The following is a 114,558-nucleotide window of genomic DNA, read 5'->3' as shown; positions in this document are numbered from 1 at the left end:
GATGCCGGTATTCCGGTTGTTCTGGTTGACCGTGGGGTTGATGCCAGTGACGATCTTTATCTGACCAAAGTGGCCTCTGACTTCGTGGTTGAAGGCGCACTTGCCGCAGCTTGGCTGGCATCGGAAACCAATGCGGTTTGTGATGTTGTTGAATTGCAGGGTACCGTTGGCTCGTCCGCGGCCAATGACCGTAAAGCCGGTTTTGAATCGGTTGTGGGGAATTTCCCGGCGATCAACATCATCCGTTCGCAGTCTGGTGACTTCACCCGTTCAGGCGGTAAAGAAGTTATGGAAAGCTTCCTGAAAGCGGAAAACGGCGGCAAAGACATCTGTGCGGTCTATGCCCATAATGATGACATGGCACTGGGTGCTGTTCAGGCGATCAAAGAAGCCGGTCTTAACCCGGGCGAAGATATCCTGATCGTCTCGATTGATGCGGTTCCAGATATCTTCAAAGCCATGGCAGATGGCGATACCAACGCCACGATCGAGCTGAACCCGCATTTGGGTGCGCCATCCTTTGATGCGATCAAAGCATCGATGGCAGGCGAAGAAGTGCCGAAATGGATCAAGGCAAATGGTCCGCTCTTCCTGCCAGATACAGCCGCAGACGAATATAAAATGCGCAGCAAATAACACACGAAAACGTGGCGTGATCTTTGGGTCATGACGCGAAATGTGTGGCTGATCATTGCAACGGACGTGCCCCCGCGATTTGCTGGGGTGCGTCCGGCTGTATCAGGGTCAAAAACGTCAAAAAGACAGTTTTACAAAGACGACAGGGAGAGGGCAGGCAGATGTCAGATACCGGACTTTCTGCACGGGGCGATAAGGGCAATAGGGACGAAAATGCCGTGCTTTCGGTGCGCGGTGCGGGAAAGTTCTTTCCCGGCGTCAAGGCCTTGCAGGATGTTGATTTCGACCTTAGACGCGGCGAAATTCATGCCCTGCTTGGCGAAAACGGGGCGGGAAAATCGACCCTGATCAAAGTTATTACCGGGGTCCATCCACGCGACGCCGGGGCGGTGCTCCTTGATGGGCGGGAAATCGATCCGCGTCATCCGGGTGATGCGCAAGAACTTGGTATTTCAACGGTTTATCAGGAGGTCAATCTGGTGCCGACATTGTCGGTGGCCGAAAACCTGATGCTGGAACGCCAAACCCGCAAATTTGGCCTGATATCGTGGAAAAAAACCGAAAAGGATGCCAAGGCAGCCCTTGAGACACTCGGTCTTGATATTGATATCAATCGACCGCTTGGGTCTTATTCCATCGCCATTCAGCAACTTGTCGCCATTGCGCGTGCAGTTGCCCTTGATGCCAAGGTTCTGATTTTGGATGAGCCAACCGCATCATTGGATGGGGATGAAATCAAAACGCTTTTCCGCATCATGAACGAGTTGCGTGCACAGGGATTGGGCATTGTTTTTGTCACCCATTTCCTGGATCAGGTTTATGCCGTCAGTGATCGCATCACTGTTTTGCGCAACGGGCGGCTTGTCGGCACCTTTGTCACCAAGGACCTGCCACAGATTGATCTGATCAATCATATGCTGGGCCGTGAGTTGGCCGAAGTCAGTGCGCACCGTCATCTTGATGAAGGAAGCTATAGCGGGCCAAAACGCCAAATTCAGGTCAAAAATCTTGGCAAGAAACGCGTGCTGGAACCGGTGTCACTTGATCTTCAGGCGGGCGAGATTGTGGGTCTTGCCGGGTTGCTGGGGTCCGGTCGGACCGAACTTTCCGAACTGATATTTGGCACGCAAAAGGCTGATAGCGGCCTTGTGTTCCTTGACGGCGAACCGGTTATGTTGCGGTCGCCGCGCCATGCGATCCGGTCGGGTTTTGGGTTATGTCCCGAAGACCGCAAACAGGACGGCATTGTTGCCGAACTCAGTGTGCGGGAAAACATCGTGCTGGCCCTGCAAGGCCGTCGCGGGTGGTTGCGGCCCATCCCACGGGCCGAGCAACAGCAATTTGCCGATGACATGATCAAGGCGCTTGGGATTGCGACCCCTGATGGTGAAAAGCCGGTTGGGCAGCTTAGCGGCGGGAACCAGCAAAAAGTCATTTTGGCCCGTTGGTTGGTGTCCAAACCGATCCTTTTGATTTTGGATGAACCAACACGGGGGATCGATGTTGGCGCACATGCCGACATCATCAAATTGATCAAGGAGCTGTGTGACGAAGGGCTGGCCTTGTTGGTGGCATCGTCCGAGCTTGAAGAAATCGTCGCCTTTGCTGATCGGGTCGCGGTGATGCGCGATCGCGAAAAGGTATCTGAACTGGTGGGTGCGGAAATCACCCAAGACAAAATCATCGAGGCAATTGCACGATGACCAGTTTGCAAGACAAAAAGAAATCACGGGAAAGCAGCACCATGTCTGCATCTTCTTTGTTAAGTCGGCCTTGGTTTGGCCCTGTTGCAGCACTGGTTTTGATCGTGCTGGGTATCGGGATCATCTCGCCGGACTTCTTTAGTATCCGTATCGTTGACGGGCATCTTTATGGATCGCTTGTTGATGTTGTGCATCGCGGGGCATCGACCGCCCTTGTTGCGGTGGGGATGGCGATTGTCATTGGCACGCGCGGCATTGATTTGTCGGTGGGCTCGATCATTGCCATATCCGGTGCGGTGATGGCGGTTCTGATCCGCGATACCGATCTTCATCCGGCTGTGATTATTCTCGCTGCCCTTGGGGCCGGGATTTTGTGCGGATTGTGGAACGGCATTTTGGTGGCGTTCCTTGATATTCAGCCAATTATCGCAACCCTGATCCTGATGGTTGCCGGGCGCGGCATTGCCCAGATGATCACCGGCGGGCAAATCGTCACCTTCCACGGCGAGTTTTTCGAAGCAATTGGCAGTGGCTATTTGCTGGGCATTCCGTGGCGGGTGATTTTGGCCGCTGTGGTGATTGGTGCGATCTATCTTTTGATGCGCAAAACCGCCCTTGGCCTGTTTGTTGAATCGGTTGGCGGCAATGCCCGCGCCAGCCGGGTTGCCGGGATTGATGCCCGCGGGATCAAGCTTATGGCATACGCGGCTTCGGGGCTTTGTTCGGCCTTTGCCGGGATCATTATTGCCGCTGATATTCGCGGGGCAGATGCCAATAATGCCGGCTTGTGGCTTGAACTTGATGCGATTTTGGCGGTGGTAATCGGCGGGGCGTCTTTGATGGGCGGTCGGTTCTTTATCGGCATGACCGTGGTCGGGGTTTTGATCATTCAGGCACTGAGTACGGGCATTTTGCTATCAGGCTTGCCATCGCAATACACCTTGATCGTCAAAGCCGCGGTGGTGATGGTTGTGTTGCTGGTTCAGGCACCAAAATCACGCCAATTGGTGACCCAGGCGGTGGACCGGATGAAGCGGGGGAAATCCGATGAAAATTAATGAACGTTTCTATCCGATCCTTGCGACATTGGCCGTTTTGGTTTTGCTGTATGGCTATGGGATTTTTGAACATCGCGCCTTTTCCGATACCTATGTTTTGGGCGCACTTCTGACCGATAATGCGTTTTTGATCATCACAGCGGTTGGCATGACTTTTGTCATTCTCTCAGGCGGGATTGATCTTTCGGTTGGCTCCATGATTGCCTTTATCGGGGTTCTGATGGCCGAACTTGTGACCGGCTTTGGCATGCATCCGATAACGGCTGCGGTAATATCGCTGGTTGTCGGATCGGGTTTTGGCGCCTTTATGGGCGTCATCATTGCCAAGTTCGATATTCAGCCGTTTATCATCACCCTGGCGGGCATGTTTTTCCTGCGGGGTGTGTGCTTCCTGATCAATCTGGATTCCGTTCCGATTGACCATCAGTTTGTATCGGATTTTGGCGGGTTTAAAGTCGCCTTGCCCGGTCGTGGATGGCTGAGTGCTTCGGCCTTGCTGATGCTGGCAACCGTGATCGGTGGGGTGATTATTGCCCATTACACGCGGTTTGGCCGCAATGTTTATGCCATTGGCGGGGACCGTCATTCCGCAGAATTACTGGGCATTCCAGTCCATAGCACCATCATTCGTGTTTACACCCTGTCGGGCTTTTTCAGCGCGCTTTCCGGGGTGGTTTTCGCATTCTACACCGCATCGGCCTATCCGTTGGCAGCCGTGGGTGTGGAGCTTGATGCGATTGCGGCGGTGGTGATTGGCGGGACGCTTTTGACCGGTGGTATGGGCTTTGTTCTGGGCACGTTTTTTGGCGGGATCATCATGGGGGTTATTCAAACCCTGATCGCCTTTGACGGGTCGCTGAACAGCTGGTGGACCAAGATCATGATCGGGGCATTGCTGTTTGGCTTTATCGTTCTGCAACGCCTGATCACCCGATCCTTCTCGGGCATGCGGGCCGGGGCAAGTTGAGCACCCAAAACCGGGTTTGAAAATCGCCTAAACGGGCCGGAACAGGGATGCTGTTTCGGCCCGTTTTTTATTTAGTCAAATTGTTCAATTAAACGCATTCTTCAATTTTGGTGAATAATCAACGCGGATTTCGCCCGAACGCCCGCGCCGGGAAGCACGATGCCGCCAAGGGCCGGAATTTATATTGTATGAGGAATAGGCGGTGTTCCGCGCGCAGTTGGTTCGAAACGGGGGCGACGGGGTTGGAATTGTGGGGTCGGGGCGGCGTCAGCCGTGCGGGGAAATTCAGTTAGAATTTGGTATAAGCAGGCACAAGCGGCGCAAGCTGGCGCAACCAGACGCAACCGGGCACCCAAGTCCGAGCCATAAGCAGCATAAGCCGAAACAAGCAGGCGCGAGAAGTGTTCCGTAGGCAGTCGGTTCGAAACGGGGGTGACGGGGTTGGATGTGTGGGGACGGGGTGACATCATCCGTCGGGCATCATAAGGCTACAAGTAGGCGCGAGCCGCCCATAAGAAGCCGCAAGCGGCGCAAGCTGGCACGACCCGCCATGAGGCAGATATGAAAAACGGGCAGCCAACTGGTGCCCGTTTTGTGTGGTGTCTGGTGCGGAGTTCTTAGCGCCGGAGAAGGCGAAGCGCCTTACAGCCCGATCTGGTCCCAGTCATGTTCGACCGACATGCCCAGTTCGTGGCGCAATTGGCGCATGGTGCCGCGCAGAAGGCGGCGCATGGCTTCGCGGGCATCGCCCGGTTCGCGGTGCGCGATGGCCTTGTAAACCGCCAAATGGTCCGGCAGGGATTTGACATGCGCCTTTGGTCCGCCTGACGACAGACGGAACGACCCGATCAGGGCGGTTTCAATCAGCATGCCAAACGATTTCATGAAATCATTGCCTGAGGCATCGAGAATTGCCTGATGAAAGGCAAGGTCGGTCATATAGACCGCGTCCGTGCCCAATTCGGCATTTTCCATGCTGGTATAGGCTGCTTCAATGGTTGCAAGCTGTTCTTCGGTTGCACGTTCGGCCGCCATGGCAGCGGTGTTTGGTTCGATGATCATGCGGGTTTCAAACAGGCCATACAAAAAGGCCGGGTCCGGGTCCGGGAAATGCCAAGATAAAACATCCGGGTCGAGAAGGTTCCAGCTTGTCCGGGGTTTGACCCGCGTTCCGGTTTTTGGCCGGGATTCAATCAGCCCCTTGGCCGAAAGGATTTTGATGGCTTCGCGAAGGGCGGTGCGCGATACGTCAAGCGATTCACTTAACGCCGCCTCGGTCGGCAGGACATCGCCCGGTGCCAGTCGCCCCGAAACAATTCGTGCGCCCAAGTCATGCGCAACAATGCTGTGGAGGTTGCGTTTGGTATAGGTTCTTGACATCGACGACATTAAATTCCCTCCGGCGTGGCCTTCATTGAAAACAAAAAGGCAAAAGGCCCGCTTTGATATTATTCATATAATATGAATTTTAATATGAATTTATTTTCAGGGCAACTTATCAAGGGTCCACACCCATTCCCTTTACCGCACCGGTCGCCCGGATTTGTGCGGATACGCGGAGCAAAATCGCCGGAAGATACACATCTTTCAAGGTTTGGCGACACAGTCGCCCGTGCAAATCCGAATGATCCGAAGGACAACAGTTATGATATCGACCTCCATCGTCAAAGCCCTTGGCCGAGGGACGTCCCGCCCTGCGGGTTTTTTCCTTGTATTTCAATATCATAACTGTTGCCGGTGTGGCAAAGGGGATGGGTGTGGACCCTGACCCTCAATGCCCTGTGTTGCAAAGCATATATTTAATTTAGTGGTGTGCCGGTTGCGCCAAGGCGAGGGATTGCAAAGGTCGTAATGTTATAAACTACTGCGCGATATATCGAAAGAATTCACTTCACCGTTTGTTGCTTGACAGGTCCGGACATCCTGATCATTAATGTTATTGTATGAAGAATTAGGGTCAAGGCCAAAAAACATAATTGGTCGGAGGAAGCATCATGCACGCACAAGGGGCGTATCATACGGGCTGCTAAACAGGGTCTGTTACCGATGGCTGCGTCAGGCAAAATTTTCTTTTGAAAGTTTTTTGCTATTGCACTGCACATATCGGATGTGATGCCAAATCCGTCAATTATGACTAGGATCGCGGATCGGTTTTCGGGCGGAGCCCCATAAACCAGACCGCCAAACAGAAACCAGAATACGGGAGACGGAACGATCATGTCTGATCGCGCACCAACACATTATACAAGCCTTAAAGACAAATCGGTCTTCATCACGGGGGGGGGCTTCGGGCATTGGCGAAGCGATTGTCACCGCCTTTGTCGAGCAGGGCGCAAAAGTTGCCTTTGTCGATATTATGGAAGAATGCGGTGACGCGCTTGTTGCGAAATTGTCAAAGGATGCGCGCAATGCGCCGGTCTTTATCAAATGTGATCTGACCGATATTGATGCCCTGCGCGCCGCAATTGCCAAGGCGGCCGAGATCAATGGCCCGATCACGGGATTGATGAACAATGCGGCCAACGATACCCGCCATAAATGGCAGGACGTCACCCCGGAATATTGGGATGACCGGCAGGCGATTAATATTCGCCCGTCGTTTTTTGCCATTCAGGCGGTTGCGCCGATGATGCAAAAGGCCGGTGGCGGTGCGATCATTAATTTCGGGTCGGTTAGCTGGATGATGGGGCAGGGCGGCATGCCGGGCTATACCACGGCAAAGGCGGCAACCCATGGCCTGACACGCGGCATGGCGCGCGATCTTGGCAAGGATCATATCCGGGTCAATACGCTTGTGCCGGGGTGGGTCATGACCCAGCGGCAGCTTGATCTTTGGGTCGATGAAGCGGCCGAGCGCGAAATTGACGAACGCCAGTGCCTTAAAAACAAGGTGATGCCGGGCGATATTGCCCGCATGGCGCTGTTTTTGATTTCTGATGAAAGCCGGATGGTCACCGCCCAGAACTTTATCGTTGATGGCGGTTGGGTCTGATCGGGCAAAGCCCACTCACTGCACTCGCGCAAATTGACACATACCTATCAGGATAGATTTCATGAGACTGGTTCAATACAAGGACACCGCAGGCGCCCAGCATGTGGCCGTGGTTGAAGACCAAAATACGCTTGTTGTGCTTGGCGGTGTTTCCTCCACCCGCGAGCTTGCCGGGATTGCCATAGCCCAAGGCACCACCATGATCGAGGCCGCAAAGGCCCGCATCGGCGAAAACCGCCTTGATTATAATGCAGTGGCCGCCGAAGGAAGACTTTTGGCGCCGATTACCCATGCGGACCCGGCGCATTTTCTTGTAACCGGCACCGGCCTTACCCATTTGGGATCGGCATCGGCACGGGCGAACATGCATACATCCAATGCCAAGGCCGCCGATGAAACTGATTCCATGAAGATGTTTCGCATGGGGGTCGAAGGCGGCAAGCCAAAAGCCGGCGAAACCGGTGTTCAGCCGGAATGGTTTTATAAGGGTGATGGATCAATCGTTGCCAATCCGGGCGGCGATATGCCAAGCCCGTCCTTTGCCCTTGATGGCAGCGAAGAACCCGAAATTGCCGCGATTTATGTCATTGACCCGGATGGCAACCCGGTGCGCATCGGCTTTGCGATTGGTAACGAGTTTTCCGACCATGTGACGGAACGCCAGAACTATCTTTATCTTGCCCATTCCAAATTGCGTGCGTGCGCGATGGGGCCGGAATTGTTGCTTGGTGATTTGCCAAGCCATGTTGAAGGCACATCGCGCGTTTATCGCGATGGCAAGGTGATCTGGGAAAAGCCGTTCTTAAGTGGCGAAGACAATATGTCGCACACGCTTGCGAACCTTGAATACCATCATTTCAAATATGATCTGTTCTGCCGTCCGGGCGATGTGCATGCGCATTTCTTTGGCACGGCGACGCTGAGTTTCGCCGATGGCATCAAAACCCAGGATGGCGACGAGTTCGAGATTGAATCACCGCTGTTTGGCCGCGCATTGCGCAACCGCCTGAAAACGCAAGCCGAACGCAAGGTGGTTGTTAAAACCATCTAACGGCTGTTTCGGGAATGACTTCATTTCAAGGGGTGTGAAAACTCCGTCTCCCTCCGAACGACACGACCTTCCCCGGCTCAAGTGATTGGGCCGGGTTTTTCTTTTTTAACTTTAGGTTGTGGTTTGGTGGTGGTTCGTGTTCTGCTAAAGTACGTTTTGGAGGTTCGTGATTTCAAGGGAGTAACTCAATCTGTTCCTCTCCTTTCTTGGACGTTTGAAACCAATTCCAAATAAGGGGATCCTTTGGAAAGGAAACTACGTGACAAAAATGGGCAATGGACAATTCATTTTAGCAAGTCTGTTGGCAGTTCTTGCGCTGAGCGGATGTGGAGAAGATACGCAGAAGTCATCTAACTCGGAGGAGGAGGTGGGATCAGTCGTTCAAGAGGCCTCTGCAACGGTTCAGGAAGACTATTATTTGAGCGTATCTGTTGAATTGCAGGACGCGCAAAGCCTAGCCATAGTGCTTGCTTCAAATCTTCCGGGCGATGTTGAGGTGATGATATCAGTCGGGCTTCTCGGACAGGGCCCGGATGACCTTGCTGTGGGTACCAATCAACGCGCATCGCTAAGGAAAGGTCATGGTAAAGAGGTTCTTCACATCTCTGAAATTCCTCAGGGTGACTATGAAGTATATGCAACATTTTATCCCCGCTGGGGTTTCGGGGATAATGAGAAGGTCGCGAGCATTAAGGATTCCATTCGTTCAGATATTCACGTAGTTGCGATCACTGGGTCTGGGGAACCCGCCTCACAATATCTCAAACGTGAAGAAGGACGGATGTGGGTGATTGATAACATCTTTCCAGGAACTCTATGGGAACCCGAAAAAATTCGTTCGCGATTTGGTGATTGGGTGAGCTTTCCCGCAACTAAGAGAAACCCTGAGATCATCAAAAACTATTACTTCCCAAGTATCGATATGACCATTGTGGTGAACCAACTTAAGGGCGAAGTTGCTACTTGGGCGAAGGGAAGGCAAGGGCTATGAAGAATAGAAGAAAGGGAAGTGGTCACATTTTCTGTGTTTTTTTGTTTTATGTGAGCTGAGATACGGCATCCAAATAAGGGAAAGAAGAGAATGACAAAAAGGTATCTGCTTTTCTTCGGGTTATGCGGATTTTTTGCGGTTATTGCGCTTCTTCCCAGTCGACAAGAAACAGCAACAGAGAAATCTCTCTCCGCCGAAGAAGGGGCTCCACTTCAGGCTGTCATCTCTGTACCGTCCGACAGCGCAAAGTATGAGCTTTTGGAGTTGTCTCGCCGAGCAGGTGGAATGGTGGAAATCACCACAGTGCGGCGGGGAAAATCAGGTGAGGGTTATTCTAAGCGTCTCGTGGACTGCAAAAATTGGACAGCAAAGTACCTTGGGGATGGTGACAGTCTGGAGAAAATGAAGGCCAGTAAACCGGACGGTGACATGTGGCCGTTAGTGAAAGACTCCATATCAAGTCACATTGCCACCTATGCATGCAGACATTCCAAATAAGGGATAGACAAGATGGTAAGCGCGAAAAAAGGGGGCCGAAAAAAGGGGACACGAAAAAAGGGGACCACGAAAAAAGGGGACAGATTTATTTTTCTCAAAAGGCGCGTTTCAAGTTCATATGGCATGTAGATACAAACGAAGAAAGGGGACACACGAAGAAAGGGGGCCGGTCCCCTTTTTGGGGTCCGCATTTCCCACATGTTCGTCATTTTGGGGCAATTTCAACATATCGGAATTTTGACCTCAACCAATCGGCCACTTTTCGAGCCTCAGCTTTCGCGCCTTCACAATTTCCCTTTATGATCTTCGGCGAAGCTTCGTATAGGACAATACCCTCAGCTAGAAGCTCCACCTCAAAGTCTAACGTAACGTTATCGTCTTCAAATCGGATCGTATGACGGTGTGGCATCGTTATTTTTGGCATGAATCCTTCAATCAGAAAGAGAAAAGCGGACAGACCCATTTATTCGTTAAGTCATAGACCTATCATTTGAAGAGCAAAGGGGACAGACCCCGTTTTCAAGAAAAAGGGGACAGACCCCTTTTATTTTTTCCGGGCTCAATCCTGTGCCCAAGGTGTCAAATCGTCGTTGTCAACATCGAGGATGACTGCAATCTTTGCCCGGAGTTTTGGCGACATATTGCGTTCGCCGCGTTCAAGTTGCCCGATATAGACCTTTGTCACTCCGGCTTTTTCGGCAAGCTGTTGCTGTGTCAGTTCGTGAAAATCACGATAGACCCGGATGGGGGATTCTCCATCCATCAGGCGGGTAATCACTTCTTGCGGATAGCGTGTGCCATCATCGGCGGCGAGTGCCTGTTGCAAAGCCAGTTCGTCGGCCTGATCTTCATCGATGGTCGCCAGCCATTCGGCATAGGGCACAACAACAAAGGCCGGTTCATCACCCTGATAGATAATCTGTGGTTTGGTCATGGGGTTAGTTCCTGTAAATGCTGCCGCGCGGGCCAATGTCGCGAATATCGAGAATGACGCCATCCTCTGTAAAAAGGATGCGATAGGTGCCAACCCGTAAGCGAAAATAGCCCTTCTCGCCTTGCATCTTTTTAATGTCCAGTTCAGGGCGTTGCGGATTTTCCGCCAGAAGGCCGATTTTCGACTGTATCGCTCTTTGCGCCTTGGGCGGGATACGCGAAAGTCCTTTTTGCGCCTGCTTGGTGTATCGGATGATCAGCACGGGCTACCTTCCTGCTGGGGAAGCTAAAGATAACAAGCAGGAATTCAAAAGGCAACAAAAAGCAACAACAAAAGAAAACAAACGGGTGGGGGTGCGGGGATGTTGCCATGTAGGATGGTCGCGGGCGAATTAAAGGGGGGCTGTCTTCTTTTAGTCCATTCTACAGAGCGCGAGGACACATGGATTCCCGCCTGTGCGGGAATGACGGACGGATGGGGTCAAGTACCCTAAAGGCACAATAATCCACTTCTTGTTCAATTGTACTAAATGTCGTACAATTTTGTGAGACCAAGAACAGGAGGGTTGTTATGCTTGTTTTACCCTATAGCCGTGCCAGACAGGCGTTTGCCGACTTGATGAAGGCGGCGAATGCAGATCACACGCCGTTTCATGTCACACAGAAATCGGGGGATGACGTGGTGATCATGAGCAAGGCGGATTATGACGCCATGCAGGAAACCATGCATCTGCTGTCCAGCCCGGCCAATGCGCAGCGCCTGAACCGATCCATCGCAGAACTGGAAGCCGGGAACGGGGTTGAGCGACCGCTTGTTGAAGAATGAAGCTGGTCTGGAGCGAGGACGCTTGGCAGGATTATCTTTATTGGCAGGCCAACGACAAGAAGATGGTCAAGCGGATTAACGCCCTGATCAAAGAGATCAAGCGCACGCCCTATGAGGGGACCGGAAAGCCCGAACCGTTGCGCCATAACTGGTCCGGGTACTGGTCGCGTCGGATCAGTCAGGCGGATCGGCTGGTGTATAAGCACACCGATGATGCGATCTATATTGCGCAGGCCCGGTATCATTATTGAGACGGACTTGGAGGCCGGGAGGTCATGATGAAATGTGAGGTCAAGGGACGGGGGAGCAGTGCAACTGAGCGGCCTTCCGGCAAGACGACCCGGAAGGTTAACATGCCTCTTTCAGAAGCCGATCTTTTGAAGGGGCTTGATGCAGAGCGTGCGCATGCCGATGAGCTTGCGCAGCCTTCTGCCGATGAGATGGGTGAGCGGTATTTCAAAGCCCGTGCGGCCAGAGGAAATGTTGCGCAGGCTTTGGAAACCGTCAAAAAGGCTGGTTCCGAACTTCCCGGTGATGGGGATGCGTTGTCTGAGGCGGATTCTAAATAAGGGTTCCGTCTTTGGCGCGGAGGGTTATGGATTCCCGCCTGCGCGGGAATGACGGGGTTTGTTGGGTTCGGTTTGGTCGGGGTTTGTTAGGATAGGCAGAATCACAAAGGGCAGCGGATGTCTTCCGCTGCCCTTTTTGTTTGTGGTGTGTTTGTGGTGGTGGGCGCGATGGGGGGTGGGTTTGCGGTCAGGCTTGTTCGGTTGCCGGGGTGACGGTTGAGATCGTGCGCAGGACGATGGTGGCGAACAGGGCCGCGCCGACAAGGATGATGCCGCCGATGCTAAACACGCCAAGCGATCCGACATGATCGAATATGACCCCGCCAATGACAGCCCCGCTGGCAATCGCGGTCTGGAAACCGGCAACGAACAATCCGCCGCCGCTTTCGGCTTCATCAGGAACCGTGCGCGTGATCCAAGTTGACCATGCGACCGGAACGCCGCCAAAGGCCATGCCCCAGATTGCGACCAGAACGATGGTCGGGTTGAGCGCACCATCAATCGCCACCATGCCAAGCGCACAGAGCCCCATAAGCAGCGGCATCAGGGCGATGGTCATGCGGAGCGAGCGTGAAATCAGCGCACCGGCCAGATAGGTCCCGGCGAAATTGGCAAGACCAAAGCCGAGCAACACGCCCGAAACCCCCGCCGTTGCAACGCCGGTGACGTTTTCAAGGAACGGACGGACATAGGTGAACAGGGCAAAGTGGCCGGTAATGATCAGGACCAGCGAAAACAGGCCAAGCTTCATGCCCGGACGGTTGATCAGATCAATCAGGGTGCGCAAGGTTGCCCGTCCACGCGGGGGCAGGGACGGCAAGGTGATGAATTGGGCGACAAAGGTAATCGCGCCAACACCGGCGGTGAGCAAAAACACGCTGCGCCAGCTTATGATATCGCCAAGATAGCTTCCGACCGGGGCGGCAAAGACGGTGGCGGCGGAAACGCCACTGAACATGATGGCCAAGGCACGCGGCACATCCGATGCCGGAACAAGGCGCATGACGGTTGCCGCCGACATGGCCCAGAAACCGCCAAGGGCAACACCCAGCAAAATACGGCCAAGCAGCAGGAAGGCGAAGTTTTCCGCCATGCCGACAATGATGCTTGAAACGATCAGAAAGACCGAGAAACTCAGCAAAACATGACGGCGATCAAACCGGCGGGTGACGGTGGCGATCAGAAGGCTTGTGATCAGGGCGAACAGGGCGGTGGTCGAAATGGCCTGTCCGGCCAGTCCTTCGGAGACATTGAGGTCACGGGCCATCGGGGTCAGAAGGCTTACGGGCAGGAATTCAGCCGTGACCAGGCCAAAGACGCCAAGGGTCAGGGAAATGACAGCCCCCCATGCAGCGGGCGTTTGCGCAATGGCTTGCGCTGGCTCGGACGGGGGAGCGGATTGAGCTTCACTCATGAGAGATCCTTTGAGCTGAGGGTCGGGGCCCTTAATTGGTGCGTTGCACACAAGATAAACTGGATCGCCCGGACGATCTATGTCATATTGTCCGGATTAATTGATCAATCGTCCGGGATGTCATGTCGCTCGTTTCAAATGCCGATTTCAATAGCCCGTCGGACCATGTCGAAGGTCAGTTCAATGCAGCCGGTCATGACATGGTGAACGAGCTTTTATCCGGGGTGCGGTTGCGCGGCCTTGATTATCGACGGATTGAAATTTCCGCCCCTTATGGTCTTCGCTTTGGCGAGGAGCATGACGACAGCCGGGCGTGGTTTCATTTCATCGGGCAGGGCACGGTTCACCTGCGGACCAAAAGCGGTGCGGTGCATGTGCTTGGTTGTGGGGATGCGGTTTTATTGCCCTGTGCCGGGGTGCATGACCTTTATAGCGAAGACGGGGTTGCGCTGCGCAGTGTCGATGCGTTTGATCAAAAACCGCTTTGCGATGTTGCATCGGAAATTCACGCCTGTGAAAAGGATGTCTGCCGGTCAAAGGACAATCTGATTTTCAGTTGTGCGATGGAATTTGATCTGGGTTGGTTGCATCCGTTGGCGCACCTTAAGCCCGAAGTGATGCATTTCGAAACCGTGCCGGAATTTGATCCGCAAATCCCCGCGATCCTTGATGTTATGACGGCCGAGCTTAAATCAAAGCGACCGGGATATGGCGTGATCCTGACCCGGCTTGCCGATGTGGTGGCGGCGGCTATCTTACGCCGCTGGGTCGAGGCGGGATGCAATATTTGTGGCTGGGTCGAGGCCATTCGCGATCCGAAACTGGCCCGCGTTCTTGCTGCGCTTCACAAGGAACCGGGGCGCAATTGGTCGGTTGCCGATATGGCATCCGAAATGGGCATGTCGCGGTCGGTGTTTGCCGAGCGGTTTGTGGCGTTAACCAAATCAACGCCGCAACATTATCTGACCAATTTGCGCATGCGCCTGGCCAGCCAGTGGATCGCGCGCGATAACCTTTCGCTTGATGATGTGGCGGACCGGCTTGGCTATGCCTCTGTCGCGGCCTTTAGCCGGGCGTTTAAACGTACAACCGGCAAATCCCCCGGTGCCATCCGCCATATTGATTACGCATCACCATAAAGGGTCTGCCGGGCCGTCTGTGCCGCGCTGTGCAGGCTTTTCAGATAGGCCGCGCGGTTCTGATCAAGGGTGGCAGGCGATGCGCCGAATACCGAAAAGGCCGAGATCATTTTGCCATGTTGGGTCGTGATCGGAACGGCGATGGCATAAATATCATTTTCGCGCTCCCCATTGTTGGTGGCAAAGCCTTGGGTGCGGATGGTTTCAAGTTCGGATTTGAGGGTTTTGATGTCGGTGATGGTGTGGGCCGTCATGCCGGTGAGCTCGGCATTTTTGAAATAGCGGGCTTGGTCATCCGGGCTCATATAAGCCAGCCAAAGCTTGCCGTGCGCCGTGCAAAAGGCATCAAGTTTCGATCCGATGCGGATATCAACATAAAGCGGGCGGTCGGGCAGGGCCTTGGCGATGCAGACCGCCATGTCGCGATCAAACTCGGTTGCCATGCAGGCCTCCCCGGTCTCAAGGGCAAGTTGATCAAGGATCGGCTGCAACAAGGTGGGCAGATTGCCATCGTGCAACACCCGGTCGCCCAAATCCGCAAACATATAGCCCAGCCGAAACACGCCGCGCGCCGATGCCCGAAGCGCACCGGCATGGACCAGCGTGTGCAAAAAACGATGTGCGGTGATCATGTTGATACCAAGTGCGTCGGCGGTTTCCTTGGCGGTGAGTTCAGACCGTCCTGCCGCGAACAGATCAAGAATTTTAAACGCCTTAAGCACAGAGCCATTGAGCTGACTGGTCATGAGTTTCCATTCACATCACGGTGGGGTGATCGTCCTGCTTGACGGCGACCGGATTTCAATAATAAACTATATTATAAATCATATTTCAAATATAGAAATATTAAATGAAAAGAACAAGAGGCGTCTGATGCAAAACGACACGCAGGAGAAAACCGGCCAGATCACCCTGACCGCTGGTGGGGCTGTTTTGGCCCGGATGAAGGCGATCGGGATTGATTATATTTTTGCCAATTCCGGTACGGACTTCCCGCCGATCATTGAAGGTCTGGCCGAGGCTTCTGCGAAGGATATTGATCTTCCCAATGCCTTGATCATGCCGCACGAAAATGCCGCGATGGGCATGGCGCATGGCTATTACCTTGCGACCGGGAAAACCCAGGCTGTGATGGCGCATACCAATGTCGGCTTGGCCAATTGTGCGATTGGCGCGATCAATGCCGCGACCGAACATGTGCCGGTTGTTTTGATGTCGGGCAGAACACCGGTGATGGAAAAGGGGCGGCTTGGCGCGCGGACTGTTCCGATTGGCTGGGGACAGGAAATGCGCGATCAGGCGGCACTGGTTCGGGAATCCACCAAGTGGGAATATGAGCTTAAATTCCCTGAACAGGTGCCTGATGTTGTGGATCGTGCTTATGCTATTGCGTCATCGGTGCCCAAGGGCCCGGTTTATGTCAGCCTGCCGCGCGAAGTTTTGTGTGAACCGTGCCCCGGTGATGATATTGACGGGCCGCTGCGCCAGCAACCGGTACAAGTCGCCCCGCCGCAGGCCAGTGTCGAGGCGGCAGCAGATATTCTTGCCAATGCCAAGAACCCCGTGATTATTGCGCAGCGTGGCACCGGAACGGCCGAGGCGTTTGATCGTTTTGCCAAACTGGTCGATCAATGGGGCATTCCGGTGGTGCAATATTGGGCGATTCAATTGGCCCTTGGCACCGATCACGCGATGCATGCCGGCATGGACCCGGCCCCGTGGTTGAAAGATGCCGATGCGGTGGTGGTGATTGATTGCCTTGCCCCATGGTCGCCGGAAGTTCATACATTACGCGATGATTGCAAAGTGGTTCAGGTGGGTCAAAACCCGCTTTATTCCCGGTTCCCGGGGCGTAATTTTGCGGCTGATCTTTCGCTTTGCGGGGAAACCGGCGATGTGATCATGATGCTTGCTGAGGCCCTTGATCGTCGGCATGCTGATCATGCTGCGGCCTGTTTGGATCGTCGGGGCAAGGTTGCGGCGATTAACGCGCAAAACCGCAAAAAGGCGTTGGCCGCGGCCGATGCGGGGTCTGTTGACCCAATGAGCAAGGCTTATGTGTCGCGCTGCTTATCAGATGCGATTGCAGACCGTGCGGCGACGGTGTTTTCGGAGCTTGGTTGCCCGTTAGAGCCGCTTTCGCTTTCGCGCCACGGAAGCTGGTTCCAGGAGCCGCATTCTGGCGGGCTTGGCTGGTCCTTCCCGGCGTCAATGGGCTATCAGTTGGCCGATAAGGATAAATTGGTTGTCGCGACCATGGGCGATGGATCCTATATGTTTGCCAACCCGACGGCGTGTCATCAGATTGCCGAGGCGTTGGAGCTTCCGATCCTGATCCTTGTTTTAAACAACAATGAATGGGGGGCGGTGCGCCAGTCGGTCACGGGGATGTATCCCAACGGCTATGCGGCAAAAACCAACGAAATGCCCCTGACCGCGCTTAAGCCCAGCCCGGATTTCACCAAGGTCGCGGAGGCCAGCCGCGCATGGGTTGCCAAGGCCACGCGGGCCGAAGACTTGCCGGGGATTTTGCGCGATGCGATCAAACACATTGATACCAAACGCACCCATGCGTTGGTTGAAGTAACGATTGCGCCGTAAGGAGCTGTCCTCAAGAGAAAATATGTGCGGGCGTCAGAATGTTGACGCCCATTTTTTATGATTTTGGTGGATGTTTAATCGTCGGGCTAGGGGTGTGATTTTCTGGTCTGATGGTCCGTCAAATTAAAACGATATTTCCCAATGTGTTAAATGACTTGTGGCATAATACTGCTTAGTTTGTTGGCAGGTTGAAATGCCTGCTTGCATCACAGGCAGTTTCATTATTTGATTGGTGCGTATGATTTGATTTGCCTGCCCTAAAGGAGCCACCATGGATCGTGTTGTCGGAACATCAGGACGGATTGCGTTTGCCAGTGCGATGCGCAACCTGCTTGCGGATGTCTATCCCGAACATGATCATGCAGAATTGGTGCGCCGGGCGTTTGAAGTTCTTGGTCTTCCGATTGAAGGCGACGGGCCGGAGCCGTGCGAAGAATATTTGCGCAAATGGGATCAGCGCGATGCGTTTCTGATTACCTATGGCGACAGCATCCATCAGGACGGTAAAAAGGGCCTGCAAAGCCTTGGCGAGTTTCACCAGAAATGGTTGAAAGACTGGCTGACGGGCATTCATATCCTGCCGTTTCATCCCTTTACATCCGATGACGGATTTTCGGTCAGTGATTTTAACGTGCTGCGCCCGGAACTGGGCGATTGGGACGATGTCAAAGAACTGGCGAAGCATGGCACGGTGATGGCCGATCTGGTTGCCAATCACATTTCGGCATCCCATGAATGGTATCAGCAATTTCTTGAGGGCGATAAGCCCGGGGTGGATTACATCAAGACCGCCCGTCTTGAAGATGATCTGTCCGACGTTGTCCGCCCGCGCAGCCATGCGTTGCTGAATGACGTCATCACCAAACACGGTGAAAAGCATGTCTGGTGTACTTTCAGTTATGATCAGGTGGATCTGGATTACGGCAACCCGGACGTTTTCTTTGAAATCCTGAAAGTCGTTTTGAACTATATGAAAAACGGTGTTCGGGTTGTGCGTCTTGATGCGATTGGCTTTATCTGGAAAGAAGCCGGAACCACGTCGATCAATCTGGAACAGACCCATAAATTGATCAAGGCGCTGCGTCTTGCCGCCAATGCGATCCATCCGGATGTTCTGTTCATTACAGAAACCAACCTGCCGCTTTTGGAAAATCTGTCTTATTTCGGCAATCAGGATGAAGCGCATCTGATTTACAATTTCTCCCTGCCACCGGTGATCATTCATGCGCTTTTGAGCGGTCGGTCTGATTATATCCGGAAATGCATCATGGCGATGCCGCCAGCACCGGCGGGCTGTACGTTCTTTAACTTTACTGCCAGCCACGATGGCATCGGCCTGCGCCCGGCCGAAAACCTGATCCCGGATGAAGATATTGACGGGTTAAAGGACCATGCGATCAAGATGGGCGGACAGGTCAGTTTCCGCGCGCTTAAGGGCGGCGGGCAAAAGCCGTATGAGTTGAATGTCACGCTGTTTAGCATGCTGGCGGAAAACTTTGCCGGCGAGGCCGCAATGGGGCTGGAGCGGTTTGTTATGAGCCAGGCGATTGCCATGTCGCTTGAAGGCATTCCGGCGATTTATGTTCAGACCATTCTGGCGACAGAGAACGATCAGCAGGCCTATAAGGATACCGGCATTCCGCGCCGCCTGAACCGCAAAATCTGGCAGCTTGAAGATGCGGAAAAGGTGCTGAGCGACGAAGGCCCGGCGAAATCGGCCTTTGATCAGTTGCGCGCCTTGATGTCGATCCGCATGGGGCAACCGGCATTCCATCCGAACGCCACGCAATATACCCTTAGTCTGGGATCAAGTCTTTTGGGGGTCTGGCGGCAATCGCATCTGAATGAGCAAAGCATTTTCTGCGTGTTTAATCTGACGGAAACGCCACAGAAACTTGACCTGTCAGACATCAACCTGATCATGACCGAAGGCTGGCAGGATTTGATCACCCAGCAAGTGATTGAAGATTACGACGGGATCATGACGCTGGCCCCGTATCAGATCGTCTGGATTTCCAATCTTGATGGTCGTAACCGCACCGAAAGCCGTCTTTTGCAGCGTTATCGCGATGCGATGCCGGTTTGATCTGATCTCAGATTATCAAGATGATACGTGATATTTCAAATGCTTGAAATGGTGTTAAGTATTTGCACATAAATAAAAATTTTTGGCGTTTTGGAATTTATTATTGCGTCTGCGAGCATGCTTTGCCAAGCTGATAGCTTAGTAGAAGGCGAGGGGCATGATACGCAATGGCGTATGCGCAGGAAGTTCGAATTCCGCATTTGCCCGATGATGTCGACCATCGTGTCCGGGCGTATTTCGAGACATGGCACAATGCGAAGCGTGGCGACGCGGTGCCGCATCGCAAGGTTCTGAATGGCGATGTTTTGGCCGCGTGGGTCGATGACATCAGCATCTATGAATATCTTCCCAAAAAGCGCGATTTCATCATTCGAATTGATGGTCCCAACATCATTGCTGCCAGCGGTGAAAGCTATCTTGGCTGTTCGCCGCGCCAGATTGATCTGGATTACGGCACAACCACACATGCAACGTTGCTTGGCGTCATTGATGAAGGAAAGCCAGTGTTTCACCTGGTCGGGCTTGAGCTTAAAGTCTGGGAAGAATGGTTGCGTTTGATGTTGCCGGTGCAGACTGTGGACAAGGGGGGTAATTTTATCCGACAGGTCTTTGTCAGCCACTTTTTCTATCGTAGTGCGTAGCGTTTTAATACTGTCCGGACTTGTTTTACTTCAAAGCTCTACCACCTAAATTATATTAGGGGGGCTTGCAAACATGATACCGCATGGTTGAATCACCGGAAATAGAACTCGACAGGCTGCCTGACGATATTGATCACAATATCGTTGAGCTTGTTGATACCTGGTATGCAGCTTTGGCAAAGACCCGTGATGGAGAAATGCCGTCCAGAACCGTGCTAACTGCCGATCACTTTAGCCGGTGGCGCGACGATATCAGTATTTACGAGTACCAGCCGGTCAAGGATGACTTTCTGATCCGCCTTGATGCGCCCTCGATGATTGCCGCACGTGGAGAGAGCTTTCTGGGCAGTACACCGCGTGAAATCGATTTGAAATTCGGGACCTGTCTGTTGGCGGCATTGCGCAAAACGCTCAAAGAAAGACGCCCGACCTTTTTTTACGTCAATCTGTTCGGGCCGCAAGGGGAGCATGGGCAATGGTTGCGGATATTGTTGCCAGCGCAGACCAAGGATCAGCATGGCAATCCTGTGCAACAGGTGCTTGGTGCCCGGTTTGCCTATGAGCCAAAACGTTACATTTAATGGGGCGGGCGACCGATGGCCAATCTGAAAATTTCGCAGGATAAGGAAATCCTGCTGCAGGAGTTGCCGGATGATGCCCCGGGGGAAGCGCGTTCTTTGCTTGCCCTTTGGCAAGAATTCGCCAGTCAGGGGCGCGTTCCGACCCGTGATGAATTCAGCGCGGAGAGCCTTGCCCCGTGGCACGAGGATGTCAGCATTTACGAATACCATCCGGACAAAAACGACTTTCAGATATTGCTGGAAGGGGAAAATATCATTGCCTTGACCGGCGAAGACTGGCGCGGCGCATTTTCGCGTGAAATCGATTGCCATTTTTCAACGGGTCTGCGCGCAGCGCTTTCGCTGGCACGAAGAACAGGCCAGCCGCAAATCCATCAATTGCAAATATTCCAAAAGGAATGGCGCCGCGGGGTGCGGCTTTTGCTGCCGGTGATATTGCAAAAAGATGGCAAGGAAGATGTTTGTCAGGTCTTCCTTGCCATTTTTCCGATGCGTGATTTGATGTTGTAACCGCTCACCGAGCTTTAAGGGCGCGACGTGCCGGGGAAGGTAGTGGGAAGCTGTGCCTTACTCCTTGCCGATCCCCAGATCATTGAGGTCATCTTCGACCGCACTTGAAAGATGTTCAAAAATATCGCCCATCGCACTTTCAACCCGTTGCCAGCTTGGGATGAACGGGCTTTCAAGCGGGTTTTCAAGATAGTGCTGACCGGCGCTAATGATGACTTCTGAAAGAACCTCGACACATTTTTCTTCTTCGTCGCGATTGATCTTAAGGCCGTTAAACATGGCATCGGCGCGGTATTGTTCAATCAGATCAAGCGCCATGCGGTAATAAGTGGCCTTAAGGGTTCTGAATGTTTCGTGCGAGAAAATCGTGCCCTGTGTCGCGAGCTTACGGAACAAAGATTTGGCAATGTCGCTGGCCATGCGTGACAGACCGTCATCCTTTTCTGCCGGGTCAAATTCACGGTGCTTGTGATCGTAAATGTCGGCAATGTCGACCTGTGCCAGACGATGAACCGTGTGGTTGCGATACATTTCCGAGAGCATGGAGACTTCCAGTCCCCAGTCCGATGCGACGCGCAGGCCATAGGCAACATCGGTTCTGATCGCAATTTCACCAGACAGGGAATACCGGAATGAATCGAGATAGTTCAGAAAATCGGTCTTGCCGACAACTTGTTTAAGCGCGCGGATCAAGGGCGTTACAAACAGGCGGCAAACGCGACCTTTAAGCGTGCCATTGGCAACGCGGGCGTAATAGCCCTTGGCAAAGGCAAAATTGAACGCCGGGTTGGCGATCGGATACATCAGTTTAGCCGGAAGGTCGGGGGTGTAGGTCGCGATATCGCAATCATGAATACCAATGACCGAGCTTCGCCCCGAGGCCAGCGTATAGCCCATGCAATACCATACATTGCGGCCTTTGCCCGGTTCATAGCGCGCCAGATCAAATTCGGCCAATCGGTCATGGACCCCACGCAAGCGCGGACCATCATTCCAAAGAATGCGGACATGCTGCGGCAGGTCTTTGAAAAATTCGCGCGCGTGCAGGTATTGCTGCGCATTGGCACGGTCAAGGCCGACAACGATCTGATCGATATAGGTGGCCTGCTTTAACCCTTCGACAATGGTGGTCATGGCCGGAGTTTCAAGTTCAGAATAGAGGCACGGCAAGATCAGGGTTTGGCGTCTTTGCCGGGCAAAGGCAGCCATTTCATAGGCGAGTTCTTCCGGGTTTCGGTCAAGAATTCGATGAAGGGTCGTGATCGGGCCACCCTGATGGAAATCAGCCATGAAGTACCTCGCTGTTTTTATTGGTATTGATGAGTTGGTCCAAGATTGCATTTACCGCAGCATTCCAGCCTTCGGGGCCGGATTTGGGGGCAATATGCAAGTTGCTGTGGTCAAGTAATGGTGCTGTGCGAACGCCGTGTTTTGTCGGTATCTGAACGGCAATGTCGGCTTCTTGCAGCATGGGGATATCGTTTGGAGAATCCCCAAGGGCAATGGTGGTAAAGCGTTTGCGACGTGCGGTTTGGGTTTTTTCGTGTTTGAAAACAGCAAGCCGTTCAAGCATGCGTTTCATTGCCTGCCCCTTGCTTGACGGGCCACACAGGGTATGGAACCGGCCGCCTTTGACAAGGTTAAGCGACAATTTGGCAGCGATTTCACGCGCGATGGCGACGTCCTGAGGCGATGGCTGCCAAATTAGCGGGTCAGAACAATGTCGTTGTCCGGCGCGAATGGCATCTTCAAGCAGTAACCCGGTTTCTGCGGCAATGACTTCTGGCGAAACGGTGCGGAAACTGGTGAGCGGGACATTTACCGCAGCCTGGATTTTGCGGCGGGCAGAGTCTATTTTTTCCTCGGACGGGCCATGTTGTTCGGTTTCGCCATTGAGTGAAATGATGCCGCCATTTTCCCCGATCAAACCATCAAACAGATGTGCGCCCTGATTAAGGTATTCAAGCTCGGCCAGGGTTTTTGAGGAAACAGCGATCAGCGGTATGGAAAGGAGTTTGACACGATCCAGCGCCGGGCGGGCGGCCTCCCAGCTATAGGTGTCATGATCCAGCAAAGTGCCGTCAAGGTCGGTGAAAATGGCGATGGCGCGGCGTTGTTGCATCATCCCGTTCTGTCGCGGTTTTAAACATGGTCGAGACCATCATCAGATCTCTTGACCGAGAGCTTAGCACAGTGAATGGCCGGGATCGACAGTTAGGGGGTTAAATTTTGATCACAGGGTAAATGTGATGAAAAATAATGCGTAACTTGACGTTTTTGTTTTATCGGGAGATTTTTATGAAATGTAATTCAATCAAACACATATTAAGGCACAGCATGAACCGTTCCTTAATATTGTGATCGCAAAACTCTTATTATGGGAAAAAGTGGTCCGTCGTTAAGCTGGAGCTCCGCATGATAAAAACGCCGATGATGAAACCGATGGGCGTTCTTGTATGTGTGATTTGTATGTGCTTCCTGATTGCCGCAAGAATGAGTGTGCATGCGCAAACCGATCAGGTTTCAGTTCCCGGTTTTGCCAATGATGAAAATCAAATTGAATTCGCCGTCGCCGATTGGCCGCCGATGGTTGCTGAAGACATGGAAGGATTTGGCAAGCATTCCCGGCATGTTGCGGATATCTTTTCGGCAATGGGATTTCAGGTGAAGTTTGTTTTCCTGTCCTGGCCACGGGCCTATGAACTGACCAAGAGCGGTGATTATGTCGGAACATTTCCATGGCTTAAAACCCGTGAGCGGGATCGTGATTTTCTGATTCCCGAACACGGGATCGCACAGTCCTATCACAAGGGGTTTTATAAAGCGTCGCGCTATCCCGATGGGCTTGATGTCACAGACTTTGATGATGTTAAACGGCTTGGATTGCAGCCCGTTGTGGTTGCAAGCTATTGGCAGGAGCAGGAATTTAAGAATCGCGGTATCGATGCCGAAATCGTTGCCAACCCCGAAGCCGCCTGGAGGTTCCTTGACGCCGGGCGCGGCGATATCCTTTTTGAAGAAGAAGAAGTGGCCTGGCATGATCTGAAAAATGTTTTCGGCGAGGATGTGGTCAAGAGATTTTCCTCGGCAGAGGCGATTACGGTCGAGCCGATGTATATCCTGATTTCCCGTCAGCATCCCAACGGAGAGCGCCTGTTAAGGGCATTTGATGCCTTTATGGAGACGCCCGACGGTCAGAAGATATGCCAGAAATGGTCATTCTGCCGGGTAGATCCGTAACGGTGTTTTTGGCTTGATCGTCTAAGATAAGGAACACCGTTGGGGGCAAACCGAAACTGCCCCATGATATAACCAACCCGAAATACATGTTCGATTTGTCCAATCTTTTTCCCGGTTTGTCCATTCTGTCAAACCGGGAACAGGCGTATTGTTTCCGCAATGGAATGGTTCTTGTTCCTATTAAAAAATTGAACCAAAAACCGTGATCTTGTGAGGAAACCGCCATGCATGTCCCTGTTGTAATCATCGGATCCGGCCCCGCCGGTCTGTTGCTGTCTCATCTGTTGCATGTGCAGGGCATTGCTTCGGTCATTCTGGAACGCAAAGACCGGGACTATGTCGAAGGTCGCGTGCGTGCGGGGGTTCTGGAAATGGGCACAGTTGATCTGATGAAGCGGGTCGGTGTTGATGCGCGGATGACCAAAGAAGGCATCATCCACGGCGGCATCTATATCAGTGTCAATGGCAAGCGGACGCATGTGAATATCGAAGAACTGACAGGTGGTTCGACGGTGATGGTGTACGGGCAGACCGAAGTAACCAAGGACCTGATTGCCGCACGGCTTGCGCATGGCGGCGAGATCGTCTGGGAAGCTGACGATGTCAGCCTGCATGACATTGATGGTGACAAACCACGTGTTCGATATTTCAAAGATGGCAATGAAGTTGAAATCAGTTGTGACTATATCGCGGCCTGTGACGGGTTCCACGGTGTTGGCCGCAAAAGCCTTCCGGGTGTTCGCGAGTTTGAAAAGGTCTATCCATTTGGTTGGCTCGGCGTTTTGGCCCATGCAAAGCCGGTGGCAGATGAGCTGATTTATGCCAAGCATGATCGTGGATTTGCGCTGTGTTCGATGCGATCAGAAACGGTTGTGCGCCATTATGTGCAGGTGCCGAGCACGGACAAGATCGAAGACTGGTCCGATGATCGTTTCTGGGACGAGCTGCGCACCCGTCTTGGCGAAGAAGATGCCGAGCTGGTCAATGAAGGCGACGTGTTTGAAAAAAGCATCGCGCCGCTAAGAAGCTTTGTTGCGGAACCGATGCAGCATGGCCGTTTGTTCCTGGCCGGGGATGCCGCACATATCGTGCCGCCGACCGGGGCCAAGGGGCTTAACCTTGCGGCAAGTGATGTGCATTACCTGTCCGAAGCCTTGATTGCGAAATACAAGAACAACCGAAATGATCTGCTGTCGAGCTATTCCGATACGGCCCTTGCCCGTGTCTGGAAAGCCGAGCGGTTTTCATGGTGGATGACCTCGATGCTGCATACATTCGGTGATCAGAACGAATTTGACGGCCGCATCCGCGATGCCGAATTGCAATATATCCTGTCTTCCAAGGCAGGGTTAACGAACCTGTCGGAAAATTACGTCGGTTTGCCTTACTGATCGATGTAACGGGGATACCCACCCCCGAGGAGACTTCCCGCTCTCCTTGTTCCGCCCAGAAATTCCGATAGGTACGATAGAACGGCCCGCAGCCCACGCGGGCTGTTCTTTTTTGCGTGACAAGTGCATCGAGAAGGGCGCAACGTATGGTTGCCCACAAAAGATCACAATTAAGTATGGAACTGTTTGCCGGACTAGCACGTTAGGTGTGTGTTGCTGTTTTCAAGATAACAGGAGAAAACCATGGTGACTAAGACCGAGACGACTGCTGATAACGCAAAACTTCAGGCCGATGTCGATGCCCTTCGCAAAGACCTGGCTGAAGTGACCAAGACCCTCAAGACGATGGGGGGTGAGGCTGCGCATACCAGAACGCAAGCCGCAGCAGAACGCATTCGCGAGGTGTCCGGTCAGGCACGTGATCAGTTTGATCATGCCCGGGATGCGGCCGTCGATCATGTCCGCGACCGTCCATTGGCTTCTGTCGCCGTAACATTTGGTGTCGGACTGTTGATTGGTCGTCTGCTTCAGAAATGATTGATCAGTTAACCGACAGACTGACCGAACTGGCAAAGGCCGCAGCCGCAAGGCTTGCGGTTTTTGCCGTGATCGGGCTGGTGATTTTGATCGGGGTCGGTTTTTTGTTGGCGGCGGCCTTTATGGCGGTGGCGGCCAAATTTGGCGCAATCGCAGCCGCCGTTGCCTTTGGTACGGGATTGGTCGTGCTGGCCTTGGTGGCCCTTGCCATCATGATGCAACGTGATCCGGGCGAAGGCATTGAACAGCCAGAAGCCAATGCCGATCCCAAAGCCACCCGAAGCGACGATGATGTTCTGTTCGATCTTTTGGTTCATTCGGCGACAACCGGTTATGCGACCGGGCAGGGGGACAAATCCCGCATGCAGACCGGATTTGATCAAATGATCACGGACCTTAATGCGCTTGGGGTTTTTGATCGGAAACCTTCTGCACCGCAGTCCGATCAGAACGAACAGCCAACTGAAGACGCAGAAAGGGGGCCAGATGATGGCCCCGATGAAGATACAAAAAAGGCGGGAAGTTAAGCTTCCCGCCTTTTTTCTGAATTCGATCAGGCCTATTCGCCGTGGAAATGCACGGTTCCGATATAGGGCAGGTTGCGGTTGTTCTGGGCATAATCAATGCCATAACCAACCACAAATTCATCAGGAATATCAAAGCCGCAGAACCCGATCGGGATTTCGACTTCGCGCCGTGACGGTTTGTTCAGAAGGGTGCAGATTTCCAGACGGTTGGGATCGCGGGTATTAAGCAACCGCACCACTTCGGAAAGCGTATAGCCGGTATCAATGATATCTTCGACCAGCAGCACATCCTTGCCGCGTATCTGACCATCAAGATCCTTCATGATGCGCACATTGCGCGAGCTTTCGGTGGAATCGCCGTACGAAGATGCGACCATGAAGTCGACTTCGACCGGAACGGTCAGTTTGCGGGCAAGATCAGCGATGAAAACGAAGGAACCGCGCAGCAGGCCTACGACAATCAGCTTTTCAGTGTCTTTGAAGCTTTCATTGATCGAGGCGGCAAGTGCGTCGATCTTAGTGGCAATTTCGTCTGCCGTTATCAGCGGCTTGACATCATAATCGGCCATAAATTCCGGTCCTGAAGCGTTATGGTGTGATGTGCAGTTTGCTAGCACAGGGAATGGCCCTTGACCAGCCTGTGAATGGTAACAGAAGTATAATCCCGTAAATCATTGAGCTGATTATCGCGCCAATGGCGAAGCAAATTGCGCGTTTGCGCGGCAAAGCTGCGCGCGATCTTTTCATCAGGTGGAATGTGGTGGCGGCTGTTTAAAGATCAGACGACGGTTTAACGTCAGGCTGCCTTGAAAATAACCGGTGCGTCGCCTTCGTGCCATTGATCATATTTGGTCATGGCGCGTTCAAAGAAACCGGATGCCAGAAAGTCTTCGAGCCAGCGTTGCAGATGAACGAACGGCATGGCATCGAACGCCTCGCGGTCGGCATTGGCGAACTGGCGGATGAAGGGGGCAATGGCGAAATCGGCCAGTGCCGGGCGTGATCCAAACAGATATTTGCCAACCGCCAAGCGGCCATCAAGACGGTTAAGGATTTTCTCCGCATCGCGGCGATGCTCGGCCGGGTCGGCGTCTTCGTAGCGCGTATGGTATTTAAAGCGGTCGAGATGATGCTTGAACGGCCCGTCATTCTGGGCAATCAGCACCAGCATGTCTTCAAGGGTGCCACTTTCCGGGGTCAGCCATTCCAGCGGATCATTTTCCGCCAGGGCCCAGACCATGATTTCAAGGCTTTCATCAATCACGCTGCCATCCGGCTGGATCAGAACCGGCACCGTTGCCTTGGGCGATGCCGCGATCATGCTTTGCGGTTTGTCGCGCAGCACCACTTCGCGCAACTCGACATCAATGTCGGCGGCCAAAAGGGCGATGCGGGCCCGCATGGCATAGGGGCAGCGACGGAAACTGTACAAAATCGGGCGGGACGGATCGGCCGCATTGGACGGCGCGTCATCATTGGATGAGCTGCCGGTATTGGCAGAATTCGAAGCTTTGGTTTGCGGCGTAAGATCAATTTCAGACATATATCCGGATTAAACGCTGCTTGGCGCGATTGCAACTGCTTATGCGATTTTCATTGGACAAAACGCCGCAAATCACGGCGATGGTATGGGATGAATAGACATTTCGGTGCCGGGTTCCTATCTTTGGGATAGATGAAATAATGCTGTTATTTCATCTATGATTAAATGCCATGGAACATCACGCGGATAAAAATCGACTAAATCAGTCTTTTTTGATCCTGTGGGCTTGATTTCCGGTGGCTGTTTGTGAAAGGACAGTGGCTTCAGATTCAAAAGACGCAGGATTGAGGGCAGACGCCAAAGTGCGTATGCGATATCCTGTGATCTAATCGATAAAGCCGACTGAAATGAACGAGGGACAAGTCCTATGACACCGACCGAAATCGCACGCGTAACGGATTATCTGCGCCGCACCTTTGATAACAACCGGATCGCCGTGGATGCACCGAAGAAAAAAGGCTATCCGATCGAAATGCGTGTTGGCGATGAATTCGTCGGTGTTGTGCATCGTGACGAAGATGAAGGCGAAGTCAGCTATTCGCTGAACCTGGTCATTCTTGAAGAAGACCTGCCGCCGGCACCGTGATTTCCGGATTGCACCTGTAAAATTTAAAACGCCCCGAGCCAGATTGGTCGGGGCGTTTTTTTGTTTGTTTTTTCCAAACGTCGCAAATGTTCCGACCACAAGAGGATGTTTAGGGGGCTCGCGTTCAGTTCGTTTGACAAAATATCGGGGCGGGAAATACCGTTTAGATTGTGCATGGTGACATCATAAAAACGCTATGGGTTTGATTGTTTGAAGACACAAACAAAGGCCCCAAGTTGGCGAAACAGCCAAGGCGATGCGCATCACCCTGACCCATCATTATCAGGCGAGAGGAAACGTACAATGAGCAGTTCTTCAAATCGTGGCGTTATCTATAAAGGTGCCGGAAAAGTCGCAGTCGAAACGATTGCCTTTCCTGAACTGGCACTGGGCAAACGCAAATGCGAACACGGCGTCATTCTGAAAGTCATCACCACCAATATTTGCGGCAGCGACCAGCATATGGTGCGCGGCCGTACCACGGCACAGGAAGGCCTTGTTCTGGGCCATGAAATCACCGGTGTCATTGTTGAAACCGGCCAGGATGTTGAATTCCTGAGCGTCGGGGATGTCTGTTCCGTGCCGTTCAATATTGCGTGCGGCCGGTGCCGCAATTGCAAATCGGGCTTAACGGGCATTTGTCTGAATGTGAATGCATCGCGCCCCGGTGCGGCATATGGCTATGTCGATATGGGCGGTTGGGTTGGCGGGCAGGCGGAATATGTCATGGTGCCCTATGCCGATTTCAATCTTTTGAAATTCCCCGATGCCGATCAGGCGATGGAGAAAATCCGCGACCTGACCTTGCTGTCCGATATCTTCCCGACCGGGTTCCATGGCTGTGTCACCGCCAAGGTCGGGCCGGGATCAACGGTTTATATCGCAGGGGCGGGGCCGGTTGGTCTGGCGGCGGCTGCATCGGCACACCTTTTGGGTGCGGCATGCGTTGTTGTGGGCGATATGATCGATGATCGTCTTGCACAGGCACGCAGTTTCGGTTGTGAAACCATTGATCTTAAACAGGAAGGATCGATGGAAGACAAACTTGAAGCCATCCTTGGCGATCGTGAAGTTGATTGCTTTGTCGATTGCGTCGGGTTTGAAGCGCATGGTTGTGGCTGCAACCATGGCCACGAAGCGCCAGCAACGGTGCTTAACTCTGCCATGCAGATCACCCGTGCGGGCGGCCAGATAGGCATTCCGGGGCTTTATGTCACCGAAGATCCCGGTGCGGTCGATGATGCGGCCAAGGTCGGGGCGCTCAGTATGCGGTTTGGCCTTGCCTGGGCGAAATCCCATTCGTTGCATACCGGCCAGTGCCCGGTGATGAAATATCATCGCAACCTGATGCAGGCGATCCTGTTTGAAAAGATCGACATCGCCAAGGCGGTCAATGTGCAAATGATCAATCTTGATCAGGCGCCCAAAGGCTATGCCGATTTTGATGGCGGAGCAGCGAAGAAATTCGTCATTGATCCGCATGGTAGTGTCGCTGCCTGATCAGGCAATTGCCAAAACAACTTTTAAGCACCCCGGTTTTTAAGCACCCCGGTCTTTGGCCGGGGTGCTTTTCTTTGATGTTGAGACAATGTGGCTTGGATCATGTTGAAACAAAATCGCCGGAAATACGTTGAGCTAATGGTGCCGGATGCGCCGCACCGCCAAGTCGATTTTGTTTTCAGGGGTAACCCATGGGGCCATGGATTGAACAACACGCCACTTTGCTTCAGGTAGGCGTAAGTGTCGCAACATTGATGATCTGGATTTTCTATGCGCAATTGCTGTTTCAAAGCTATCGCCGTGTTCGACGTCCAAAAATCGTCATCAATCAGATGCTTGGCACATCTGACAAGGTACGTTTTCTGATCAGCAATATGAGCCAGGAAGCAATTCATATTGATAAGGTGCTTGTATGCCTTGGCGATGAAACACACCAGGTTTGCAAGCAGGTGACAGATACCGATCCGGAACTGGATTTTCAGGTTGATGAGGTCCGCACTGAGGACCGTAAATCAGCACGCGCGGCACGACTTAATGAAGTCACCGTGCAAGGTCCGCTGGAATCCGGAAGATGTATCGAGCTGGGCGCGCTGCAAAACCTTATGCGACGGATTACGCAACAGGCCCGCGCGAACGATGAGCCTGACCCGGCCGTGGGGCAAGGTGCGTGTCGCATCGAAATAATCGTGATTGCAGTCTATAGTTCGGAAAAGGGCGTGATCGGTGCCAGTCGGGCCTTTGCTTGTGACGATGGCGGGCGTCTGCACCCCGAAGAGGTTCAGACAACCCAGTATGCCGGTTTCTTCGCGCGAAGACGCATGGCCCGCCTGCATGCGCAATATACCTGATCCGATCAGATCAATCGCCAAACACAAACGGGCCCCGTCAAGGGGCCCGAATTGTTGGTAGATTGGGTCATGGTGCGCAGGTCAGGCGGCGGTCTTGGCGTCTTCGGCCTTGATGGCCTTGTGATTGTCTTCGTTCATGCCAAGCTTCCAATAGCTTGAGATATAGAAATCATCGCGGCCAAGTCCCCGATCATTGCGGAAATAATCGCGCAATTCCTTCATCGATGTAAATTCGCACGCTGCCCAAACCGATGCGCGGCCATCCGCCCATGGAAGCTTTTTGACAACGTCACTAAGGGCGGTGTTGGTTTTGCCGGGATGGGGATTGATCACCCATTCAATCGTGATATTGGCCGGTTTTTGCAGATCCTGCATGTCGGCTTCGGACTGGACTTCAATCACGGCATACCCGCGTGCATCATCGGGCAGGATTTCCAGATTGACCGACACCGCCGGAAGGGCGGTCATGTCACCAGCTATCAGGAACCAGTCGGCGGTCGGATCGACCAGCTTTTTCGGACCGGGACCGCCAATGGTGATGGTATCACCGGGGGCGCAATTCACCGCCCAGTTTGAGGCCGGACCACCATGGTCGTTATCATCTGACCCATCGCCATGCATGACAAAATCAATATCAATTTCGCGGCCCTGATCGGTCATGCGGTCATGACGCACGGTATAGGTCCGGCGCAAAACCCGGTCTTTCTCATCGCCCTCAATCGGGAAGATCAGTTTGACATAGGCACTTGCCTGATCTTCGGGGAAGGATGCCATGCCATCGCCGCCAAGGGTGACGCGCAGCATGTTGGGGGTGACATAGGCTTTTCTGATCACGGTAAAATCACGTGGGGCAGGTCTGTTCATTGAAAACTCCTAGGAACCGCAGGGATCGAGGTTATCGGCCATCAGATTGGCGATCTCGACAAAGTCCCTGATTTGTTTTGGCGTAAGACCGCGTGTCATTCGGGTTCTGACATCCTGTTCGGCACTTTGAACATCGTTCATCAGTGCGTCACCGGCGGCGGTTAAATGCAGTGTCTGGCTGCGTCGATCAATCGGGTGCGGGCGGCGTTCTATCAGCCCGTCATTTTCAACTTCTTTTAAAAGCCGGGTGATCCGGCCTTTGTCCTGACCGGATTTTTCGGCCATTTGCTGGGCGGTGATGCCCGGCATGCGCAAGACCCATTTCAACACCCGTTTATGGGAAAACGGCATCGGGATATCGGCGTTGCTCATGGTGTTCATGATCGAACGTTTATAGGAATGGATCAGTCGGTGGAGCGTTTCACCGGAAATATGCACCTGATCTACATCCTGCAAGTCGGTTGTCATGATCGTTTCCTTATGCGCCTGCGGGGCTTGTGATCCATCCGGTGCGAAGGGCATGGCGGCGGCCTTCGCAAATGATGGCTGAAAGCAATGCGGCCCCGGCGGCAAAGCTCATGATGGCGTCGAGTTCAAATGATCCGCTGGTGCCAATCAGGATGGCGGCCATGGCCGCACCGATTGACTGACCGGTCAGACGTGCGGTTGACAGCATCCCGCTGGCCCCGCCCGAACGATCACGCGGGGATGTGGTTAACATCAACCGGTTATTGGGCGCCTGAAACAGCCCGAACCCGATGCCACAGACCGCAAGGGCGGCAATGATCCAGATGTAATCGCCATCAACCGGCACCCACGTTGTCGCATAAAGTCCAAGCGCAAATATCGCCATGCCCATGCCGGTCAGACGGATTGGCGAATATTTATCGGCCAAACGTCCGGCGAGGGGGGCGGCAATGGCGGTGGCCAAGGGCCATGGCGTCATCAAAAGGCCGGTGACGGTCGGGCTATATCCCAAGACGTCATGGAAATAGAATGGCAGGGTGACAAACGCAATCATCTGGGCGGAAAAACCACAGACCGATGAGCCAATCGAACAGGCAAAGACCGGCAGTTTCAACAGATCAAGCGGCAACATCGGGCGGTCTTTTGACAATTGACGACGCACCAAAAACACCCCGGCAATGATCGAGACGGCAAATTGGGCCGCAATCAAGACCGGATGGCTTTCAGTCCCGACATTGCCAAGGGCGGCAATCAGGCCGCCAAAGGCCAGAACATTTAAAAATGCGCTGATGAAATCAAACCGGGTGCGGGTCGGGGCGTTAAACGGCAGGGTGAAATAGCCAATGGTAATGGCAAAAACCGAGATCGGCACATTGATCAAAAACAGCCAATGCCAACTGGTTACCGCCAGAATGGCCGATGCGATGGTCGGCCCGCCTGCGGCCGAAACCGACACCGTCATCGCGATCCAGCCAATGGCGCGGCCAAGCTTGGCCTGCGGGAAGATATGGCGCATGACGGCACCATTGATGCTCATCAGTGCCGCACCACCAAGGCCCTGTAACACGCGCGCGGCGGTTAAGAATTCAATATTCGGGGCAATGGCACACAGGCCCGATGCGACGCCAAAGATGACAATGCCGGTCAGATAGACCTTGCGAAACCCGATCGCTTCGCCAAGGGCGGCAAGTGGTAAAAGCGATACGACGATGGCCAGCTGATAGGCGGTGATGACCCAGATCGCATGGGCGGGGGAAACCCCCTGATCCTGTGCAATGGTCGGAAGGGCGACATTCATGATCGTGCCATCCAGCACGGCCATCATGATGGTGGAAAGAACGGCGATGGCGGCAAAGCCAGCACGCGGGCTTGGCAATCCGTCCGGGTAAACCTTGGTTGAAACTTTAAGGGCAAAGGACATGGGGCGAGGTCACTTTCATACGACAGGCGCGGTGGCGCTGCTGGTGGCGGCGCAAGGGGTTTATTGGATGGTGCGGCAAGGATGGTCAAAGCCTGGGGCGCTGTGTCGGCATCCTTGCAAATGCGCATAGCCAACTGGTTGACTAAATCAACTACATCAAGGTGGTTGATCATGTCAACTATAATTTTGCGAACGGGTCGCATTTGTTGATGGAGGGGTGGCGGTGATGGTGGCGGTGGCGGGGATAGCCGGGATCGCGCGGATGGGGGGATTTGACCGGGGGTGGGTGGATTAGGCAGAGCGCCTATTTGACGCGAAACACGTCATAGAAAATCGGTTTCTGATCGCCGAAATCCTGATGGTTTGGCAAATAGGGCATCGGGTCGGAATGCGAAATCTGTTCCCAAAGTCCGGCGCGGATTGTTGCCTGAATGGCCTTGGCAAAGGCCCCGTCATAAAGGTCTGCGCGCTGGGTAAAGCTTATGATCCCGCCGCGTTTGACCACCCGGCAAAATTCAGCAAACAGCTTTTTGACTTCACGGACATAAGTCAGGGTACCAATACATTGCAGCGCACCAAAACCATTATCACCAAATGCCAGCGGCTTGTTCATATCGCGCTTTTTAAGGTGGCGATAAACGCCTTTGGCCTCTGCTGCTTGCAGGGATTCCAGCGAAATATCAATGCCGGTAATGTCGCTGTATCCGGCCTTTGACAGCTCAAGCCCGGTTAATCCGGTGCCGCAGCCTGCATCTAAAATCGGTGCATCTGGCGCAACACCCTGATCCTGCATGATGGCGGCGGCACGCATCGGCGCGTCATAGCCCATTTTGGGCAAATCTGCGTCATAACTGCCTGCCCACTTGTCGTAATAGGCCGCCAAGCTTTGCGGATCAGCATCGGTCATGCGGGTTAAGTCCGATGCGCTCTCGGAAATATCATTATGGCTGGCATCACCATCACGGGATTCCACCATGGCTTACCTCACTGTTTTTGTTTTTGGATTGTTGTGTTCAGGAGGGGGATATTAAGGCACAGGCAAGGGGCGATTGCAAATTTCGGGGGGATTGTCTTGAGGGGAAAAATAAATCTGTCCCCTTTTTTAAGGGGAAAAATAAATCTGTCCCCTTTTTTAGTCCCCTTTTTTATCCGTTTTTTGATTGTTGATTTTTGGTTAGTTGATGAACGGAATAAAGTATTTGTAAGGCCGGAATAATAAATACAGGTATACTAAGAAATATCTTATAGGTGAGAATTTCCAGTCTAGGTGATTATTAATTCTTTTCCTTACGCAGAACAATTGTATTTCTCTGTAAGTGCTATCGCTAGAAGCTGATCTTTTCATATGGTTTACCACTGATTCTGTAGTGACCATTTGAGATACAGTTTCGTGTAAAAAACTGTTTAACATTTCACGCGAGGCGCCTCGAAAGAACTTTATGTTGTAAAGATGGCACACGATTTCATAGTTGTTGACGATTTTTTCTAAAGAAATTTCTTGCTGCTGCCGTGACTGAACATCAGGATCGTAATCGTCCCAAACTTTTTGAAGTCGATCATATATTCTGAGATAGTTGTCAACATCTGAAGTTCTGGCATTGAAGCTGTTCGATTTTGATGTCAGATATACTGTAAGAATAGTAGCTGTCAAAAGACCGATGCTTATCAATTCGGCATTTGAGAAGTATATTCCTAATATTTCATGGCTATCGTCGATCAGCATGCTCTATTTTTCTTTTTCGTCATCTTTTTTTTTCTTCCTTTTCTTTGCTCTCTAATTTTTCCTTTATTTTTGTTGTTCCAATGGAGTATTGGACTTCGCGTTCTATGTGTGTGGTGCGTTTCTTATCATTACTTGACATTTTTATTTCTCTGACTTGGGGTTGGAGCTGGAAGTGCTGTTTCCTGATCCTTTAAGCTTGTTGGATATTCCACTCGTTGATGTGGAGCGCTTTTCCAGCGTGCTTGAGTTAGATGACTTGTTCTTTTCGGTCACTGGAATTCTCCTATTCTAGGAATGTATATAAATAGTTCCAGTGCATTAATGTACATCTCAAAGTTGATTTTTAAAAGAGTTAGATTCCTGATTTGTGCTTGAAGATAAGGCACCCACTCAACAAATATCCCCCAGTCGGTGCTTCCCAATCGACCATTTCGCCCAAGCAATAAGTGCCCGGGCGTTTTTTGAGTTGGAAGGTGTCGTCGAGTTCTTCCCATGCCACACCGCCTGCGGTGCTGATCGCTTCGTCCAGCGGGCGGGGTTTGGTGATTTTGAGGGGGAGGTCTTTGATGGCCATGGCAAGTTTGGCCGGGTCGTTCAGGATGTCGCGCGGGGTGACTTCGAAAACGAGGGCCGTTTTGGTGACGTCAAGGCCGAGTGTTTTGCGCAGATGGTTGCCAAGCGAGTTTTTGCCGCGCGGTTTGGATAGGCGGGTGGTGACATCGGTCAGGTCGCGGTCCGGGGTGAGGTCAAGCATGACGGTCGCATCGCCGGTTTCAAGCCATTGATCGCGAAGTGTTGCCGAGATGGCATAAACCGCACTGCCTTCGATCCCGTTTTTGGAAATCACGAACTCGCCGCGCACAGACTGGTTGCCACAGGTCAGCGTGACGGGTTTGACGGGGGATCCAGCGCATTTTTCAATCAAATGATCCGTCCATTTGACGTCAAAGCCGCAATTGGCTGGTTTGAACGGATTGCATGTGATCCCGGCATTTTGCAGGATTTCCATCCATTTGCCATCTGATCCCAAACGTTTCCAGCTACCACCCCCCAAGGCCAGAACGGTGATGTCGGCCTTTGCGGTGATCTCGCCGTTTGGTGTTTTGAAAACGGCGTTATCGTTGTCATCCCAGCCGGTCCAGTAATGGCGATAGGCAATGGTGCAGCCAAGCCCGTCTAACCGGCGCAGCCATGCGCGCAAAAGCGGGCTTGCCTTCATCGCGGTGGGGAATACCCGGCCAGATGATCCGACAAAGGTTTCAATGCCAAGGCCTGTGCACCAGTCGCGAATTTGATCGGGGCCGAATTTGCGCAAATGCGGTTCAAGCTGCGCGCGCGATGTGCCGTAACGGGTCAGGAATGTTTCCAGATCTTCGCTATGCGTGATGTTAAGCCCCGATTTCCCGGCCATGAGGAATTTGCGCCCGGCACTGGCCATGCCTTCATAAATCGCGACGGCATAGCCATTCCCCGCCAGCCGTTCCGCGGCCATCAGGCCCGCCGGACCCGCACCGATGATCATGGCAGTCTTGCCGTTTGGTTTGGAGGGCGTGGGCGGGATGATGTTTGGCATTGGGCGCCTTGTGTGCTGGGAAAAAACGATGTGCTGGTTCTATCGTGTTTCGCGGGGTGTGGCAATTTGTGTGGCGGGAGAGGTGGGTGCGTGTGGTGTGAGGCCCCCGCCTTCGCGGGAACGACGATTGTAGATTGGCATAGCGGAGTTAATGTCATCCCCGCAAAGGCGGGGATCGCGTGCGACATGTTCCACCTTTGGGCGAAAGATCGTTTCGTCTTAAGTGCTTGATTGGGGCAAAAGCCGCCAATTTGGTGCTATTTCGCGCCAAACATTGGCAATTTGGTCGCAGATAGGCTAACAAAATTCGCAAGAAGGAAATTACTTAAAAAAGACGTGAGGAGGAAACATGCGTTCACATGATTTGATGCGGGGCCTTGGTAAGGTCACCCGTCGTTCGGTTTTGGCAGTGGCACTTGGTGCGACTGTTCTGGGGGCCGGGGCTGTTCAGGCGGCGGAGAAAATTAACATTGCCGCGCTGACATTCGTTTCAAGCTCGCCTTTGTTTATTGCCAAGGAAAAGGGCTATTTCAGTGACGAAGGGCTTGATGCGGAAATCACGTTTTTCCGCGCGGCACAGCCGGTTGCCGTGGCGATTGCATCGGGTGATGCCGATTTTGGTGTGACGGCCTTTACCGGCGGGTTCTTTAACCTTGCAGGCAAGGGTGCGCTTAAGGTTATTGGCGCGCAGCTTCATGAAGATGCCGGGTATGATGGTTCGGCCATCCTTGCATCGAACAAGGCGTTTGAGGCCGGTTTGACGTCGGTTGACAAGCTTGGCGGGCATAGCTTTGCATTGTCCCAGGTCGGATCAAGCTTCCACTACATGATTGGTAATGTTGCGGAAAAGGCCGGTGTGGATATCGAAACGATGGAGCTTAAGCCGCTTCAATCGGTTCCGAACATGATCGGTGCGCTTAAAAGCGGGCAGGTCGATAGCATGATCATTGTCCCGCATATCGCAAAGCCGCTGGCCAATGCCGGTGCTGCGCATATCATTGGTTGGGTTAAGGATTATGTGCCCTATCAGGTCGGTGGTTTGTTCACATCGTCGCGCAATATCGAAGAACGCCGTGACGTGGTCGAAAAGTTTGTTCGCGCCTATCAGAAGGGCGTTGCGGATTACCGTGCGGGCCTTCTGGCGACCGATAGCGACGGCAAGCTGATTGAAAGTGACACGACGAACGAGATCCTCGAAATCGTGCATAAATACGTTTATAGCGACGATCCGGCCGAGAAGGCCTATCCGAAAATCCGGAATGGCGCGATGTTCATTACCGAGGAAGGCAAGCTTGACGTTGATGACGTCAAAGCGCAGGTCAAATGGTATCAGGACCGTGGTTATGTTAACGGCGATGCCAACCCGGATCAGTTCATCGATACCAGCTTTATCGCCCCGCTGGGCCAGTAAGGCGACGTAATTTAAAACCGGGCCGAAGCAACCGCCTTCGGCCCGGTTTGCATTTGTTTAGTCCTTTTAAAAAAGAGAGCGCCATGCGCCTTCATATTAAAAATGTCAGTCACAGCTATGATCAGGTCGAAGCATTACGCGACATTGATTTTGGCATTGAGCCGGGCGAGGTCGTGGCCCTGATCGGGCCGTCGGGTTGCGGGAAATCGACCTTGTTATCCATCATTGGCGGGTTGTTGGCCCCCACGGGCGGCGAAGTCCTGATGTGTGATAAGGCAACGCCAGAGGGGTGCCTGAACCCGCTGACCTATGTGTTTCAGGATTTTGCATTGCTACCCTGGCGAACGGTGGCGGGTAATATCAGTCTGGTGCTTGAAGACCATCCATTATCCAAATCCGAACGCGATGCGCGCATTGACGAAGTGCTGGCGCAAACCAATCTTTCGGATTTTCGCGATGCCTTTCCAAAGCAGCTTTCGGGCGGCATGAAGCAACGCGTTGGCATTGCCCGCGCATTGGCGGTGCGCCCGGCGGTATTGTTGATGGATGAGCCGTTATCGGCCCTGGATGCGCAGACGCGGATATTACTGCTTGAAGAATTTTCCGATCTGTTTGCCCGTACCGGCATGACGGCGGTGTATGTCACCCATAATCTGAACGAAGCGGTGCGGTTGGCCCATAAGGTGGTGGCATTGCGCCGCCGTCCGGGCACGATCAAGGAAATCCATAGGATTGATGTGCCGATCAAGGACCGGGTAGAGGGCATGCCGGAATTGATTGCCCATGAACAGGCACTTTGGCACCTGATCCGCGATGAAGCGATTGCAGCGGATAAGGAGCTTGAACATGTCGCATGATCTTGAGCAGGCCGCGTTGGGAAATGCCACCAATGCAAAAGTGCGGTTCCGTGCGATTGGCTTTAACCCGAAATCCAATCCTGTTGCGGCGTGGGGCAGCTTTGTTCTGGTGATTGCGCTTTGGCAATTGGGATCAAGTACCGGCTTTATTTCCGAACTTGCCATGCCAAGCCCGGTTGCGGTGGCCAAGGCGCTTTGGCAATTGATCGTATCGGGCGATCTTTGGCGGCATCTGGGGGCATCAATACAGCGCCTTGTCGGTGGCTGGATCATGGGGACGGTCGCCGGATTGATCGTCGGTTTTCTGGTTGGCATGTTTACATGGGCGCGGTCGCCCGGTGTGGCGTTGGTATCGGCCTTATTTCCGATCCCGAAAATCGCGTTATTGCCATTGTTCATCATCTGGTTTGGCATTGGCGAGCCATCGAAATTTGCCACCATTGCCTTTGGCGTGTTTTTCCCGACCGTGATCAATACATTTGGCGGGGTGGATAATGTGCAACGCAACCTGATCCGCATGGGGCAAAGCTTTGATCTGCCGATGTGGTCGGTGGTGCGCAAAATCATCCTTCCGGGTGCCTTGCCAACCATTTTGTCAGGGTTCCGTATTTCATCCTCGATCGCGATTATCTTGCTGATCGCAGCGGAAATGATCGGGGCGCAATATGGTATTGGTGCGCTTATTCTGGCGGCGGGGAACCTGTATCAGACCGATCAGTTGATTGCCGGTGTCGTGGTCTTATCACTTATGGGGCTGTGCGTTTCGTGGTTACTTGGGCGGTTGGACCGTTGGTTGTTAGGCTGGCGGTAATCTGATCTGAATTCTGAAGGCCGGGGATTGATCCCGGCCTTCTTTTTAGCGGTGGTCGCGGCGAAATTCTGCTGGCGGGATGCCGGTCTTTTTGGCGAAGAAGCGCGAAAAATATCCGGCATCGCGAAAGCCCAGTTCGCCCGCGATTTGCTGGACGGCGATGTCGGTATAGATCAGGGTGCGTTTGGCTTCCAGCATCAGGCGGTTTTGCACGACTTCGCTTGCAGTCATGCCATAGATATCCTTGGCAATGCGGTTAAGCTGTGTCGTGGTGACGCCGATTTCGCGGGCATAGAATTCAAGCGATTTGTGCTGTTTGTAAAACGTCTCGACCAGCATCTGGAATTTGCGGAACTTGCCGGTTTTTTGTTCCTGTCGCGACAGGCGGGCCGGATCGCCCTGCGGGGCAGTGCGCCCGACATCAAGCAGCAACAGGCCAAGGATATGGCGCAGCGCAAAGAGCCTGCCGGTATTGTGGCTGTAATATTCGCGGGCGAGTTGCGAGATCAGGAAATCGACCGGGTTGATGGTGTCAGTCGGGTTGTTACGGTTTGTGTTGATATTGGTATCAACACAGATCGCCTGATCCAGATGGGCCAGCAATTTCGGGGCAGGGGCGAGAATTTGCCCAAGATGGTAATCGGTCAGCGAAATCACCCAGCCATCAATATCGTCGCTGAATTTAAACCCGTGCACGGTTCCCGGGGGCACCGTGATCAGTTGCCCGGCCTGCATGGTCAGGTTCTGATCATCAAAGCTGATTTCGGCCTGTCCGCTGGTGATATAAAGCAGTTGAAACAGGTTGGTGTGACGATGCGGTTTGATATGCAGATCATGCAAGCGGGATCGTTCGGGGATGCTTTCAAGGTGAAAGAATTCCGGTTCCGTGATCGGCTGCGGGTCGCTTGCGCCGGTATCATCGACCGATGACAGATCAAATTCATCTGTCGCGGTTTTTGGCCGGGTGGCGTCACGTTCGCCGTAAAGCTTATAGATCGGAATGCTGTTGCGCATGGCGTCCTGATTTAAGGAACTGGTTTGCTACAGTTTAGCCTGTTTTAGCACGGACCAAAAGAAAAGCCCGCCATCGGAAATGGCGGGCTTTATCAATCGGGTTTGGTTTGGCTATCCGCCCAGTACCGATGGCACAAACAGGGTGAGGATCGGTATAAAGATCAGGATCAGAATGCGCACGATTTCGGCGGCAAAGAACGGCATGACGCCCCGGAAGGTTTCGCTCATCGGGACACCCTTGGCGAGCGCGTTGATGATAAATACGTTCAAGCCAACCGGCGGGGTGATCAGCCCCAGCTCCACGACAATCAGGGCCAGAATACCAAACCAGATTTTAAGGTCTTCCGCCCCCATGCCATAGGCCGCTGTTGCCGCCGTTGCCCAGTCACCGCCATTGATGTCGACCAAGGCCGGCCAGAAGAACGGGATGACCACGACAATCATCGACAGGCTTTCCATGAAGCAGCCCAGCAAGATCAGGGCAAGCAGCATCAGAACCATGATCAGCCACGGATCAAGGCCACTGGTGGCGGCGGCTTCTGCCATATAGGCCGGAAGGTTGGCACGGCTAAAGAACCCTTTGAGGATTTCGGCACCCAGCAGGATGAAGAAAATCATCGAAGATGTAATTGCCGTGTCCTTAAGCGATTTGCGCAGGCCTTCCCATGACAGACCGCCTTTGCCTTTCCAGCGCATATAGGCGCCGTAAACCAGAATGGCGAAGACACCAACGCCCGCAGCCGGGGTCGGGGTAAACAGGCCGGCACCCAGACCAAGAATGATCGATCCAAAGATCACCATGACCGGGATCAGGCGCAGCAGGGCTTCTTTGCGTTCTGCGGCGGGCATGGGTTCAGGGATCGGTGCCAGGGACGGGTTCAAACGCACCTGAATGGCAATCACACCCATAAAGAAGATCACGGCAATGATGCCCGGAATGATCGCGGCCTGAAACATCTGAATGATCGATGCTTCGACCGTCACGGCGTAAATCACCAAGGCGACGGATGGCGGGATCAGAATGCCCAATGTACCACCCGCAGCAAGGGTGCCGGTGGCAAGACGCGGCGAGTATTTCAGACGATCAAGTTCGGGCAGGGCCACTTTACCCATGGTCGATGCGGTCGCAAGGGATGACCCGCACACCGCCCCGAAACCGGCACAGGCACCAATGGCTGCCATGGCAACACCACCCCGGAACCGGCCGAGAATGGCATTTACGCCCTGAAACAGATCGCGTGACAGATTTGCCTGACTGGCAAGATAGCCCATCAGAACAAACAGCGGCACGACCGAGAGTTCGTAATTCGAGACAATCCCGTAAAACAGGGATTTGAACTGCTGCAGATAGGGATCAAAGCGCAGGAACGGGAAGAAGATGCTCAGCACATAGTTGCCGCCAATGCCGACGCCCACCATGGCAAGGCCGACCGGAACCCGGAGTGCCAAAATGACAAAGAGAAGGGCAAGGCCACCAAGGCCGATTAGTTCGCGTTCAGACATCTGCTTCTCTTTCGAAAATCTGCGTTCCGGCAATTGCAGCCCACAGGAACATCGATGCGATGCCCGGGAGATAGAACGGCCAGATTTGCCAGCCCAGAATTGCGGAAAGGGTATTGTCGCTGCGCACCTCGATCAGGCCATGAACCATCATGTAACCAAGGAATAGCGCCAAAGCCGTCATCAGGATGCCCGAGATAACGTCAACTGACCGCGCAAACCAGTCCGGAAACATTTTAATAAACACGTCAACGGCAACATGCCCGTGTCTTGCTTGGCAATAGGGGAAGAACATCAGGGCAGCCGAGCTGATGATCATGCTGACGAAGTCTTCATAGCCGATAATGGCAGGGACATTTTCGCCAAACAGTCGGGCCAGTTTATCCAGACCAAAAGCGGTAACGTTGACGATCGTTACAACGGCGATCATGAGGGCAAGCAGGCCGCCGACAACGGCAAACCAGGATGCGGCCTTATTGAGCACGTTTTTCATATGTCTAACAATCTCGCGGGAAAAACAGGGTCACGCATCGGTATGATACGTGACCCCACAAGATTTTCCAGTAACTTGAGTTACTTGGTATGAGCCAGAACGGCAGCTTTGGCGTCTTCAACCAGTTTCGCGCCGTCAATGCCGCTTGATTTGGATTCTTCGATCCAGCGATCAACAACAGGTGCTGCTGCATCGTCAAAGGTTGCTTTTTCGGCAGCCGTCAGTTCAACGACCTGACCTTTGCCTTCGTTGACCATGCGTTTGCCGACTTCTTCAACATCGTTGAAGATCTGGCCAATTTCAGCTGCGAAATCCTGACCGGAGTTACGGTCGATGATTTCTTTGAGGTCATCTGGCAGGCTCTCGTAGCGGTCCTTGTTCATTGCGAACAGGAAGGTCGAGGTGCCAAAGCGTGAATTTACGCCTTCGCCTTCAACAGAATAAGCAATCAGCTCAGCCAGTTTCAGCGGCGGGACAACTTCAAACGGAACCAGACCGCCGTCAACGACGCCAAGTGACATTGCCTGCGGCAAAGCCGGAACCGGCATGCCAACAGGTTCTGCGCCCCAGGATTCAATAACCCAGGCACCGGTACGGGTCGGGGTGCGCAGTTTCAGACCTTTAACGTCTGCAACAGTGCGGACTTCTTTTTCCGTCAGATGGATCGCCTGACCGGCATGGACATGAACCGCAAGCGGGTGGATGTCTTTAAGGTCTTCGGCGAATTCGTCTTTCATGTCCCAGATCGCAAGGTTGGTTGCGCGGGCATCGCCAAGGTGAACACCGGGAAGCTCGAAGACTTCGATGCGTGGGAATACACCCGGGGTATAACCCGGAAGGGTCCATACAATGTCAGCAACGCCATCGCGGACCTGACGATACAGTTCCGGCGGGTTGCCGCCAAGGGACATGGACGGGAAGATTTCAAACTTGATACGGCCGTTTGATTCTTCTTCGATTTTCTTTGCCCATGGCTCGATCATTTTCGACTGGGCCGGTGCTTTCGGACCCAGGAAATGGTGAACGGTCAGGGTGACTTCCTGTGCGTGTGCGCCGAACGACACCATGGTCGCGACGGCAGCACCAGCAAGCAATTTGGTGATATGTTTCATTCTTCCTCCTTTGAACATTTATCGTCTTTTTGGCAGCGACAAACGTTTCAGCCACGATGCGCATCTAGCGTACGAAGTTTTCCAAGACACTTGGTTGTTGTTTTTTATTATTTTTCAGGAATGACCTGCGTTAAGCGCAATTCTGCCATACCGAATTGGAACCAATCTAATGGGCGTGTGATGGTTATGTATAATGATATGTAAGCGCATATCCATAACCAAATGATTATGTATTCGGGCTTGAATGGGTCTTATGATGTTGTGCGGCTTCTTCGCGAACGGCATTGATCAGGATTTCCACAGGTGGGGATATTGGCGAATCAATACGTGTGGTTAAGCCAACGGGCCCGAAGGTATCACTTGTATCTATGGGTAATTCGACAAGATGGCCATCGGCAATGTCGGATGCAACAGCGCCGTTCGAGATAATCCAGATTGCATCTGTTTCACGGGTGAAGGCGCGGCCAAACGATGTCGAAACGGTTTCGATGCGATCCGGGAGTGCGCCAATTCCATGCGCGATCAGCATCTTGTCGACCGTTGGATGAATGATGGCATGTTTGGGCGGGACCAGAACGGTAAATTCGCGGATGCGGGTAATGTCGGGGTTTTTGTCCGCCATCAATGGATGGCCGGGGCGGGCCACCAAAGATATATGTTCGGAATAGAGATGTATGAAGGACAGGCCGGACATCTGATCGGGCTCGGCCAAGCGCCCGACAACAAGATCAAGTTCGCCGACGCGCAATTGCCCCATCAACATGACATTCGGCCCGGCAACCACCTTTACCGTGGTATCGGGGCTAAGTGCCTTGAACCGTCGAATGGCGGCGGGCATCACACTGGCCGCGACTGTGGGCAGGACGCCAAGATTAATCGAAAGCCCGCCTTGCATACGGACCTGACTGATGCTGTCGACCCCTTGGCGAAGGGCAGTGACGCTGGCCCCGGCATAGCGCAGGAACACTTTGCCAAAATCGGTTAAGGTCACGCCGCGCTTGGATCGGTCAAACAGACGCGCATCAAGATGTTCTTCAAGTTCGCGAATGGTTTTGGAAACGGCGGGTTGGGTTATGGATAATGTGTCCGCGGCTTTGACCACGCTTCGTTGACGGGCAACTTCGAGAAAGCAAGTCAGGTGGCGGAATTTAATGCGTTGATCAAGCATGCGTGCCTACGTCGCGACGTTGTAGAATGAACTTATTAAGCGGCTATTCATAATTATATAGTTATGCAAAATACGCAAATCCTCATTTTACATAACCAAAACCGTCTGCGAATGTAGGCGCAAATAAGCAGGGTGGAAACGACATGAGTTTACAAGTTGCCCCGGTCAACGGGACACATATTCATTACTGCCAGACCGGTCCCAAAGATGGTCCGGTGATGGTATTTGCCAATTCACTCGGCACGGATTTGCGCATTTGGGATGATGTTGTCAGCGTCCTTTCCAAACGTTTTAACATTGTTACCTATGACAAGCGCGGTCATGGATTGTCGGGAATTGGCGATGCGCCATATGACATTTCGCTGCATGCCAATGATCTGATTGGGTTGCTGGATCATCTTGGTCTGAATGAAGTGATTATTTGCGGCCTGTCGGTTGGCGGTTTGATTGCCCAGAAAGTGACCGAACAGCAGCCCCAACGTGTTCGCGGCCTGATCTTGTGTGATACAGCGCCCAAACTTGGCGATTATGACGGTTGGAATACACGGATCGAGGCGATCAAAGCCGACGGGCTGGAAAGCCTTGGTGATGCGATTATTGAACGCTGGTTGTCACCGACTTTCCGCAAAGACCGTGTGCTTGAAACCGCGATGTATCGCGACATGCTGGTTCGTACGACGGCGGCGGGATATATCGGCACATGTGTTGCGCTGCGCGATGGCGATCTGCGCGAAGCTGCTGGAAAAATTGCTGTGCCGACACTTTGCATTTGCGGATCGGAAGATCTGGCAACACCGCCAGAAGTGGTGCGCGAAATGGTGTCCATGATCCCCGATGCACAATTTGAATTGATAGACGGGGTCGGGCATCTGCCCTGTATCGAAACCCCAGAATTGCTTACCCGGTTGATCGACCGATTTACCAAGGAGAAGAACCTTGTCTGAGAGCCGGTATGACGTTGGCATGAAAACCCGCCGTTCTGTTTTGGGTGATGCGCATGTTGATCGTGCGTCGAAAAATATCACTGAAATTGACGAAGGTTTTCAGCGCTATATCACCGAAAATGTCTGGAACGGTGTGTGGACGAGCGACAAATTCACCAAGCGTGAGCGGTCGATTGTGACCATTGCTTTGCTTGCCGGACTTGGTCACGAAGAAGAACTCGCCATGCATATTCGGGCGACTTTGAATACCGGGGCGACACGCGATGACATCCGTGAAACCCTGATGCATGTTGCGGTCTATGCCGGCGTTCCCGCCGCCAATACGGCATTCCGCATTGCCAAGCAAACCTATGCCGAGATCGACGCGGCATCCAAGGGAGAGTAAGCCATATGTCCACCTTCAAACCGCGTGACTGGGGTTCCCACGCCCCGTTCATCGCCCCAGGATATAAATCCACCGTTTTGCGTGGTCCGACACGTCCGGCACTTGCCATTCAGTCGGGCCTGACCGAGGGCACAGGTCCGCGCTTTGCCCCGGCTGCTGTGCGTAAACTTGATCATGACTTGACCAAGAACGGTGTCACCAATGGGGAACCGATTGGCGAACGTATTGTTGTCCATGGTCGGGTTCTTGATACCGATGGCCGTCCGCAGCCAAATATTGTTGTGGAAATCTGGCAGGCGAACTCTGCTGGTCGCTATGTTCATAAAGTTGACCAGCATGAAGCGCCGCTTGATCCGAACTTCCGTGGTTCGGGGCGTTGCATGACCGATGCCAACGGCAATTACAAATTCTATACCATCAAGCCGGGTGCCTATCCGTGGGGCAACCATTTCAATGCGTGGCGCCCGAACCATATCCATCTGTCGGTTTTCGGGCCGGGTTTTGCGACCCGTCTTGTGACCCAGATGTATTTTCCGGGTGACCCGCTGCTTGAACTTGATCCGATCTTCCTTGAAACCAAGGATGCGGCAGCACGTGAACGTCTGATTTCCAAATTCTCGATTGAAAAAACCGAGGAAGGCTTTGCGCTGGGTTATCAGTTTGACATTGTCCTGCGTGGACGCAATGCCACCCCGATGGAGAATTAAGTCATGGCATATGGTGAAACCCCCTCACAGACGGTTGGTCCATATTTCGCCTATGGTTTGACCGCAGGGCAGTATGGTTACGACTTTACCGACATGGTCACCACGACCGTTGCCGGGCAGGACGCCAAGGGCGAACATATCCGCATTACCGGTGCTGTTTTTGATGGCGAAAACAACCGCGTTAATGATGCAATGATCGAAATTTGGCAGGCCGACGCCGATGGCGTTTACAGCGAAAAGCCGATTGATGTTGCCGATACCGGTTTCCGCGGCCTTGGCCGTTGTGGCACGGGTACAGATGCCAATAACCGGTTTTGGTTTGATACGGTCAAGCCGGGTGTGATCGAAGATGCGACAGCCCCGTTTGTCAACGTGATCGTCTTTATGCGCGGCATGTTGGTGCACGCCTTTACCCGTTTCTATTTCGATGACGAAGCCGAATTGAATGCGAAAGACGCTGTCTTGCAATCGGTTCCGGCAGAGCGTCGCAATAGCTTGGTTGCCAAGCGCATCCAGACCCCGACGGGGATCGAATACCAGATCGATATTCACATGCAGGGGGACGCGGAAACCGTGTTCTTCGACGTGTAAGTCGATTTGGCCCGATGGCTGCGTCCGCTGCTTTGGGGAAAGCCGGCGGTCGCAGCCATCGACCTTATTTCCCGCGCTCAAGGGGCATTGGCCCCGCGTTTGTTCTGTTTTGGTTTGATACCACAGGAGTTTTACCGTGGTTGCACGTTTCATGTCGCTTAAAGAAGCTGTCGCGTCCTGCGTTAAGGATGGCGATACCATCGCGATGGAAGGCTTCACCCATCTTATCCCGCATGCCGCTGGTCATGAGATCATCCGCCAAGGGATCAAGGATTTGACCTTGATCCGTATGACGCCTGATATGATTTACGATCAGTTGATCGGTGCCGGCTGTGCCAAGAAACTTGTTTTCTCGTGGGGCGGAAATCCCGGTGTCGGGTCGCTTCACCGTTTGCGTGAAGCGGTTCAGGAACACTGGCCGCACAAACTTGAAATCGAAGAACATAGCCATGCGGCGATGGCCAATGCCTATGACGCGGGGGCTGCTGGCCTTCCTTGTGCGGTGTTTAAAGGATACCGCGGTGCTGAATTGCCGCGTGTGAACAAGAACATCAAATTCATTGAATGCCCGTTCACCGGTGAAAGTCTGGCCGCTGTGCCGTCGATCCGTCCGGATGTAACGGTTGTCCATGCGCAGAAAGCCAACAAAAAGGGCGATGTCCTGTTTGAAGGCATTGTCGGTGTTCAGAAAGAAGCCGTTCTGGCCGCCAAGAAATCCATCATTACAGTCGAAGAGATCGTGGATGATTTTGGCGATATTTCACCAAATGCTGTGATGTTGCCGAACTGGGCGGTGACGGCGATTGTTGAAATTCCAGGTGGGGCGCATCCGTCCTATGCCCAAGGATATTACAAACGCGACAATGCGTTTTACAAAGCCTGGGACCCGATCGCACGCGATCGCGAGACGTTCCTGGCCTGGATCGAAGAGCATGTCATGAATGGCGGTCCCGAAGATTTCGCGGCCAAACGTGAAGCAAACAAGGGCTAAGCGGAGAAAAGATCATGGTTGAATATACCCCGACTGAAATGATGACGGTATCCGCCGCACGTGCGCTTAAAAACGACGATGTGTGTTTTGTTGGTATCGGTATGCCATCGGCCGCCTGTAATCTGGCGCGTCTGACCCATGCACCTGAACTGACCTTGATTTATGAAAGTGGCACGATTGGCACCAAGCCCGATGTCTTGCCGCTTTCGATTGGCGATGGCGAGCTTTGCGAAACCGCTGTGAACACCGTTGCCGTGCCGGAAATGTTCCGCTACTGGCTGCAGGGTGGCAAGATTTCCGTTGGTTTCCTTGGTGCGGCCCAGCTTGACAAGTTTGGCAATATCAACACCACCGTGATTGGTGATTACGACGATCCGAAAGTCCGTCTTCCGGGCGGCGGCGGTGCGCCGGAAATCGCAACCAGTTGTGGCGAAGTGTTTTTGGTGATGAAGCAGACCAAACGCGGGTTTGTGGAGAAGATCGATTTTGTCACCTCGCTTGGGCATGGCAAGGGTGGGGACGACCGTGCATCTTACGGCGTTGATACCAAAGGCCCGTCGCGTTTGATTACCGATCTTTGCATCATGGAACCGCATCCGGTTGGCAAGAACTTCATCGTGACGTCGATCCATCCGGGCGTCACCCGCGAACAAATCATTGAAAACACCGGTTGGGTTGTTGAGTTTGCCGACGAAGTCGCCGAAACTGCGATCCCGACCGAAAAAGAATTGCAGGTTCTGCGTGAACTGCATGCCCGTACTGCCAAGGCGCATGGCGACCAGCAGTAAGGGCATTAAAAAGGATCTATAAAAATGGCTGACGCATATATTTGCGATTATATCCGTACCCCGATTGGCCGCTTTGGTGGCAGCTTGTCGCAGGTACGCGCCGACGATCTGGGTGCTGTGCCGCTTAAGGCATTGATGGAGCGCAATCCGGGTCTGGATTTTGCGGCTGTCGATGACATCGTGTATGGCTGTGCCAATCAGGCGGGTGAAGATAACCGTAACGTTGCCCGCATGTCGGCACTTTTGGCCGGTTTGCCCGAAACGGTTACCGGCACCACGGTCAACCGTCTGTGCGGTTCTGGCATGGATGCGATCATTATTGCCGCACGTGCGATCAAATCGGGCGAGCAGGAAATCATGATTGCCGGTGGTGTCGAAAGCATGTCACGTGCGCCGTTCGTGATGCCAAAGGCAACATCAGCCTTTTCGCGCAATGCAGAAATCTATGACACGACCATTGGCTGGCGTTTCGTTAATCCGGTAATGAAGAAACAGTATGGCGTGGATTCCATGCCGGAAACCGGTGAAAACGTTGCCGAAGATTTCAATATCTCGCGCGCTGATCAGGACGTGTTTGCAGCACGTTCACAGGACAAAGCCGTTGCCGCACAGGAAAATGGCGTTCTGGGGCAAGAAATTACCCCGGTCACCATTCCTCAGCGCAAGGGGGATGCGATTGTTGTCGACAAGGATGAACATCCGCGTGCCGGCACGACAGCCGAAACCCTTGCCAAATTGCCGACCCCGTTCCGCGAAGGTGGTTCGGTGACGGCAGGCAATGCATCGGGTGTGAATGACGGGGCGGCGGCCCTGATCATTGCATCGGAAGCCGCGGTCAAGAAATATGGCCTCACCCCGATTGCCAAGGTTGTTGGCGGGGCGACCGCAGGTGTTGCACCGCGTATCATGGGCTTTGGCCCGGCACCGGCAAGCAAGAAGCTTCTGGCGCGTCTTGGCTGGTCAACCGATCAGCTTGACGTGATCGAGCTGAACGAAGCCTTTGCATCACAGGGTCTTGCGACCCTTCGTGATCTTGGCATTGCCGATGATGATGCCCGTGTGAACCCGAATGGCGGGGCGATTGCACTTGGTCATCCGTTGGGGATGTCGGGTGCACGCATTGCTGGTACGGCTGCCCTTCAGTTGAAGCGCACAGGTGGCAAATATGCATTGGCCACCATGTGTATCGGGGTTGGTCAGGGCATTGCGATTGCGCTTGAAGCTGTCTAGAACAGTGGCAGCGAATTGATCTGTTAAAAAAGCCCCTGTGCCGTATCTGACGGGCAGGGGCTTCTTTATGTATTGTTGACCAATGGTGTTTGCGGCGCGACACTATCAACTTGAATTCTCACCTGTTTATGATGGTGGATTAAGCCTGATGACGATTTCGCCTTTTGATTCTGCCCTGCTTGGGGATCTGTTTTCCGATCCGGAAATTGCCGCCCTGTTTGATGACAAGGCACAGATTGCATCCATGCTGCTATTTGAATCAGCCCTTGCCGCGGCCGAAGCCCGCGCAGGTGTGATCCCTGCGAAAAGTGCGACGCGCATTGCGGAAGTTTGTCGGGAATTTGACCCCGACCCGGCGTCCCTTGCGGCGGGAACGGCAAGTGCGGGGGTTCCTGTTCCGGCGTTGGTTAAGGCGCTTAAGGCGGAAATTGGCGGGGATGATGCCCGCTTTGTTCATTTTGGTGTCACAAGCCAGGACGTGGTTGATAGTGGGCTTGTTCTTCGTCTGCGTGATGCCATTGGTATTATCCGCCGCCGTATTCGCAAACTGGCCAAGGCATTGTCTGGTCTTGCCGATACCCATCGCACAACCATCATGATTGGCCGGACGCGATCACAACAGGCTGTGCCGACGACATTCGGGTTAAAGGCCGCAGGATGGTTGGCCCCGCTTGTGCGGATTGATCGCCGGATCGACAGCCTGTCACATGATTTGTTGCGGATATCCTTTGGCGGTGCGGCCGGGACATTGGCATCCATCGGCGTCAAGGCGGGCGAGGTTGAAAGCAACCTTGCCGAAGAACTTGAACTTCCGGCATCTGATATGCCCTGGCATGCCCAGCGCGATGTGTTGGTTGATTTTGCTGCTCAGCTCACCGCCTTAACCGGTGCGCTTGGTAAAATGGGGCAGGACCTTGTTTTACTGGCGCAATCAGAAATCGCCGAAGTGCAGCCGGGCAAGGGTGGCGGGTCATCGACCATGCCGCATAAATCCAATCCGGTTCAGGCCGAAATGCTTGTGACCTTGGCACGGTTTAATGCCGGGCAGATTGGTGTGTTTAGTCAATCACAGATCCATGATCATGAACGCTGCGGGTCAAGCTGGCTTTTGGAATGGCTGACCTTGCCGCAAATCATCATGGCGGCGGGAACTGCATTGGCGCAGGCGGTTGATATGGTGCCGGCCCTTAAGGTCAATAAAGACCGAATGACCGAAAACCTTGAACTGTCGCGTGGGGCGATGTTGGCAGAGGCGGCGACATTCGCACTGGCCGATCATATCGGGCGTGATGCGGCCGATAAGCTGGTGAAAGAAGCCGTGGCGCAATCGGCGGCAAACAGATCAAACCTGTTTGATGAATTGCCGAAACTGACCGACGCCCCGGTGGATTGGGCGCATGTGCGCAACCCGGCCAGTTATGTCGGGCAGGCGGATGTGTTTGTCGATCGGGTTCTGAGCACAGCCAAGCGCGGATTGCGTGATTGATTAAAAGCAAAGGCTGCCCGATGGCAGCCTTTGTTCTTTGGATATTGTGCCTTGCTGCGAAGGTTAGCTCGGTTTCCGCAGGCGTTTTTCGACCGCATAGTTATGGATGGGAATGCCTGCGACTTCGAAATCGCGGCGTTCAACGACGGAAAATCCCTTTTTCAGCAGGAATGATTTCGCCTGTTCGCTGGCTTCGGAATATAGCTTGCCGATATTCTGTGCTTTTGCCTCGGCCTCAAGCGCGTCATAGAGTTCCGAGACTATCCCGCGTCCGGCAATGTCGGGCAGGGCGTATAAAAAGCCGATATGCCCGTCTTTCTCGACATCGGTGAAGGCCACGACCTGATCGTCGTGATCAACAGCAACAAGGCAGCAGCGTCCATCCTTCATCAATTCGGCAAAGCGTTCCGGGGTTGGTTGAAGGCTTGCCCAGACAGCGACCTGTTCCGGGCCATACGCCAAACTGCCACGTTCATTAACAGCACGTCTAAAAATCTCGACCATGACGGGGGCGTCGCTGTCACGGAACGGGCGAATATTGGTCATTCTTGGTTTTTCCATGCCGTATCAAAGAACTGACGTTCAAGTTCTGTCGCACGTCGAAAATAACGCAGGCAGCTTGCGCGTTCGTCGTCTGACAGGTCCGGGCCGATATTATCAAGTTGGGTATTGAGATAGGCGATTACACTTTCAAAATACTCACCGACATGCAGATCAAGCCATTCAAAATACCAGAAATCAGTCGGGCGGTTTGACAGCGATCTGTTCACCCGATCTGCCCAGCCAAGATATGTGCCTTCTGCCACGGCAAGGACGGCAAGCATGTTGGCGTAGCTGTTGGTATCAACCGCATCTGCCATCAGTTGCTTGAACGCGGCCGTTGCGGGCCAGTCAGGTTGATGTGCGCGGTCGTGGTCAGACACCCCAAGGGCGGCAAAGGATCGTTCAAAATAGGTGTTTTCCTTGCCAGTCAGGAGGGCGAGGAACTGACAACCCGGAATGCGGTCTTTGAGCGTCGGGGCGCGCGATACGGCCGCCGCCAAAAGCGCGACAAAGCGATCAATGAAGCGATGATCCTGAATAAGATAGTTTTCAAGATTGGCTTTGGGCAGGGATGCCTGACCCCACGCATCGGTAAATGGATGATGGGTTACCCCATGCCATTGATCAGCATTTGATGCCTTTAGCCAATCTGAAAATCTGCGGTTTTGGGTGGCGTGTTGCCATTGCGGATAATCTAGGTCGGTTCGTTTGATATCAATCGGCACGGCACTTTTCCTGAAATTCCTGAATTTTTCTTTTTGTTACATGGTCCTAGATCGAGTGCAAGATGCCTAAACGTATGATCTGAAAATTGATCGTCCAGCGTCGCGTGACTGATGTACATCAACGTAAAACATTAAATGATGATGTTATGGTGTTTTCATGAATTACAAGACTTCCAAAGGAGAAGATCATGAAAAATGTTGGATTGGTAGATCGTCTGATACGGGCTGCTGGTGGCGTGGTCTTGCTTGCCTTGCCGTTTTTGGCAGAAGCACCCGAAGGTGAGATCATGGCATTTGGCGTTTACGGCTGGGTCATGATCGTTGCGGGTTTGGTGATGCTGGTGAGTGCCGCATTGCGGTTTTGCCCGCTTTATATGGTGTTTGGTTTGCGGACGTGTCCGATCTCCAAATAGGGGCTTGGCGTTTGTTAGATCACAACAAATTTCTATTCGAACTGTTGCAAGCAGCACGGTATAGTGGCATCCGTTAAACGGATGTCATGTGCTGCACGCGTGATGTGATGGGCCCGCAACCGGTTTGGTTTGCGGGAACCTTGATGGTCACGAACAACGGAATAGAAAAATGAAACGCCTGAGCGATGAACTGACGGTATCCGCGCAACTGCCACTTGAGGCGATCGAAGAGATTGCCAAGGCCGGATACAAAACCATTATCTGTAACCGCCCAGATGATGAAGATCCCGGTCAGCCATCCTTTGCCGAGATTTCGACCAAGGCCGAAGAAGTCGGCATGACAGCCGTGTTTCAGCCCGTTGCAAGTGGCAATGTTTCCGATGCGGATGCAGATGCCTTTGCCGCCAATCTTGCTGATGCGTCAAAGCCGGTTTTTGCTTATTGCCGAAGCGGGACCCGTTGCACGATCCTTTGGTCGCTTGCCAATGCGGGGAAATTGCCGGTGCAAGACATCATCAAATCTGCGGCAGATGCCGGTTATGATATGTCGCCACTTTTGCCACGTATTGCAGCGCGCGCTTGATCTTCTTATTCCCGGTTATGCGATGTGCTGATCGGCGGCATCGCATAATTGCGCAGCACGCCTGCCATAATTGCACTATCTCTTTTCGGCTTTTCATGGCGGAATGAGCCTAGAGTCGTCTGATACAGGTGTGATAGTGAAGACGCGTGAAAACGCCAATATTGAATTTCGATTGGCAAAAGGCGACGATATTGATGCGCTTTGTGAGATCGAAAACCAGTCCTTTGACATTGATCGACTGAACCGTCGCGCGTTCAAACGTTTTGTCAGCAGCGAGACTGCACGCCTGATTGTTGCCTGTGAAGGCGACAATATTCTTGGCTATGCATTGGTTATTTTCCGGCGAAATGTGGCCTTGGCACGGCTCTATTCATTGGCCGTGATCCCGGGGCGATGGAGGCAGGGGATTGGACGCGCTCTTCTTGCGCAGGCAGAAGAATGCAGCCTTGATTTTGGCGCGCCGATCTTACGGCTTGAAGTCAGTCAGAAAAACGCAGCCGCGATTAGCCTGTTTCGCAAGGCCGATTACAAGGATTTCGCGCTTTATCCCGACTATTACCCGGATCATTCCGACGCCCTTCGGATGGAGCGTGTCTTGGTTCCTCATGCCATGAGCCGACCTTCGCCCATTCATTTTTATCATCAAACGCTTCCTTTTACCTGTGGGCCAGCAGCTTTGATGATGGCGATGAATGCGCTTGATCCCGGTCTTGAGATGGACCGTAATCTGGAAGTTTCGTTGTGGCGTGAGGCGACCACCGTTTTTATGACATCAGGTCATGGTGGCTGTGGCCCGTTGGGTTTGGCATTGGCGGCATATAAACGCGGCTTTGACGTTGAAGTTTTCAGCAGCCGCGACGGGCCGTTATTTGTTGATACGGTGCGCAAACCCAAGAACCGCGAAGTGGTCGAACTGGTGCATTACGATTTCGCACGGCAGGCACAAGACGTCGGTATTCCGATCACCACAGGTGCGTTCGGTATTGCCGAGATTGAAGAACGGGCCAGGGCCGGTAAAATATCGCTGGTCCTGATCAGTCAGTACCGGATTTACGGCGATAAAATCCCCCATTGGGTGGTGGTGTCGGGATTTGATGACCGGTTTGTCTATGTCAGCGATCCCGATATTGGCGAAGACCACGAACCGTTTAATGGCAGCGATTGTGTGTCGGTTCCGATCCTGCGCCATGAGTTCGATCTGATGGCGCGATATGGGCGTGACAAGCTGCAAGCTGCCGTGTTTATTGACAAAAAGGCCGGGTAAAACCCGACCTTTTGTTTGGTGTTCTCTGACGACGTCACGTTCTTAAGGACGTGCGATCTTGCCCAGAAGGTGGGCGATGATCCGCCGATAAAGCTCCATCCCCAGCACAACGTCTTCGACCCCGGCATCGATATTGGGGTTGTCATTGACTTCAATCACCATCGGACCGTGCGGTGTTTCTTTGACATCGACACCATAAAGCCCGTCGCCCATCAAGCGGGCGGATGCAAGGGCGGTGGCAACGATATCCTGCGGGGCATCTTCGACGGCAACGGTTTCAAAACCGCCTTCTTCAAAGCTTTTGCCATCGTCTTCATGTTTGACGATCTGCCAGTGACCGGGCGCCATGAAATAGCGGCTGGCAAAAATCGCCTCGCCGCCAAGGACACCGATCCGCCAGTCAAATGTCGTTTCGACATATTCCTGAATGACCAGAAGTTCGGAGTTTTTGAACATTTCACCGGCAACTTCGGCGAGATGGTCAGGCGATTTTACTTTGCGCACACCGCGCGAAAAGCATCCGTCCGGAACCTTCAGAACTGAGGGGAAACTGAACTGTTTGGCGATTTCAGAAATGCGGCGTTTATCGAAAATCGCACTTCTGGGTGCCGGAATACGATGGGTGCGCAGCAATTCCGCCAGATAGACCTTGTTGGTACAGCGCAACATGGAATCCGGGTCATCAATGACGGGAATGCCTTCCTTTACCGCGCGCTTGGCAAAGCGATAGGTATGGTGATCAAGGGCGGTGGTTTCGCGGATCAGAAGCGCATCAAATTCCGAAAGATGGTGGAAATCCTTGGCCGTGATCAGTTCGGCCTTGGCACCAAGATCGGCAGCCGCCTGCACAAAATTGGCCAATGCTTCTGCATCTGATGGTGGCAATGGATCGTTCGGATCATGCAGGATCGCGACCAGTGCGGTCGGTGGGGTGACGTTGCCCTGCTTACGGACACGACCGCGCAAATAGGCCCGCAAGGCAGCTTCGAAATCGACCAGATTACTGTCATCAAGCTGACCAAGCGACGGGGCTTCGATTTCGCGCAAAATCTTGCGATCCTGCCGGTTAAGATGCAGGCGCAAAATCGGGCAGCGGAACTGATCGAATGCGCGTTCGGCAATCTTGCGGAACCGTTTATCCGTGGTGCGGCCGAAATAGACATCGATATGATCCGGTGCCTGATCTGCGGTGTGGCCGGATTTCTCCAGCGCATCCAGAATCTGGGGGCTGAGTTCGGATCGTGATGATTTTTGCAGACGTTTCCAGTTCAAATCCAAAAGTACGTCTGCTTCGGGGATGACACGTTCGGCACGTGCGGCGGCCAGAAGGCTGCAATAATACCCGCGCGAGAGATATTCATAGGACTGGCACAGATTGATCACGCGACGGTTTCGTACACCATGATCAAGGGCAAGATAATCGCGCACCCGCATGACACGGGCACCAGAAACAGAAAACCGCTGATCAGACAGGCGATCAACAAGGATTAAGGGTGCGCCGGTGGCAACCGCAGGGGAAATGTCGGTCTGCCCGTCATAAAGCGCATGTTCAAGACGAATGCCGTCTTCGCCATCTTCGTAATAGCCCGGAAGATCGGCAATTTTCTGATAGCTGTGGCGTTCATAAAGATTGCGCGCGGTATCGTTCTTGGTACGGACTTCAAGGCGCATGCGATGGCATCCGGCTTCCATCGCCAGATTTTCAAGCCCTGCCAACAGCTGCGTTCCAAGACCCTTGCCCCGCCAATCCTGGGTAATCGCCAGCGAATAAATCCGGGCGGTGACCGTATTTGCGCGCAGCAACAATAACCCATAGCCAACGATGGATGGTTTATCAGTATCCCCGGCATCGGCGACCAACAGACGTGCAGATGCCTGACGCAAGAACCGCGAGAAAGATGCGCGTGATATCACGTCACTTTGGAAATTGGTCGTTTCAAGGGCGCAAAGCCCGTTAAGGTCGGCACGAACAGCATTGCGAATAACGACGGTGTTGGTCAGGGTCGAAGTCACGAGATGGACCTCCTGCAATGGGATGTGGCAAACATGGTGCGCTCAACTTCCGGTACGCTCAATATGAAAAAGCCGCAAGCGCGTTTATTGTTCATAGCTATGCCATTTTTTCATGGGACATGACATCGCTGGTGTTCGACCTGTGGGTAGAATAAAAATAAGGTGTTTTCAGATAACTGCTTTGAAAATTGTTATAATCTCGTTCTTATCTGTCCCATATAGGACAACGGGTTTTAAAAGACCTTCATTCAGGATAGAAAACGGCATTCATTGATCAGGTCAAGAACCACAGGGATACGACGTTTTTGAAAGATAACATCCTTCGCAACTTCCAGTCATATGGACGACGCGCTGCTTTTGTCCCGCTTTTGATGGCGGGAACGATGCTGGCTGCGTGTTCATCGGACGAAGGATTGAATATTCTTGGCTTCGGGTCGGGGACGGATGATGTTGTCGCGCAAGATGGTCTGCAATCGACAATCCCGTACACGGTGGAAATCACCGGCATCGATCCGCTTGAAGAAGACTTGATTGCAGCGTTGGATGCGGTAAGCACCGCACGTCGTTTACAATCGCGGCCAACCGCATCGCGTGCCGGGCTGCAACGCCGTGCCGAAGACGATATCGAACGGTTTCAGGCGGTCTTGCGATCCAGCGGGTTCTATGACGGTCAAATCACGTTTGACATTCAAGAGAAGCAAGTAGAACAGCCCGGCGAAGCCATCGATCAAAGCAATGCGGATGCGGAGCAGGATGATGCCGTCATGGCGTCAGATGCGTCAGATGCGACAGATTCCAAAGATCCGAAAGACCCCAATGATCCCGGTGCAGAGGTCAAAGGCCCGACCCCGGTTGTTTTGACCTATATGATCGATGTCGGCACACCTTATCTGATCTCGTCGGTTGATCTTGTGGTGACCTATCCTGATAAGGTGATTGAACGGTCGGCAACGGATGCGGAACTTGACAAGACCCGCCTTCAGATCGGACAGCGCGCAACAGCACAACCGATCATTCTGGCCGAACAGTACGGCGTTGATATCATCCGTGAACAGGGATATCCGTTGGTCAAGGCGACCAAGCGGACGATCATGGCCGATACCGCCCAAAAAACCATATCGATCAAATACGGCTTTGAAACAGGTCCGCAGGCAAATTTCGGTGCCGTGACCGTCAATGGGGCAGATGAAGTCGATGCCGATTTTATCGCCGGATACCGTAGTTGGGAAGCCGGTGAACGCTATAGCCCCGAACAGGTCCGGACCACGCGCCGCGATCTGGCGCAAACCAACCTGTTTGATAGCGTCATTGTCAAAGTCGTCGGGCCCGTTGGCGAAAGCGGCGAAATCCCCGTTGAGTTCAATGTGGTTGAACGCAAAATGCGGTCCATAGGTGGCGGGGTCGATTTTTCGACCGCAGACGGGCCGGGGGCGAATGCATTTTGGGAACATCGCAACCTGTTTGGTGCGGGTGAAAAACTGCGGCTTGGAGCCGAGGCATCGGGGTTTGAGCAGGGGCTGACGGCCGAGTTTCGTAAACCGCAATTCTTAAGCCGCCGTCAGGCGCTTGTTGCCGATGCGAATGCGAAAAACAATGATACCGACGCCTATCAGGGTGAAACCGTTGACAGCTTTGTCGGGGTTGAACGGCCCTTGGGCGAAAACTGGTCGACGACACTTGGCGTGACGGCGGAATATTCCGACCTGACAGGATCAGATTCACCGAACGAGCAATTCTATCTGGCGGGTTTACGCGGCATTTTACGCCATGATAACACTGATAACCCGCTTGATCCGACCGAAGGCACGCGCTTTGAAATCAATGTCTCGCCCTATATGGGGCTGACCGATAAGGACACCAATTTCACATCGGTTTCGATTGCGGGATCGCAATATTTATCGATTGATGATGATGGTGATTATGTGGTTGCCGCCCGTGCCCGGACGGGCACAATCATTGGGGAAGAACGCGGCGATTTGCCATCAAACAAACGGTTCTATTCCGGTGGCGGCGGATCGATCCGTGGCTATGAATACCAGAAAGTTGGCCCGTTGGCCGATGACGGTGATCCAGTAGGTGGGCGGTCTGTACTTGAAGTCGGGTTCGAATTCCGGGCCCGGGTGACGGAAAGCTTCGGGATTGTCCCGTTTGTTGAAGGCGGGAATGTCTATGCCCGAAGCGAGCCGGAAGACATCGATCTTCTGTGGGCGGCGGGCCTTGGTTTTAGATATTATACTGCTGTCGGGCCGCTGCGCTTTGATGTTGCCGTGCCGCTTGATAAACGTGAAAATGTTGATGACGATTACCAATTCTATATCAGTCTGGGGCAGTCATTTTGACCAAGACTGAACAACCTTCTGCGAAGAATGCCAAGCCAACAGAACGCCGCCGTTTGATCAAAAAATGGGGGCGATATGGTGCCTATGGGATCGCGGGCATTGTGCTTGGAACTGCGGGTGTCGTCGGACTGGCGGGCACAGGGCCCATCCTTCGTTTGGCAACACCTTTCATCAATGAAACGGTATCGCTTGCAACAGACAGCAAGTTTGAAATTGGCGATGTTGAAGGCAGCCTTTGGACCGGGCTGACATTGGATCACTTGGTGATGGACCGTGCCAGTGACGGGTTCCATTTTGACCTTACCGAAGCCGTGTTTGATTGGTCGCCCTTGGCCTTGTTCACCGGGCGTCTGCAGATCAACCAGATCGGTCTTGCCAGTGCGAATATCATTCTGCCGGATGGAACTGTTTCCGAAGAACCCGAAGAAGAGGAAACTAACGAAGGCGGTGGGTTTTCCTTGCCCTTGGCGGTTTCGATTGATGCGTTGGAACTTGGTGAAATCGCGGTGGTTGATCCCGCATCGGGTCACAGTTTCCTTTATACGCTGAGCGGTCAGGCGGCAGTTGGCAAGAACCTGTCGGCAACGGCGGTTCTTGATTTGCAGCCCCGTGATAGCGGGACGGACCGGTTGGCGGTTGATCTTGATTTTGATGGTCCGGCACAACGTCTTTCGGCGAAAATTGACGGCGAATTGGGGCGTGACGGGATTGTCATGACCTTGGCCGGGCTTGGTCCGGATGTTGCGACCGATATCAAAATAAGCTTGGCGGGTGATGGCCCGGCAAATGACTGGCAGGGCAAGCTTGATCTGGCAGCGGACGGGTATGCGGCCCTTGTCAGTGATATCGGGGTTCAATTGTCATCGGAGACGGTCGGGTTTTCGCTTGATGGCGGGCTTGAGACGTTTGAGCGGATTACAGATACGCTGCCCGAAGCATTGCGTCAGAAAATTGATCTTGGCGTTACCGGGGCGTTTAATAACGCACAGCAAAGCCTGACCTTTGATCGGTTATCCGTTGCGATGGCGGGTGCGGCAGATTTAACCGGGACGGCTTCACTTGATCTTGAAAAAAGCCAGTTGGCGGGTGATGTCGATGCAAATATTGATCCGGCCCTTTCGGCATTGATGGATGATGCCGTGACGTGGGGGCAGCTTGGCGTTTCGATTCAGGCCAAGGGCGATCTTGCCATGCCCGGTCTTGATGTTGCGATCAATGCAAAGGATGTCAAAACGCCTGTTTCAACCATTTCCGGCGTTCTGGTCAGCGCAAATATGCCCGCACCTAGCAGCGATGATAGCGATATCGAAGCATCCCTTGATGTGTCGACAACGGGCAGTATTTGGGATGATGGTGATCTTGCGGCGTTTTTGGGTGATACGCAGGAACTTTCGCTTAAGACAGTCATCGCGTCAGATTTTTCGCAAATTGCCGTTTCTGATCTGGTGTTGAACGCACCTGAAATGACGCTTCGTGGCAATGCGGAGCTTGATGAGGCGTTTGCTGTTTCCGATGCCAAGCTTGTTGGCGATGTTGCCGATCTTTCAATCTTTGCACCTATTTCCGGTCTCGATCTTCGTGGGCAGGGGCAGGTGGTGCTTGGTAATCTGTCTTGGTCGGAAGAGGCGGGCGCCAAAGCGGATATTGCGATTTCAACGACCGAAACCGGGTTTGGCATTGCCGATCTGGATCGCATTGTTGGGCCAGCCCCGACGATTACGGGTACGGTCGCATTGCTGCCCAATCTTGATCTGGCGATTGATCTTGCCGCGGTTGATACCGCAATGGTCAAAGGACCGGTCAAGGTTGATATCACCGATGAATTTGAACGCCTGATGGTAAAGGGTGATTTTGATATCGCGCCAGGGGTTGTTCCGCCCGGTATTGGTGTTTCGATTGCGCCAAGCACGCTTTCGGTGTTGCTTGACGGGAACATTGCCGAACCACCCGGGCAGATTGATCTGCGTGTGCCAAGCCTTGAGGCCGGTGGGCAAAGTTTTGACGATGTGCGTCTTGCGACAAAGATGGAATGGTCGAAACAATCGGTTCTATCCTTGATCAATAAGGTGCGGTTTAGCTTATCCGGGCGGTCTTATGATCTGGCGGCGAATGTTGTCCTGCCATCGGACGGGTTGAAGGTTGAAGGCATTACTCTTCGCGGGGATCATTTGAATTTGGAGGGTGAAATTGCCCTTCCGAATTATGAGCCGCCGCTTCGGGGTAAAATCGCCCTGACCAATCTTGATGCGGAAATGCTGGCTGATTTCGGGGTGCCGTTGGCCAATGGCACGGTGACGGCAGATGTTGGCTTTACCCCCGATGGTGCGCGTCAGACCGTGACGTTAAGCGCCCTTGCCAAAGGGTTGCGCATGGCCGGTGAAACCGATGCCAATCCGGTCATGATCGAAGACGTGCAGATCACTGCCAGCGTCGGGAATGCCTTTGACACACCGGAAATTTCGGCAAAGCTTGACGGGCAGGATATTGTTGCGGATGCCTTGGCAATCAAGGGCATAACGCTTGATGTTCAAGGTGGACTTGATGCGCTTGGCATCTCATTGACAGGTGATGGCGTTTATCAGGGCAATGTCCCGTTAAAGACAGATCTTGCGGCCGAAATTGCCCTTGGTTCTGATATCAGTGTTATGGCCAATAAATTTGATGTCGCCATCGGCGATCAAACCATAGCACTTCGAAAACCGTTGCAGGTGGTTTTGGCAGAAGATGGGCGCCAGCAAGTTCTCGCCGATCTTAAAATTGGCAGCGGGAATCTTATGGCGACCCTTGATCAGGAAGCGGGCCAAAAATCGATTGCCGGGGATGTGGCCCTTAGTGATGTTGACCTTGGCCCGTGGGGGCGGATTGCCGGTTTTGACGGGCTGAGCGGTATTGCGAACCTGAGTGCAAGTTTGCGTGAAACCAAGGGTTCACTGCCCACAGCCAATGTCAAAGGCCAGATTACCGGAATTACGGCCAAGGCCGTCAAGGGGATCAAACCGTTTGAAATGATCCTTGATCTGGACCTTGGCGACGGTTCCATGGTCGGCAGCGCATCGCTTGGTAATTCGGATGCCAAAATCCTTTCGGCGGACGGAACGGTGCCCTTGCCGATTTCGGTATTGCAGCAGGAATTCAGCCCGGATTTGACCGCGCCTGTTTCCGGCAAGGTAAGAATTGACGGTGAAATTGCCGAATTCTGGCCCTATGTTCCGGCGCCCGATCACGTTGTTTCGGGCAATATCAATCTTGCATTGGATGTTGGTGGAACGTTGGATGATATCGAATGGAAAGGCGATGTTGCACTTGCCGATGGTCATTACGAAAATCTGGTGTATGGCACCATCCTTGAACAGATGACCTTGAAGGGGGAGTTTGATCAAAACGGTCTTTCCATTCCGGGGATTACAGCAACGGATGGCGGCAATGGCCGGGTAACCGCATCGGTCGATCTTGAGATCAAAGACGGCGGCGAACTTGCATATGACGTGGCGGCCAAGCTGAACAATGTTGCGGTTTCGCGCAAGGATGAGCTTTTGTTCTGGGCGGATGTCGATACGACTGTGACCGGCAACCAGAATGCGGCGGACATTAAAAGTACGGTGACAGTGCAGCGGGGCGAGGTCGATCTGACATTGGCATTGCCGGAATCCGTCCCAACCATTGAAGTCGCCAATCTGCCAACCGCTGAAGAAAAGAAAAAAGCCGAAGAGGCTGAAGAAGAAGGCAGTCAGTTTACCGGCAATCTTGATGTGACGGTCAATGTGCCCGGACGGTTGTTCGTGCGCGGTAAGGGGCTGGATTCCGAATGGGGTGGCCGATTGGAAATTACGGGCACTACCGATGAACCAATCATTGTCGGGCAGCTTTCAGCGCTTCGTGGTCAATTGGATATCATCGGGAAAACCTTTGTAATCAAGGATTCCAAAATCACCTTTGCCGGAGGATCGCCGCCCGATCCGATGTTGGATATCAAAGGCGTTTACACCACAGATGATCTGGAAGTTTCGGCCGGTTTTCAGGGACCGGCAAGCGATCCTGAACTGGTGCTGACATCCAACCCGTCCTTGCCGGAAGACGAAATCTTGTCGCAGGTTTTGTTCGGGAAATCACAAGGCAGCCTGAGTGCGGTTGAGGCCGTGCAGCTTGCCAGTGCGCTTAACGAGCTTTCGGGTGGTGGATCTGGCCTTGATGTGGTTGGCAGTGTGCGCCGCTTTATCGGGGCGGATGTCTTGCAGGTTGGTGGCGGTGAAGACGGGCCGGAGGTCAAGGTTGGAAAGTATCTTGCCGATGGGGTCTATGTCGGCACCAAGGCCGGGGCAACGCCGGGATCAAGCGGGGTTGAAGTCGAAATTGAAGTCACCCCGAGCATCAGTGTGACCAGCGAGACCACCGAAATCGACAGCAAGGCCGGCGTTCAATATCGACTGGATTATTAATCCAGAACAAGATCGCTGATATCGACCAATGCCCCGTGGCGGCAAATAACCCGACCGGCGACTTTTTGGGCGATGGTGATGGCATGCTCAACGCTTTTGCCCTGCGACTTTGCCGCTAAAAATGCGCCGTTAAAAGAATCACCTGCCGATGTTGTATCGATAATGTCGGTGATGGTTGGCGGAGTTATGGTGCCGGAATTGTTGGCGTGATCGCACCAATAGGTCGGATCGCCACCGGATTTGACAATGACCTGTTTTGTCCCGGAATCGAGCCAGCGACGCCCGGTATGTTCTGCGGAGATGTCACCGAACAAGGCCGCATCATCGTCATGGGTCGGAAGGATCGTATCGCAAAGCGGCGCAACCGCCTGATAAGCCGCAATCGCGGTTTTATCATCTTGCCAAAGACGCGGGCGGTGATTGGTGTCGAAATAGACTTTCCCGCCTTGCTTGGCATATGCGCCAACCAGATCAATCATTTTCAAACGGTCATGAGCGCTCAGGATCGCAAGGCTGATCCCGGACAGATACATTCCGTCAAACCGGTTAAAGGCAGATTTGATTTTGGCATCATGTCCGCCGCCCAGAACCTGTTTTGCGGCGGCCTGATCGCGCCAATAGGAAAAGCTTCGTTCGCCTGCATGGTCGGTTTGGATGGTGTACAGACCGGGCAGGGCACCATCGATCTGTTGCACAAGATCGGTCGCAATCCCGTCTGATTGCCATGCGCTTAACATCGCGTTGCTATAGGCATCCACCCCAAGGGCGGTGATATAGGCTGCATTGTCTTTGGCGTTGTGATCAAGCAAGCGGCTGGTGCGGGCCATATAGGTTGCGGCATTAAGCGTATCGCCCGCAAAGCCAAGTTTGGCAGCACCAAATACCGTGCCGGGCTGTGCACCGGAAAGCTCAAGCATGCATTCACCGATAAACGCGATTTGCGGCATTTGGGAACCTTTGATTTGCAATAAGAGGCCGTCAGGCGGGTGCGAATGGCAGGTGGCGTTAATCGCCGATTGGCTGACGGCCGGTTGGTGGATTGACCGTCAAAAGCGATGACCTGATGCGGCGCAGTTTTTCTTTGGCCTGATCGGGCATGCGCCGGGCAACCGCCGTTGCGATGACGTCAATCGTTGCCAAAAATGCATGGCGGGTTGCGGTTGGCTTATAGATGTCGGGGTTTTCGGGCATCTCGATCCCGATCACCAGATCGCTTTCGGCGGCAAGCGGGCTGTCGGGATTGGTCAGGGATATGACCTTTGCACCATATTGCCGGGCAATGGCGGCAGAATGGATCAATTCGGTCGGGCGGCCGCTGGTGGAGATGGCAAAAACAACATCATCCGGGCCAAGGGTCGAAGACAGCATGCGCTGTAAATAGCCATCACTTTGCGATTGGGCCGGGATGCCAAGGCGGAAAAACCGGTTGGCGGCATCAAAGGCAACTGTGGTTGAGCCGCCCCCAACGCCAAAAAAGGCGATCTGGCGGGCTTTGGCCAGAATGTCAGCAGCTTGATCGACCTGATCTGATGAAATCTGATCACGCAGCAGGCGCAGGTTATCAATGATGACGCCCAGAACGTGACTTGAAAGAACGTCCGCAGCGGTGGTGTCATCCGAAATATCTTCGGATGTCAGATACTGCATGCTGACCGCAAGGTTTTGCGCCAGACGCATTTTAAAATCACGAAATCCATCACAGCCCAATGTGCGGCAAAACCGGATGACGGTTGGTTCGCTTACCCCGACATTATGGGCAAGATCGGAAAGGGAAATGGTGGTGACTTCTTCAAGATGCTCGCTGATATAATCGGCAACCTGCTGTTCACGGTTCGGGAATTTTCCCGACTGGCTGCGCAGTAAGCTGATGATATCGGCGGTCGGTTGCATCGGTCTGATCCGGTTCTGTTTCAAGGGCGGGCAGGGATGCCAATACGGATGATCGTAATGGCACCCCCTTGGGAAATATCACTATTCGGGCTTGTAGGCGATAGCTTCGATTTCAATCTTGGCGTCAACCATCATTTGGGACTGCACGGTCGAGCGTGCCGGGCGTTCGCCGGGGAAGAATTCCGCATAGACGCGGTTAAAGGTCCAGAAATCTCGCGTGTCGGCCAGCCAGACATTCATTTTAAACACGTCATCAAGCGTACATCCGGCAAGAGCGAGTGCGGATTTGACGTTTTCCATGGTCAAACGGGTCTGATCTTCGATCCCGCCATAGGCAATTTCACCATTTTCTTTCATTGCGACCTGACCGGAAATATAGACGTAGTCGCCGGCGCGAACTGCGGGTGAAAATGGCAGCTTCTGTCCACCGGCACCGCTGCGTTCATTGCCGAAATGTTTGATCGCCATGGAAAATCTCCCTGCTTTGGCTGACGGGTGTGTGTTAAAACAGCACCCAGTTAAAAATGTAGTTTAACTACCTAAATCAGCTTTCAAGTAAGGTCAATAGGCGAAAATAAGTGAGTTGGAGGTGAAAAATATGTAGACAAGCTACAAAACTATCCTAAGAATGTAGAAAAATTACATAAAAGATTCATCAGCGGAGAGTTTGGCGAAGATGGCATTACGCCGTGTTGAAACCACAGCAGCAACCCTAAGCCGGTCCCTTAATTGGGTAGTTGAACGCATCATTGCAGCATTGATGCTTGTTCTTGTTCTGGACGTTTGGCTTGGGGTTATTGATCGATACATTTTTCACTGGCAACTGCCCTGGCCAGAGGAGCTTGCCCGTTATTTGATGATCTGGGCTGCTCTTTTGGCGATCTCGGCGGGGATTGCGCGGCGTGAACATATTGGTATTGGCATGTTTGTCTTAAGCCTGCCAATGCCGATACAGAGAACAATCCTTTTCATGGTCGATCTGATTGCGCTTGCTGCTTTCTTGTATCTGGCGATCTATGGGTTTGATTTTGCCGAAAGCGGTATGCGCCGTCAGGCAATGATCTTTGGCATGTCGCTTGCGCTTCCTTATGCCGCAGTACCGGTCGCAAGTTTGATTGCAGCCATTCAGCTTCTTCTTGTCGCCTTGCGCGATCAGGGCCGCTTTACCCCGGTTGATTTTACGGAGGGCGCGGAATGATCGTCGCCATTATCTTTGTTGTTTTGATGGTTTTGGGCATGCCGATTGGCTTTGCCCTTGGTGTGGCGGGTGTGGCTGGCTTGTTTGACATGGGCGGGGGGATATTCCTATCCCAGGGTCCAAGCAAAGTGTTTAACGGTCTGAACGTTTTCCCATTCCTTGCCATGCCGTTCTTTATCTTGGCCGGTGAAATCATGAACCATATCGGCATCACCAGCCGATTGGTGCATTTCGCCCAAGCGCTTGTCGGGCATTTGCGGGGTGGGCTTGCCCATACCAATATGCTGGCTTCCGTCTTCTTTGCCGGATTGACCGGGGCGGCCACGGCCGATGCGGCGGCTTTTGGTAAAACGCTTGTTCCGGCAATGGTCGAACGCGGGTATCGCCGTGATTATGCCTGTGCCGTAACAGCGGCTGGGTCGATCATTGGCCCGACCATTCCGCCGTCCGGCTTGATGGTGGTGTATGGGTCCCTGATGGGGGTTTCCATTGGCGGGTTGTTTGCTGCGGGTATTTTGCCCGGACTTATGATTTGCCTGATCTGCATGACGGTTATTGCGGTGACAGCACGGTCTAAGAACCTTCCGAAAAATGAACGCCGTGCGTCGCTTTTGGAAGTCTGGCGGATTTTCAAATCATCGATCACGGCCCTGATCATGCCTTTGATCATTCTGGGCGGTATTCTGGGCGGGATTGTAACCCCGACTGAGGCGGCATCTGTTGCGGTTGCCTATGCGCTGTTTATCGGTGTGTTCGTTTATCGCGCCCTGAGTGTTGCCGACTTCTTTAAAATGCTGGTGCGTACCGCGCGTGTTACGGGTGTGATTTTTGTCATCATTGCTTTTGCCTCCATTCTTGGTTGGTGGCTGAGCTTTAACCGTATCCCACAAGAAATTGCGACGATGGTGCTTGGCGTTTCAGACAATCCCTACATGGTGATTTTCATGATTGTCGGGATGCTTTTAATGATCGGCATGGTGATGGATATCAACGCCATCCTGATCATTCTGGCCCCGGTTCTTGTGCCGCTGACCATCCAGATCGGAATGGATCCGATCCATGCCGGGATCATCTTTGTCCTTGCACTGAATATCTCGCTGATGACGCCGCCTGTCGGGGCCTGTCTGTTTGTTCTGTCATCTGTCACCGGTGAAAAACTTGAAAAAATAGCGGCACAGCTTTGGCCATTTTTGTTGGCCGAGTTGGGTGTGCTGTTCCTGTTTGCCTTCTGGTCGGACCTAGCCCTTGCGATACCGCGATTGTTGGGTTTCCGCTAGGCCAAGGCGATTGAAATAACCCCGGTCAGGTCCGGGCCGGGGTGCTCAGTAAAACAAATGTCGGACACCATAAAATCGTTAAATCAAGGAGAGGTATTTATGAAAACCGTAAAACGTTTGGGCGCAGCCGCCCTGGCAACTGCGATGCTGATGGGCAGCACTTCGATGGCGTTTGCAGAACCAAAGGTTCTGAAATTCGCCCATGACAACAAAGCCGACCCGTTTGAAAACCCGGCACATGCTTGTACCGCTGTTTTCGCCAACATCGTCGAAGCCGACACCAATGGCGAAATCAAGGTTGAAGTTTATCCGTCCAACCAGCTTGGTTCGGCTGCTGAACATGTTCAGATGGTCCGCGATGATGTTATCCAGGGAACCCTGACATCGACCGGCGCGCTGGCATCCTATTATCCGCGTATCGACGTTTTGAACCTTGCCTTTGCGTTTGACAGCAACGCATCGACCTATGACGTGTTTGATGGTCCGTTTGGCGAAGCCTTGGCAACAGACATCGAAGGTACGCTTGCTGATGTGAAGGTTCTTGGCTTCCCCGATACTGGCGGGTTCTTTGCTGTGACCAACTCCAAACATTCGATTGCAACGCTGGAAGATTTTAAAGGCATTCGCGTTCGGACCATGTCGCTGCCGTCGCATCAGAAAATCATGCAGGCATTGGGTGCAGAAGCATATCCGATGGCATGGGGCGAGGTTTATGCTGGTCTTCAGACCGGTGTTATCGATGGTCAGATGAACCCGGTTCCTACCGTGACTTTTGCCAAGTTTAACGAAGTTCAGGGTTACTTGACCCTGACCAATCACCTGTTCTCGCCTTACACCATGATGCTGTCGAAAACCTTCTGGGATGGGCTGACCGCCGATCAACAGAAAATCGTTCGTTACGCTTCGCAGTCTTGTGTTGTTGCAAGCCGTGGTGTGTCGCGCGTGATCGAGGCATCTGATCGTGGTCTTGCCGGTCTTAAAGACAAAATGGAAATCACCGCATTGTCGGCTGAAGACCGTGAAAAGTTCAAAGCAGCAACCCAGCCGGTCGTGGTTAAGCACGTTCAGGAAAGCCTTGGTGATGAAGGCGTTAAGTTGCTTGATCTGTTCAAGGCCGAAGTCGAGAAAGCAAACGCAAACCGCTACATGGAATAATTCATTCCATTTGCCAAAGGGGCGGGGTTTCTCGCCCCTTTGGATGCTTTAAGTCCATTTCAAAAGACCAAAACCAAAAACAAAGGCACGGGCCATGCGGATTTTTTGCGCCTCGATTGCAACCGAGACAAATACATTTTCACCTTTACGGACTGATTTTTCCGATTTTCAGGAAAGCTTTTATGCCCCGCCGGGTCAGCACCCGGTCACCCCGACGCTTTGCAGTGCCGTTTTTACCGAAGGTCGCCTTCGTGCCGCCAAAGAAGGTTGGGATTTGATCGAAGGGACGGCGACCTGGGCCGAGCCGGGTGGGTTGGTCAACCGGGCAACGTATGAGCAGCTTCGCGACGAAGTTCTGGGCCAGTTGCGTGCTGCCATGCCCGTCGACGGGGTTATTCTTGGTCTTCATGGTGCGATGGTTGCCCAAGATTATCTAGATTGCGAAGGTGATCTGATTTCGCGCATTCGTGACATGGTCGGGCCCGATGTTGTGATTGGCACAAGCTTTGATCCGCATAGCCACCTGACCGATCTCCGCGTCAATAATTCCGATATCATCGTTGCGTTTAAAGAATTCCCCCATACCGATTTCGTTGAAACCGGACAGGCTGTGGTTGATCTTGTCTTGCGGACCCTGCGCGGTGAAATCACCCCGACCAAGGCTGTTTTTGATTGCCGCATGATCGAAGTTCTGCCGACGTCGCGCGAACCGATGCGGTCCTTCATCGACCGGGCCAAGGAGATGGAAGGAACGGGCGATATATTGTCGGTTTCCTTTATCCACGGTTTCATGGCCGGTGATGTGCCCGATCTTGGGGCCAAGGTGATTGTGACGACCAATAATAACCTCACGGAAGCCAAGCAGATTGCAAACGACCTGGGGGTCGAGCTGTTTGGGTTCCGTGGGGCCACCCGGCCGAGTTTCCTGACCCCGGATGCGGCACTTGATCAGGCGTTGGCATCAGATGCCAAACCGATTGTCCTGACCGATGTGTGGGATAATCCGGGCGGCGGTGTTCCAGGCGACAGTACGATTTTCCTGCGGGCGATCATGGAACGCGGGCTTCGCGATTTTGCTGTGGGGACCTTGTGGGACCCTATGGCGGTGCGGACCTGTTTTTCCGCGGGCGAGGGGGCGACATTGCCGCTGCGTTTTGGTGGTAAAACCGGAGCCAACGCCGGAAGCCCGATTGATGCAACCGTCAAAGTCAAAAAGCTTGAACGGGCAGCCTGGCAGTATTTCGGTGAAAGCATCGTCCCGCTTGGCGACTGTGCGGTGATTGAACTGCCCGGTGGCGGCGAGGTGATTTTAAACACCAACCGGTCGCAAAGCTTTGATCCCAGCCTGTTTTCGAATATGGGCATTGATCCGACATCGAAAAAATATCTGTTTATCAAATCGACCAATCACTTCTACGATGCCTTTGCCAAAATCGCGGGCGAAATTATCTATGTCGATGTGCATGGTCCCTATCCGTCGGATCCGAAAACCAACGGATATCGTCATGTGAAACGCCCACTTTGGCCGATTGTCGATGATCCGTTTGCCGCCAAGGCAAGCTGATCTGCCAGTTGTACTCTTCGCGTCACCACCAAAAGCCAAAGGACGTTTTTCATGACCAAATCACCGCAATATCCTGAACTTGATACGCCGTGTGCGGTGATCAATCTTGATGTGGTTGATCGCAATATCAATGCCTATCAGGCCTATTGCGACAAGCACGGCATTGCGTTGCGTCCCCATATCAAAACCCACAAAATCCCGGCCTTTGCCAAACAGCAACTCGATGCCGGGGCCAAGGGCATTACCTGTCAGAAAATTGGCGAGGCCGAAGTCATGGCCGATGCCGGGATTGATGACATTCTTTTGACCTATAACGTGCTGGGCGCGCGCAAACTGGCCCGGCTTCGGGCTGTGTTTGACCGTGTGTCGGTTTTGCGTGTGGTGGCGGATAATGAAACCGTCATTACCGGATTGTCACAGGCGTTTGCCGATAGTGCCAAACCATTGGAAATTCTTGTTGAATGCGATACGGGTGGGGGGCGTTGCGGTGTGCAGAGTCCGAAATATGCTGTCGCCCTTGCGCAAAAAATCAACAGCCTTCCAGGCATTTCATTTGCCGGTCTGATGACCTATCCGTCAGCAGGTGGCGGACCGAAAGTTGACGGGTTCTTTGGCGATGCGATGGCAATGTTCGATGCGCTTGGCATTGCCTGCCCGATCAGAAGTTCTGGCGGAACGCCTGATATGTGGAAGGCGCACGAAGTGCCCAATGCGACGGAGCATCGCATCGGGACTTACATTTATAACGATCGATCCCTGATGGCGCGTGAGGTTTGCGGTGAAGATGACTGTGCGCTTCGGGTTCTGGCCGAGATCGTATCGCTTCCGGCACCGGGACGTGCGGTTATCGATGCCGGATCAAAAGTTCTGACATCTGATCTTTTGGGGTTAGAAGGATTTGGCTATGTCGTCGGGCATCCGGAAGTCGATGTGGTCGGACTTTCCGAAGAACATGGCGTTTTACATTTCGAAGCCGATCTAACGCCGTTTGAAATTGGCGAACGGATCGAAATCATTCCCAACCATGTTTGTGTGGTCAGCAACATGCTTGATCAGGTGCATCTGGTGCGCGGCGATACGATCAAAACCGTTGATGTATCTGCCCGTGGTAAGGTTCTTTAACGCAAAACAGACCGCAAAACCGACCCGGTGATTACGCCGGGTCGTGATTGGGAAGATAGCCGGTAAAGCCGGTAATCAGCCACTTTCCACTATCCTGTTTTTCGCAATAGTAATGCGTTTTCCAAAGCAGACGGTCCTCGGATCCGTCTGCTTTTTTAATGCGGCCGTTAAAATGTTTGCGCACCAAGGCCCGATTGCCGGTGATGTCGATTTTTTCAAGGCTGGTTGCGCGAAAGACACCGTCATAAAGATCTTCGGAATAGTCAATTTCCTGTGCGGCCACGGCTTGGCGCACCCATTCATCACGATACGCATCAAGATCAGGGAACAGCATTTGCCAGACATCCGGATCATCGGACTTGCAGGCATCGATCGCATAAAACCCGTCTGATTTGAAATCATCGGCAACCATTGACCAGTCAGCCGCGACAAAGGCGGCAATATCGCGCGGAACCAGCATTTCCCAGATTTGAGTGCGGTCCGTGTCAGATGGGGGAAACGGGCTTTGATTTGTCGGGCGCATGGGTGTCTATCCATTTGATCTGAAAATGCTTTAACCCATTTTCGCATTCCCCAAGACACTGTTCAATCATTGAAGGCATATCGGCGGATAAATAAGCATGAATTATGCGAAGTGATTGCAAACAGGATGAAATTGAAGAAAGATCATGAAATAACACCGGAATATGTATCAATCAGACCCATAAAGCCGAGGTGCCAATGAGTTGGGGTGGTTTCACATCTGCAGAACTGGAATGGCAATATAATCCGCGCGAAACCGTGCCGGAATTCATGACCCATTTCGAACGGTTCGTGAAGCTGTCTGATGAAACGCGCGCACAGCTTGGCGGCAAGATTGATATTCGGTTTGGCGATGGGCCGAAGGAAACCATGGATGTCTTTATGGCGTCTGATCCCGGGGCGCCGGTTCATGTGTTTTTCCATGGCGGGTATTGGCGCAGTCAGGACAAAAAAGATTACGCCTTTGTCGCGCGGGATCTGGTTGCAGCCGGATTTACCGTGATTTGCCCGAACTATGATCTTTGCCCGGATGTGACGGTTGCCGATATCACTGATGAAGCGGTGCGGTGCATCGAATATATTTATCGCAATGTCGAAGAATTTAACGGCGACCGTGACCGAATTTCAATTTCCGGGCATTCGGCCGGGGGGCAAATCGTCGCGCGTTTGGCAGGCCATGATTGGGAAGAGCTTCTTGGCGATGCCATGCCGTTTTCGGCCGTGGTACCGATATCAGGGGTTTTTGATCTTGAACCCGTCCGTCACACGACGATGAATGATGATATCCGGCTGGATGCAGCGGCGGCGGCGGATAATTCACCAATGCTTGACGCGGTTGCGATCAACACCCGCATGATGGTGGTGGTTGGCGGCAATGAAAGCCCGGAGTTTGTTCGTCAAAGTGATGCATACGGGGCCTATTGCGGCAGTGCCGGGCTTAAGGTTCCGGTCTATAAGGCATGGGGGGCGAACCACTTTACCGTGCTTGAAGAACTGTTTTTGGGAACCGGGTCGCTGTTTGGCCACTTTAAGCGGTTCTTGCAGTCTTAAGATCAGGCATATCGGCCAAATATCGAGCAAAAACAGCATAAAAAACTGTTGCTCTTCCTGTGACGCTGTCGATGCGACGTGTTATAAAACAACGTGCTACCACAACAGTTTTAAAAACCAAAAATCGTTCTACAGGATGGCTCATGCGTTTCGTAACGGCAGAAGAAATCGATAAATTTGTCTCGCCCCGTGATCTGGTCGAGGCCCTTCGCGACGGGTTCAACCAAGGTTGCGAAGCCCCATTGCGCAGCCATTTCAGCATGGAACGCAGCAATGAGGATGATGCGACGTTCCTGATTATGCCAGCCTGGCAAAAAGACGGTGCAGCAGGGGTTAAAATCGCTGCTGTCGTTCCGGGGAATTCGGCGCGGAACCTTCCGGCGGTTTCGGGCACTTATGTGTTGCTTGATGCACTCACGGGGCAACCGTCCGCTGTGATTGACGGCACCAAATTGACGACGCGCCGCACGGCTGCGGCCTCAGCATTGGCGGCAGATTATCTTGCGCGCAAAGATGCCAGCGACATGGTCATGGTCGGATCGGGTGCCATGGCACCACAATTGATCAAGGCCCATGCATCGGTCCGCCCGATCAAAAATGTCACCATCTGGAACCGCAATGGTGAGAAGGCCGGTAAACTGGCCGCTGAAATTGCCGAGCTTGGCTTTAACGCCAAGGGAACGGATGATCTCGAAGCCGCGTGCAAAACAGCCGATCTGATTTCATGTGCGACCTTGTCGACCGAACCGCTGGTGCGGGGTGATTGGCTGCGCGATGGGACGCATGTTGATCTGGTTGGCGCGTTTAAACCGACCATGCGCGAGACCGATGACGCGGTGATGGTAAAATGCCGCATCTTTGTTGATAGTTTTGAAGGGGCGAGTGCCGAAGGCGGCGATGTCGTTCAGGCGATCAATAGTGGCGCAATCGCCAAATCCGACATTATCGGTGATTTGTTTGGCCTGACCCGGGGTGAGGTCAAAGGGCGCGCAAGTGACGGGGAATGCACCGTGTTTAAATCGGTTGGTCATTCGCTTGAAGATTTCGTGGCGGCTGTGGCAGTTGTGAAAGCAATTGAAAAATGATCAGTGCGGATCTGTTTGCGCCAGAACCCCTTGAAGCCTATCGCGGCAAGATCAAGCCGGAATGGATTGATTTTAATGGCCATATGAATGTTGGCTATTACGTTGTTGCATTTGATCTTGGTTCGATGGCGTTTCTCGATGGGGTCGGGATGGGGTTTACCTATCCTGAACGTCGGGGCGGGTCGACCTTTGGTCTGGAAATGCATGTGACCTATGACCGCGAAATTCACAAAGACGACCCGTTTGTCATCTTTACCCGCGTTCTTGATTGCGATCAGAAACGCATTCACATGTATCATGAAATGCGCCACGGAACAGAAGGTTGGCTGGCGTCAACCAACGAGATCATCACCATGCATATCGATATGGAAAAGCGGCGATCAGCCCCGTTTCCAAGCGATATCATGACGACCCTTAACCGGATCAAAGAAGCCCACGCGGACCTTCCTGTTCCATCGGGTGTCGGTCGCAAAATCGGCATTCGCCGGAAATAAAATGCAAAACCCCGCATGATCAAAATGCGGGGTTTTGATTAGCAATACTTTTCCGGTCGGGGCCTTAAGGCCGTGTTGCGCCATAAACCCGGCATTGTTCATCTGCATCATGATTGACATCCTGATCGCGGAGATAGGTCAGGCCAAGTTTTTCAAGCAATCTGAGGGATGGCACATTGTCGGGCAGGCAATAGCCATAAATCTTGTCAAAGCCAAGATCGGTCCAGCCGTAATCAATCAGTGCCGTACAGATTTCAAAGGCATATCCCTTTGCCTGATAGGCATCCGTGATGGCGAAACCGATATCCGGCGCATCAAGGCTATCGCGTTGGACGAAACCGATCAGACCGATTGGCGTGTTAGAAGATTTTTCGCACACGACAAAACTGCCAAACCCGTATTTTGCATAACTTGCAAGAAACCGTTCGTCGATATAGGCGCGTGCAGCATCGAGATCATGAACATTGCGATCCCCGATAAAGCGATGCCATCCCGGTTCATTGACAAGCTTCAGGATAAAGGCGGCATCGTCATGGGTTGCGTGCCGCACAATGGCGCGTGGGGTTTGCACAATTATCATCAAACTGTCCGTGTTATGGTGGTGGCGTAAATTCAATACTATCTATAGCGCGAAGACGAAAACAACGATCTTGAAGCCAAACCCGTTGGAGAACACCAATGCCCGGAAAACCGATTAAACTTACCTTTGACGGTGCGCATGGTGCCAAGCTGGCCGCCCGTCTTGATTTGCCCGAAGGGCCGGTTAAGGCTTATGCCTTGTTCGCCCATTGTTTTACCTGCAGCAAGGATCTGACGGCATCGCGCAAAATTGCGGAATCCCTGACCATGGAAGGGATCGGGGTATTGCGGTTTGATTTTACCGGGCTTGGCGGGTCGGGCGGGGATTTTGCGTCAACCAACTTTACGTCCAATCTGGACGATCTGGAACGCGCAGCCGATTTCTTACGCGACGAATACGAAGCGCCCAAAATATTGATTGGTCATTCGTTGGGCGGGGCGGCGGTTCTTGCGGTTGCCGGACGGATCAAGGAAGCAACGGCCGTCGCGACCATCGGTGCGCCCGCCGATGTTGATCATGTAACCCATAATTTTAGCGAACATCTTGCAACGATCAAGGAAACCGGGGAGACAGAAGTTTCTCTTGGCGGGCGGCCTTTCGTCATCAAGCGCCAGTTTGTCGATGATCTGGCAAAGCATGATCTTGCCCATTCTGTTGGGCATATGAAAAAAGCGCTTTTGGTGATGCATGCGCCGCTAGATGAGACTGTTGGGATTGAAAATGCCGGTCGGATTTTTGATGCGGCAAAGCATCCCAAAAGCTTTGTCTCGCTTGATCAAGCTGATCATTTGCTCCGTGATCCTGAGGATGCAGGGTATGCTGCGTCTGTTATTGCGGCATGGGCCAAACGCTATATCCCGGCATCAAAGGAAGAACCGGTCGAGATCGTCGAAGGTGTGATGGTGCGCGAAACCGGACTGGGGAAATTTCAGTCCATGGTGATGACAGGCCATCATCGCATGTTGGCCGATGAGCCGGAATCTGTTGGCGGCTTTGATAGCGGGCCGTCGCCTTATGGGTTCTTGTCTGCTGCATTGGGCAGTTGCACGGTGATGACCGTGCGTATGTATGCCGATCATAAAAACATTCCACTTGAAGCCGTGCGGGCGGAAATACGCCATGACAAGGTGCATGCCGATGATTGCGCCGAATGTACGAAGGATCATTTGCCAAAAAGCGGGAAAATAGACCGGTTTGAACGCAAGATAACCTTCATTGGCGATCTGGATGCGCAGACCCGTGCGAGGTTGCTTGAAATTGCCGATAAATGCCCGGTCCATCGGACGTTGGAGGCGACGTCCCTGATTGTGACATCAGAAAAGCCTGCCTGATCTGATCAGGATGATACGCATAAAAAAACGCCCGGCAGAAATGATCCTGCCGGGCGTTTGATATTTATCGATCGTTGATTACGGCTTTGCTGCAATCACGATGAATTCAACAAGGTAATCCGGGGTGGCAAGCTTTGCTTCGCCACATGCGCGGCCCGGGGTGTGACCCTGCGGTACCCATGCATCCCAAACTGCGTTCATTGCAGCGAAATCTTTCATGTCAGCCAGCCAGATGGTGGTTGAGAGGATGTTTTCTTTGCTTGAACCACATTCAGCCAGAAGCGAGTCAACTTTTGCCAGGCATTCTTTGGTCTGGTTGGTGACGTCGCTGGTTGGCTCGCCAACCTGACCTGCAAGATAAATGGTGTCGCCATGGACAACGGCCTGGCTCATACGCGGGCCGGTGTGGAAACGTTTAATGCTCATGAAACTCTCCTTGTGGGGTTTGATATTTATTATTCAATAATAGGAATTAGTTAGCACGCTTTTGCACGCCGCACCAGTCGGCAATAAACAGGGCAAGGACTTCGGTTACCTCCATCATCGAGGCGACGGAAACCCGTTCATTAATGCCGTGAATGGCCTCGGCTTTCGGGCCATAACATGTGGCCGGGATATTGCCGTAAATCTGGAAGAACCGGGCATCGGTTGTCGCGGTCGAGGCATAGTTTTTGATCGCTTTGCCGGTAACTTCCTGATGAATGCCCCCGATCATTGACATCATCGGGTGATTGACATCCATCTCGCATCCTTCGGCCTGAAAACCGCGATAGGTGATGTCTATCGATGCGCCCTTACAGGCCGGATGGTTGTCAATCGCACTTTGCTTAACCGCCTCAATCGTTTCGCGCACTTTTTCAAGTTCCATGCCCGGATAAAAGCCAATCCGGATATCAGCCACGCAAATCGGTGGCACAGTTGATGCCCATTCACCGCCATCAATCTTGCCAAGGTTGAAGTTCACCGGATGGACATGCGCGCCATAGGTCGCGTGACGATGGGTAGGGTGGTTCCAGATTTCTTCGACTTCTTTTAAGGTTTCAAAGAAGCCAAAGGCAGCTTCGATTGCGTTGCTGCCAGCGGAGGTATCAAGAACGTGCGCGGGGCTACCCGACACATGGATTTGAAACCACATCACGCCAAGCTGCGCGATCATAAGGGTCTGATTAAACGGTTCGGGAATGATGGCGCAATCGGCCGTGTACCCGGCATGAAGACAGGCAAGCGCGCCATTACCAGTGCATTCTTCTTCGACAACAGATTGCAAGATCACGGGTGCAGCCGGTTCCAGCCCAAGATCATGCAAGGCCTGCAACGCATGGCAATATGAAATGATCCCGGCTTTCATGTCACCGGCACCACGGCCATAAATCCAGTCACCGTCGACATGCGGGTTAAAGGGGCCGTGCCGCCATTTATCCGCCGGGCCCGTTGGCACCACATCCATATGACCATTCAGGATCAGACTGCGCCCGATCGGGCTTTTCGGGCGGTGCAAACCGACAATGTTTTCCCGCCCGTCATAACCATCAATGACCGGCGGAGAAAAGCCCGGCTGATCGCGAAGGGCGTTAATATCAATCGCGACCTGTTCGACATCCAGCCCCATTTGTGCAAACTGATCGGCAATCCAGTTTTGCGCAGATGCTTCATTGCCCAGAAGGCTGTCGTGACGGACCAGCGCACACAGATCATCAACCGCCTTTGATCGACGGTCCGAGACGGCTTTGCGAAGGGCTGTGCGATCAAAACTGGTCATCGGGTTTCTCCGCTCATACCACTGCCAATACCACGTGATTACTTACCCGTTGTCAGGCTGGATCGTGATGCCGAAAGGGCATCTTTGGTAACGCCAAGCTTTTGCATATGATCGGGAATGCCATTGCCACAAATGATGCTTGCGGCATATTCGCCCATGGCCGGTGCGGTCTGAATCCCATAACCGCCCTGACCAGCCAGCCAATAGAAACTGTTATCGGCCGGATCAAAATCCGATACCGGATCGCCGTCTTTAAAGAAGCTGCGCAACCCGGCCCAGCTTTCGCCCGGACGGCGGACTTCGATGCTGGTTGCGGTCATCAGGCGATCAATCGTAATCGCGATATCAAGTTCTTCGGGCTGGACGTCATGGGGTTCGGTCGGTGTGGTATCAGCAGGGGAAACCAGCAACCGCCCGGCGTCTTCCTTGAAATACAGCGTCTCATCCATATTGGCGACAAGTGGCCAGCCATGGGCATTTACATCTGCTGGTACGTCCACCATCACGGCAGTCCGGCGTTTGGGCACGATGCCAAGTGGTTTGACGCCAGCCTTGGTCGCAATGTCATCTACCCATGCACCCGCCGCATTGACAATGATATCGCCGCTATGGGTTTGCCCGTTTCCAAGGGTGACGTGCCATTTTCCGTCACTTTTCGTAATCGAACTGACGTCTGCCTTCGTGATCAGGGTTCCGCCCTGTGATTTGAACTGGCGGATAAAGCCCCAATGCAGGGCATGAACATCCATATCCATGGCATCGGGTTCGTGGGCAGCGCCAATGATCAGATCGGTATTGATCACCGGAATGCGTGCTTTAAGCTCATCGGGGGTCAGGGCAATAACATTGGCACCATTGGCGCGACCTTCGGTCAAAATGGCGTCAAGTTTGGCTTCTTCGCCCGGTGCTGCGGTCATGATGATGCCGCGCGGGCTCAGGATCGGGTTTTCGGTGAAACCGTCCGGTGGTGTGATGAGAAACGACCGGCTTGCCGTTGACATTTTACGGATGATCTTTGGGCCATAGGTCTCGCTATAGAGCGCGGCGGACCGGCCGGTGCTGTGATAGCCCGGTTGGTCTTCGCGTTCCAGAACGGTGACGGACTTTCCGGCCTTGGCCAAAAAGAATGCAGCGGACATTCCGGCGATGCCGCCGCCAATGATCAGGATGTCTGAATGTGTCATTTGGGGCCTTCTGATATCGTGACGTCGTTTCTGTCTTTGGTGGCGCTAAACCCGCTGATGAACTGATAGAGGTTCTCTGCCAGTGTATTGCTGACATAGCCACCTTCCTGCACTAGCACGGTTGGACAGAGAAGGGTGCCAATTTTTTCACCGATTTTGGCAAAACCATCGGGGCTTACAGTCAAACCCCCAAACGGATCATCGCGTGATGCATCAAGGCCCAGCGCGACAACAACCGCATCAGCGCCAAAATCATCAATCTTGGCCAAGGCACGATCAAGCGCATCAAGGAAAACAGAATCGCCGCTGCCAAGGGGTAGGGGGATGTTGTGATTAAAACCAATGCCGTCACCTTCGCCGGTTTCTTCACCGTGTCCCCAAAAGAACGGATAGAAATCATGCGGATCCGCATGGATGGATAAGGTCATGACATCAGATCGGTCATAGAAAATATGCTGGGTTCCATTGCCGTGATGAAGATCAACATCAAGGATCGCAACCCGGTCATATTTCGCACGCAGTTCCTGTGCAGCAATCGCACTGTTATTGAGATAACAAAACCCACCGGCAATGGTGCGACTGGCGTGATGGCCCGGTGGACGGCATAGGGCATAGGCACTCATCGCGCCGCCATCACGTACATGATGGGTTGCCGAAATCGCGGTTTGCGCACTGGCATAGGCAGAATGCCAGGTGGTCGGAGATACCGGACAGGATGTATCACCCAGATGAAATCCCGCCCTGCCAGCATGATGGCGCGGATAGGGGCCGTCGCGATCAAACGGATGGATATTGGGAATAACCAGTTCTGACCCGCCGGCCGCCAGCCATTCGGGGTAAATGGTCTGCAAAAAGTTTAGATAGCGCCCGTCGTGAATAGCGGCAATCGGGTCTATGCCCGCATCCTTTGGGGCATGCAGATCAAGACCCAGACGCGCAACCGCACCGCTTAGGATTTCGGCGCGTTCGGGTACTTCCGGGATTGGCTTTTTCTCGCCCGCGACAATGAATGTTTTGCCGTGGTGGCGAAGCTGATCATCTGAGAAATAGGCATGCATCATGGCTGCCGCCTTTCACTTTGTGCGTGTCGTAACGGTGGTGGCGTTTATGGTGTCGTCATCAGGCGGGTTAGAAGGCGACCTGATCGCCGCCTTTCAACCCAAGTTGCGCGCGTGCTTCGTCCGGTGTTGCGATTTCAAGTGACAGGCCATCAAGGACTTCGCGGATTTTGCGCACTTGTGATGCATTATCAGGGGCCAGTTCGCCCTTGCGCAGATACAGGTTGTCTTCCAAGCCGACGCGGACATTGCCGCCCATTGATGCCGCCATCGTGGCAAGTGGCATCTGATGGCGTCCGGCACCAAGGACCGAGAATTGATATTGATCGCCAAACAGTTTGTCTGCCGTGGATTTTAGATGGGCAAGGTTATCAGGGTCAGCGCCAATGCCACCCAAAATACCCAACACAAATTGAATGAAAATCGGTCCCTTAATCAGGCCACGATCAACAAAATGTGCCAGCGTATAAAGATGGCCGACGTCATAACATTCAAATTCAAACCGGGTGCCATTGGCATCGCCAAGGTCAGCCAGAATGGTTTCGATATCGGAAAACGTGTTTTTGAAAACAAAGTCGCGGCTGTCTTCAAGGAACTTTGGTTCCCAGTCATGTTTCCATTCGCGCTTTGTCGCCAAGGCCGGGAACAGACCGAAATTCATCGTGCCCATATTCAATGACGCCATTTCCGGGGCGGCTTCACGGGCCGCGCGGATACGGTCGCTAACATCCATATTCATGCCGCCGCCGGTGGATATGTTGATCACGGCATCTGTGGCGGCCTTGATTTTGGGCAAGAATTCCATGAACAGATCAGGATCGGGGCTTGGAAAGCCGGTTTCCGGATCACGTGCATGCAGATGCAAGATTGAAGCGCCTGCATTGGCGGCATCAATTGCTTGGCGGGCAATTTCATCGGGGGTGACGGGCAAGTGCGGGCTCATGGATGGGGTGTGTACCGATCCGGTGATTGCGCAGGTAATAATAACTTTCCGGCTCATGAGAAGGCTCCGGCGACGATGAGTTCGTCCTGAAGGTCGCTTAAGGCGGCCCGCAGCGGGATCAGGATATCGTCAAATTGTTCTTGTTTGATCGTCATTGGCGGACAGACCATGACATGATCGCCACGATATCCGCCGCGAGTGCGACGCCAGTAAATGATCAGCCCCAGATCATAGGCAATATCGACCAGACGGGCGGCGGCCATATGTTTGGGATCAAGCGGGGCCATGGTTTTGCGATCCTTGACCAATTCAATCGCCAATAAAAGCCCAAGCCCGCGGACATCGCCGATCATGGTGAAATCATCAGCCAGTTTGCCAAGTTCGGATTTCAATGCAGCACCGCTGGTCGCGGCATTTTCAAGCAATCCGTCTTGTCCAATCACATCCAGAACGGCATTGCCCGCCGCACAGGCAAGCGGATTTCCGGCATAGGTGTAGCCGTGAATAAATCCACCATGATCAAGAACCGGTCCAACGATCCGATCAGGGGCGATCATCGCACCCAGCGGGGCATAGCCCGCAGCAAGGCCTTTGGATACGGCCAGAATATCGGGCGTGATGCCCCAATGTTCTGCAGCGAAATAGGTGCCGGTGCGTCCGGCACCTGTCATGACCTCGTCATAGATCAGAAGAATGCCGTACTGATCGCAAATTTCGCGAATGCGGCCATAGTAACTGTCGGGGGCCACAAGGGCACCCGTCGCAGCCCCGCCAACCGGCTCCATGATGAAACCAAGGACGGTTTCGGGGCCCTGTTTGATGATTTCGGCCTCTAGCATGTTGGCATATTTGATGCCACGATCATGATCAGACAGATCATCGCGATCCAGATAGCAAGTTGGGGCAGGAATTTTGGGTTGATCGACCATCATTGGTGCAAAAGGCGCGTGCATCGGTGTGTAGCCGGTCAGTGCAAGTGCGCCAAGGGTGGACCCATGGTAACTTGGGAACCGTGAAATGACTTTGGTGCGTTGGGCTTGACCTTTGGCCAATGCATATTGCCGGGCAAGCTTGATGCAGCTTTCAACCGCTTCGGACCCCCCAGAAACAAAGAATACCCGTTCCAGATCACCCGGTGCACGTTCGGCCAACCGCCATGCCAGGTTTTCGGCAGCATCATTTTCAAAATGCAGGCGATAGGCGAAGCTGGCTTTTTCAAGCTGGACATTCATTGCGGCGATCACGCGCGGGTCGCTATGACCGATATTGCTGACCATGGCACCGCTGGATGCATCGATATAGCGTTTGCCATCGACGTCCCACATATAGACACCTTGTGCCCGTTCGATCAGGGGGCGACGTGATCGACTTTGGTAAAAAAGGCGGGACTCCCGGTTATGACCGACCGGGTTTTTATCATTATGCGTCATTCTGGTGGCTCTCCTGAACCGGTCTGGTGGACTTTGTTCTTATGATCAGTCTTGGTGACCGGGCAACAACACACAATTGCGGGCAGCGATATGCATAAAGATATCGGCACCTTCTTGATGGGGGCGGGCATCAATTGGATTGATAACTTGCCAGTCGCGGCCATTGGCCTCGACAAAATAACGGGCCTGCTGCCCCAGATAATCAACCGTTTTGATTTTACCCGGAATGCTAATCACGCCATTGGCTGCGCAGTTTTGATCTGAGAGATCAATTTTTTCGGCACGAATAACCGCGCGCACGTCCTTGGATCCTTTTGCCTTGGCGGTTTGTTCATCCGTGGTCAAAAGCGTTTCACCGCTTTGAAGGTTTACATTGGTGAATGCGGCATCGGGGCTGCCGAGTTCTGCCGGGATGATATTGGAATGGCCAAGGAAGTCGGCAACAAAGGCAGATGCCGGGTTGTTATAAACATCTTGCGGCGCGCCTTCTTGTTCGACAAAGCCGTTATTCATCACAACCAGCTTGTCAGACATGGCCAATGCTTCGGATTGGTCATGGGTAACGAACACGGTTGCAATGCCCAGTTCGCGCTGAATGCGTTTAAGCTCGACCCGCATTTCTTCGCGTAAGTTGGCATCAAGGGCGGATAACGGTTCATCAAGCAGCAAAACATCTGGTTCGATCACAATCGCACGGGCCAGCGCGATACGCTGCTGTTGCCCGCCGGATAACTGATTGGGATAGCGGCCAGCGACATGGGGTAATTGAACAAGTTCAAGCGCCTGATTGACCTTTTGCGCGATGTCGGATTTTGACACTTTGCGATATTTCAGGCCAAAGGCGATATTGTCAAAAATCGTTTTATGCGGGAACAGGGCATAGTTCTGAAACACAAGCCCAAGATTGCGCTTGTGGATCGGCAGGCTGTTGACCCGTTTGCCCCGGATCATCAAATCGCCTTCGGTAATGTCGGTCAAACCGGCAATCATGCGCAATGTCGTCGTCTTGCCACAGCCCGACGGACCAAGGAAAGTCACAAAGCTGTTGTCAGGAACGGTCAAATCCATGCGTTTGACTGCGGTGAATTCCCCGTAACGCTTTACGACATTTTGCAGTTCAACGGCGTTTTCGGCGTCTGCCATTGTTAAATACCCTGTCAGAATAAATGTGCCTGTCTAAAGAAAGAAGGCAGGGGTGCCCTGGTCGGTTGTGCGAAGACCAGGGCACCGGTTCAGGTGAACAAGCAGGGCTTAGTAGCCGCGCTGCACACGAGAGAAGGTTTTCGACCAATCTGCTTCGTTTTCGTTCCAGTATGCCGGATCGAAGAAGCTGAGCGACGAAAGTGTTCCGGACGGATCAAATGCCGGAAGGGTCGGGATGATCTTGCCAAGATCGACCTTTTTCGGGTCAAGTGCCGGCGGATAGCTTTGGCCTTCGGCAACGGCAATTGCGACTTCTGGTTCCAACATGAAGTTCAGAAGTTCTTCACAAGCTGCCATCGGGCTGCCACGCAGGACAAACAGGCATTCCTGCCAACCAAGACCGCCAGCCGGATCAAGATAACCAATGTCATGGCCCTGATCTTGAAGCGCTTTGATGCGACCAGACCAACCTTCGGTGACATAGATTTCTTCTTCTGCCAGAAGGCTCATCAATTCGGCCCCTGAACTCCAATATTTCAGGGCCAGATCACGGTGCGAACGGATCATGTCCCAAACAGCATCAATGTCTTTGATGTTGTTCGGATCCTGATCGGACTGCAGTGCGCCATACCAGATACGGGTTTTCCATTCACCCCAGCCGCCGATCTTGCCTTTATAGGCCTCATCGACCATCAGTTTTGCGCCTTTGGCTTTGGCTTCTTCGTCACTGATATGTTTGCGGTTATAGGCAATGCCCGTCGTGCCATAGTCATAAGGCACGGCCGAAATCGTCCCGCCGGTGATTTTGCGCAGCGGCTCGATCAGGCTGGAAATTACGTTATTCAGGTTCGGGATATTGGCTTCGTTGATTTCCGATGTCAGTTCCAACCCGTGATAGCGCGCATAGTCAAATACGCCTGAAAGGTGGGCGAGGTTGAATTCACCGGGCTGACCGGCTTTTACGCGCGCGATATATTCATCCGCACCGCCGAACGTACCGGAAATGACATCAATGCCGGTTTTCTTGGTGTAAGGCGCAAAAGCATGTTTTTCAAATGCTTCGGAGACAACACCGCCCCAACCATCAAAACGAACCTGTTCCGGGGTTGCTGCCTGTGCTTTGCGGGCAAGCATACCCATCGGGCCACCCGTGACACCGGCAACAACACCGGCAGCACCAAGTGCGGTTAGAAAAGTACGGCGGTTGATATCGCCATCGCGATAGCGATTTAGCAGGCGTTCATAGCGTTTCGTATCGTCCATTTAGGCCTCCTGATAAAACAATTTAATCCGTTAATCGGTTTTGTTCTTGGTCGTTGGTTAAGCGATATTGTTTTTGGTTTTGGCGGTTTCCCGCGATATTCGAAACATGTTCAGCCGGGCTTTTCTGCCCGGTTTGATGCGCGCAGTTTTTGGATGGAAACAACCCGCGCAACCGATGCCGCAATCAATGGCAGTGCGATTGTAAAGATCACCATGACAGCGCCCAGCGCATTGATTTCCGGGCTGATGGAATTACGCAGCATGGCGAAAATCTGGGTTGGGACGGTTTCGACCCCGCCCGGTTTCCAAAACAGCGTGCCGGTAATGTCATCAAAGGAGATGGTGAAGGAAAACAGCATTCCGGCCATCACCGCAGGCAGCATCAAGGGCAGGGTGATTTGGAAAAATGTCTGGATCGGGGTTGCACCCAAGCTCATGGCGGCTTCTTCGACGTCACGGCGGATGGACACCAGCCGTGCCTGAACCACCAGCACCACAAAGGGCAGGGTAAAGACGACATGGCCCATCAACAGCAGACCAAAGCTTTTGGGCATGGCAAGGAACTGCAGGAATAGAAGGAGTGCCACAGCCAAAACGACTTCCGGGATCAGGATTGGCGCAACCAATAGGGTCGAAATGGTCCGTTTCCCCGGAAAGTCGTATCTGACCATAGCAAGGGCGGCCATGGTGCCAAGTGTGGTTGAAACCGCACTGGTCAAAAGCCCCAGCAACAGGGAAGTTTTAAACGCCCGTACAATCGCATCATTATTCCAAAGCGCTTCAAACCAACGCAGCGAGAAACCTTCAATCGGGAAGCCGCCAAACTGATTAGCGTTAAAGGCAAGCAGGATCACAACCGCGACCGGCGCAAACAGGAACAGGTAAACAAGGATCGTTGCAATGCGGATCATTGACCAACCGGACATCATCATAAAACCCTTCCTTATTTGAAACTCTTGGCGATCTGATCGACGCCAAGGTAACGGGTATAGACGACGACCAGCGCGCCCAGCAGGGCGAGGAGGACAAGCGAAAGAGCAGAGCCAAGCGGCCAGTTCAATTGGGTGACGATGGCTTCAAACACAAGATTGGCAAACATCGCATCACGCGGCCCACCCAGAACAATCGGGGTGATATAGGTGCCAGCAGCCAAGACAAAGCAAAGAAGCGATCCGGCGGCCAATCCCGGAAATGAAAGGGGCAGGGTGACTTCGCGGAATGCTTGCCAACCTGTGCAGCCAAGGCTTTGGGCGGCTTCGGTCAGGTTTTTGTCAATGCCATCAAGGCTGACATAGACATTCAGGATCATGAAGGGCAGAAGATAATGCACCAGACCAAGGATCACGGTGGTCTGATTATACAGCATCTGGATTGGCTCATCGATAATGCCGATTGACAGCATCATGGTATTGAGCGCACCCGATGTGCCGAGAATATTGATCCAAGACATGGTGCGGATGATGTAGCTGATCCAAAACGGCAGCATCAGCATCAAAAGCAAAAATGCCTTGGATTTCATCGGGGTGTTGGCAACGAAATAGGCCGGGATATAGCCGACAAAAGCGCAAATAACGGTGGTATAAAAGGCAATGGCAAAGGTTTGAAACAGGATATCGCGATAGAACCGGTCGCCCAGAACTTCAATCCAGTTATCAAGATAAAAGCCGACTTGATCAGCCCCGGTCGCGGTGCGCAACCAGAACGAATACACGATGATAAACATCATCGGAATGATCAGTAACAGCCCGACTGTTGCCAGTGACGGCGATAGCAGTATCCAAGGAGCGCGGCGCTCCCCGGCAATATCTGCGGCCATTTATGCCTCCCGTTATTATGCTCCGGCGATGCCGTGCGCGGTTATTTGGCCGTTGAAATTTATCTTGGCGCTATTCCACCCCAGACTTGCGCATAGCGCAAATAGATAAGTAGAATAGATCCCATATCCATTTGCTATGGGATGGATTTTTGATGGGTTTCGGTGGGGGATTTCGATGAATGAATTGATGCGGCGCCAATTTGATTGGAACCTGTTGCATACCTTTACCGTGATCGTTGAAGAGCGATCAATCACCGGGGCGGCCAACCGATTGTTGCTGCGCCAGCCCAGTGTCAGTAACGCCTTGAAGCGGCTTGAAGATCAGATCGGTGCGCGCCTGATTGACCGTGAACGTGGCCGGTTTGAAGTTACCGAGCAAGGCCAAGCGCTTTATCACGAATGTCGGGAAATCTGTGGGGCCATCGGGCGGTTGTCTGATGTGATGTCCGATAGCGGCAGTCAATTGACCGGGCATTTGCATTTGTGGTTGGCCAGTCACGTTGTTTTCCCGCCGCTTGATGATGGTTTGTTTGAATTTAACCGTCTTCATCCCGAAGTGACCTATGAAATCAATGTCGCAACATCTGGTCATGTGACCGATCAGGTTCTATCCCAACAGGCCAGTTTTGGCATTTGTCTGGTGCGTGAAAAGCATCCCCGATTGGAATATCGCCGCCTTTATCGCGAACATTTCGGGTTCTTCTGTGGGCCAAGTCATCATTTGTTTGGGCAAAAAGACCTGACATTGGCGGACCTTAGAAGCGAAGCGTTCGTTTCATTTTCGACCGATCAGCTTTCCGATGCGCTTGCCCCGGTGGCCATTTTACGCGCACAACAAGGCATGAAAGGCAAAGTGGTTGCTGTGAGCCCGCATCTTGAAGAAGTAAGGCGCTTGATCAATGCCGGGCTTGGGATTGGGCCACTGCCGATCCATGTGGTGCAAAATGCCACGGAACGCGGCCAGTTATGGCGTCTCCCGCCCTATGTCGACCCGCCAGCGATTGACATTTACCTTGTGACCAACCCGCGAATGTCGCTTAGTCGGGCAGAACGTTTCTTTATCGATAACCTGACCGCACGGTTGGAAAATGCCCCTGATGGCTATTTCGTTTATCCATGATCACGTGATCGGGACTTGCACCATGATGAGGTTTGCGCAAAGCTGCGGGAAATTGCGAATGAACCATCAGGATTGCACATGAAACTGGTCTATTTTTCCTGGGTCAAAGACCGTATCGGCATTGCCGAAGAAACCGTCGAATTGCCCAGTGATGTTAAAACCGTAACCGACCTTTTGGCGTGGTTGCCAACACGTGGGGCGAATTTTGCCAATGCCCTTTCGGAACCTGCGATCATTCGTGTTGCGGTGGATCAGGAATATGCGACGCCGGATATTGACGTTACCAAGGCCACGGAAATTGCCCTGTTCCCGCCGGTTACGGGTGGCTAACGTTCGCCAAAGTCTTGAAATAAATAAAGGCGACCGATGAACGGTCGCCTTTGTTTTTAGATGGCTTGGATATGTCTGGCAGATCAGTCTGGTACAGATGCGGTCTGTGTCAAACTGTCAAAGAACTCCTTGCGACCCAATGTACCGGAAATCTTGCCTTCGCGGGTTAAGATTACCGGGTTCTGGGTGATGGAGCGCATATCAATCAAGTCTTTAAGCAGCACATCGTCTTGGGCAACAAATACCACTGAATTGTCCGTCCCGTCGAGATCAGCGGGCAGGGTGCCATCGTAATTAATCAGCTTAAGTGCGCCGATTGTATTGTGATGGGCCGCCCGGACAACGCCGTTTTCAACCGTGACATGCATGTCTTCATCGGCAATCACAAGGTCGCCCGTGCTGTTGCGTTGATCCTTGGACACACGCTGCATGATCGCACGACCGCGCAGGATGTGGACCGGGTTCATATGGGCGACAAAATCGGCAACATATTCATTTGCCGGACGCAAGGCGATGTCTTCAGGGGTGCCGTGCTGCACAACATAACCGCCTTCCATGATGGCAATCGAATTGCCAAGTTTCATGGCTTCGTCAAGATCATGGCTGACAAACAAAATGGTTTTGTTCAGCTTTTCCTGAAGATCAAGCAACTCGTCCTGCAGACGATTGCGGATCAGCGGATCAAGGGCCGAAAACGGTTCGTCCATCAGAAGGATCGGCGCATCGGTTGCAAAGGCACGTGCAAGACCAACACGCTGCTGCATGCCGCCGGATAATTCATGGGCATATTTGTCTGCCCATTGATCTAGGCCGACAAGGGCGAGTTTTTCATTCACAACTTCGCGGCGTTCCTTTGGTCCCATGCCGCGAAGCTCAAGACCAAAGCCGACATTCTCGGCAACGGTTCGCCATGGCAAAAGGCCAAATTGCTGAAAGACCATCGCAACGCATTCACGGCGCAATTTACGAAGGGTTGGGCCATCACATTTGGTGACGTCTTCCATCCAGTCGCCATCGCGCACCCGAAGCGATCCGCGCGATACGGTATTAAGGCCATTCACACAGCGCAGAAGTGATGATTTACCGGACCCTGAAAGCCCCATCAGAACGCAAATCTCGCCTTGTGGGACATTCAGATTGACACCCGCAACGCCAAGAACATTGTTGTTGGCCTCTGCGATTTCGGAACGGGTCTTGCCAGCATCAAGCAGGGCAAGTGATTCAGCCTGACGATTGCCGAATATGACGTCGATATTTTCAAATTCAATTGCATTGGTCATGATCACTGCCCCGAAGTTTCGTTATTGTCACGGCGGCAGATGCGATCAAGCACAATGGCCAAGATCACAATCGCAAGACCGGCTTCAAACCCTTGGGCGATGTTCACGGTATTCAGGGCGCGTACCACAGGTTTACCAAGGCCATCTGCCCCGACAAGGGCGGCAATCACCACCATTGAAAGCGAAAGCATGATGCATTGGGTGAGGCCTGCCATGATCGATGGCATGGCCGATGGAAGTTCGACCTTGAACAGCAACTGGCGCGGTGTGCAGCCAAAGCTTTCACCGGCTTCGATCAACGCCTTGGGCGTGCTTGAAATGCCCAGATGGGTCAGGCGGATCGGGGCGGCAATTGCAAAGATCACGGTTGAAATCAAACCGGGGACCACGCCCAGACCAAACAGGATCAGGGTCGGGATCAAATACACGAAAGTCGGGATGGTCTGCATCAAATCAAGGATCGGACGCATGGCCTGATACAGCCATGGACGGTGTGCTGATGCAACACCAAGCGGCACCCCAATGACCATGCAAAACAGCGAGGCATAAAGAACAAGTGCCAGCGTTTCCATGGTTTCTTCCCAATAGCCCAGATTAACAATCAAAAGCAGGGAAAGAATGGTAAAGGCCGACAATTTCCATGATTTATGGAGGACGGCAGCCAACACGCCGAAACCGGCAATCATCAAAAGGGGCGGGAGCCACACCAGAAAATCAATGGTGTTTTCAATAATGAATTCAAGAACATCCGAGATGGTATAAAAGACGAAATCGGCATGTTCATTAAGCGCATCCATGAGGGATGCAATCCACTGTCCCAGCGGAATCTTCGTTTCCGTGAGCCATTCCATGGGAAAAATTCCGTTCATTTTTTAAATCAAATTAAAACGCGATACGCCCGCGCGGTGCCCGATTTCGGGGCGCGGGCGTATCGGTAGGATCGCAAATGCGGGCAAGGCCCGCCTATTTACGTAAGCTTAAAGACCAAGGCCGCTTTTGAGGGCTGCCTTTGCGTCACCACCGTCAAAGGTGGTCACGCCGTCAAGCCATGCATATGCTGCATCCGGATTGGCTTTAATCCAAGCAGATGCTGCTTTTGCCGGATCGGTACCTTCGTTAAGGATCGCATCCATGATTTCGTTTTCCATGGCAAGGCTGAAACGAAGGTTGGTCACGAATTTACCCGCATTCGGGCATGCTTCGGTGTAACCGGCACGAAGGTTGGTATGAACCGTAGCACCGCCAAAGTTCGGACCAAATACGTCATCGCCACCATCAAGATAGGCCATGTCGTATTTTGCATTCATCGGATGCGGTTCCCAACCAAGGAAGACGATGAACTGATCGCGCGATGATTTACGCTTAACTTCCGACAGCATGCCCTGTTCGGAGGATTCAACAAGTTCAAAGCCTGCAAGACCGAACTGATCGCCATCGATCATGTCCTGAATCAGACGGTTGCCATCGTTGCCCGGCTCAATGCCGTAAATTTCGCCATCAAGCTGATCTTTGAATTTGGCGATGTCAGCGAAGTCTTTCAGGCCTGCGTCAAAGGCATTCTTGGAAACGGCAAGGGTGTATTTTGCACCTTCAAGGTTTGCACCGGTGGTAACAACAGTCCCTTTGTCGAGATATGGCTGAATGTCGGCGGCCATGGTTGGCATCCAGTTGCCAAGGAACACGTCAACATCGCCATTGGCAAGGCTGGTATAGGTGACAGGAACCGACAGAAGTTCGGTTTCTGCATCATAGCCCAATGCGTCAAGAATAACCGATGCGGTTGCCGTGGTTGCCGTGATGTCGGTCCAGCCAACATCAGAAAACGTTACGGTTTTGCAGGCATCGCTGTCGGCTGCTTTGGCACTTGCGGCACCCAGAAGGGTGGTGGCAATGATGGTGCTGCCAAGAAGACGGCCGAACGTGGAAAGAGTGGTCATGTTTCTGGTTCTCCCTTGTGTAAACCTAACGGTTACTAATGACTGCGAGCACGCAATCATCAGACTCTCGGTTCCGGAGGCCAGACGAACATCAACGTAATATCGTAAGTCGCTAACACTCGCCCAGAGCCACGCAATCAGGTTCCCCAGAACCCCATCGCATGGACCGGAATAATCAGAAAAACAACCGCAAAGCCGCGCAACTATGTGTGATCCCACGGATCTGTGCGCCGCAAATGACGGTGTGTTTTTATTGATTGATTGTTCAATTAAAATACATCATATTCACGTCACGTCAATTGCGAATGGCTAAAAACTGCGTCTTATGCTGTTGCACGGACGCTAAACCCTTTGGATCGCTTTGAATTGGATGATGTGAATGCCCAAGGTTGGTATGCAGCCTGTTCGCCGCAGGCAGTTGATCGACGCGACGATTGAAACCATTCACCGCCACGGTTTTGCTGATACGACGATTGCGCGTATCTCGAAGGCGGCGGGTATGTCGTCGGGCATTATTTCGCATTATTTCGGTGGTAAGAATGCGTTGCTTGAAGCCACCATGCGCTTCTTGATGCAGGAGCTGCGCAACGATTATCTGGTGCGCTTGGCCAATGCAAAAACGCCGATAGACCGACTAGAAGCGATTGTGAATACGAATTTCAACGAAGAACAATTTACCCCACAGGTGACGGTGGCGTGGTTGTCCTTCTGGTCGCAGGTGCCGTTTTCCAAGGCGCTTAACCGTATTAATGCGATCTATTTCAAACGACTGGCGTCCAATCTGCGTCACGAACTGCGCCAACTGACAACGGATCAGCGTGCAGATGAAATTTCGGCCGCACTGGCGGCAATGATTGATGGCATCTGGGTGCGTTCGGGCCTTTCCGAAGGGCGAGCCGATGTCAAAGCCGCGCGCGAAATGGTGCACAGTACCATGCGCCTTTATCTGGCGAATTCGCCCGCGCGCTAAACAACACGTCAAATGTTTAAGATTACGGTCGCCCGACATCGAGGCGGCCTGCAGGAGTTTTGATATGAGCCTTTACCAAATCTTGAATTTCATCAATGGCAAGAAAACCAGCGGTTCTGGTGCTGCGATGGTAACGTTGAACCCAGCGACCAACACGGTTCTTGCCAAGGGCAATGAAAGCACGGCATCGGATGTTGATGCAGCCGTTAAGGCCGCACGTGCAGGGTTTGAAATTTGGAAAAACACACCCGCTGCACAGCGCGCACGTGTGTTGTTTAAGGCTGCCCAAATCCTGCGGGACCGTAACGATGAATTGGCACTGGTTGAAACCCGCGATACGGGCCGCGCCATTCAGGAAACCGAAATTGTCGATGTGATTTCCGGTGTTGAGTGTCTTGAATATTTTGCTGGTGTTGCGGGCAGTCTTGCAGGCGAGCATATCGATCTTGCCGGGAATTTTGCCTATACCCGGCGTGAAGCCGTTGGTGTTTGTGCCGCCATTGGTGCATGGAACTATCCGATCCAGATTGCCTGTTGGAAAGCAGCCCCCGCCTTGGCGTGCGGCAATGCGGTTGTCTATAAGCCATCCGAAGTCACCCCATTATCGGCAATTGCACTTGCCGAAGCCCTGCAGGAAGCAGGTCTTCCAGATGGTGTTTACAACGTGGTCCAAGGGGCGCGCGAATGTGGTGCAGCCCTTGTTGATCATGATGATGTTGATAAGGTTTCACTGACCGGATCGGCGGCAACCGGTGCCAAGGTTGCCGCCGCTGCCGCAGGTGGGATGAAGGCCGTTACCATGGAACTTGGCGGTAAATCGCCGATGATTGTTTTTGAAGATGCCAATCTTGATAACGCGGTTTCGGGCGCGCAGATGGCAAACTTCTATTCATCGGGGCAGATTTGTTCGAACGGCACACGGGTGTTTGTTCATGAAAGTGTTGCCGATACCTTCATCGAAAAACTGATCGCACGGTCCAAGGACCTTGTTCTGGGTGATCCGGAAAAGCCTGAAACCCAAGTTGGCCCGATTGTGACCAAGGCGCAGTTCGATCAGGTAATGTCCTATATCGAAACCGGCAAAAAAGAGGGCGCAAAATGCGTTCTTGGTGGCCATGCCGTAACCGATGGCATGCCGGAAGGTGGTTTGTTTGTTGCCCCGACGGTCTTTGCCGGTTGTTCCGATGATATGACCATCGTGCGCGAAGAAATCTTTGGTCCGGTCATGTCTGTTTTGACATTTAAAGACGAAGACGAAGTCATCAAACGCGCCAATGACACGCAATATGGTCTGGCTGCGGGTGTGTTCACCAAGAATCTGTCGCGCGGTCACCGGGTTGTCGCCCGCCTTGAAGCCGGGACGTGCTGGATTAATACCTACAACATTACCCCGATTGAAATGCCGTTTGGTGGCGTGAAAAAATCCGGTGTCGGTCGTGAAAATGGCCGTGCGGCGATTGAACATTACACCCGCATTAAATCGGTCTATGTCGAAACCGGCGATGTCGAGGCGCCTTATTGATCGGCATATTTGTGATCAAAAAATGGCTGCCCGCAACGTTTGAAAGATAAAAGGGATCAATGATGTCGACCCCAACAAAGACTGAAAAATACGATTACGTGATTGTCGGTTCCGGTTCAGCCGGTGCTGTTTTGGCAAATCGCCTGTCAGAAGATCGCGACGTTAAGGTGTTGGTGCTGGAGGCCGGGCCAGTCGATCATTGGTGGGATTGGCGCATTCATATGCCAACGGCACTTTCCTATCCGATGCAGTCAGAAACCTATAACTGGGCTTATTGGACGACACCGCAATCAAACCTGAATAATCGTCGGATGGAAACGCCGCGCGGGCGCGTTTCAGGCGGATCAAGTTCGATAAATGGGATGGCTTATGTTCGCGGGCACGCGCTTGATTATAATCGCTGGGCCGAAGAAGACCCAAGCCTGAAAGACTGGGATTATGCGCGGTGCTTGCCCTATTTCCGCAAGGCCGATACGCGCAATGAAGATGCCGATGGTGATGAATATCATGGTGGTGACGGGCCGCTTCATGTGACGACCGGTGCCTGTCAGAATGATCTGCATAAAGCGTGGGTCAAGGCCGGGCAGCAGGCGGGGTATGAATACACGCCGGATCAGAATGGCTATCGTCAGGAAGGTCTGGGGACCATGGATATGACGGTCTATAAAGGCCGTCGTTGGTCAACGGCACAGGCCTATCTTCACCCGGCGGCAAAGCGTGAAAACGTCACGGTTTACAATAAAGCATTTGCACAACGCATTGTTTTTGAAGGTGAACGTGCAGTTGGTGTTGACTTCACCCATGAAGGTGAGGCCAAGCGCGCAGTGGTTGACCGTGAAGTCATCCTATCGGCAGGTTCGATCAATTCGCCGAAACTTTTGATGCTGTCAGGGGTCGGTCCGGCAGCACATCTGCGCGAACATGGCATTGATGTTGTTCATGATCTTCCCGGTGTTGGTGAAAACCTTCAGGACCATTTGGAACTTTACGTTCAGATGGAATGCACAAAGCCGGTTAGTCTGAACAGCAAGCTTGATTGGTGGAGCAAACTTAAGATCGGTGTGCAGTGGTATCTGTTTAAAACCGGTCTTGGTGCGACCAACCATTTTGAAGCTGGTGGTTTTATTCGGTCGAAAGCGGGCGTTAAGCACCCGGACCTGCAATATCATTTCATGCCAGCCGCTATTAACTATAATGGATCAAAGGCCGCCGAAGGGGATGGCTTCCAAGCCCATATCGGCCCGATGCGGTCGAAATCGCGTGGGACCGTGCGTTTGGCATCCGCCGACCCAAAAGACCGTCCGATCATTGATCCGAACTATATGAGCCACCCGGAAGACTGGGAAGAAATGCGTGCATCCGTGCGCCTGACCCGTGAAATATTTGGTCAGGAAGCATTTGCCGATTTGCGCGGCAGTGAAATTGCACCGGGCAAGGATATTCAGACCGACGAGCAGATTGACGCATGGGTCGCAGATCACGCCGAAAGTGCTTATCACCCGTCATGCACCTGTAAGATGGGCAGTGATGAGATGTCCGTGGTGGATGAAAACACCCGTGTTCACGGTATCGAAGGGCTGCGCGTGGTTGATAGTTCGATCATGCCAACGATTGCAACGGGTAACCTGAATGCGCCAACGATTATGATTGGTGAAAAGGCCGCTGACATCATTCGTGGGCGTCAACCGCTGGCCCCGTCAAATGCGCCGTATTTCGTGCATCCTGAATGGGAAACCAAGCAGCGTTAAGCGATCGCAGCGACAAAACCATTATTGAAAACCCCAATCGGCCGTCATGCTGATTGGGGTTTTTCTTTTGTAAGATTGCAATCGCGCAAAAGGCAGGTGATGATTGCGGCATATTGTATGCAATTCCCGCAACATGCATATCAACCTGTGAAGTGCCGCCATGCAAGAAATCAGCCTGCTTAATTCCGTGATTGGTCCCGTTATGCGTGGCCCATCAAGTTCGCACTGTGCGGCGCCCTATATGATGGCAAAGCTTGTGCGCGAACTTTCGTGCTCAAACGGTGAAATACTGCAAAATGCGGTGGTGCGGTTTGATCCGCGCGGGTCCTTTGCGCCATGCTATAAGGCGCAAAGTTCGGACGAAAATTTTGCCGCCGGGCTTGCGGGTGCAAAGCTGACCGATGCAGATTACCGCGATATTCTGGGCCGGGTTGAGCGCGGCGAAGGTTTTCAGTTTGCGATTGAGATCGTTGAACTTGAAAACAACAATCACCCCAACCGGGTTGATCTGGAACTGACCGTTGTGGCGACGGATGGCACGAAACGTGTTGATCTTTACACGGGTGCGTCGGTTGGTGGCGGCATGTTTTACATTGATGCGATGAATGGGCAGCCGGTATTTCTGACCGGGAAAACGGCGACGGTGTTTGTCTGGGGTCCTGATGTGGGTGCCCATGCCGATGACCTTGGAAAACAGTTGGCATCGGGTGGAAATACGTTGCTTGGTGTGTCGCTTGATCCATCCCATGAACGAATTGAAGTTTCTTTGCAATCCTTGCCGAATGGGGATGCTTTATCATCGCTACGCGAATGGGATGGCGGTAAAATTTCCGATCTGCGTTATGCCGATGCATCGCAATATCCGGTCTGCGCCACAGATGATTTGTTTTCGACCAGTGAGGCCGTGATTGCGGTTGCCGATGGGCAAGAAGGCGGATCAATTGCCGATGCGGCCCTTGTGCTGGAAGCCAAGCGCCTTGGCCGATCACGCGAAGCCACCCGCGCATTGTTCCGCGAACGCTGTGAATTGATGTTGCGTGTGGTGGCCGAAGGGTTCGATGCAAAACCCGAAGATAACGTGATGCGGTTTTTAACCTTGCGGGCGCGTAAAGTCCGTGATGCCAATCTGCCCGGTGGGCTGGGTGGCCCGGTACTGCAAGACGCCATTGCAGGTGCGCTTTCCGCAATGGAACGCGATTCCAATCGGGGGTTGGTGTGTGCGGCCCCAACGGCAGGCAGTGCAGGTGTCGTTCCCGGAACGCTTTATGGATTGATCCGTCACGGCATTGATATCGAAGGTGCGACGGATGCGCTGCAAGTCATGGCGCTGATCGGGGCTGTATTTGCCGCACGTGGCACGTTTGCTGCGGAATGCGGGGGTTGTTCGGTTGAAACCGGTGCGTCGGCGGCGATGGCGGCGGCGGGTGTTGCGCAGGCCTATGGTGGGGACGCCAAGCAGTGCTTTGATGCAGCCAGCATGTGTTTGATGAATACCCTTGGTCTGGTTTGTGATCCGGTTGGTGGGGATGTTGAAATCCCGTGTCATGCGCGCAATGTTGCGGGTGTGTCGCATGCCTTTTCTTCGGCAATGGCGGTTCTTGCCGGGTTCGATGCGGTTCTGGGATACGATGAATTGGTTGATCAGACAGTGAAAATTGGTGCGATGATGCATCCTGATTTGCGCTGTACGGCGCGTGGGGGCTGTGCTGCGACCAAGACTGCCCTTCGCATGGTCGAAGCCGCAAGCCAAGGTGGGTAAGACTCTAAAACTCAGACCCATTCAGGCGACGGGCAGCACCAGACTTAGCATCTGATCGGCTTGCATTTATCGCGGTTTGAGCAGGGCTTTGCGCAATCCTTTTTCCTTGATCTGATTTGTTTTGGCATAATCGGTGAAATGCGTTTGGAACTGTTTGAAAAGCGCAGTTTTCCCTTGATAGATGGCGCTGTTCGGGCAGGATGGGCCATCGCCACCAACCAAAAATGAGGCCTCCTCGTGTTTACCCCAAATTTGCTGACTGCCAATGACACGGCCGGGGCATATCCTGCGTCCTATTACGCTGCAACTGCCAATGCGACCGAACCGTTTGCCAAGCTTGAAGGGGACCAAACCTGCGACATTGTTGTCATTGGGGGCGGCTTTACCGGGTTGTCATCTGCTTTGCACTTAGCAGAGCGTGGATTTGATGTCATTTTGCTTGAAGCCCACCGGGTTGGATGGGGGGCATCTGGCCGTAATGGCGGGCAAGTTGGTTCCGGTCAGCGCCGTGAACAGGACGATCTGGAAAAGATGGTTGGGCGCGATGATGCCAAAAAGCTTTGGGATATTGCCGAACAATCCAAAGGCATCGTCAAATCCCTGATCGCCAAGCATGGGATTAAATGCGATTGGAAGCCGGGCATTTTGCATGCCGATCATCGCGCACGGTTTGTTGCTGATACCCATGCCTATAGCGAAAAGCTGCGCGACGAATACGGGTATCAGGATATCCGCAATGTCGACCGCGATGAAATGCGCGAGATGCTGGGCACGTCGTTTTATCATGGCGGGTCGCTTGATATGGGGGCGGGGCATATTCACCCGCTTAATTTCGCACTGGGTATTGCGAATGCCGCACGTGCTGCCGGGACACGGATTTTTGAAGGTGCGGTTGTAACGTCTTATGAAAATCAGGCAGGCAAGGTTAAGGTCAAGACCGAGGATGGCGCGGTTGTTAGCGCTAACAAAGTGATCCTTGGTTGTAACGGGTATCTTGATGGGCTGGAAGATCGGGTGGCCAAACGGGTTATGCCGATCAATAATTTCATTATTGCGACCGAACCGCTTTCTGATGATTTGGCGCGCGAATTGATCCGTGATGATGTGGCGGTCGCGGATTCAAAGTTCGTGATCAACTATTACCGTCTAAGTGCCGATAAACGCATGTTGTTTGGCGGTGGCGAAACATACGGCTACACCTTCCCAAAAGACATTAAGTCGTTTGTTTCACCGCATATGATTGAAGTCTATCCGCAGCTTAAAGACGTTAAGATTGATTATGGCTGGGGCGGGACACTTGCGATTACGATGAATCGCATGCCGTTCTTCCGTAAGATCGAAGATAATGTCTTTACCGCGACGGGCTATTCCGGGCACGGCGTTGCCATGGCGACCTTGGCCGGCCAAATCATGGCCGATGCGGTTGCCGGAACGATGGAACGGTTTGATGTGATGTCGAACCTGAAAATCCCGGTCTTCCCGGGCGGTAAAGCATTGCGCTTCCCGCTTTTGGTCGCAGCAATGGTTTGGTATTCGATCCGCGACCGGCTTTAGGTCCGTAACCCTATGCCGGTTCGTTTTGTTTGGCGGTCCTGGCTGAAACCGCATCGCCGGGTTTTTCGTCAATCCCGTCTTTTGCACCGAGTGCGATAAGGCGGGATTTTGTTTTGCGCCAGCTTTGCGGATTGTGGGCCAGGGTGGTTGCGTCACTGAACGACACATCATAACCGCGATCAAGGGCGGCCTTCATCGTGGCGTTGACACAAAAATCCCCGTCCAGTCCGACAATGATCAATTTGCCAACATGATGCCGGTCGAGAACCCGCGACAATTCGGGTTCATGAAAGGCATCTGCACGCGATTTAACGATGTCGTGGTCAATATCGCCATCAATCCGGGCATCAATGTCGAGCCCCTTTGATTTCGGGCAGCCGCGTCCTTCATTCAGCAATTTCACAAGAAAGTTGATGTACCAGCCTGCGAATGTCTGCCGGATCGAAATGACTGGAGAGCCATTGGCATTGGCGGTTTCAACAAGTTTGTTGATGGCCAAAATGCCATTTTTCATCGCATCGGCGGGATAGGTGTGTTTTGCACTGTCCGATGTGAAATCGTCTTGCAGGTCAATCAACAGAAGGGCGGTGTTTGGACGTGATGCCGGATCAATTTTCGGGCCGGAGCTGATGGCCAGGTGGCGGCGATGTCCATACAAAGTATAGGCAATCAGTGCAGCCAGCAAAATGGCGGCGACAAGGATCGCAGACCACATCGTTACTTTCTCCGTTTGTGTCTTAATCCGAAATGGGTACAGACCCTAATCAAAACCGATAATGCACAGATTGATGGATTTTCTTATGGGTTTCAATGCCGTAATACCCCCAAAAAGGATGTCTTGGGCTGAAAACATTATAAGACCATTGTTGTCATGTGTCGCCAAGTCGCATCAACTCTTTACGTTCCAGGACGTAAAGAAGGCATCACGAAGGGGCTGAATTGCCTTCTGGCACATCATGAGGCAGGTTCCAGCCGAAATAGACTTCGACCGAAGTAACACGGCCATCCCGTATGGTCAGGATCTCGGTATTTCTGAAACGACGGCCCGTATTGGCTTCACCTTCATAGGTGACGAAAACAGCATTTCCGTTGGCGACGAGGTGAATAAGTTCGAACCGATCAATCTGTTGATGATTTGGCCAACAGCATTCGAAATAGGAATTTCGATCCAGTTGGTTGTCGAGCGGGCTGCTGAAGCGGAAATCATCGGAAACCAGACGTTCAATCGCATCACGGTCCGAATTTTCATAAGCCTGAAAATAGCGCTGGGCAATGGCAAGTGTGTCAGACATTGGAACACCTTCCGTTTGATACATCGTGCAATCAAGGGCACGGTATCAAAACTGATTGCAAAATGCAATTGGTGTGGTGTTGCCTGTTATTCAGGTGTCCAGTTGGCAACCGGGTCATAGCGTTCGCCCTTTGACAGGATCACGCCGTTATGGGCGGCAATGCCGATTTCAAAGCTTGAAGCAATGCGAAGGGCGCGTTCCATGAAATGTCTGGCGGCGGGTTCTTCGCAATATTCCGACAGTGTTTGCGCAAAAAGCTGCAACCAGCGGTCAAAATGGTGACGGGTGATTTTAAGCGGCATGTGCTTTTGCATCGGGCGGCCGTCATAATTGCCGGTTGCCAGCGCAACCGATGACCAGAACATCACCATGCGGTCCATATGGGTGTCCCAGTTTTCGACTTTTTCATCAAATACCGGGCCGAGTAAATCATCATCACGGACCTTGGCATAAAAGCCATGCACGATGTTTTTGATCATGTCCTGATCAATCCCGGTATCGTCCTTGATACGACGGGTTGCAAGTTCGCGGCGTTCCTTGATTTCGGCAAGGGTCGGCTGTTTGTCGGACATGATGGTAAACCTGTAATGCGCTCAGGATGTCACAGCATTAATGCATGATGCGGTGGTTGGACATGACATATGTCACTTTTGCCCGTTACGCAAACCGATCACGCAATCCGTAATAGCGATAGGCAACTGACCGTGCCGCACGGCGAAGCCCCGGCATGGGGAATTTGTCCATCGGTGTGGTCAAAACCGATCCAATATCGTCTTCGCCAACCGTGCCCAACATGCGCTCAGCCAACAGTTTCCCGCCCATACTTGCCAAGGCAACCCCGTTGCCATGCCATGCAAGGGCCGTCCAAACGTCGCGGTGCCCCGGAACGCGCCCGATATAGGGGCGCCAGCTTTGCGACAGGCAGGCAAGGCCGTTCCAATGATGGGTGAAATCGATTTCGCGCCATGCCGGGAACATGCGGTTGAAGTTTTCCAGAAGATCGCGTTTTCCGGCCTCAAAGGCAGCAGGCGTTGCAGTGATGCCACCACGTCCACCAAACAGGAACCGGTTATCGGGAAGTTTGCGGAAATAATGTAGCAAAATGCGGCTGTCAAAAGCCATCAGGTCACTGGTCCAGCCTTGTGCGGACAATTCATCATCGCTCATCGGACGGGTAACGAGGATGCCGGAAAACACCGGCATCAAACGCCCGCCAATCCAGTTGGGCAAGTTTTCCGAACTGTATCCGTTGGTGGCAATGACGATCTTCCCTGCTGATATCCGGGTATCCCCGGCATGAAGCAGATAGTGATCGCCGTCCTCGGAAAAGCGGTCGATTTTTGCCTGTTCGAATATTCGAACACCTGCGGCAATACATTGGGCATGCAGCCCGATAAGGTATTTCATCGGGTTTAGGCCAAAGCCCGCCTGAACATGCAATCCGCCATAGGTGTCGTTAGCATGCAATCCGCGCTCGATCAGGGTGTTGCGGTCTAGGAACGTGCTTTTGATGTTGGCGTAATTGGCAAGCTCATCAGCTTCGTGGTGCAATTCACCAATGCGGTTGGGTTTGTGCGCCAGGATCACTTCGCCGTCGGAATGGCGGTCGGCATCAATGTTCCAATCCGTCAGGCGGTTTTCAACGAGACGAATGGCGTCATGTTGAATGCGTGCGAATTGTTTGACCGCATCATCGCCAAACTTCTTTGCGAGATAACCGTAATCTTTACCACTGCCGCCCATACAGCAAAAACCACCATTGCGCCCCGATGCACCCCAACCACTGCGTCCAGCATCAAAGACCGCAACATCAGCACCGTTTTGCGCCAATTCCAGTGCCGCAGATAGCCCGCTATACCCACCACCAATGATCGCGATATCGGCCTTAAGGGTGCCTTCGATTGCTAGTTTTTCGCAATCGGGCAGGGTGGGAACACTATCGGCCCAGTAACTGTTGGGCAGGGTGTCGTTTTGATAGGCCAGGGGCTGATAGATGCGTTTGAGCATGGATATCTCTTTGGGCGAGAAGGTGGGTGTGCACAGAGTTAGCTCGGGGTTAGATAAAAATACCCGGCAATGATAGCTCACGCCGGGTATTTCGGTAAGTCATTGTAATCAGATGGTGATTACATTTTTCCGATTTTCTTGGCGGTATCATCAAGTGCCGCACGGAGGCGCTTGACCAACTCGTCGACTTCATCTTTGCTGATGCAAAGCGGTGGCGAGAGAACCATACGGTCGCCACAGGCCCGCGAGATAACGCCATTTGCCACACAGGCATCGCGGCAGATTGTGCCGACGGTTCCCGGTTTTTCAAACGCTTTGCGGGTTTTCTTGTCATCGGTCAGGGGAAGTCCGGCAATCAAACCGATGGTTTCAACCGCGCCGACCAACGGATGGTCTTCAAGGGTTTTAAGCGCCTTGCCAAAATAAGGGCCGATATCGTCATGCACACGTTCGACCATTTTTTCTTCGCGCAGGATGCGGATATTTTCCAGTGCCACTGCCGCACATGCCGGGTGACCGGAATAGGTGAAGCCGTGGGTGAATTCACCGCACTGATTGATCAGAACGTCTGCAACGCGATCACCAACCATGACAGCAGAGATCGGAAGATACCCGGACGACATGCCCTTTGCCATCGGCATCAGGTCCGGCTTGATGTCATAGGTGTCACAACCGAACCATTCACCGGTACGGCCAAAGCCACAGATGACTTCATCGGCAATCAGAAGAATGTCGTATTTTTTGCAGATACGCTGAATTTCAGGCCAGTAGGTCGATGGCGGAATGATCACGCCACCAGCCCCCTGGATCGGTTCACCGATAAAGGCACCAACGCGGTCTGCACCCAGTTCTTCGATCTTTTCTTCAAGCTTGCGCGCCGCAATCAGGCCGAATTCTTCGGGGGTGTGATCGCCACCTTCACCGTACCAGTAAGGCTGATCGATATGAACGATATCGCGCACCAGCGATCCGCCCTGCGAATGCATGCCCGACATTCCGCCAAGTGACGCACCGGCCACGGTCGACCCATGGTAGGCGTTCTTACGGCTGATGATATGGGTGCGATCAGGTTTGCCCTTAAGGTTCCAGTATTGATGAACCATACGGACAACCGTGTCGTTCGCCTCGGACCCGGAATTGGCATAAAAGACGTGGTTCAGGCCTTCTGGTGTGATTTCGGCAAGAACTTTGGAAAGCTCGATCGCCGGGGTGTTCGCACACTGGAAGAAGTTATTGTAATAGGGCAGTTCAAGCATCTGCTTGTAGGCCGCATCGGCAAGTTCTTTACGGCCATAGCCGATATTGACGCACCACAAGCCCGCCATGCCGTCAAGATAACGTTTGCCAGTCGAGTCTTCGATAAACACGCCCTGCGCGCTGGTGATGACCCGCGTGCCACGGTTATTCAAATCCGCTGTATCTGTGAACGGGTGAATATGGTGGGCTTGATCAATGTCCTGCCAATAGGCGGTTTTGTCGAAATTATTCATAACGTCTCCTGACAGCGGTGCTTGTCTACTTTTGTGCGATATGTTGAACATCTGTTTTCAGTGTTCGTTTTTTTGAACACCTTTGCAAGAGGATTTTTAGGCAAATTTTTTGACAGTTATTACTTATTTTTTGTTGTCCAGTGGTTCATGCAGCGTCGGTTTCCACAGATGATTGTTTTAGAGGGATGATTTTATTGCACCGCATGATTTGCACGATATATCGCACGATAGGGCTTGACCGGCGCATTCCGGCACGGCACTGTTGGGTTCAGGGATAAACCCTATAATACAAGGCCTTTTCTGGGAGTATAAGACGATGAACAAGTCGTTCGTCGAAGACGGTAGGGCGGTTGCCCAACGATTCTTTGAAGAAAATCCTGATATCGAACTTGTCGAGCTGTTGATCCCAGACATCAACGGTGTGTTTCGTGGCAAACGAATCAGTAAGCAAAAATTCATCAAAAGCTTTCAGGAAGGCGTCAACCTGCCCGGTTCTGTATGTCTTGTAGACATCACGGGCGACACCCCGGAAGGCACAGGGTTTCTTTGGTCCAGTGGTGATCAGGACAATGTCGCAAAGCCTATTCCCGGTACATTGTGCCGTGTTCCATATGGCGAACTGCCTTTGGCGCAGGTGATGATGAGTCTGTATAACCTTGACGGTTCGCGCTTTTTTGCCGATCCGCGCAATGTTTTGCAGGCAGTTGTTGATCGCTTGTCTGCTGATGGTCTGTATCCGACTGTTGCACTGGAACTTGAATTCTATCTTGCTGATCAGAATCAGGAAACAGCCGCACCACTTCCTCCGCAGCCGCTTGGCGGCGGGATCGCATCGGATGGTGTGCAGGTTTACGGTCTTCAGCAGATCGAAGATTTCGAACGGGTTCTTCATGACGCAGTTGCTGAACTGAACCGTCAAGGCATCCCGGCCGATACGATCGTTGCCGAAGCCGGTCCCGGGCAATTCGAAATCAATCTGGGCCATGTCAGTGACCCGATGATGGCCGCAGACCATGCCATGCAGCTTAAACGCGTCGTCAAAGGCATTTCATGGGATCATGGTGTTACTGCGACTTTCATGGCAAAGCCATATTCTGATCAGGCCGGTAATGGTCTGCACGTTCATGTCAGTTTGCGCGATGAAGACGGCAACAACGTCATGTCGCCCAAAGGCGATGAAGAAGTTTCTGATAATTTGCGCTTTGCTATCGGTGGCCTGCAGGAAGCGATGTTTGAAAGCATGGCAATTTTTGCACCGAATCCGAATTCATTCCGCCGGTTCCAGAACAAGGCCTATGCGCCGATGTCGCCAAACTGGGGTTTGAATAACCGTACCGTCGCACTGCGTATCCCTGCTGGCAGTCCGAATGCCGCACGGGTTGAACATCGTGTGTCTGGTGCCGATGCAAACCCGTATCTGGTTTTGGCATGCGTTTTGGCTGGCGTACATTACGGGATGAAAAACAAACTTGATCCGGGCGAACCCACGGTCGGCAACGGCTATGAGCAGCATGGTGGCAAGATTGTCCCGCGCAGCATGATTTCGGCCCTCGACCGGTTTGTCGAAGGCGATATCGTCAAGGAATATCTTGGTGAACAGTTTGTTGAAGTTTTCGATATCTGCCGACGTGCGGAATATGACGAATTCTTCTCCGAGGTCACGCAGCTTGAATATCGTTGGTACCTCGACGCGGTATAACCGCACCCAGATAAAAAACGACCAATAGGGAAAAGACGGGAATGTCTCAAAAGGTAGGGGATCGTCTGAAGGCTGTGCGCAGCATGTATGGGCTGTCGCAACGTGAATTGGCACGTCGTGCCGGCGTCACCAACAGCACCATTTCAACGATCGAACAAAACCGGGTCAGCCCGTCTATTGATAGCCTTGCCAAAGTGCTGGCAGGCATCCCTATGACCATGATTAATTTCTTCACCATCGATCTTGATAACGGTGAAGAAATTTTCTTTAAAAAAGAAGATCTTGTCGAACTTTCTGACGGGACGATGTCAATGCGTCTTGTCGGGGCATCGCGCAAAGATCGTAAATTGCGCGTGCTGCATGAAACCTATCCAGCGGGTGGCGATACCGGTGACAATCTAATAGTCCAGAAGGGCGAAGAAGCCGGTGTTGTCATTCGCGGTAAACTTGAAGTAACGGTGGGTGAGAGGGTCAAGGTTCTTGGCCCCGGTGATGCGTACTATTTCAACGCGGAAATTCCGCACCGTTTCCGAAATGTCGGGGATGGTGAATGTGAAACTGTCAGTGCCGCAACACCGCCATCTTACTGAGTATCTAATTGATCACGTGATCAACCGGGCATGACACCCGAGCAAATATCAGAATTGAACAAGACTCAAAGCGCCATCCGTCAGGAGATTTCCGATGACCAATCCGTTGAATTTTGAACAGCTGACCGCACAGGCAAAAGCACTTGATATTCGCAATAAAGCGTTCATCAACGGTGCCTATGTTAATGCCGCGTCGGGCAAGACATTTGATTGCATCAGCCCACGCGACGGTTCTGTTTTGACCAAGGTTGCCGAATGCGACGTTGAAGACGTCAATCGCGCAGTAGCATCGGCGCGTGCGGTGTTTGATAAAGGCAGCTGGTCGGAAGCGTCCCCGGCAAAGCGCAAGGCGATCTTGCTTCATTTTGCGGATCTTCTGGAAAAGAATGCGGCTGAGCTGGCCCTTCTTGAAAGCCTTGATATGGGTAAGCCGATCACGATGGCTGCCCGCGATGATATCCCGCTTTCTTACAAGTGCATTCGTTGGTACGCCGAAGCAATCGACAAGATTTATGACGAAATATCCCCATCGGAAATCAATGCCATTGGCATGATCACCCGTGAACCGCTTGGTGTGGTTGCTGCTGTGGTGCCATGGAACTTCCCGCTGATGATGGCGGTCTGGAAGCTTGGCCCGGCATTGGCGATGGGCAATTCGATCATTCTTAAACCGGCTGAACAGTCACCTTTGACGGCCCTGCGCGTTGCGGAAATCGCGGTTGAGGCGGGCATTCCCGAAGGTGTCTTGAACGTGATTCCGGGCTTTGGCCCGACGGCGGGCAAGGCGCTTGGCCTGCATGAAGATGTTGATTGCATTGCCTTTACCGGGTCAGGTGAAGTCGGCAAGCTGTTCTTGCAATATGCCGGTCAGTCAAACATGAAGCGCGTCTGGCTTGAATGTGGGGGCAAAAGCCCGAACATCGTTCTGGCCGATTGCCCGGATATGGATGCGGCGGCCTCGGCGGCGGCAGGCGGCATTTTCTATAATCAGGGTGAAGTCTGCACCGCAGGGTCGCGTTTGATTGTCGAAGAAAGCATCAAGGACGAGTTTATCGAAAAGGTCATCGCCGAAGGTGCCAAAATGCAGCCGGGTGATCCACTTGATCCGAAAAGCCAGATGGGTGCGATTGTTGATGAAAATCAGATGAACCGCGTTCTGGGCTATATCGAAAAGGGTGCGTCCGAAGGTGGTGTTTTGCGTGCTGGCGGGAAACGTGCGCGGACAGAATCGGGTGGTTATTACGTTGAACCGACCGTGTTTGATGGCATCAAGAATGACATGACGATCGCCAAGGAAGAAATCTTTGGCCCGGTTCTGTCGGTTATTTCGGTCAAGGATTGGAAAGAAGCAGTTCAGACCGCAAATGATACGCCATATGGTTTGGCAGCGGCGGTTTGGACACGCGATATTAACAAGGCCCACATGACCGCAAAGAAACTGCGTTCGGGTCTTGTTTGGGTGAATTGCTGGGACGGTGGGTCCATCACCATGCCGTTTGGTGGCTACAAACAGTCGGGTACGGGGCGCGACCGTTCGTTGCATGCGCTTGATAAATATTGTGAAATTAAGTCGACCTGGATTGCACTGGGCGACGCCTGATTTTAAAGCAGGTTCTCATTCGGAGATAAGGGAAGAAAAATGAGCAGCACCGGCGTCATTGACACCAAGGGCGGTGATAACGCCTTTACCGCGAAATCTGTGCATCAGAACACCAGCGAACCGATGTATTCCGGCGCGCTGTCCTTCATGCGCCGTATTTATTCGCGCGATCTGAACGGTATTGATATTGCCGTGACCGGTATTCCTTATGATCTTGCAACGTCAAGCCGACCGGGAACGCGTCTTGGCCCGCAAGGTGTGCGCCGTGCGTCGGCCAATCTTGCATGGGCACCGCATTTCCCGTCCGGTCGCGATATCTTTGCCGAACTTTCGGTCATTGATTATGGCGATATGGTTATCGATCCGGGTCACCCGGAAAAATTACCCGAAATGATCGAAGATCATGCCCGCGATATCGTTCAGTCCGGTGCCAAGATGCTGACCATTGGTGGGGATCACTTCATCACCTATCCGGTTCTGAAAGCACATGCTGAAAAATACGGTGATGGTATTTCCCTGATCCAGTTCGATGCCCATTCCGATACGTGGGAAGATGACGGGGACCGTATTGATCACGGCACCATGTTCTGGCATGCCGCGCAAAAGGGCATTGTTGATCCGTCGAAATCGATTCAGGTCGGTATCCGGACCCACAATGAATCGACCCACGGGTTCAATATCCTGTATGGCCCGGATGTTCAGTCAATGTCGATTGACGCGATTGTTGAAAAGATCAAAGCAACAGTTGGTAATAACCCGGCCTATATCACCTTTGACATTGACGGGCTTGATCCGTGCTATGCACCGGGGACCGGAACGCCGGTTCTGGGCGGTTTGACCACCCATCAGGCCGTATCGATCCTGCGCGGGCTTGCCGGTCACATCAATCTGATTGGCAGTGACGTTGTCGAAGTTTCCCCACCTTATGATGTTTCGGACATTACCGCCCTTGCCGGGGCGACGATGGCGTGGGAAATGCTCAATATTCATGCGGTGAACCGGGCGAAATAAGCCCCACATCATCGCAGGCCGTCTGGCATCAAGTTGATATGTCAGTTTGGCGAAAATTTTCGGGCTGGTACCTTTTTCGGGTGCCGGCCCTTGTTTTTTCTTTTTCCTGTGCTCTGATAGCGCGATGAAAAGAAAAGATATGTATGAGGAGAACGAAAGATGAAGCCGATTGCGATTTCGCGTTTAACGATCTGTGGTATTGATGAATTGCCGACCCATCGCAATCACGGGGTTTCCCATGTGCTGTCCGTGCTTGATCCTGAACGAGAAGATCCCAGCATATTTTCCGATTACGCGCCGCACGAACGCACGATCTTGCGGTTTCATGATGTGATTGAGGACAAGGAAGGCCGCCCAGCGCCAATCAAGGCCAATGTCGAGGCGATCCTTGAATTTGGAGAAGGTCTTAAAAGCAGTCAGGAAGAACGTCGCGATGGGCATTTGCTTGTGCATTGTCACATGGGGGTGTCGCGTTCGACTGCAGCGATGATTACCCTGATGGCGCAATGTGAACCAGATCGCGATGAAGACAGCATTTTCACCAGCATCCGTGATATCCGCCCGATTGCCTGGCCAAACTCGGTCATGATTGCCTTTGCCGATGATCTTCTTGGCCGGAAAGGGCGCCTTACCGAAGCCCTTCATCGTCACTACGCAGCCCAATTGGCGCGAGATAAAATGTTTGAAGGTTGGATGACCGATCTTGAACGTCAGCGTGAGGTCGAATTTGGTCGCGCGATCATGCCGCAAAAGACATCTGCCTAGGCAATCGACATAGACCGGATTTATTTTGGTTTGCGTGTCAAATTGAATCGATTTAAAAGCGTTCCGTCCCACAGACCGCAACACTGATTTTGAATAACGGGTCCGCGCGATAAAGCGGACAATCCGAACGGAGAAACGCAATGACAGCTAAAGCTGTTTGTCTTGGGGAATTGCTGATTGATTTTGTCCCGACGGTAACCGGTACCGGTCTTGCCGATGCACCGGCCTTTGCCAAGGCGGCAGGTGGCGCGCCGGGGAATGCTGCCGTGGGGCTCCAGCGATTGGGCATTGAAACCGGTTTTATCGGCAAGTTGGGCGATGATGCCTTTGGCCATTTTCTGGTTGATACGCTTAAAGATGCCGATGTCGATACATCGGGCATTGTTCTGACCAAAGAAGCCCTGACCGGGCTTGCCTTTGTGTCGTTGCGCGCAGACGGGGAACGCGAATTTTCGTTTTACCGCAGCCCGTCTGCCGATATGCTGCTGTGCCCGGCCGATCTTGATCAGGACATGCTGAAATCAACCGACCTGTTCCATTACGGAACGCTGTGTATGATTGATGATGATCCGCGTGCCGCAACGCTTGAGGCAATCAAAATTGCCCGTGACAATGGTGCGGTGATTTCGTGTGACCCAAATCTTCGCTTGCCCCTGTGGCCAAGCGTTGAGAAGGCCCGCGAAATCCTGCGCCTTGCGATTAGTCAGGCCGATATTGTTAAAATGTCGGACGAGGAAATCACATTCGTTTCAGGCAAGGATGACCTTGAAGAAGGCATCAAAGACCTGTGGTGTGACGGGTGGCGCGCCTTGATTGTGACCTATGGCCCCAAAGGATCGCGTTTCATTACCCCGAAATTTGACGGTTTCGTGCCATCGTTTAACATCACGGCTGTTGATGCAACCGGGGCCGGGGATGGATGCACGGCAGGTTTCCTATCGCGTCTTCTCAAGGATCCGGATCTTTTGGCATCGGAAGAAAAGCTTATCACCGCGTGCCGGTTTGCCAATGCGGTCGGGGCGATTACAGCGACCAAGCGCGGTGCCATTAATGCGCTTCCGACCGAAAAAGAGGTCGAAGCGTTTCTCGCGTTCCGTTAAATTGAATTTATGCGGCGGCCATAATCTTGCCGCCGCAGTCTGTAAACTGTCCCACACATGGTTTGATCAAGATGCTAGTCTGCGTCCACAACCGCAGCTGCGCTGTCTTGATCTGTAATGAATTGAATTTGGCCGAGGATGGTTATGTCCGCTGATAAATTGACTGAAAACTGGGAAGAACTGGATCGTCTTGGCGCGGAAGTTTCCGAGAAGCTGAACCTGCGCCGCGCATTTGCCGATGATCCGGCACGGTTTGACCGCTTTAGTGCAGCGCTAAATGACCTGTTCGTTGATTACTCCAAAAACCTGATCACCGATGACGTGATGGCGGCCCTTGGCAAGCTGGCAAAGGCTGCCAATGTTGAAGCTTGGCGCGACCGGATGTTTGCCGGGGACAAAATCAATGTCACCGAAGACCGCGCAGTGCTTCATACCGCCCTTCGTAACCTTGATGGGGCACCGGTCGAGTTTGACGGGAAAGATGTTATGCCTGCGGTCAAAGACGTTCTGGCGCTGCTTAAATCCTTTGCTGCGCGGGTTCATTCCGGCGAATGGAAAGGCCACACCGGCAAAAAAATTACCGATGTCGTCAATATTGGCATTGGTGGATCTGATCTTGGCCCGGTCATGGTTAATGAGGCCCTGCGTCCGTTCCACATTGATGGCATTCGCTGCCATTTTGTGTCGAACGTTGATGGTGCGCATATTGTCGATACTCTTAAGGACCTTGATGCGGAAACGACGCTTTTCATCATCGCATCGAAGACTTTTACGACGGACGAAACCTTGACCAATGCCTATTCCGCGCGTGATTGGTTGATCAAGGCGCTTGGTGATGAAGCTGCGGTTGCCAAGCATTTCGTGGCGGTTTCAACCGCGCTTGAAAAGGTCGCGGAATTCGGAATTGATACCGACAATGCCTTTGGGTTCTGGGACTGGGTTGGCGGGCGTTATAGCCTGTGGTCGGCGATTGGCCTGCCGATTATTCTGGCAGTCGGGTATGAGAAGTTTGAAGAACTTCTGCGCGGCGCGCAATCGATGGACAACCATTTCAAAACGGCACCGGTTGAAACCAACATCCCCATGATCCTTGCCCTGATCGGGGTTTGGTATCGCAATGTTCTGGGCGCCTCTAGCCAAGCCATTTTGCCATATGATCAGCATTTATCACGCCTACCGGCCTATTTGCAGCAGGCCGATATGGAAAGTAATGGCAAATCCGTCACCCGTGATGGCAAGCCGATTGCCTATGAAACCGGCCCGATTATTTGGGGCGAACCGGGCACCAACGGCCAGCATGCGTTTTATCAGCTAATCCATCAGGGAACGGAACTGATCCCGGTTGATTTTATCATGGCGGCCAATGCGTTACATCCATTGTCCAACCATCATGACAAGCTGGTATCGAACTGCTTGGCACAGGCCGAAGCCTTAATGCGCGGTAAGACCGAAGCCGAAGTTAGGGATGAGCTGGCAGGTAGTGATTTGTCACCGGCCGAGATTGATGTTCTGGCCCCGCAAAAGGTCTTTGCCGGGAATAAACCGAGCACCATGATCCTGTATAAGCAGCTTGATCCGTTCACGCTAGGCCGATTGGTTGCTATGTATGAACATAAAATCTTTGTTCAGGGCATCATCTGGAATGTGAATTCTTATGACCAATGGGGCGTTGAACTTGGCAAGCAGCTTGCCAAAGAATT

108 protein-coding genes (2 of these 108 cut by a window edge) are annotated in these 114,558 nt (G+C 52.9%); 63 read left to right on the top strand and 45 right to left on the bottom strand.

Translation table 11 applies throughout. The features are described 5' to 3' along the window. The 4 genes from ACQ0MK_RS08780 to yjfF all read left to right on the top strand — a co-directional run. A protein-coding gene (locus ACQ0MK_RS08780) for an ABC transporter substrate-binding protein (protein ID WP_430475690.1) crosses the window boundary here: on the top strand, nt 1-636 show its 3' portion. 312 nt of this gene lie to the left of the window's left edge; the window shows 636 of its 948 coding nt (coding positions 313-948); its start codon lies beyond the left edge, outside the window; it ends in the stop codon at nt 634-636. A 161-nt stretch (nt 637-797) separates the two neighbouring features. Continuing rightward, nucleotides 798-2,339 (top strand): sugar ABC transporter ATP-binding protein, encoded by a 1,542-nt coding sequence (locus ACQ0MK_RS08775; protein WP_430475689.1) that lies wholly within the window; start codon nt 798-800, stop codon nt 2,337-2,339. Beyond that, a complete protein-coding gene (locus ACQ0MK_RS08770) occupies nt 2,336-3,397 on the top strand; it encodes an ABC transporter permease (protein WP_430475688.1) in 1,062 nt (353 codons plus the stop codon). The genes ACQ0MK_RS08775 and ACQ0MK_RS08770 overlap by 4 nt, the downstream gene beginning before the upstream one ends. After that, nucleotides 3,387-4,364, top strand: coding sequence for a galactofuranose ABC transporter, permease protein YjfF (gene yjfF, locus ACQ0MK_RS08765; RefSeq protein ID WP_430475687.1), 978 nt, complete (start codon nt 3,387-3,389; stop codon nt 4,362-4,364). The genes ACQ0MK_RS08770 and yjfF overlap by 11 nt, the downstream gene beginning before the upstream one ends. Before the next feature lie 642 nt (nt 4,365-5,006). Here the strand turns inward: yjfF and ACQ0MK_RS08760 are convergent. After that, a complete protein-coding gene (locus tag ACQ0MK_RS08760; RefSeq protein ID WP_430475686.1) occupies nt 5,007-5,753 on the bottom strand; it encodes a FadR/GntR family transcriptional regulator in 747 nt (248 codons plus the stop codon). Between the two features lie 757 nt (nt 5,754-6,510). Here ACQ0MK_RS08760 and ACQ0MK_RS08755 point away from each other — a divergent pair. From ACQ0MK_RS08755 to ACQ0MK_RS08740, 4 genes are all read left to right on the top strand, one after another. Next, complete coding sequence (locus ACQ0MK_RS08755) at nt 6,511-7,356, top strand: SDR family NAD(P)-dependent oxidoreductase (RefSeq protein WP_430476018.1); 846 nt, start codon at nt 6,511-6,513, stop codon at nt 7,354-7,356. Between the two features lie 61 nt (nt 7,357-7,417). After that, complete coding sequence (gene araD1, locus ACQ0MK_RS08750; RefSeq protein WP_430475685.1) at nt 7,418-8,407, top strand: AraD1 family protein; 990 nt, start codon at nt 7,418-7,420, stop codon at nt 8,405-8,407. A gap of 259 nt (nt 8,408-8,666) precedes the next feature. Beyond that, nucleotides 8,667-9,398, top strand: coding sequence for a hypothetical protein (locus tag ACQ0MK_RS08745; protein WP_430475684.1), 732 nt, complete (start codon nt 8,667-8,669; stop codon nt 9,396-9,398). A 90-nt stretch (nt 9,399-9,488) separates the two neighbouring features. Next, entirely contained in the window at nt 9,489-9,896 is a 408-nt protein-coding gene (locus ACQ0MK_RS08740; protein WP_430475683.1) for a hypothetical protein, read from the top strand. 559 nt (nt 9,897-10,455) lie between these two features. Here the strand turns inward: ACQ0MK_RS08740 and ACQ0MK_RS08735 are convergent. Next, the gene (locus ACQ0MK_RS08735; RefSeq protein ID WP_430475682.1) at nt 10,456-10,830 is read right to left on the bottom strand and encodes a helix-turn-helix transcriptional regulator; all 375 of its coding nucleotides are present in this window, start codon (nt 10,828-10,830) and stop codon (nt 10,456-10,458) included. 4 nt (nt 10,831-10,834) lie between these two features. Beyond that, complete coding sequence (locus ACQ0MK_RS08730; RefSeq protein WP_430475681.1) at nt 10,835-11,092, bottom strand: type II toxin-antitoxin system RelE family toxin; 258 nt, start codon at nt 11,090-11,092, stop codon at nt 10,835-10,837. A 308-nt stretch (nt 11,093-11,400) separates the two neighbouring features. On the opposite strand from ACQ0MK_RS08730, the gene ACQ0MK_RS08725 reads away from it, so the two are divergent. The 3 genes from ACQ0MK_RS08725 (at nt 11,401) to ACQ0MK_RS08715 (ending at nt 12,224) form a co-directional block, all read left to right on the top strand. After that, complete coding sequence (locus ACQ0MK_RS08725; RefSeq protein WP_430475680.1) at nt 11,401-11,655, top strand: type II toxin-antitoxin system Phd/YefM family antitoxin; 255 nt, start codon at nt 11,401-11,403, stop codon at nt 11,653-11,655. Continuing rightward, nucleotides 11,652-11,906 (top strand): Txe/YoeB family addiction module toxin, encoded by a 255-nt coding sequence (locus ACQ0MK_RS08720; RefSeq protein ID WP_350044594.1) that lies wholly within the window; start codon nt 11,652-11,654, stop codon nt 11,904-11,906. Before ACQ0MK_RS08725 ends, ACQ0MK_RS08720 begins: the two co-directional genes overlap by 4 nt. A gap of 102 nt (nt 11,907-12,008) precedes the next feature. Further along, nucleotides 12,009-12,224: a hypothetical protein gene (locus ACQ0MK_RS08715; protein ID WP_430475679.1), complete on the top strand. Its 216-nt coding sequence runs from the start codon at nt 12,009-12,011 to the stop codon at nt 12,222-12,224. A 187-nt stretch (nt 12,225-12,411) separates the two neighbouring features. Here the strand turns inward: ACQ0MK_RS08715 and ACQ0MK_RS08710 are convergent, their stop codons facing one another. After that, nucleotides 12,412-13,638, bottom strand: coding sequence for an MFS transporter (locus ACQ0MK_RS08710; protein ID WP_430475678.1), 1,227 nt, complete (start codon nt 13,636-13,638; stop codon nt 12,412-12,414). A gap of 122 nt (nt 13,639-13,760) precedes the next feature. Between ACQ0MK_RS08710 and ACQ0MK_RS08705 the strand changes: the two genes are divergently transcribed. Then, on the top strand, nt 13,761-14,777 hold the full coding sequence (locus tag ACQ0MK_RS08705) for an AraC family transcriptional regulator (RefSeq protein ID WP_430475677.1): 1,017 nt from the start codon (nt 13,761-13,763) through the stop codon (nt 14,775-14,777). Here the strand turns inward: ACQ0MK_RS08705 and ACQ0MK_RS08700 are convergent. Beyond that, on the bottom strand, nt 14,762-15,523 hold the full coding sequence (locus ACQ0MK_RS08700; RefSeq protein ID WP_430475676.1) for an IclR family transcriptional regulator: 762 nt from the start codon (nt 15,521-15,523) through the stop codon (nt 14,762-14,764). The genes ACQ0MK_RS08705 and ACQ0MK_RS08700 overlap by 16 nt on opposite strands. A 127-nt stretch (nt 15,524-15,650) precedes the next feature. Between ACQ0MK_RS08700 and ACQ0MK_RS08695 the strand changes: the two genes are divergently transcribed. The 5 genes from ACQ0MK_RS08695 (at nt 15,651) to ACQ0MK_RS08675 (ending at nt 21,196) form a co-directional block, all read left to right on the top strand. Continuing rightward, the gene (locus ACQ0MK_RS08695; protein ID WP_430475675.1) at nt 15,651-17,378 is read left to right on the top strand and encodes a thiamine pyrophosphate-requiring protein; all 1,728 of its coding nucleotides are present in this window, start codon (nt 15,651-15,653) and stop codon (nt 17,376-17,378) included. 271 nt (nt 17,379-17,649) lie between these two features. Continuing rightward, nucleotides 17,650-19,464, top strand: coding sequence for an alpha-amylase family glycosyl hydrolase (locus ACQ0MK_RS08690; protein ID WP_430475674.1), 1,815 nt, complete (start codon nt 17,650-17,652; stop codon nt 19,462-19,464). Nucleotides 19,465-19,631: 167 nt separating this feature from the next. Beyond that, nucleotides 19,632-20,105: a hypothetical protein gene (locus tag ACQ0MK_RS08685; protein ID WP_430475673.1), complete on the top strand. Its 474-nt coding sequence runs from the start codon at nt 19,632-19,634 to the stop codon at nt 20,103-20,105. An 83-nt stretch (nt 20,106-20,188) separates the two neighbouring features. Continuing rightward, nucleotides 20,189-20,686: a hypothetical protein gene (locus ACQ0MK_RS08680; protein ID WP_430475672.1), complete on the top strand. Its 498-nt coding sequence runs from the start codon at nt 20,189-20,191 to the stop codon at nt 20,684-20,686. A gap of 15 nt (nt 20,687-20,701) precedes the next feature. Further along, nucleotides 20,702-21,196, top strand: coding sequence for a hypothetical protein (locus ACQ0MK_RS08675; RefSeq protein ID WP_430475671.1), 495 nt, complete (start codon nt 20,702-20,704; stop codon nt 21,194-21,196). Nucleotides 21,197-21,253: 57 nt separating this feature from the next. On the opposite strand, the gene ACQ0MK_RS08670 is transcribed toward ACQ0MK_RS08675, so the two are convergent. Both ACQ0MK_RS08670 and ACQ0MK_RS08665 read right to left on the bottom strand, forming a co-directional pair. After that, complete coding sequence (locus ACQ0MK_RS08670; RefSeq protein ID WP_430475670.1) at nt 21,254-22,486, bottom strand: glycosyl transferase; 1,233 nt, start codon at nt 22,484-22,486, stop codon at nt 21,254-21,256. After that, complete coding sequence (locus ACQ0MK_RS08665; protein WP_430475669.1) at nt 22,479-23,321, bottom strand: HAD-IIB family hydrolase; 843 nt, start codon at nt 23,319-23,321, stop codon at nt 22,479-22,481. The genes ACQ0MK_RS08670 and ACQ0MK_RS08665 overlap by 8 nt, the downstream gene beginning before the upstream one ends. 290 nt (nt 23,322-23,611) lie before the next feature. On the opposite strand from ACQ0MK_RS08665, the gene ACQ0MK_RS08660 reads away from it, so the two are divergent. From ACQ0MK_RS08660 to ACQ0MK_RS08645, 4 genes are all read left to right on the top strand, one after another. Next, nucleotides 23,612-24,436 (top strand): substrate-binding periplasmic protein, encoded by an 825-nt coding sequence (locus ACQ0MK_RS08660; protein WP_430475668.1) that lies wholly within the window; start codon nt 23,612-23,614, stop codon nt 24,434-24,436. A gap of 224 nt (nt 24,437-24,660) precedes the next feature. Continuing rightward, nucleotides 24,661-25,827, top strand: a complete 1,167-nt coding sequence (pobA, locus tag ACQ0MK_RS08655) for a 4-hydroxybenzoate 3-monooxygenase (protein ID WP_430475667.1) — start codon at nt 24,661-24,663, stop codon at nt 25,825-25,827. Nucleotides 25,828-26,070: 243 nt separating this feature from the next. Beyond that, nucleotides 26,071-26,364, top strand: coding sequence for a DUF883 family protein (locus ACQ0MK_RS08650; protein WP_430475666.1), 294 nt, complete (start codon nt 26,071-26,073; stop codon nt 26,362-26,364). Beyond that, entirely contained in the window at nt 26,361-26,891 is a 531-nt protein-coding gene (locus ACQ0MK_RS08645) for a hypothetical protein (protein WP_430475665.1), read from the top strand. The genes ACQ0MK_RS08650 and ACQ0MK_RS08645 overlap by 4 nt, the downstream gene beginning before the upstream one ends. Before the next feature lie 32 nt (nt 26,892-26,923). On the opposite strand, the gene hpt is transcribed toward ACQ0MK_RS08645, so the two are convergent. Both hpt and ACQ0MK_RS08635 read right to left on the bottom strand, forming a co-directional pair. Continuing rightward, the gene (hpt, locus tag ACQ0MK_RS08640; protein WP_430475664.1) at nt 26,924-27,460 is read right to left on the bottom strand and encodes a hypoxanthine phosphoribosyltransferase; all 537 of its coding nucleotides are present in this window, start codon (nt 27,458-27,460) and stop codon (nt 26,924-26,926) included. 227 nt (nt 27,461-27,687) lie between these two features. Continuing rightward, nucleotides 27,688-28,434 carry a glutathione S-transferase gene (locus ACQ0MK_RS08635; protein ID WP_430475663.1) on the bottom strand — a complete coding sequence of 249 codons (747 nt, stop codon included), beginning with the start codon at nt 28,432-28,434 and terminating at the stop codon, nt 27,688-27,690. Nucleotides 28,435-28,801: 367 nt separating this feature from the next. Here ACQ0MK_RS08635 and ACQ0MK_RS08630 point away from each other — a divergent pair, with 367 nt between their 5' ends. The 3 genes from ACQ0MK_RS08630 (at nt 28,802) to ACQ0MK_RS08620 (ending at nt 31,368) form a co-directional block, all read left to right on the top strand. Continuing rightward, entirely contained in the window at nt 28,802-29,020 is a 219-nt protein-coding gene (locus tag ACQ0MK_RS08630; RefSeq protein ID WP_430475662.1) for a DUF3126 family protein, read from the top strand. A gap of 303 nt (nt 29,021-29,323) precedes the next feature. Further along, the gene (fdhA, locus tag ACQ0MK_RS08625) at nt 29,324-30,520 is read left to right on the top strand and encodes a formaldehyde dehydrogenase, glutathione-independent (protein ID WP_430475661.1); all 1,197 of its coding nucleotides are present in this window, start codon (nt 29,324-29,326) and stop codon (nt 30,518-30,520) included. A gap of 191 nt (nt 30,521-30,711) precedes the next feature. Then, nucleotides 30,712-31,368, top strand: coding sequence for a hypothetical protein (locus ACQ0MK_RS08620; protein WP_430475660.1), 657 nt, complete (start codon nt 30,712-30,714; stop codon nt 31,366-31,368). An 81-nt stretch (nt 31,369-31,449) separates the two neighbouring features. Here the strand turns inward: ACQ0MK_RS08620 and ACQ0MK_RS08615 are convergent, their stop codons facing one another. From ACQ0MK_RS08615 to ACQ0MK_RS08595, 5 genes are all read right to left on the bottom strand, one after another. Further along, nucleotides 31,450-32,232 (bottom strand): siderophore-interacting protein, encoded by a 783-nt coding sequence (locus ACQ0MK_RS08615; protein ID WP_430475659.1) that lies wholly within the window; start codon nt 32,230-32,232, stop codon nt 31,450-31,452. 9 nt (nt 32,233-32,241) lie between these two features. After that, nucleotides 32,242-32,700 (bottom strand): MarR family winged helix-turn-helix transcriptional regulator, encoded by a 459-nt coding sequence (locus tag ACQ0MK_RS08610; protein WP_430475658.1) that lies wholly within the window; start codon nt 32,698-32,700, stop codon nt 32,242-32,244. 10 nt (nt 32,701-32,710) lie between these two features. Further along, nucleotides 32,711-34,120, bottom strand: coding sequence for an MFS transporter (locus tag ACQ0MK_RS08605; protein ID WP_430475657.1), 1,410 nt, complete (start codon nt 34,118-34,120; stop codon nt 32,711-32,713). A 304-nt stretch (nt 34,121-34,424) separates the two neighbouring features. Beyond that, nucleotides 34,425-35,096 (bottom strand): class I SAM-dependent DNA methyltransferase, encoded by a 672-nt coding sequence (locus ACQ0MK_RS08600; protein ID WP_430475656.1) that lies wholly within the window; start codon nt 35,094-35,096, stop codon nt 34,425-34,427. 1,099 nt (nt 35,097-36,195) lie between these two features. Further along, on the bottom strand, nt 36,196-37,416 hold the full coding sequence (locus ACQ0MK_RS08595) for a TIGR03862 family flavoprotein (protein WP_430475655.1): 1,221 nt from the start codon (nt 37,414-37,416) through the stop codon (nt 36,196-36,198). 349 nt (nt 37,417-37,765) lie between these two features. Between ACQ0MK_RS08595 and ACQ0MK_RS08590 the strand changes: the two genes are divergently transcribed. The 3 genes from ACQ0MK_RS08590 to ACQ0MK_RS08580 all read left to right on the top strand — a co-directional run bounded on the left by ACQ0MK_RS08590 (nt 37,766) and on the right by ACQ0MK_RS08580 (nt 40,495). Further along, on the top strand, nt 37,766-38,827 hold the full coding sequence (locus ACQ0MK_RS08590; protein WP_430475654.1) for an ABC transporter substrate-binding protein: 1,062 nt from the start codon (nt 37,766-37,768) through the stop codon (nt 38,825-38,827). A gap of 83 nt (nt 38,828-38,910) precedes the next feature. Next, nucleotides 38,911-39,684: an ABC transporter ATP-binding protein gene (locus ACQ0MK_RS08585; protein ID WP_430475653.1), complete on the top strand. Its 774-nt coding sequence runs from the start codon at nt 38,911-38,913 to the stop codon at nt 39,682-39,684. Next, complete coding sequence (locus ACQ0MK_RS08580; protein WP_430475652.1) at nt 39,674-40,495, top strand: ABC transporter permease; 822 nt, start codon at nt 39,674-39,676, stop codon at nt 40,493-40,495. The genes ACQ0MK_RS08585 and ACQ0MK_RS08580 overlap by 11 nt, the downstream gene beginning before the upstream one ends. 45 nt (nt 40,496-40,540) lie before the next feature. On the opposite strand, the gene ACQ0MK_RS08575 is transcribed toward ACQ0MK_RS08580, so the two are convergent. The 5 genes from ACQ0MK_RS08575 to pcaQ form a co-directional block, all read right to left on the bottom strand. Beyond that, a complete protein-coding gene (locus ACQ0MK_RS08575) occupies nt 40,541-41,509 on the bottom strand; it encodes a helix-turn-helix domain-containing protein (protein ID WP_430475651.1) in 969 nt (322 codons plus the stop codon). 111 nt (nt 41,510-41,620) lie between these two features. Beyond that, nucleotides 41,621-43,012 carry a TRAP transporter large permease gene (locus ACQ0MK_RS08570; protein WP_430475650.1) on the bottom strand — a complete coding sequence of 464 codons (1,392 nt, stop codon included), beginning with the start codon at nt 43,010-43,012 and terminating at the stop codon, nt 41,621-41,623. Next, on the bottom strand, nt 43,005-43,502 hold the full coding sequence (locus tag ACQ0MK_RS08565; protein WP_430475649.1) for a TRAP transporter small permease: 498 nt from the start codon (nt 43,500-43,502) through the stop codon (nt 43,005-43,007). The genes ACQ0MK_RS08570 and ACQ0MK_RS08565 overlap by 8 nt, the downstream gene beginning before the upstream one ends. An 80-nt stretch (nt 43,503-43,582) precedes the next feature. After that, nucleotides 43,583-44,614, bottom strand: coding sequence for a TRAP transporter substrate-binding protein (locus tag ACQ0MK_RS08560; protein ID WP_350046065.1), 1,032 nt, complete (start codon nt 44,612-44,614; stop codon nt 43,583-43,585). A 226-nt stretch (nt 44,615-44,840) separates the two neighbouring features. Further along, nucleotides 44,841-45,782, bottom strand: a complete 942-nt coding sequence (gene pcaQ, locus ACQ0MK_RS08555) for a pca operon transcription factor PcaQ (RefSeq protein WP_430475648.1) — start codon at nt 45,780-45,782, stop codon at nt 44,841-44,843. A 143-nt stretch (nt 45,783-45,925) separates the two neighbouring features. On the opposite strand from pcaQ, the gene pcaD reads away from it, so the two are divergent. The 8 genes from pcaD to ACQ0MK_RS08515 all read left to right on the top strand — a co-directional run bounded on the left by pcaD (nt 45,926) and on the right by ACQ0MK_RS08515 (nt 52,904). Then, complete coding sequence (gene pcaD / locus ACQ0MK_RS08550; protein WP_430475647.1) at nt 45,926-46,726, top strand: 3-oxoadipate enol-lactonase; 801 nt, start codon at nt 45,926-45,928, stop codon at nt 46,724-46,726. After that, nucleotides 46,719-47,111, top strand: coding sequence for a 4-carboxymuconolactone decarboxylase (pcaC, locus tag ACQ0MK_RS08545; RefSeq protein ID WP_430475646.1), 393 nt, complete (start codon nt 46,719-46,721; stop codon nt 47,109-47,111). The genes pcaD and pcaC overlap by 8 nt, the downstream gene beginning before the upstream one ends. A 5-nt stretch (nt 47,112-47,116) precedes the next feature. Next, nucleotides 47,117-47,818, top strand: a complete 702-nt coding sequence (pcaH, locus tag ACQ0MK_RS08540) for a protocatechuate 3,4-dioxygenase subunit beta (protein ID WP_430475645.1) — start codon at nt 47,117-47,119, stop codon at nt 47,816-47,818. 3 nt (nt 47,819-47,821) lie between these two features. After that, on the top strand, nt 47,822-48,409 hold the full coding sequence (pcaG, locus tag ACQ0MK_RS08535; RefSeq protein ID WP_430475644.1) for a protocatechuate 3,4-dioxygenase subunit alpha: 588 nt from the start codon (nt 47,822-47,824) through the stop codon (nt 48,407-48,409). 136 nt (nt 48,410-48,545) lie between these two features. Continuing rightward, nucleotides 48,546-49,400, top strand: coding sequence for a CoA transferase subunit A (locus ACQ0MK_RS08530; RefSeq protein WP_430475643.1), 855 nt, complete (start codon nt 48,546-48,548; stop codon nt 49,398-49,400). Nucleotides 49,401-49,414: 14 nt separating this feature from the next. Next, entirely contained in the window at nt 49,415-50,188 is a 774-nt protein-coding gene (locus ACQ0MK_RS08525; protein WP_350041319.1) for a CoA-transferase subunit beta, read from the top strand. Nucleotides 50,189-50,212: 24 nt separating this feature from the next. Beyond that, a complete protein-coding gene (gene pcaF, locus ACQ0MK_RS08520; protein WP_430475642.1) occupies nt 50,213-51,418 on the top strand; it encodes a 3-oxoadipyl-CoA thiolase in 1,206 nt (401 codons plus the stop codon). A 148-nt stretch (nt 51,419-51,566) separates the two neighbouring features. After that, on the top strand, nt 51,567-52,904 hold the full coding sequence (locus tag ACQ0MK_RS08515; protein WP_430475641.1) for a 3-carboxy-cis,cis-muconate cycloisomerase: 1,338 nt from the start codon (nt 51,567-51,569) through the stop codon (nt 52,902-52,904). A gap of 63 nt (nt 52,905-52,967) precedes the next feature. Here the strand turns inward: ACQ0MK_RS08515 and ACQ0MK_RS08510 are convergent, their stop codons facing one another. Both ACQ0MK_RS08510 and ACQ0MK_RS08505 read right to left on the bottom strand, forming a co-directional pair. Continuing rightward, on the bottom strand, nt 52,968-53,450 hold the full coding sequence (locus ACQ0MK_RS08510; protein WP_430475640.1) for an N-acetyltransferase family protein: 483 nt from the start codon (nt 53,448-53,450) through the stop codon (nt 52,968-52,970). Next, on the bottom strand, nt 53,447-54,172 hold the full coding sequence (locus ACQ0MK_RS08505; protein ID WP_350162443.1) for a TenA family protein: 726 nt from the start codon (nt 54,170-54,172) through the stop codon (nt 53,447-53,449). The genes ACQ0MK_RS08510 and ACQ0MK_RS08505 overlap by 4 nt, the downstream gene beginning before the upstream one ends. A 188-nt stretch (nt 54,173-54,360) precedes the next feature. Between ACQ0MK_RS08505 and ACQ0MK_RS08500 the strand changes: the two genes are divergently transcribed. The 3 genes from ACQ0MK_RS08500 to ACQ0MK_RS08490 all read left to right on the top strand — a co-directional run bounded on the left by ACQ0MK_RS08500 (nt 54,361) and on the right by ACQ0MK_RS08490 (nt 56,432). Then, nucleotides 54,361-54,585: a YgaP family membrane protein gene (locus tag ACQ0MK_RS08500; RefSeq protein ID WP_430475639.1), complete on the top strand. Its 225-nt coding sequence runs from the start codon at nt 54,361-54,363 to the stop codon at nt 54,583-54,585. 169 nt (nt 54,586-54,754) lie between these two features. Further along, nucleotides 54,755-55,168: a TIGR01244 family sulfur transferase gene (locus ACQ0MK_RS08495; protein ID WP_430475638.1), complete on the top strand. Its 414-nt coding sequence runs from the start codon at nt 54,755-54,757 to the stop codon at nt 55,166-55,168. Nucleotides 55,169-55,304: 136 nt separating this feature from the next. Further along, a complete protein-coding gene (locus ACQ0MK_RS08490) occupies nt 55,305-56,432 on the top strand; it encodes a peptidase C39 family protein (protein WP_430475637.1) in 1,128 nt (375 codons plus the stop codon). A gap of 42 nt (nt 56,433-56,474) precedes the next feature. Here ACQ0MK_RS08490 and ACQ0MK_RS08485 read toward each other — a convergent pair whose 3' ends face one another. Beyond that, entirely contained in the window at nt 56,475-58,445 is a 1,971-nt protein-coding gene (locus tag ACQ0MK_RS08485; protein WP_430475636.1) for a GNAT family N-acetyltransferase, read from the bottom strand. Between the two features lie 305 nt (nt 58,446-58,750). Here ACQ0MK_RS08485 and ACQ0MK_RS08480 point away from each other — a divergent pair, with 305 nt between their 5' ends. Both ACQ0MK_RS08480 and ACQ0MK_RS08475 read left to right on the top strand, forming a co-directional pair. Beyond that, nucleotides 58,751-60,784, top strand: a complete 2,034-nt coding sequence (locus ACQ0MK_RS08480; protein WP_430475635.1) for an autotransporter assembly complex protein TamA — start codon at nt 58,751-58,753, stop codon at nt 60,782-60,784. After that, a complete protein-coding gene (locus ACQ0MK_RS08475; RefSeq protein ID WP_430475634.1) occupies nt 60,781-65,220 on the top strand; it encodes a translocation/assembly module TamB domain-containing protein in 4,440 nt (1,479 codons plus the stop codon). Before ACQ0MK_RS08480 ends, ACQ0MK_RS08475 begins: the two co-directional genes overlap by 4 nt. Here the strand turns inward: ACQ0MK_RS08475 and ACQ0MK_RS08470 are convergent. From ACQ0MK_RS08470 to ACQ0MK_RS08460, 3 genes are all read right to left on the bottom strand, one after another. Beyond that, nucleotides 65,217-66,167, bottom strand: a complete 951-nt coding sequence (locus ACQ0MK_RS08470) for a sugar kinase (RefSeq protein WP_430475633.1) — start codon at nt 66,165-66,167, stop codon at nt 65,217-65,219. The two genes, ACQ0MK_RS08475 and ACQ0MK_RS08470, sit on opposite strands and share 4 nt — an antisense overlap. 58 nt (nt 66,168-66,225) lie before the next feature. After that, entirely contained in the window at nt 66,226-67,110 is an 885-nt protein-coding gene (locus ACQ0MK_RS08465) for a MurR/RpiR family transcriptional regulator (RefSeq protein WP_430475632.1), read from the bottom strand. Between the two features lie 81 nt (nt 67,111-67,191). Then, nucleotides 67,192-67,578 (bottom strand): RidA family protein, encoded by a 387-nt coding sequence (locus ACQ0MK_RS08460; RefSeq protein ID WP_430475631.1) that lies wholly within the window; start codon nt 67,576-67,578, stop codon nt 67,192-67,194. 208 nt (nt 67,579-67,786) lie between these two features. Between ACQ0MK_RS08460 and ACQ0MK_RS08455 the strand changes: the two genes are divergently transcribed. From ACQ0MK_RS08455 to ACQ0MK_RS08435, 5 genes are all read left to right on the top strand, one after another. Next, nucleotides 67,787-68,308 (top strand): TRAP transporter small permease, encoded by a 522-nt coding sequence (locus ACQ0MK_RS08455; protein WP_430475630.1) that lies wholly within the window; start codon nt 67,787-67,789, stop codon nt 68,306-68,308. Further along, nucleotides 68,305-69,585 carry a TRAP transporter large permease gene (locus ACQ0MK_RS08450; RefSeq protein WP_430475629.1) on the top strand — a complete coding sequence of 427 codons (1,281 nt, stop codon included), beginning with the start codon at nt 68,305-68,307 and terminating at the stop codon, nt 69,583-69,585. The genes ACQ0MK_RS08455 and ACQ0MK_RS08450 overlap by 4 nt, the downstream gene beginning before the upstream one ends. Nucleotides 69,586-69,684: 99 nt before the next feature. Beyond that, the gene (locus ACQ0MK_RS08445; RefSeq protein ID WP_430475628.1) at nt 69,685-70,740 is read left to right on the top strand and encodes a DctP family TRAP transporter solute-binding subunit; all 1,056 of its coding nucleotides are present in this window, start codon (nt 69,685-69,687) and stop codon (nt 70,738-70,740) included. A 94-nt stretch (nt 70,741-70,834) separates the two neighbouring features. Then, nucleotides 70,835-72,304 (top strand): M81 family metallopeptidase, encoded by a 1,470-nt coding sequence (locus ACQ0MK_RS08440; RefSeq protein ID WP_430475627.1) that lies wholly within the window; start codon nt 70,835-70,837, stop codon nt 72,302-72,304. 51 nt (nt 72,305-72,355) lie between these two features. Further along, the gene (locus ACQ0MK_RS08435) at nt 72,356-73,426 is read left to right on the top strand and encodes a D-TA family PLP-dependent enzyme (RefSeq protein WP_430475626.1); all 1,071 of its coding nucleotides are present in this window, start codon (nt 72,356-72,358) and stop codon (nt 73,424-73,426) included. A gap of 31 nt (nt 73,427-73,457) precedes the next feature. Here the strand turns inward: ACQ0MK_RS08435 and ACQ0MK_RS08430 are convergent, their stop codons facing one another. After that, nucleotides 73,458-73,949, bottom strand: a complete 492-nt coding sequence (locus ACQ0MK_RS08430) for a hypothetical protein (protein WP_430475625.1) — start codon at nt 73,947-73,949, stop codon at nt 73,458-73,460. A gap of 197 nt (nt 73,950-74,146) precedes the next feature. Between ACQ0MK_RS08430 and ACQ0MK_RS08425 the strand changes: the two genes are divergently transcribed. From ACQ0MK_RS08425 to ACQ0MK_RS08415, 3 genes are all read left to right on the top strand, one after another. Beyond that, on the top strand, nt 74,147-74,998 hold the full coding sequence (locus ACQ0MK_RS08425) for an alpha/beta hydrolase (protein WP_430475624.1): 852 nt from the start codon (nt 74,147-74,149) through the stop codon (nt 74,996-74,998). Nucleotides 74,999-75,141: 143 nt separating this feature from the next. Beyond that, nucleotides 75,142-76,083, top strand: a complete 942-nt coding sequence (locus tag ACQ0MK_RS08420; protein ID WP_430475623.1) for an ornithine cyclodeaminase family protein — start codon at nt 75,142-75,144, stop codon at nt 76,081-76,083. Then, nucleotides 76,080-76,577 carry a thioesterase family protein gene (locus tag ACQ0MK_RS08415; protein WP_350043495.1) on the top strand — a complete coding sequence of 166 codons (498 nt, stop codon included), beginning with the start codon at nt 76,080-76,082 and terminating at the stop codon, nt 76,575-76,577. Before ACQ0MK_RS08420 ends, ACQ0MK_RS08415 begins: the two co-directional genes overlap by 4 nt. Before the next feature lie 64 nt (nt 76,578-76,641). Here the strand turns inward: ACQ0MK_RS08415 and ACQ0MK_RS08410 are convergent, their stop codons facing one another. Further along, nucleotides 76,642-77,157 (bottom strand): GNAT family N-acetyltransferase, encoded by a 516-nt coding sequence (locus ACQ0MK_RS08410; RefSeq protein ID WP_430475622.1) that lies wholly within the window; start codon nt 77,155-77,157, stop codon nt 76,642-76,644. A gap of 98 nt (nt 77,158-77,255) precedes the next feature. Here ACQ0MK_RS08410 and ACQ0MK_RS08405 point away from each other — a divergent pair, with 98 nt between their 5' ends. Next, nucleotides 77,256-78,488, top strand: a complete 1,233-nt coding sequence (locus ACQ0MK_RS08405) for a bifunctional alpha/beta hydrolase/OsmC family protein (RefSeq protein ID WP_430475621.1) — start codon at nt 77,256-77,258, stop codon at nt 78,486-78,488. A gap of 78 nt (nt 78,489-78,566) precedes the next feature. Here ACQ0MK_RS08405 and ACQ0MK_RS08400 read toward each other — a convergent pair whose 3' ends face one another. From ACQ0MK_RS08400 to ACQ0MK_RS08355, 10 genes are all read right to left on the bottom strand, one after another. Then, the gene (locus tag ACQ0MK_RS08400) at nt 78,567-78,914 is read right to left on the bottom strand and encodes a RidA family protein (protein ID WP_350043498.1); all 348 of its coding nucleotides are present in this window, start codon (nt 78,912-78,914) and stop codon (nt 78,567-78,569) included. 46 nt (nt 78,915-78,960) lie between these two features. After that, nucleotides 78,961-80,247 (bottom strand): M20 family metallopeptidase, encoded by a 1,287-nt coding sequence (locus tag ACQ0MK_RS08395; protein WP_430475620.1) that lies wholly within the window; start codon nt 80,245-80,247, stop codon nt 78,961-78,963. Nucleotides 80,248-80,285: 38 nt separating this feature from the next. Then, nucleotides 80,286-81,431, bottom strand: coding sequence for an NAD(P)/FAD-dependent oxidoreductase (locus ACQ0MK_RS08390; RefSeq protein WP_430475619.1), 1,146 nt, complete (start codon nt 81,429-81,431; stop codon nt 80,286-80,288). Further along, on the bottom strand, nt 81,428-82,492 hold the full coding sequence (locus ACQ0MK_RS08385) for a histone deacetylase family protein (RefSeq protein WP_430475618.1): 1,065 nt from the start codon (nt 82,490-82,492) through the stop codon (nt 81,428-81,430). Before ACQ0MK_RS08385 ends, ACQ0MK_RS08390 begins: the two co-directional genes overlap by 4 nt. Nucleotides 82,493-82,559: 67 nt before the next feature. Beyond that, nucleotides 82,560-83,489 (bottom strand): 3-keto-5-aminohexanoate cleavage protein, encoded by a 930-nt coding sequence (locus ACQ0MK_RS08380; protein WP_430475617.1) that lies wholly within the window; start codon nt 83,487-83,489, stop codon nt 82,560-82,562. Next, nucleotides 83,486-84,862, bottom strand: coding sequence for an aspartate aminotransferase family protein (locus ACQ0MK_RS08375; protein WP_430475616.1), 1,377 nt, complete (start codon nt 84,860-84,862; stop codon nt 83,486-83,488). Before ACQ0MK_RS08375 ends, ACQ0MK_RS08380 begins: the two co-directional genes overlap by 4 nt. 45 nt (nt 84,863-84,907) lie before the next feature. After that, on the bottom strand, nt 84,908-86,005 hold the full coding sequence (locus tag ACQ0MK_RS08370) for an ABC transporter ATP-binding protein (protein ID WP_430475615.1): 1,098 nt from the start codon (nt 86,003-86,005) through the stop codon (nt 84,908-84,910). 108 nt (nt 86,006-86,113) lie between these two features. Further along, entirely contained in the window at nt 86,114-87,268 is a 1,155-nt protein-coding gene (locus tag ACQ0MK_RS08365) for an extracellular solute-binding protein (protein WP_430475614.1), read from the bottom strand. A gap of 110 nt (nt 87,269-87,378) precedes the next feature. After that, a complete protein-coding gene (locus ACQ0MK_RS08360) occupies nt 87,379-88,200 on the bottom strand; it encodes an ABC transporter permease (protein ID WP_430475613.1) in 822 nt (273 codons plus the stop codon). Nucleotides 88,201-88,211: 11 nt separating this feature from the next. Then, nucleotides 88,212-89,084, bottom strand: a complete 873-nt coding sequence (locus tag ACQ0MK_RS08355) for an ABC transporter permease (protein ID WP_430475612.1) — start codon at nt 89,082-89,084, stop codon at nt 88,212-88,214. A gap of 175 nt (nt 89,085-89,259) precedes the next feature. On the opposite strand from ACQ0MK_RS08355, the gene ACQ0MK_RS08350 reads away from it, so the two are divergent. Then, on the top strand, nt 89,260-90,204 hold the full coding sequence (locus tag ACQ0MK_RS08350; protein WP_430475611.1) for a LysR family transcriptional regulator: 945 nt from the start codon (nt 89,260-89,262) through the stop codon (nt 90,202-90,204). Between the two features lie 78 nt (nt 90,205-90,282). Beyond that, nucleotides 90,283-90,534 (top strand): molybdopterin converting factor subunit 1, encoded by a 252-nt coding sequence (gene moaD / locus ACQ0MK_RS08345; RefSeq protein WP_430475610.1) that lies wholly within the window; start codon nt 90,283-90,285, stop codon nt 90,532-90,534. 83 nt (nt 90,535-90,617) lie between these two features. Here the strand turns inward: moaD and choV are convergent, their stop codons facing one another. The 3 genes from choV to ACQ0MK_RS08330 all read right to left on the bottom strand — a co-directional run bounded on the left by choV (nt 90,618) and on the right by ACQ0MK_RS08330 (nt 93,751). Beyond that, nucleotides 90,618-91,814 carry a choline ABC transporter ATP-binding protein gene (choV, locus tag ACQ0MK_RS08340; protein ID WP_430475609.1) on the bottom strand — a complete coding sequence of 399 codons (1,197 nt, stop codon included), beginning with the start codon at nt 91,812-91,814 and terminating at the stop codon, nt 90,618-90,620. A gap of 2 nt (nt 91,815-91,816) precedes the next feature. Then, the gene (gene choW, locus ACQ0MK_RS08335) at nt 91,817-92,665 is read right to left on the bottom strand and encodes a choline ABC transporter permease subunit (RefSeq protein ID WP_430475608.1); all 849 of its coding nucleotides are present in this window, start codon (nt 92,663-92,665) and stop codon (nt 91,817-91,819) included. 126 nt (nt 92,666-92,791) lie between these two features. Further along, nucleotides 92,792-93,751: a choline ABC transporter substrate-binding protein gene (locus tag ACQ0MK_RS08330; RefSeq protein ID WP_430475607.1), complete on the bottom strand. Its 960-nt coding sequence runs from the start codon at nt 93,749-93,751 to the stop codon at nt 92,792-92,794. Between the two features lie 379 nt (nt 93,752-94,130). On the opposite strand from ACQ0MK_RS08330, the gene betI reads away from it, so the two are divergent. The 5 genes from betI to ACQ0MK_RS08305 all read left to right on the top strand — a co-directional run bounded on the left by betI (nt 94,131) and on the right by ACQ0MK_RS08305 (nt 101,304). After that, a complete protein-coding gene (betI, locus tag ACQ0MK_RS08325; RefSeq protein ID WP_430475606.1) occupies nt 94,131-94,721 on the top strand; it encodes a choline-binding transcriptional repressor BetI in 591 nt (196 codons plus the stop codon). Between the two features lie 64 nt (nt 94,722-94,785). Further along, nucleotides 94,786-96,243: a betaine-aldehyde dehydrogenase gene (betB, locus tag ACQ0MK_RS08320; RefSeq protein ID WP_430475605.1), complete on the top strand. Its 1,458-nt coding sequence runs from the start codon at nt 94,786-94,788 to the stop codon at nt 96,241-96,243. A gap of 62 nt (nt 96,244-96,305) precedes the next feature. After that, nucleotides 96,306-97,991: a choline dehydrogenase gene (gene betA, locus ACQ0MK_RS08315; RefSeq protein WP_430475604.1), complete on the top strand. Its 1,686-nt coding sequence runs from the start codon at nt 96,306-96,308 to the stop codon at nt 97,989-97,991. A 160-nt stretch (nt 97,992-98,151) separates the two neighbouring features. Further along, nucleotides 98,152-99,750, top strand: coding sequence for an L-serine ammonia-lyase, iron-sulfur-dependent, subunit alpha (locus tag ACQ0MK_RS08310; RefSeq protein ID WP_430475603.1), 1,599 nt, complete (start codon nt 98,152-98,154; stop codon nt 99,748-99,750). Between the two features lie 237 nt (nt 99,751-99,987). Continuing rightward, entirely contained in the window at nt 99,988-101,304 is a 1,317-nt protein-coding gene (locus ACQ0MK_RS08305; RefSeq protein ID WP_430475602.1) for an NAD(P)/FAD-dependent oxidoreductase, read from the top strand. Nucleotides 101,305-101,314: 10 nt separating this feature from the next. On the opposite strand, the gene ACQ0MK_RS08300 is transcribed toward ACQ0MK_RS08305, so the two are convergent. The 5 genes from ACQ0MK_RS08300 to ACQ0MK_RS08280 all read right to left on the bottom strand — a co-directional run bounded on the left by ACQ0MK_RS08300 (nt 101,315) and on the right by ACQ0MK_RS08280 (nt 106,093). Continuing rightward, complete coding sequence (locus ACQ0MK_RS08300) at nt 101,315-102,019, bottom strand: cysteine hydrolase family protein (RefSeq protein WP_430475601.1); 705 nt, start codon at nt 102,017-102,019, stop codon at nt 101,315-101,317. 208 nt (nt 102,020-102,227) lie between these two features. Beyond that, nucleotides 102,228-102,596: a nuclear transport factor 2 family protein gene (locus ACQ0MK_RS08295; RefSeq protein ID WP_430475600.1), complete on the bottom strand. Its 369-nt coding sequence runs from the start codon at nt 102,594-102,596 to the stop codon at nt 102,228-102,230. A gap of 86 nt (nt 102,597-102,682) precedes the next feature. Continuing rightward, complete coding sequence (locus ACQ0MK_RS08290; protein ID WP_430475599.1) at nt 102,683-103,168, bottom strand: group III truncated hemoglobin; 486 nt, start codon at nt 103,166-103,168, stop codon at nt 102,683-102,685. A gap of 85 nt (nt 103,169-103,253) precedes the next feature. Next, nucleotides 103,254-104,603 carry an NAD(P)/FAD-dependent oxidoreductase gene (locus ACQ0MK_RS08285; RefSeq protein WP_430475598.1) on the bottom strand — a complete coding sequence of 450 codons (1,350 nt, stop codon included), beginning with the start codon at nt 104,601-104,603 and terminating at the stop codon, nt 103,254-103,256. A 119-nt stretch (nt 104,604-104,722) separates the two neighbouring features. Continuing rightward, on the bottom strand, nt 104,723-106,093 hold the full coding sequence (locus ACQ0MK_RS08280) for an aspartate aminotransferase family protein (protein ID WP_430475597.1): 1,371 nt from the start codon (nt 106,091-106,093) through the stop codon (nt 104,723-104,725). A gap of 316 nt (nt 106,094-106,409) precedes the next feature. On the opposite strand from ACQ0MK_RS08280, the gene ACQ0MK_RS08275 reads away from it, so the two are divergent. The 7 genes from ACQ0MK_RS08275 to pgi all read left to right on the top strand — a co-directional run. Beyond that, on the top strand, nt 106,410-107,792 hold the full coding sequence (locus ACQ0MK_RS08275) for a glutamine synthetase family protein (RefSeq protein ID WP_430475596.1): 1,383 nt from the start codon (nt 106,410-106,412) through the stop codon (nt 107,790-107,792). 41 nt (nt 107,793-107,833) lie between these two features. After that, on the top strand, nt 107,834-108,382 hold the full coding sequence (locus tag ACQ0MK_RS08270; protein WP_430475595.1) for a cupin domain-containing protein: 549 nt from the start codon (nt 107,834-107,836) through the stop codon (nt 108,380-108,382). Between the two features lie 94 nt (nt 108,383-108,476). Beyond that, the gene (locus ACQ0MK_RS08265) at nt 108,477-109,982 is read left to right on the top strand and encodes an aldehyde dehydrogenase (protein ID WP_430475594.1); all 1,506 of its coding nucleotides are present in this window, start codon (nt 108,477-108,479) and stop codon (nt 109,980-109,982) included. A gap of 39 nt (nt 109,983-110,021) precedes the next feature. Further along, complete coding sequence (gene speB, locus ACQ0MK_RS08260; RefSeq protein WP_350046009.1) at nt 110,022-110,993, top strand: agmatinase; 972 nt, start codon at nt 110,022-110,024, stop codon at nt 110,991-110,993. A 159-nt stretch (nt 110,994-111,152) separates the two neighbouring features. Beyond that, on the top strand, nt 111,153-111,758 hold the full coding sequence (locus tag ACQ0MK_RS08255; protein ID WP_430475593.1) for a tyrosine phosphatase family protein: 606 nt from the start codon (nt 111,153-111,155) through the stop codon (nt 111,756-111,758). Nucleotides 111,759-111,898: 140 nt separating this feature from the next. Further along, nucleotides 111,899-112,858 carry a PfkB family carbohydrate kinase gene (locus tag ACQ0MK_RS08250; RefSeq protein ID WP_430475592.1) on the top strand — a complete coding sequence of 320 codons (960 nt, stop codon included), beginning with the start codon at nt 111,899-111,901 and terminating at the stop codon, nt 112,856-112,858. Nucleotides 112,859-113,002: 144 nt separating this feature from the next. Beyond that, nucleotides 113,003-114,558 carry the 5' portion of a glucose-6-phosphate isomerase gene (pgi, locus tag ACQ0MK_RS08245; protein ID WP_430475591.1) on the top strand. Its footprint extends 91 nt past the window's final position, so only the first 1,556 of its 1,647 coding nucleotides appear in the window; the start codon lies at nt 113,003-113,005; its stop codon lies beyond the right edge, outside the window.

It is taken from the genome of Thalassospira lucentensis (genome assembly GCF_050516545.1).
Lineage (GTDB): Bacteria > Pseudomonadota > Alphaproteobacteria > Rhodospirillales > Thalassospiraceae > Thalassospira > Thalassospira lucentensis_C.
Note: the sequence above shows the minus strand (reverse complement) of the source record. Positions and strands in the feature narration are given on the sequence as shown.

What these genes read in the sequence shown, in the direction of transcription:
- ACQ0MK_RS08775 (WP_430475689.1), top strand. Translation starts at nt 798, where the DNA reads ATGTCAGATACCGGACTTTCTGCACGGGGCGATAAGGGCAATAGGGAC.
- ACQ0MK_RS08770 (WP_430475688.1), top strand. Translation starts at nt 2,336, where the DNA reads ATGACCAGTTTGCAAGACAAAAAGAAATCACGGGAAAGCAGCACCATG.
- yjfF (WP_430475687.1), top strand. Translation starts at nt 3,387, where the DNA reads ATGAAAATTAATGAACGTTTCTATCCGATCCTTGCGACATTGGCCGTT.
- ACQ0MK_RS08760 (WP_430475686.1), bottom strand. Translation starts at nt 5,753, where the DNA reads ATGTCGTCGATGTCAAGAACCTATACCAAACGCAACCTCCACAGCATT.
- araD1 (WP_430475685.1), top strand. Translation starts at nt 7,418, where the DNA reads ATGAGACTGGTTCAATACAAGGACACCGCAGGCGCCCAGCATGTGGCC.
- ACQ0MK_RS08740 (WP_430475683.1), top strand. Translation starts at nt 9,489, where the DNA reads ATGACAAAAAGGTATCTGCTTTTCTTCGGGTTATGCGGATTTTTTGCG.
- ACQ0MK_RS08735 (WP_430475682.1), bottom strand. Translation starts at nt 10,830, where the DNA reads ATGACCAAACCACAGATTATCTATCAGGGTGATGAACCGGCCTTTGTT.
- ACQ0MK_RS08725 (WP_430475680.1), top strand. Translation starts at nt 11,401, where the DNA reads ATGCTTGTTTTACCCTATAGCCGTGCCAGACAGGCGTTTGCCGACTTG.
- ACQ0MK_RS08720 (WP_350044594.1), top strand. Translation starts at nt 11,652, where the DNA reads ATGAAGCTGGTCTGGAGCGAGGACGCTTGGCAGGATTATCTTTATTGG.
- ACQ0MK_RS08715 (WP_430475679.1), top strand. Translation starts at nt 12,009, where the DNA reads ATGCCTCTTTCAGAAGCCGATCTTTTGAAGGGGCTTGATGCAGAGCGT.
- ACQ0MK_RS08710 (WP_430475678.1), bottom strand. Translation starts at nt 13,638, where the DNA reads ATGAGTGAAGCTCAATCCGCTCCCCCGTCCGAGCCAGCGCAAGCCATT.
- ACQ0MK_RS08705 (WP_430475677.1), top strand. Translation starts at nt 13,761, where the DNA reads ATGTCGCTCGTTTCAAATGCCGATTTCAATAGCCCGTCGGACCATGTC.
- ACQ0MK_RS08700 (WP_430475676.1), bottom strand. Translation starts at nt 15,523, where the DNA reads ATGACCAGTCAGCTCAATGGCTCTGTGCTTAAGGCGTTTAAAATTCTT.
- ACQ0MK_RS08695 (WP_430475675.1), top strand. Translation starts at nt 15,651, where the DNA reads ATGCAAAACGACACGCAGGAGAAAACCGGCCAGATCACCCTGACCGCT.
- ACQ0MK_RS08690 (WP_430475674.1), top strand. Translation starts at nt 17,650, where the DNA reads ATGGATCGTGTTGTCGGAACATCAGGACGGATTGCGTTTGCCAGTGCG.
- ACQ0MK_RS08685 (WP_430475673.1), top strand. Translation starts at nt 19,632, where the DNA reads ATGGCGTATGCGCAGGAAGTTCGAATTCCGCATTTGCCCGATGATGTC.
- ACQ0MK_RS08680 (WP_430475672.1), top strand. Translation starts at nt 20,189, where the DNA reads ATGGTTGAATCACCGGAAATAGAACTCGACAGGCTGCCTGACGATATT.
- ACQ0MK_RS08675 (WP_430475671.1), top strand. Translation starts at nt 20,702, where the DNA reads ATGGCCAATCTGAAAATTTCGCAGGATAAGGAAATCCTGCTGCAGGAG.
- ACQ0MK_RS08670 (WP_430475670.1), bottom strand. Translation starts at nt 22,486, where the DNA reads ATGGCTGATTTCCATCAGGGTGGCCCGATCACGACCCTTCATCGAATT.
- ACQ0MK_RS08665 (WP_430475669.1), bottom strand. Translation starts at nt 23,321, where the DNA reads ATGATGCAACAACGCCGCGCCATCGCCATTTTCACCGACCTTGACGGC.
- ACQ0MK_RS08660 (WP_430475668.1), top strand. Translation starts at nt 23,612, where the DNA reads ATGATAAAAACGCCGATGATGAAACCGATGGGCGTTCTTGTATGTGTG.
- pobA (WP_430475667.1), top strand. Translation starts at nt 24,661, where the DNA reads ATGCATGTCCCTGTTGTAATCATCGGATCCGGCCCCGCCGGTCTGTTG.
- ACQ0MK_RS08650 (WP_430475666.1), top strand. Translation starts at nt 26,071, where the DNA reads ATGGTGACTAAGACCGAGACGACTGCTGATAACGCAAAACTTCAGGCC.
- ACQ0MK_RS08645 (WP_430475665.1), top strand. Translation starts at nt 26,361, where the DNA reads ATGATTGATCAGTTAACCGACAGACTGACCGAACTGGCAAAGGCCGCA.
- hpt (WP_430475664.1), bottom strand. Translation starts at nt 27,460, where the DNA reads ATGGCCGATTATGATGTCAAGCCGCTGATAACGGCAGACGAAATTGCC.
- ACQ0MK_RS08635 (WP_430475663.1), bottom strand. Translation starts at nt 28,434, where the DNA reads ATGTCTGAAATTGATCTTACGCCGCAAACCAAAGCTTCGAATTCTGCC.
- ACQ0MK_RS08630 (WP_430475662.1), top strand. Translation starts at nt 28,802, where the DNA reads ATGACACCGACCGAAATCGCACGCGTAACGGATTATCTGCGCCGCACC.
- fdhA (WP_430475661.1), top strand. Translation starts at nt 29,324, where the DNA reads ATGAGCAGTTCTTCAAATCGTGGCGTTATCTATAAAGGTGCCGGAAAA.
- ACQ0MK_RS08620 (WP_430475660.1), top strand. Translation starts at nt 30,712, where the DNA reads ATGGGGCCATGGATTGAACAACACGCCACTTTGCTTCAGGTAGGCGTA.
- ACQ0MK_RS08615 (WP_430475659.1), bottom strand. Translation starts at nt 32,232, where the DNA reads ATGAACAGACCTGCCCCACGTGATTTTACCGTGATCAGAAAAGCCTAT.
- ACQ0MK_RS08610 (WP_430475658.1), bottom strand. Translation starts at nt 32,700, where the DNA reads ATGACAACCGACTTGCAGGATGTAGATCAGGTGCATATTTCCGGTGAA.
- ACQ0MK_RS08605 (WP_430475657.1), bottom strand. Translation starts at nt 34,120, where the DNA reads ATGTCCTTTGCCCTTAAAGTTTCAACCAAGGTTTACCCGGACGGATTG.
- ACQ0MK_RS08600 (WP_430475656.1), bottom strand. Translation starts at nt 35,096, where the DNA reads ATGGTGGAATCCCGTGATGGTGATGCCAGCCATAATGATATTTCCGAG.
- ACQ0MK_RS08595 (WP_430475655.1), bottom strand. Translation starts at nt 37,416, where the DNA reads ATGCCAAACATCATCCCGCCCACGCCCTCCAAACCAAACGGCAAGACT.
- ACQ0MK_RS08590 (WP_430475654.1), top strand. Translation starts at nt 37,766, where the DNA reads ATGCGTTCACATGATTTGATGCGGGGCCTTGGTAAGGTCACCCGTCGT.
- ACQ0MK_RS08585 (WP_430475653.1), top strand. Translation starts at nt 38,911, where the DNA reads ATGCGCCTTCATATTAAAAATGTCAGTCACAGCTATGATCAGGTCGAA.
- ACQ0MK_RS08580 (WP_430475652.1), top strand. Translation starts at nt 39,674, where the DNA reads ATGTCGCATGATCTTGAGCAGGCCGCGTTGGGAAATGCCACCAATGCA.
- ACQ0MK_RS08575 (WP_430475651.1), bottom strand. Translation starts at nt 41,509, where the DNA reads ATGCGCAACAGCATTCCGATCTATAAGCTTTACGGCGAACGTGACGCC.
- ACQ0MK_RS08570 (WP_430475650.1), bottom strand. Translation starts at nt 43,012, where the DNA reads ATGTCTGAACGCGAACTAATCGGCCTTGGTGGCCTTGCCCTTCTCTTT.
- ACQ0MK_RS08565 (WP_430475649.1), bottom strand. Translation starts at nt 43,502, where the DNA reads ATGAAAAACGTGCTCAATAAGGCCGCATCCTGGTTTGCCGTTGTCGGC.
- ACQ0MK_RS08560 (WP_350046065.1), bottom strand. Translation starts at nt 44,614, where the DNA reads ATGAAACATATCACCAAATTGCTTGCTGGTGCTGCCGTCGCGACCATG.
- pcaQ (WP_430475648.1), bottom strand. Translation starts at nt 45,782, where the DNA reads ATGCTTGATCAACGCATTAAATTCCGCCACCTGACTTGCTTTCTCGAA.
- pcaD (WP_430475647.1), top strand. Translation starts at nt 45,926, where the DNA reads ATGAGTTTACAAGTTGCCCCGGTCAACGGGACACATATTCATTACTGC.
- pcaH (WP_430475645.1), top strand. Translation starts at nt 47,117, where the DNA reads ATGTCCACCTTCAAACCGCGTGACTGGGGTTCCCACGCCCCGTTCATC.
- pcaG (WP_430475644.1), top strand. Translation starts at nt 47,822, where the DNA reads ATGGCATATGGTGAAACCCCCTCACAGACGGTTGGTCCATATTTCGCC.
- ACQ0MK_RS08525 (WP_350041319.1), top strand. Translation starts at nt 49,415, where the DNA reads ATGGTTGAATATACCCCGACTGAAATGATGACGGTATCCGCCGCACGT.
- pcaF (WP_430475642.1), top strand. Translation starts at nt 50,213, where the DNA reads ATGGCTGACGCATATATTTGCGATTATATCCGTACCCCGATTGGCCGC.
- ACQ0MK_RS08515 (WP_430475641.1), top strand. Translation starts at nt 51,567, where the DNA reads ATGACGATTTCGCCTTTTGATTCTGCCCTGCTTGGGGATCTGTTTTCC.
- ACQ0MK_RS08510 (WP_430475640.1), bottom strand. Translation starts at nt 53,450, where the DNA reads ATGACCAATATTCGCCCGTTCCGTGACAGCGACGCCCCCGTCATGGTC.
- ACQ0MK_RS08500 (WP_430475639.1), top strand. Translation starts at nt 54,361, where the DNA reads ATGAAAAATGTTGGATTGGTAGATCGTCTGATACGGGCTGCTGGTGGC.
- ACQ0MK_RS08495 (WP_430475638.1), top strand. Translation starts at nt 54,755, where the DNA reads ATGAAACGCCTGAGCGATGAACTGACGGTATCCGCGCAACTGCCACTT.
- ACQ0MK_RS08470 (WP_430475633.1), bottom strand. Translation starts at nt 66,167, where the DNA reads ATGCCGCAAATCGCGTTTATCGGTGAATGCATGCTTGAGCTTTCCGGT.
- ACQ0MK_RS08465 (WP_430475632.1), bottom strand. Translation starts at nt 67,110, where the DNA reads ATGCAACCGACCGCCGATATCATCAGCTTACTGCGCAGCCAGTCGGGA.
- ACQ0MK_RS08460 (WP_430475631.1), bottom strand. Translation starts at nt 67,578, where the DNA reads ATGGCGATCAAACATTTCGGCAATGAACGCAGCGGTGCCGGTGGACAG.
- ACQ0MK_RS08455 (WP_430475630.1), top strand. Translation starts at nt 67,787, where the DNA reads ATGGCATTACGCCGTGTTGAAACCACAGCAGCAACCCTAAGCCGGTCC.
- ACQ0MK_RS08450 (WP_430475629.1), top strand. Translation starts at nt 68,305, where the DNA reads ATGATCGTCGCCATTATCTTTGTTGTTTTGATGGTTTTGGGCATGCCG.
- ACQ0MK_RS08445 (WP_430475628.1), top strand. Translation starts at nt 69,685, where the DNA reads ATGAAAACCGTAAAACGTTTGGGCGCAGCCGCCCTGGCAACTGCGATG.
- ACQ0MK_RS08440 (WP_430475627.1), top strand. Translation starts at nt 70,835, where the DNA reads ATGCGGATTTTTTGCGCCTCGATTGCAACCGAGACAAATACATTTTCA.
- ACQ0MK_RS08435 (WP_430475626.1), top strand. Translation starts at nt 72,356, where the DNA reads ATGACCAAATCACCGCAATATCCTGAACTTGATACGCCGTGTGCGGTG.
- ACQ0MK_RS08430 (WP_430475625.1), bottom strand. Translation starts at nt 73,949, where the DNA reads ATGCGCCCGACAAATCAAAGCCCGTTTCCCCCATCTGACACGGACCGC.
- ACQ0MK_RS08425 (WP_430475624.1), top strand. Translation starts at nt 74,147, where the DNA reads ATGAGTTGGGGTGGTTTCACATCTGCAGAACTGGAATGGCAATATAAT.
- ACQ0MK_RS08420 (WP_430475623.1), top strand. Translation starts at nt 75,142, where the DNA reads ATGCGTTTCGTAACGGCAGAAGAAATCGATAAATTTGTCTCGCCCCGT.
- ACQ0MK_RS08415 (WP_350043495.1), top strand. Translation starts at nt 76,080, where the DNA reads ATGATCAGTGCGGATCTGTTTGCGCCAGAACCCCTTGAAGCCTATCGC.
- ACQ0MK_RS08410 (WP_430475622.1), bottom strand. Translation starts at nt 77,157, where the DNA reads ATGATAATTGTGCAAACCCCACGCGCCATTGTGCGGCACGCAACCCAT.
- ACQ0MK_RS08405 (WP_430475621.1), top strand. Translation starts at nt 77,256, where the DNA reads ATGCCCGGAAAACCGATTAAACTTACCTTTGACGGTGCGCATGGTGCC.
- ACQ0MK_RS08400 (WP_350043498.1), bottom strand. Translation starts at nt 78,914, where the DNA reads ATGAGCATTAAACGTTTCCACACCGGCCCGCGTATGAGCCAGGCCGTT.
- ACQ0MK_RS08395 (WP_430475620.1), bottom strand. Translation starts at nt 80,247, where the DNA reads ATGACCAGTTTTGATCGCACAGCCCTTCGCAAAGCCGTCTCGGACCGT.
- ACQ0MK_RS08390 (WP_430475619.1), bottom strand. Translation starts at nt 81,431, where the DNA reads ATGACACATTCAGACATCCTGATCATTGGCGGCGGCATCGCCGGAATG.
- ACQ0MK_RS08385 (WP_430475618.1), bottom strand. Translation starts at nt 82,492, where the DNA reads ATGATGCATGCCTATTTCTCAGATGATCAGCTTCGCCACCACGGCAAA.
- ACQ0MK_RS08380 (WP_430475617.1), bottom strand. Translation starts at nt 83,489, where the DNA reads ATGAGCCGGAAAGTTATTATTACCTGCGCAATCACCGGATCGGTACAC.
- ACQ0MK_RS08375 (WP_430475616.1), bottom strand. Translation starts at nt 84,862, where the DNA reads ATGACGCATAATGATAAAAACCCGGTCGGTCATAACCGGGAGTCCCGC.
- ACQ0MK_RS08370 (WP_430475615.1), bottom strand. Translation starts at nt 86,005, where the DNA reads ATGGCAGACGCCGAAAACGCCGTTGAACTGCAAAATGTCGTAAAGCGT.
- ACQ0MK_RS08365 (WP_430475614.1), bottom strand. Translation starts at nt 87,268, where the DNA reads ATGGACGATACGAAACGCTATGAACGCCTGCTAAATCGCTATCGCGAT.
- ACQ0MK_RS08360 (WP_430475613.1), bottom strand. Translation starts at nt 88,200, where the DNA reads ATGATGATGTCCGGTTGGTCAATGATCCGCATTGCAACGATCCTTGTT.
- ACQ0MK_RS08355 (WP_430475612.1), bottom strand. Translation starts at nt 89,084, where the DNA reads ATGGCCGCAGATATTGCCGGGGAGCGCCGCGCTCCTTGGATACTGCTA.
- ACQ0MK_RS08350 (WP_430475611.1), top strand. Translation starts at nt 89,260, where the DNA reads ATGAATGAATTGATGCGGCGCCAATTTGATTGGAACCTGTTGCATACC.
- moaD (WP_430475610.1), top strand. Translation starts at nt 90,283, where the DNA reads ATGAAACTGGTCTATTTTTCCTGGGTCAAAGACCGTATCGGCATTGCC.
- choV (WP_430475609.1), bottom strand. Translation starts at nt 91,814, where the DNA reads ATGACCAATGCAATTGAATTTGAAAATATCGACGTCATATTCGGCAAT.
- choW (WP_430475608.1), bottom strand. Translation starts at nt 92,665, where the DNA reads ATGGAATGGCTCACGGAAACGAAGATTCCGCTGGGACAGTGGATTGCA.
- ACQ0MK_RS08330 (WP_430475607.1), bottom strand. Translation starts at nt 93,751, where the DNA reads ATGACCACTCTTTCCACGTTCGGCCGTCTTCTTGGCAGCACCATCATT.
- betI (WP_430475606.1), top strand. Translation starts at nt 94,131, where the DNA reads ATGCCCAAGGTTGGTATGCAGCCTGTTCGCCGCAGGCAGTTGATCGAC.
- betB (WP_430475605.1), top strand. Translation starts at nt 94,786, where the DNA reads ATGAGCCTTTACCAAATCTTGAATTTCATCAATGGCAAGAAAACCAGC.
- betA (WP_430475604.1), top strand. Translation starts at nt 96,306, where the DNA reads ATGTCGACCCCAACAAAGACTGAAAAATACGATTACGTGATTGTCGGT.
- ACQ0MK_RS08310 (WP_430475603.1), top strand. Translation starts at nt 98,152, where the DNA reads ATGCAAGAAATCAGCCTGCTTAATTCCGTGATTGGTCCCGTTATGCGT.
- ACQ0MK_RS08300 (WP_430475601.1), bottom strand. Translation starts at nt 102,019, where the DNA reads ATGTGGTCTGCGATCCTTGTCGCCGCCATTTTGCTGGCTGCACTGATT.
- ACQ0MK_RS08295 (WP_430475600.1), bottom strand. Translation starts at nt 102,596, where the DNA reads ATGTCTGACACACTTGCCATTGCCCAGCGCTATTTTCAGGCTTATGAA.
- ACQ0MK_RS08290 (WP_430475599.1), bottom strand. Translation starts at nt 103,168, where the DNA reads ATGTCCGACAAACAGCCGACCCTTGCCGAAATCAAGGAACGCCGCGAA.
- ACQ0MK_RS08285 (WP_430475598.1), bottom strand. Translation starts at nt 104,603, where the DNA reads ATGCTCAAACGCATCTATCAGCCCCTGGCCTATCAAAACGACACCCTG.
- ACQ0MK_RS08280 (WP_430475597.1), bottom strand. Translation starts at nt 106,093, where the DNA reads ATGAATAATTTCGACAAAACCGCCTATTGGCAGGACATTGATCAAGCC.
- ACQ0MK_RS08275 (WP_430475596.1), top strand. Translation starts at nt 106,410, where the DNA reads ATGAACAAGTCGTTCGTCGAAGACGGTAGGGCGGTTGCCCAACGATTC.
- ACQ0MK_RS08270 (WP_430475595.1), top strand. Translation starts at nt 107,834, where the DNA reads ATGTCTCAAAAGGTAGGGGATCGTCTGAAGGCTGTGCGCAGCATGTAT.
- ACQ0MK_RS08265 (WP_430475594.1), top strand. Translation starts at nt 108,477, where the DNA reads ATGACCAATCCGTTGAATTTTGAACAGCTGACCGCACAGGCAAAAGCA.
- speB (WP_350046009.1), top strand. Translation starts at nt 110,022, where the DNA reads ATGAGCAGCACCGGCGTCATTGACACCAAGGGCGGTGATAACGCCTTT.
- ACQ0MK_RS08255 (WP_430475593.1), top strand. Translation starts at nt 111,153, where the DNA reads ATGAAGCCGATTGCGATTTCGCGTTTAACGATCTGTGGTATTGATGAA.
- ACQ0MK_RS08250 (WP_430475592.1), top strand. Translation starts at nt 111,899, where the DNA reads ATGACAGCTAAAGCTGTTTGTCTTGGGGAATTGCTGATTGATTTTGTC.